This window comes from Mycobacterium sp. 050134 (assembly GCF_036409085.1).
GTDB lineage: Bacteria > Actinomycetota > Actinomycetes > Mycobacteriales > Mycobacteriaceae > Mycobacterium.
This window is the reverse complement of sequence record NZ_JAZGLV010000002.1, coordinates 111,053-225,057: the sequence shown is the minus strand read 5'-3', so window position 1 is coordinate 225,057 and position 114,005 is coordinate 111,053. Positions and strand designations below refer to the sequence as shown.

106 protein-coding genes, 4 tRNA genes and 1 pseudogene are annotated in these 114,005 nt (G+C 68.9%); 59 read left to right on the top strand and 52 right to left on the bottom strand.

The genetic code is table 11. The annotated features are described in order from the left end of the window. Positions 1-13: 13 nt before the first annotated feature. From SKC42_RS03135 to SKC42_RS03115, 5 genes are read right to left on the bottom strand one after another with little or no spacing between them, the layout of a single operon-like run. On the bottom strand, positions 14-421 hold the full coding sequence (locus SKC42_RS03135) for a VOC family protein (RefSeq protein ID WP_330962845.1): 408 nt from the start codon (positions 419-421) through the stop codon (positions 14-16). A 21-nt stretch (positions 422-442) separates the two neighbouring features. Further along, positions 443-1,339 (bottom strand): SDR family oxidoreductase, encoded by an 897-nt coding sequence (locus SKC42_RS03130; RefSeq protein ID WP_330962844.1) that lies wholly within the window; start codon positions 1,337-1,339, stop codon positions 443-445. Between the two features lie 42 nt (positions 1,340-1,381). Further along, positions 1,382-2,284, bottom strand: coding sequence for a 1,4-dihydroxy-2-naphthoyl-CoA synthase (locus SKC42_RS03125; RefSeq protein ID WP_330962843.1), 903 nt, complete (start codon positions 2,282-2,284; stop codon positions 1,382-1,384). Positions 2,285-2,286: 2 nt separating this feature from the next. After that, the gene (locus SKC42_RS03120; protein WP_330962842.1) at positions 2,287-2,751 is read right to left on the bottom strand and encodes a nitroreductase family deazaflavin-dependent oxidoreductase; all 465 of its coding nucleotides are present in this window, start codon (positions 2,749-2,751) and stop codon (positions 2,287-2,289) included. 11 nt (positions 2,752-2,762) lie between these two features. Then, on the bottom strand, positions 2,763-3,683 hold the full coding sequence (locus SKC42_RS03115; protein ID WP_330962841.1) for an aldo/keto reductase: 921 nt from the start codon (positions 3,681-3,683) through the stop codon (positions 2,763-2,765). A gap of 83 nt (positions 3,684-3,766) precedes the next feature. Between SKC42_RS03115 and SKC42_RS03110 the strand changes: the two genes are divergently transcribed. Then, on the top strand, positions 3,767-4,309 hold the full coding sequence (locus SKC42_RS03110; RefSeq protein WP_330962840.1) for a TetR/AcrR family transcriptional regulator: 543 nt from the start codon (positions 3,767-3,769) through the stop codon (positions 4,307-4,309). A 74-nt stretch (positions 4,310-4,383) separates the two neighbouring features. Here the strand turns inward: SKC42_RS03110 and fadD8 are convergent, their stop codons facing one another. Continuing rightward, a complete protein-coding gene (gene fadD8, locus SKC42_RS03105; protein ID WP_330962839.1) occupies positions 4,384-5,985 on the bottom strand; it encodes a fatty-acid--CoA ligase FadD8 in 1,602 nt (533 codons plus the stop codon). Between the two features lie 77 nt (positions 5,986-6,062). Here fadD8 and SKC42_RS03100 point away from each other — a divergent pair, with 77 nt between their 5' ends. From SKC42_RS03100 to SKC42_RS03075, 6 genes are all read left to right on the top strand, one after another. Continuing rightward, the gene (locus SKC42_RS03100; RefSeq protein ID WP_330962838.1) at positions 6,063-7,667 is read left to right on the top strand and encodes an amidohydrolase; all 1,605 of its coding nucleotides are present in this window, start codon (positions 6,063-6,065) and stop codon (positions 7,665-7,667) included. Positions 7,668-7,717: 50 nt separating this feature from the next. Beyond that, complete coding sequence (locus tag SKC42_RS03095; RefSeq protein WP_442931964.1) at positions 7,718-8,635, top strand: o-succinylbenzoate synthase; 918 nt, start codon at positions 7,718-7,720, stop codon at positions 8,633-8,635. After that, positions 8,632-9,420, top strand: coding sequence for an alpha/beta fold hydrolase (locus tag SKC42_RS03090; RefSeq protein ID WP_330962836.1), 789 nt, complete (start codon positions 8,632-8,634; stop codon positions 9,418-9,420). The genes SKC42_RS03095 and SKC42_RS03090 overlap by 4 nt, the downstream gene beginning before the upstream one ends. Positions 9,421-9,509: 89 nt before the next feature. Then, the gene (menD, locus tag SKC42_RS03085) at positions 9,510-11,144 is read left to right on the top strand and encodes a 2-succinyl-5-enolpyruvyl-6-hydroxy-3-cyclohexene-1-carboxylic-acid synthase (RefSeq protein ID WP_330962835.1); all 1,635 of its coding nucleotides are present in this window, start codon (positions 9,510-9,512) and stop codon (positions 11,142-11,144) included. 13 nt (positions 11,145-11,157) lie between these two features. Next, positions 11,158-11,682, top strand: coding sequence for a DUF3592 domain-containing protein (locus SKC42_RS03080; RefSeq protein ID WP_330962834.1), 525 nt, complete (start codon positions 11,158-11,160; stop codon positions 11,680-11,682). A 78-nt stretch (positions 11,683-11,760) separates the two neighbouring features. After that, positions 11,761-12,915 carry a glycosyltransferase family 4 protein gene (locus SKC42_RS03075; RefSeq protein ID WP_330962833.1) on the top strand — a complete coding sequence of 385 codons (1,155 nt, stop codon included), beginning with the start codon at positions 11,761-11,763 and terminating at the stop codon, positions 12,913-12,915. Positions 12,916-13,010: 95 nt separating this feature from the next. Here the strand turns inward: SKC42_RS03075 and SKC42_RS03070 are convergent, their stop codons facing one another. Further along, complete coding sequence (locus SKC42_RS03070; RefSeq protein WP_330962832.1) at positions 13,011-13,835, bottom strand: SDR family oxidoreductase; 825 nt, start codon at positions 13,833-13,835, stop codon at positions 13,011-13,013. A gap of 56 nt (positions 13,836-13,891) precedes the next feature. Here SKC42_RS03070 and SKC42_RS03065 point away from each other — a divergent pair, with 56 nt between their 5' ends. After that, positions 13,892-14,581, top strand: coding sequence for a demethylmenaquinone methyltransferase (locus SKC42_RS03065; protein ID WP_330962831.1), 690 nt, complete (start codon positions 13,892-13,894; stop codon positions 14,579-14,581). 14 nt (positions 14,582-14,595) lie between these two features. Here the strand turns inward: SKC42_RS03065 and SKC42_RS03060 are convergent, their stop codons facing one another. Both SKC42_RS03060 and menJ read right to left on the bottom strand, forming a co-directional pair. Beyond that, a complete protein-coding gene (locus SKC42_RS03060) occupies positions 14,596-14,946 on the bottom strand; it encodes a DUF732 domain-containing protein (protein ID WP_330962830.1) in 351 nt (116 codons plus the stop codon). A 50-nt stretch (positions 14,947-14,996) separates the two neighbouring features. Then, positions 14,997-16,238 (bottom strand): menaquinone reductase, encoded by a 1,242-nt coding sequence (gene menJ, locus SKC42_RS03055; protein ID WP_442931951.1) that lies wholly within the window; start codon positions 16,236-16,238, stop codon positions 14,997-14,999. Between the two features lie 21 nt (positions 16,239-16,259). Here menJ and grcC1 point away from each other — a divergent pair, with 21 nt between their 5' ends. The 3 genes and pseudogenes from grcC1 to SKC42_RS03040 form a co-directional block, all read left to right on the top strand. After that, positions 16,260-17,276, top strand: coding sequence for a nonaprenyl/(2E,6E)-farnesyl/geranylgeranyl diphosphat synthase (gene grcC1, locus SKC42_RS03050; protein ID WP_330962829.1), 1,017 nt, complete (start codon positions 16,260-16,262; stop codon positions 17,274-17,276). A gap of 91 nt (positions 17,277-17,367) precedes the next feature. Further along, positions 17,368-18,222: a zinc metalloprotease HtpX gene (htpX, locus tag SKC42_RS03045; protein ID WP_330962828.1), complete on the top strand. Its 855-nt coding sequence runs from the start codon at positions 17,368-17,370 to the stop codon at positions 18,220-18,222. Between the two features lie 231 nt (positions 18,223-18,453). Continuing rightward, positions 18,454-18,612 (top strand): annotated as a pseudogene (locus tag SKC42_RS03040) (toxin-antitoxin system HicB family antitoxin); the annotation flags it as partial. A gap of 9 nt (positions 18,613-18,621) precedes the next feature. Here SKC42_RS03040 and SKC42_RS03035 read toward each other — a convergent pair. Next, positions 18,622-20,145, bottom strand: coding sequence for a SulP family inorganic anion transporter (locus SKC42_RS03035; RefSeq protein WP_330962827.1), 1,524 nt, complete (start codon positions 20,143-20,145; stop codon positions 18,622-18,624). 242 nt (positions 20,146-20,387) lie between these two features. Then, positions 20,388-21,413 (bottom strand): NAD(P)H-dependent glycerol-3-phosphate dehydrogenase, encoded by a 1,026-nt coding sequence (locus SKC42_RS03030; RefSeq protein WP_330962826.1) that lies wholly within the window; start codon positions 21,411-21,413, stop codon positions 20,388-20,390. A 160-nt stretch (positions 21,414-21,573) separates the two neighbouring features. Between SKC42_RS03030 and SKC42_RS03025 the strand changes: the two genes are divergently transcribed. After that, a complete protein-coding gene (locus tag SKC42_RS03025; RefSeq protein ID WP_330962825.1) occupies positions 21,574-22,986 on the top strand; it encodes a trypsin-like peptidase domain-containing protein in 1,413 nt (470 codons plus the stop codon). Positions 22,987-22,989: 3 nt separating this feature from the next. Here the strand turns inward: SKC42_RS03025 and SKC42_RS03020 are convergent, their stop codons facing one another. Continuing rightward, positions 22,990-24,471 (bottom strand): flavin-containing monooxygenase, encoded by a 1,482-nt coding sequence (locus SKC42_RS03020; RefSeq protein ID WP_330962824.1) that lies wholly within the window; start codon positions 24,469-24,471, stop codon positions 22,990-22,992. A 28-nt stretch (positions 24,472-24,499) separates the two neighbouring features. Beyond that, positions 24,500-24,991 carry a YajQ family cyclic di-GMP-binding protein gene (locus SKC42_RS03015; RefSeq protein WP_330962823.1) on the bottom strand — a complete coding sequence of 164 codons (492 nt, stop codon included), beginning with the start codon at positions 24,989-24,991 and terminating at the stop codon, positions 24,500-24,502. A gap of 69 nt (positions 24,992-25,060) precedes the next feature. Between SKC42_RS03015 and SKC42_RS03010 the strand changes: the two genes are divergently transcribed. Further along, a tRNA-Tyr gene (locus SKC42_RS03010) sits at positions 25,061-25,144 on the top strand. A 135-nt stretch (positions 25,145-25,279) separates the two neighbouring features. Here SKC42_RS03010 and SKC42_RS03005 read toward each other — a convergent pair. The 3 genes from SKC42_RS03005 to SKC42_RS02995 form a co-directional block, all read right to left on the bottom strand. After that, positions 25,280-25,876 carry a TetR/AcrR family transcriptional regulator gene (locus SKC42_RS03005; RefSeq protein ID WP_330962822.1) on the bottom strand — a complete coding sequence of 199 codons (597 nt, stop codon included), beginning with the start codon at positions 25,874-25,876 and terminating at the stop codon, positions 25,280-25,282. A gap of 95 nt (positions 25,877-25,971) precedes the next feature. Then, the gene (locus SKC42_RS03000) at positions 25,972-26,484 is read right to left on the bottom strand and encodes a hypothetical protein (protein ID WP_330962821.1); all 513 of its coding nucleotides are present in this window, start codon (positions 26,482-26,484) and stop codon (positions 25,972-25,974) included. Positions 26,485-26,572: 88 nt separating this feature from the next. Then, on the bottom strand, positions 26,573-26,734 hold the full coding sequence (locus SKC42_RS02995; RefSeq protein ID WP_330962820.1) for a hypothetical protein: 162 nt from the start codon (positions 26,732-26,734) through the stop codon (positions 26,573-26,575). Positions 26,735-26,831: 97 nt separating this feature from the next. Between SKC42_RS02995 and SKC42_RS02990 the strand changes: the two genes are divergently transcribed. Continuing rightward, positions 26,832-28,034, top strand: coding sequence for a cytochrome P450 (locus SKC42_RS02990; RefSeq protein WP_330962819.1), 1,203 nt, complete (start codon positions 26,832-26,834; stop codon positions 28,032-28,034). A gap of 168 nt (positions 28,035-28,202) precedes the next feature. Further along, positions 28,203-28,565: a hypothetical protein gene (locus SKC42_RS02985; RefSeq protein ID WP_330962818.1), complete on the top strand. Its 363-nt coding sequence runs from the start codon at positions 28,203-28,205 to the stop codon at positions 28,563-28,565. A 13-nt stretch (positions 28,566-28,578) separates the two neighbouring features. Here the strand turns inward: SKC42_RS02985 and SKC42_RS02980 are convergent, their stop codons facing one another. Continuing rightward, positions 28,579-29,514 carry a M56 family metallopeptidase gene (locus tag SKC42_RS02980; protein ID WP_330962817.1) on the bottom strand — a complete coding sequence of 312 codons (936 nt, stop codon included), beginning with the start codon at positions 29,512-29,514 and terminating at the stop codon, positions 28,579-28,581. Then, positions 29,511-29,894: a BlaI/MecI/CopY family transcriptional regulator gene (locus SKC42_RS02975; protein ID WP_330962816.1), complete on the bottom strand. Its 384-nt coding sequence runs from the start codon at positions 29,892-29,894 to the stop codon at positions 29,511-29,513. The genes SKC42_RS02980 and SKC42_RS02975 overlap by 4 nt, the downstream gene beginning before the upstream one ends. Positions 29,895-30,114: 220 nt before the next feature. Here SKC42_RS02975 and SKC42_RS02970 point away from each other — a divergent pair, with 220 nt between their 5' ends. Further along, entirely contained in the window at positions 30,115-31,407 is a 1,293-nt protein-coding gene (locus SKC42_RS02970; RefSeq protein WP_330962815.1) for an NRAMP family divalent metal transporter, read from the top strand. Here SKC42_RS02970 and SKC42_RS02965 read toward each other — a convergent pair. The 3 genes from SKC42_RS02965 to SKC42_RS02955 form a co-directional block, all read right to left on the bottom strand. Beyond that, positions 31,404-32,405 (bottom strand): cation diffusion facilitator family transporter, encoded by a 1,002-nt coding sequence (locus tag SKC42_RS02965; protein ID WP_330962814.1) that lies wholly within the window; start codon positions 32,403-32,405, stop codon positions 31,404-31,406. The two genes, SKC42_RS02970 and SKC42_RS02965, sit on opposite strands and share 4 nt — an antisense overlap. A gap of 166 nt (positions 32,406-32,571) precedes the next feature. Next, positions 32,572-33,285 carry a YoaK family protein gene (locus SKC42_RS02960; protein WP_330962813.1) on the bottom strand — a complete coding sequence of 238 codons (714 nt, stop codon included), beginning with the start codon at positions 33,283-33,285 and terminating at the stop codon, positions 32,572-32,574. Continuing rightward, the gene (locus tag SKC42_RS02955; protein WP_330962812.1) at positions 33,282-33,422 is read right to left on the bottom strand and encodes a hypothetical protein; all 141 of its coding nucleotides are present in this window, start codon (positions 33,420-33,422) and stop codon (positions 33,282-33,284) included. The genes SKC42_RS02960 and SKC42_RS02955 overlap by 4 nt, the downstream gene beginning before the upstream one ends. A 268-nt stretch (positions 33,423-33,690) precedes the next feature. Here SKC42_RS02955 and SKC42_RS02950 point away from each other — a divergent pair, with 268 nt between their 5' ends. After that, complete coding sequence (locus SKC42_RS02950) at positions 33,691-33,957, top strand: SHOCT domain-containing protein (protein WP_330962811.1); 267 nt, start codon at positions 33,691-33,693, stop codon at positions 33,955-33,957. 166 nt (positions 33,958-34,123) lie between these two features. Then, complete coding sequence (locus tag SKC42_RS02945) at positions 34,124-35,155, top strand: fused (3R)-hydroxyacyl-ACP dehydratase subunits HadA/HadB (RefSeq protein WP_330962810.1); 1,032 nt, start codon at positions 34,124-34,126, stop codon at positions 35,153-35,155. A 4-nt stretch (positions 35,156-35,159) separates the two neighbouring features. Here the strand turns inward: SKC42_RS02945 and SKC42_RS02940 are convergent, their stop codons facing one another. Continuing rightward, positions 35,160-36,515, bottom strand: coding sequence for a hypothetical protein (locus tag SKC42_RS02940; protein WP_330962809.1), 1,356 nt, complete (start codon positions 36,513-36,515; stop codon positions 35,160-35,162). Positions 36,516-36,706: 191 nt separating this feature from the next. Beyond that, complete coding sequence (locus SKC42_RS02935; protein WP_330962808.1) at positions 36,707-37,600, bottom strand: NYN domain-containing protein; 894 nt, start codon at positions 37,598-37,600, stop codon at positions 36,707-36,709. A 91-nt stretch (positions 37,601-37,691) separates the two neighbouring features. Here SKC42_RS02935 and SKC42_RS02930 point away from each other — a divergent pair, with 91 nt between their 5' ends. The 3 genes from SKC42_RS02930 (at position 37,692) to SKC42_RS02920 (ending at position 40,921) form a co-directional block, all read left to right on the top strand. Beyond that, the gene (locus SKC42_RS02930; protein WP_330962807.1) at positions 37,692-38,564 is read left to right on the top strand and encodes an alpha/beta fold hydrolase; all 873 of its coding nucleotides are present in this window, start codon (positions 37,692-37,694) and stop codon (positions 38,562-38,564) included. A gap of 224 nt (positions 38,565-38,788) precedes the next feature. Next, complete coding sequence (locus SKC42_RS02925; protein ID WP_330962806.1) at positions 38,789-40,423, top strand: fatty acyl-AMP ligase; 1,635 nt, start codon at positions 38,789-38,791, stop codon at positions 40,421-40,423. Positions 40,424-40,696: 273 nt separating this feature from the next. Beyond that, positions 40,697-40,921 (top strand): hypothetical protein, encoded by a 225-nt coding sequence (locus SKC42_RS02920; protein ID WP_330962805.1) that lies wholly within the window; start codon positions 40,697-40,699, stop codon positions 40,919-40,921. 104 nt (positions 40,922-41,025) lie between these two features. Here the strand turns inward: SKC42_RS02920 and SKC42_RS02915 are convergent, their stop codons facing one another. Beyond that, positions 41,026-43,212, bottom strand: coding sequence for an FUSC family protein (locus SKC42_RS02915; protein WP_330962975.1), 2,187 nt, complete (start codon positions 43,210-43,212; stop codon positions 41,026-41,028). A gap of 99 nt (positions 43,213-43,311) precedes the next feature. Here SKC42_RS02915 and galT point away from each other — a divergent pair, with 99 nt between their 5' ends. Genes galT through SKC42_RS02895 form a run of 4 tightly spaced genes read left to right on the top strand, consistent with a single transcriptional unit; the run spans position 43,312 to position 46,553 of the window. After that, positions 43,312-44,415, top strand: a complete 1,104-nt coding sequence (gene galT / locus SKC42_RS02910; protein ID WP_330962804.1) for a galactose-1-phosphate uridylyltransferase — start codon at positions 43,312-43,314, stop codon at positions 44,413-44,415. Continuing rightward, positions 44,412-45,503, top strand: coding sequence for a galactokinase (locus SKC42_RS02905; protein WP_330962803.1), 1,092 nt, complete (start codon positions 44,412-44,414; stop codon positions 45,501-45,503). The genes galT and SKC42_RS02905 overlap by 4 nt, the downstream gene beginning before the upstream one ends. A gap of 43 nt (positions 45,504-45,546) precedes the next feature. After that, on the top strand, positions 45,547-45,885 hold the full coding sequence (locus tag SKC42_RS02900; protein ID WP_330962802.1) for a hypothetical protein: 339 nt from the start codon (positions 45,547-45,549) through the stop codon (positions 45,883-45,885). Beyond that, complete coding sequence (locus SKC42_RS02895; RefSeq protein ID WP_330962801.1) at positions 45,882-46,553, top strand: PAS and ANTAR domain-containing protein; 672 nt, start codon at positions 45,882-45,884, stop codon at positions 46,551-46,553. The genes SKC42_RS02900 and SKC42_RS02895 overlap by 4 nt, the downstream gene beginning before the upstream one ends. A gap of 9 nt (positions 46,554-46,562) precedes the next feature. Here the strand turns inward: SKC42_RS02895 and SKC42_RS02890 are convergent, their stop codons facing one another. Further along, positions 46,563-47,048 (bottom strand): hypothetical protein, encoded by a 486-nt coding sequence (locus SKC42_RS02890; RefSeq protein ID WP_330962800.1) that lies wholly within the window; start codon positions 47,046-47,048, stop codon positions 46,563-46,565. 47 nt (positions 47,049-47,095) lie between these two features. Then, positions 47,096-47,668 carry a TetR/AcrR family transcriptional regulator gene (locus SKC42_RS02885; protein ID WP_330962799.1) on the bottom strand — a complete coding sequence of 191 codons (573 nt, stop codon included), beginning with the start codon at positions 47,666-47,668 and terminating at the stop codon, positions 47,096-47,098. Between the two features lie 222 nt (positions 47,669-47,890). On the opposite strand from SKC42_RS02885, the gene SKC42_RS02880 reads away from it, so the two are divergent. Together SKC42_RS02880 and SKC42_RS02875 are read left to right on the top strand one after the other, a co-directional pair. After that, a complete protein-coding gene (locus tag SKC42_RS02880; RefSeq protein ID WP_330962798.1) occupies positions 47,891-48,832 on the top strand; it encodes an NADP-dependent oxidoreductase in 942 nt (313 codons plus the stop codon). Between the two features lie 69 nt (positions 48,833-48,901). Beyond that, complete coding sequence (locus SKC42_RS02875; RefSeq protein ID WP_330962797.1) at positions 48,902-51,550, top strand: GH92 family glycosyl hydrolase; 2,649 nt, start codon at positions 48,902-48,904, stop codon at positions 51,548-51,550. Positions 51,551-51,559: 9 nt separating this feature from the next. Here SKC42_RS02875 and SKC42_RS02870 read toward each other — a convergent pair whose 3' ends face one another. Further along, the gene (locus SKC42_RS02870) at positions 51,560-53,935 is read right to left on the bottom strand and encodes a lysylphosphatidylglycerol synthase transmembrane domain-containing protein (RefSeq protein WP_330962796.1); all 2,376 of its coding nucleotides are present in this window, start codon (positions 53,933-53,935) and stop codon (positions 51,560-51,562) included. Positions 53,936-54,083: 148 nt separating this feature from the next. On the opposite strand from SKC42_RS02870, the gene SKC42_RS02865 reads away from it, so the two are divergent. Continuing rightward, positions 54,084-55,028, top strand: coding sequence for an SAM-dependent methyltransferase (locus tag SKC42_RS02865; RefSeq protein WP_330962795.1), 945 nt, complete (start codon positions 54,084-54,086; stop codon positions 55,026-55,028). A gap of 242 nt (positions 55,029-55,270) precedes the next feature. Here the strand turns inward: SKC42_RS02865 and SKC42_RS02860 are convergent, their stop codons facing one another. Genes SKC42_RS02860 through recC form a run of 4 tightly spaced genes read right to left on the bottom strand, consistent with a single transcriptional unit; the run spans position 55,271 to position 64,336 of the window. Further along, entirely contained in the window at positions 55,271-55,990 is a 720-nt protein-coding gene (locus tag SKC42_RS02860; protein WP_330962794.1) for a TVP38/TMEM64 family protein, read from the bottom strand. Then, positions 55,987-57,738: an exodeoxyribonuclease V subunit alpha gene (recD, locus tag SKC42_RS02855; protein ID WP_330962793.1), complete on the bottom strand. Its 1,752-nt coding sequence runs from the start codon at positions 57,736-57,738 to the stop codon at positions 55,987-55,989. Before recD ends, SKC42_RS02860 begins: the two co-directional genes overlap by 4 nt. Further along, positions 57,735-61,025, bottom strand: coding sequence for an exodeoxyribonuclease V subunit beta (gene recB, locus SKC42_RS02850; RefSeq protein ID WP_330962792.1), 3,291 nt, complete (start codon positions 61,023-61,025; stop codon positions 57,735-57,737). The genes recD and recB overlap by 4 nt, the downstream gene beginning before the upstream one ends. After that, complete coding sequence (gene recC / locus SKC42_RS02845; protein ID WP_330962791.1) at positions 61,025-64,336, bottom strand: exodeoxyribonuclease V subunit gamma; 3,312 nt, start codon at positions 64,334-64,336, stop codon at positions 61,025-61,027. Before recC ends, recB begins: the two co-directional genes overlap by 1 nt. Positions 64,337-64,431: 95 nt before the next feature. Between recC and SKC42_RS02840 the strand changes: the two genes are divergently transcribed. From SKC42_RS02840 to SKC42_RS02830, 3 genes are all read left to right on the top strand, one after another. Continuing rightward, positions 64,432-64,947 (top strand): nitroreductase family protein, encoded by a 516-nt coding sequence (locus SKC42_RS02840; RefSeq protein ID WP_330962790.1) that lies wholly within the window; start codon positions 64,432-64,434, stop codon positions 64,945-64,947. A 68-nt stretch (positions 64,948-65,015) separates the two neighbouring features. Then, entirely contained in the window at positions 65,016-65,858 is an 843-nt protein-coding gene (locus tag SKC42_RS02835; protein ID WP_330962789.1) for a lysophospholipid acyltransferase family protein, read from the top strand. Then, entirely contained in the window at positions 65,858-66,313 is a 456-nt protein-coding gene (locus tag SKC42_RS02830) for an SRPBCC family protein (protein WP_330962788.1), read from the top strand. The genes SKC42_RS02835 and SKC42_RS02830 overlap by 1 nt, the downstream gene beginning before the upstream one ends. A 93-nt stretch (positions 66,314-66,406) precedes the next feature. Here the strand turns inward: SKC42_RS02830 and SKC42_RS02825 are convergent, their stop codons facing one another. The 3 genes from SKC42_RS02825 to SKC42_RS02815 all read right to left on the bottom strand — a co-directional run bounded on the left by SKC42_RS02825 (position 66,407) and on the right by SKC42_RS02815 (position 68,776). Then, positions 66,407-67,102, bottom strand: coding sequence for a crotonase/enoyl-CoA hydratase family protein (locus SKC42_RS02825; protein WP_330962787.1), 696 nt, complete (start codon positions 67,100-67,102; stop codon positions 66,407-66,409). Positions 67,103-67,118: 16 nt separating this feature from the next. Then, positions 67,119-67,964 (bottom strand): hypothetical protein, encoded by an 846-nt coding sequence (locus tag SKC42_RS02820; RefSeq protein WP_330962974.1) that lies wholly within the window; start codon positions 67,962-67,964, stop codon positions 67,119-67,121. 95 nt (positions 67,965-68,059) lie between these two features. Next, positions 68,060-68,776: an MBL fold metallo-hydrolase gene (locus SKC42_RS02815; protein ID WP_330962786.1), complete on the bottom strand. Its 717-nt coding sequence runs from the start codon at positions 68,774-68,776 to the stop codon at positions 68,060-68,062. A gap of 104 nt (positions 68,777-68,880) precedes the next feature. Between SKC42_RS02815 and SKC42_RS02810 the strand changes: the two genes are divergently transcribed. From SKC42_RS02810 to rplA, 12 genes are all read left to right on the top strand, one after another. Then, complete coding sequence (locus SKC42_RS02810; protein ID WP_330962785.1) at positions 68,881-69,096, top strand: type II toxin-antitoxin system VapB family antitoxin; 216 nt, start codon at positions 68,881-68,883, stop codon at positions 69,094-69,096. 98 nt (positions 69,097-69,194) lie between these two features. Beyond that, a tRNA-Thr gene (locus SKC42_RS02805) sits at positions 69,195-69,267 on the top strand. Between the two features lie 51 nt (positions 69,268-69,318). Then, a tRNA-Met gene (locus tag SKC42_RS02800) sits at positions 69,319-69,392 on the top strand. Between the two features lie 46 nt (positions 69,393-69,438). Then, positions 69,439-69,606: a 50S ribosomal protein L33 gene (gene rpmG, locus SKC42_RS02795; RefSeq protein ID WP_003898538.1), complete on the top strand. Its 168-nt coding sequence runs from the start codon at positions 69,439-69,441 to the stop codon at positions 69,604-69,606. 45 nt (positions 69,607-69,651) lie between these two features. Continuing rightward, positions 69,652-70,131: a (3R)-hydroxyacyl-ACP dehydratase subunit HadA gene (gene hadA / locus SKC42_RS02790; RefSeq protein WP_330962784.1), complete on the top strand. Its 480-nt coding sequence runs from the start codon at positions 69,652-69,654 to the stop codon at positions 70,129-70,131. Next, positions 70,118-70,546, top strand: a complete 429-nt coding sequence (gene hadB, locus SKC42_RS02785; RefSeq protein WP_330962783.1) for a (3R)-hydroxyacyl-ACP dehydratase subunit HadB — start codon at positions 70,118-70,120, stop codon at positions 70,544-70,546. The genes hadA and hadB overlap by 14 nt, the downstream gene beginning before the upstream one ends. Positions 70,547-70,549: 3 nt before the next feature. Next, positions 70,550-71,050, top strand: a complete 501-nt coding sequence (gene hadC, locus SKC42_RS02780) for a (3R)-hydroxyacyl-ACP dehydratase subunit HadC (protein ID WP_330962782.1) — start codon at positions 70,550-70,552, stop codon at positions 71,048-71,050. A 157-nt stretch (positions 71,051-71,207) separates the two neighbouring features. Continuing rightward, a tRNA-Trp gene (locus tag SKC42_RS02775) sits at positions 71,208-71,280 on the top strand. A 92-nt stretch (positions 71,281-71,372) separates the two neighbouring features. Then, positions 71,373-71,849, top strand: a complete 477-nt coding sequence (secE, locus tag SKC42_RS02770) for a preprotein translocase subunit SecE (RefSeq protein ID WP_330962781.1) — start codon at positions 71,373-71,375, stop codon at positions 71,847-71,849. A 31-nt stretch (positions 71,850-71,880) separates the two neighbouring features. After that, positions 71,881-72,633: a transcription termination/antitermination protein NusG gene (nusG, locus tag SKC42_RS02765; protein ID WP_330962780.1), complete on the top strand. Its 753-nt coding sequence runs from the start codon at positions 71,881-71,883 to the stop codon at positions 72,631-72,633. A 40-nt stretch (positions 72,634-72,673) separates the two neighbouring features. Further along, positions 72,674-73,102 (top strand): 50S ribosomal protein L11, encoded by a 429-nt coding sequence (gene rplK, locus SKC42_RS02760; protein WP_330962779.1) that lies wholly within the window; start codon positions 72,674-72,676, stop codon positions 73,100-73,102. Positions 73,103-73,171: 69 nt separating this feature from the next. Beyond that, positions 73,172-73,879 (top strand): 50S ribosomal protein L1, encoded by a 708-nt coding sequence (rplA, locus tag SKC42_RS02755; RefSeq protein ID WP_330962778.1) that lies wholly within the window; start codon positions 73,172-73,174, stop codon positions 73,877-73,879. 74 nt (positions 73,880-73,953) lie between these two features. On the opposite strand, the gene SKC42_RS02750 is transcribed toward rplA, so the two are convergent. From SKC42_RS02750 to SKC42_RS02710, 9 genes are all read right to left on the bottom strand, one after another. Further along, positions 73,954-75,171, bottom strand: coding sequence for an RNA polymerase sigma factor (locus SKC42_RS02750; RefSeq protein WP_330962777.1), 1,218 nt, complete (start codon positions 75,169-75,171; stop codon positions 73,954-73,956). An 8-nt stretch (positions 75,172-75,179) separates the two neighbouring features. After that, positions 75,180-75,878 carry a YciI family protein gene (locus SKC42_RS02745; RefSeq protein ID WP_330962776.1) on the bottom strand — a complete coding sequence of 233 codons (699 nt, stop codon included), beginning with the start codon at positions 75,876-75,878 and terminating at the stop codon, positions 75,180-75,182. Positions 75,879-75,983: 105 nt separating this feature from the next. Continuing rightward, a complete protein-coding gene (mmaA4, locus tag SKC42_RS02740) occupies positions 75,984-76,880 on the bottom strand; it encodes a hydroxymycolate synthase MmaA4 (protein ID WP_330962775.1) in 897 nt (298 codons plus the stop codon). Between the two features lie 85 nt (positions 76,881-76,965). Next, complete coding sequence (mmaA3, locus tag SKC42_RS02735) at positions 76,966-77,847, bottom strand: methoxy mycolic acid synthase MmaA3 (protein ID WP_330962774.1); 882 nt, start codon at positions 77,845-77,847, stop codon at positions 76,966-76,968. Between the two features lie 143 nt (positions 77,848-77,990). Further along, the gene (mmaA2, locus tag SKC42_RS02730; RefSeq protein WP_330962773.1) at positions 77,991-78,854 is read right to left on the bottom strand and encodes a cyclopropane mycolic acid synthase MmaA2; all 864 of its coding nucleotides are present in this window, start codon (positions 78,852-78,854) and stop codon (positions 77,991-77,993) included. An 11-nt stretch (positions 78,855-78,865) separates the two neighbouring features. Continuing rightward, on the bottom strand, positions 78,866-79,726 hold the full coding sequence (gene mmaA1, locus SKC42_RS02725; RefSeq protein WP_330962772.1) for a mycolic acid methyltransferase MmaA1: 861 nt from the start codon (positions 79,724-79,726) through the stop codon (positions 78,866-78,868). Between the two features lie 90 nt (positions 79,727-79,816). Beyond that, positions 79,817-80,734 carry an alpha/beta fold hydrolase gene (locus tag SKC42_RS02720; RefSeq protein ID WP_330962771.1) on the bottom strand — a complete coding sequence of 306 codons (918 nt, stop codon included), beginning with the start codon at positions 80,732-80,734 and terminating at the stop codon, positions 79,817-79,819. Continuing rightward, on the bottom strand, positions 80,734-82,077 hold the full coding sequence (locus tag SKC42_RS02715) for an ABC1 kinase family protein (RefSeq protein ID WP_330962770.1): 1,344 nt from the start codon (positions 82,075-82,077) through the stop codon (positions 80,734-80,736). Before SKC42_RS02715 ends, SKC42_RS02720 begins: the two co-directional genes overlap by 1 nt. 144 nt (positions 82,078-82,221) lie before the next feature. Then, positions 82,222-82,794: a DinB family protein gene (locus SKC42_RS02710; RefSeq protein WP_330962973.1), complete on the bottom strand. Its 573-nt coding sequence runs from the start codon at positions 82,792-82,794 to the stop codon at positions 82,222-82,224. A 70-nt stretch (positions 82,795-82,864) separates the two neighbouring features. Between SKC42_RS02710 and SKC42_RS02705 the strand changes: the two genes are divergently transcribed. From SKC42_RS02705 to rplL, 5 genes are all read left to right on the top strand, one after another. Then, entirely contained in the window at positions 82,865-87,061 is a 4,197-nt protein-coding gene (locus tag SKC42_RS02705; RefSeq protein WP_330962769.1) for an NEW3 domain-containing protein, read from the top strand. After that, on the top strand, positions 87,058-87,675 hold the full coding sequence (locus SKC42_RS02700) for a DUF7158 domain-containing protein (RefSeq protein WP_330962768.1): 618 nt from the start codon (positions 87,058-87,060) through the stop codon (positions 87,673-87,675). The genes SKC42_RS02705 and SKC42_RS02700 overlap by 4 nt, the downstream gene beginning before the upstream one ends. Positions 87,676-87,680: 5 nt before the next feature. Continuing rightward, positions 87,681-88,613 carry an ROK family protein gene (locus SKC42_RS02695; protein WP_330962767.1) on the top strand — a complete coding sequence of 311 codons (933 nt, stop codon included), beginning with the start codon at positions 87,681-87,683 and terminating at the stop codon, positions 88,611-88,613. Between the two features lie 223 nt (positions 88,614-88,836). Further along, positions 88,837-89,400: a 50S ribosomal protein L10 gene (rplJ, locus tag SKC42_RS02690; RefSeq protein ID WP_330962766.1), complete on the top strand. Its 564-nt coding sequence runs from the start codon at positions 88,837-88,839 to the stop codon at positions 89,398-89,400. A 30-nt stretch (positions 89,401-89,430) separates the two neighbouring features. Beyond that, positions 89,431-89,823 (top strand): 50S ribosomal protein L7/L12, encoded by a 393-nt coding sequence (gene rplL, locus SKC42_RS02685; protein ID WP_330962765.1) that lies wholly within the window; start codon positions 89,431-89,433, stop codon positions 89,821-89,823. Between the two features lie 50 nt (positions 89,824-89,873). Here the strand turns inward: rplL and SKC42_RS02680 are convergent, their stop codons facing one another. Beyond that, positions 89,874-90,509, bottom strand: a complete 636-nt coding sequence (locus SKC42_RS02680) for a TetR/AcrR family transcriptional regulator (protein WP_442931963.1) — start codon at positions 90,507-90,509, stop codon at positions 89,874-89,876. A 182-nt stretch (positions 90,510-90,691) separates the two neighbouring features. Between SKC42_RS02680 and SKC42_RS02675 the strand changes: the two genes are divergently transcribed. The 5 genes from SKC42_RS02675 (at position 90,692) to SKC42_RS02655 (ending at position 102,057) form a co-directional block, all read left to right on the top strand. Continuing rightward, a complete protein-coding gene (locus tag SKC42_RS02675) occupies positions 90,692-92,131 on the top strand; it encodes a carotenoid oxygenase family protein (protein WP_442931962.1) in 1,440 nt (479 codons plus the stop codon). A gap of 186 nt (positions 92,132-92,317) precedes the next feature. After that, complete coding sequence (locus SKC42_RS02670) at positions 92,318-93,328, top strand: ABC transporter ATP-binding protein (protein ID WP_330962762.1); 1,011 nt, start codon at positions 92,318-92,320, stop codon at positions 93,326-93,328. A gap of 480 nt (positions 93,329-93,808) precedes the next feature. Further along, the gene (rpoB, locus tag SKC42_RS02665; RefSeq protein WP_442931948.1) at positions 93,809-97,333 is read left to right on the top strand and encodes a DNA-directed RNA polymerase subunit beta; all 3,525 of its coding nucleotides are present in this window, start codon (positions 93,809-93,811) and stop codon (positions 97,331-97,333) included. A 60-nt stretch (positions 97,334-97,393) separates the two neighbouring features. Then, on the top strand, positions 97,394-101,344 hold the full coding sequence (locus SKC42_RS02660; RefSeq protein WP_330962760.1) for a DNA-directed RNA polymerase subunit beta': 3,951 nt from the start codon (positions 97,394-97,396) through the stop codon (positions 101,342-101,344). A gap of 173 nt (positions 101,345-101,517) precedes the next feature. Further along, complete coding sequence (locus SKC42_RS02655) at positions 101,518-102,057, top strand: hypothetical protein (protein WP_330962759.1); 540 nt, start codon at positions 101,518-101,520, stop codon at positions 102,055-102,057. Here the strand turns inward: SKC42_RS02655 and SKC42_RS02650 are convergent. The 6 genes from SKC42_RS02650 to SKC42_RS02625 form a co-directional block, all read right to left on the bottom strand. Continuing rightward, positions 102,054-102,641 (bottom strand): hypothetical protein, encoded by a 588-nt coding sequence (locus SKC42_RS02650; RefSeq protein ID WP_330962758.1) that lies wholly within the window; start codon positions 102,639-102,641, stop codon positions 102,054-102,056. The two genes, SKC42_RS02655 and SKC42_RS02650, sit on opposite strands and share 4 nt — an antisense overlap. A gap of 20 nt (positions 102,642-102,661) precedes the next feature. Then, complete coding sequence (locus SKC42_RS27655; protein ID WP_442931944.1) at positions 102,662-103,993, bottom strand: hypothetical protein; 1,332 nt, start codon at positions 103,991-103,993, stop codon at positions 102,662-102,664. A 479-nt stretch (positions 103,994-104,472) separates the two neighbouring features. Next, the gene (locus SKC42_RS02640) at positions 104,473-104,856 is read right to left on the bottom strand and encodes a hypothetical protein (RefSeq protein ID WP_330962757.1); all 384 of its coding nucleotides are present in this window, start codon (positions 104,854-104,856) and stop codon (positions 104,473-104,475) included. A 227-nt stretch (positions 104,857-105,083) separates the two neighbouring features. Continuing rightward, a complete protein-coding gene (locus tag SKC42_RS02635; RefSeq protein WP_330962756.1) occupies positions 105,084-105,572 on the bottom strand; it encodes a hypothetical protein in 489 nt (162 codons plus the stop codon). A gap of 37 nt (positions 105,573-105,609) precedes the next feature. Continuing rightward, positions 105,610-106,845 carry a hypothetical protein gene (locus SKC42_RS02630; protein ID WP_330962755.1) on the bottom strand — a complete coding sequence of 412 codons (1,236 nt, stop codon included), beginning with the start codon at positions 106,843-106,845 and terminating at the stop codon, positions 105,610-105,612. A gap of 2 nt (positions 106,846-106,847) precedes the next feature. Next, the gene (locus SKC42_RS02625) at positions 106,848-107,144 is read right to left on the bottom strand and encodes a hypothetical protein (RefSeq protein WP_330962754.1); all 297 of its coding nucleotides are present in this window, start codon (positions 107,142-107,144) and stop codon (positions 106,848-106,850) included. A gap of 62 nt (positions 107,145-107,206) precedes the next feature. Here SKC42_RS02625 and SKC42_RS02620 point away from each other — a divergent pair, with 62 nt between their 5' ends. Genes SKC42_RS02620 through SKC42_RS02595 form a run of 6 tightly spaced genes read left to right on the top strand, consistent with a single transcriptional unit; the run spans position 107,207 to position 112,921 of the window. Continuing rightward, positions 107,207-107,962, top strand: a complete 756-nt coding sequence (locus SKC42_RS02620; protein ID WP_330962753.1) for a deoxyribonuclease IV — start codon at positions 107,207-107,209, stop codon at positions 107,960-107,962. A gap of 6 nt (positions 107,963-107,968) precedes the next feature. Next, entirely contained in the window at positions 107,969-108,802 is an 834-nt protein-coding gene (locus SKC42_RS02615) for an alpha/beta hydrolase family esterase (protein WP_330962752.1), read from the top strand. Positions 108,803-108,849: 47 nt separating this feature from the next. Then, on the top strand, positions 108,850-110,478 hold the full coding sequence (locus SKC42_RS02610) for an acyl-CoA dehydrogenase family protein (protein WP_330962751.1): 1,629 nt from the start codon (positions 108,850-108,852) through the stop codon (positions 110,476-110,478). 6 nt (positions 110,479-110,484) lie between these two features. Continuing rightward, entirely contained in the window at positions 110,485-111,423 is a 939-nt protein-coding gene (locus tag SKC42_RS02605; RefSeq protein WP_330962750.1) for a crotonase/enoyl-CoA hydratase family protein, read from the top strand. A 2-nt stretch (positions 111,424-111,425) separates the two neighbouring features. Beyond that, on the top strand, positions 111,426-112,157 hold the full coding sequence (locus tag SKC42_RS02600) for a PaaX family transcriptional regulator C-terminal domain-containing protein (protein WP_330962749.1): 732 nt from the start codon (positions 111,426-111,428) through the stop codon (positions 112,155-112,157). Beyond that, complete coding sequence (locus tag SKC42_RS02595) at positions 112,154-112,921, top strand: crotonase/enoyl-CoA hydratase family protein (RefSeq protein ID WP_330962748.1); 768 nt, start codon at positions 112,154-112,156, stop codon at positions 112,919-112,921. The genes SKC42_RS02600 and SKC42_RS02595 overlap by 4 nt, the downstream gene beginning before the upstream one ends. A gap of 4 nt (positions 112,922-112,925) precedes the next feature. On the opposite strand, the gene SKC42_RS02590 is transcribed toward SKC42_RS02595, so the two are convergent. Next, positions 112,926-113,405: a DUF3060 domain-containing protein gene (locus tag SKC42_RS02590; protein ID WP_330962747.1), complete on the bottom strand. Its 480-nt coding sequence runs from the start codon at positions 113,403-113,405 to the stop codon at positions 112,926-112,928. A gap of 33 nt (positions 113,406-113,438) precedes the next feature. Beyond that, the gene (locus SKC42_RS02585; RefSeq protein WP_330962746.1) at positions 113,439-113,807 is read right to left on the bottom strand and encodes a DUF3060 domain-containing protein; all 369 of its coding nucleotides are present in this window, start codon (positions 113,805-113,807) and stop codon (positions 113,439-113,441) included. Positions 113,808-114,005: the final 198 nt, after the last annotated feature.

The following is a 114,005-nucleotide window of genomic DNA, read 5'->3' as shown; positions in this document are numbered from 1 at the left end:
TGTTACCTCCCCATTAACCGGGCGTTCCGCCGAGTTCACCGCGGGTGTCTCGGCGCAGCGGATGGTCGCCCGGGACCTCGACAAAGATGAGCGTAATGCCGTCGGGATCGGTCACATGCATCTCGTGCAAACCCCACGGCTCGCGACGGGCCTCGCGCGCGATCGGCACCCCGCGCCCCCGCAGCTCGGCCTGTGTCGCGCCGATGTCGCGGACCTGCAGCCACAGTGCGCCGGGAAACGGTCCGCGCGAGTGGTCCGGCGAGCCGAAGCCCGCCAGCTCGAGCAGGGACTGGCCGGCGAAAAACACTGTGCCGGCGCCATATTCCCGCGCGATCGCCAGGCCGATCTCGTCGCGGTAGAACCTCAGTGACCGCTCGTAGTCCGCCGGCCGCAGCAACATCCGGCTGGCCAGGATCTCCATAGCGTCGTGTCTAGCACAGGCTCAGCGGTCGGCCGCCCGGTTCGGCTGGATGCTTTGCCGCTGCATAAGCGTATTGACCAGCCGGGGCCCGAAGGTGTCCAGCGCCTTGGCCGCGATGGCCATCCGCGGTGCGATGCGCACCGGGCGCGTGCGGGCGGCGGTGACCATCCACTCGGCCGCCTCCTCGGACGTCAGCGCCGGCATGCCCTGGTAGGCCTTCGTCGGCGCGATCATCGGGGTGGCCACCAGCGGGTAGTACAGCGTCGTCGAGTGCACACCCCTGTCGCCCCACTCGGTTTCCACCACCCGGCTCACCATCGACAGCGCGGCCTTGGAGGCGTTGTACACCGCGAACAGCGGCGAGGCCTCCGACAGCACCCCCCACGTGGACACGTTGATGATGTGCCCGTCGCCGCGCTCGAGCATCGCGGGCGCGAACCCGCGGATCAGCCGCAGCGGGCCGTAGTAGTTGAGCACCATGGTCCGCTCGACGTCGTGCCAGCGGTCCAGCGACTCGGCCAGTGGCCGGCGGATGGACCGCCCGGCGTTGTTGATCAGGATGTCGACCCCGCCGAGGCGGTCGTCGACGTCGGCGACCAGGGCGTCGATCGCGTCCATGTCCGACAGGTCGCACGGAATCGCCAGCGCGGTGCCGCCGGCGGCCGTGATCCGATCGGCCAGCGCGTCCAGCAGGACCCGGCGGCGCGCGACGACGACCACCGTCGCGCCCAGTTGCGCCAGCCGCTCGGCGCCGGCCTCGCCGATGCCCGACGACGCCCCGGTCAGCAGGATGCGCTTGCCCGCGAGCTCGACGGGCTTCATGGCGGGCCGGTTCACCAGCACCTGCGGCGACGCCGGGGGCCGCATGGTGGCCAGCACGATCTGGTCGGTGATGCGGCGCAGCGGGCTCTTACTCACGGGTGGCGAGTCTAGAGGGGAGCGCCGCCAACGGTTCCGCCGCTAGAAGTAGCGGGGGAATGGGCTCCAGTCCGGCGGGCGCTTCTCCAGGAACGCGTCGCGGCCCTCGACCGCCTCGTCGGTCATGTAGGCCAACCGGGTGGCCTCGCCCGCGAACAGCTGCTGGCCCACCAGGCCGTCGTCGAGCAGGTTGAAGGCGAACTTCAGCATCCGCTGGGCCTGTGGCGACTTGGCGTTGATCTCTGCCGCCCACTGCACGGCCACCTTCTCCAAGTCGGCGTGGTCGACGACCTCGTTGACCGCGCCCATCCGGTGCATCTGCTCGGCGGTGTAGGGGCGGCCCAGGAAGAAGACCTCCCGGGCGAACTTCTGGCCGACCTGACGCGCCAGGTAGGCGCTGCCGTAGCCGCCGTCGAAGCTGCCGACGTCGGCGTCGGTCTGCTTGAACCGGGCATGCTCGCGGCTGGCCAGGGTGAGGTCGCACACCACGTGCAGGCTGTGCCCGCCGCCGGCCGCCCAGCCGTTGACCAGGCAGATGACGACCTTGGGCATGAACCGGATCAGCCGCTGCACCTCGAGGATGTGCAGCCTGCCAGCGCGGGCGGCGTCGACGGTGTCGGCGGTCTCCCCGGACGCGTACTGGTAGCCGCTGCGCCCGCGGATGCGCTGATCGCCGCCCGAACAGAACGCCCAGCCGCCGTCCTTGGGTGACGGCCCGTTGCCGGTCAGCAGCACCACCCCGACGTCCGGCGACATGCGGGCGTGGTCGAGCACCCGATACAGCTCGTCGACGGTGTGCGGCCGAAACGCGTTGCGCACCTCGGGCCGGTCGAACGCCACCCGCACCGTCGCGTCGGTGACGTGGCGGTGATAGGTGATGTCGGTCAGGTCGCCGAACCCGTCGACCTGTCGCCACGCCTCCGCATCAAAGGGGTTGTCGCTCAAGGTCAAAACTCCTCTACCGGGTCCAGGCGGAAGACGGCGCACCGGCCGGCCAGCGCTTCGAATTCCTCGGGGCGGCCCTCGGCGACCAGCCCCGCCCGCTTCATGAAGCCGACGCCGGCGGGCACCTCGGTGGGGAAAGCCCGCAGGATGGGCCGCGCGTCGTCCGTGGACAGCTCGGTCATCCGCACCTTTTGGAGGTGGCGGCCGCGCGCGATCGTCGCCGCACCGGCGGCCCGCACGTTGGCCACCCAGTCGGCGCCCGGGAAACCCGCGACGACGTACTGCCGCCCGCCCACCGTCAGCGGGGTCACCGGGGTGGAGCGCGGCGCGCCCGACCTGCGGCCCGGGGCGGTCAGGACGACGGGGCTCTCCCCGCCGAAGTTGATTCCCAGCCGCGACAGCCGGACGAACAGCTTGTTGGCCGGCTTCAGCCACCACGGCGGCCTAATCGGTGTGCCGCTTCCCATAGGCAGCGACGTTACCTCTGGAAGCGGTCTACCCCGTGCGGCTGGGGCTCGGTGGAGCCGACGGCATCCAGCTTTTCGAGGGCGTCGGCGCCGAGGGTGACGCCCGCGGCGCCGATGTTCTCCTCGAGGTGCGCGACCGACCGGGTCCCCGGGATCAGCAACGCGTTCGGTGTGTGGGCCAGCACCCATGCCAGCCCCACCTGCGCCGGTGTGGCCCCGAGCTCCCCGGCGGTCCCGGTGACCACCGCGTTGTCGGCGACCTTCGGGAAACCCGGGAACGACGAGCCCAGCGGGAAGTACGGCACCCACGCGATGCCCTCGGCCGCGCAGACGCGCAGCGTCTCCTCCTGCGAGCGGTCGAGCATGCTGTAGGCGTTCTGCACGCAGGCGATCCCCGCGGGCAGCGCCCGGAGCAGGACCTCCAACGGCACTGCGCTGATGCCGATTCCGCCGATCTTGCCCTCGTCGCGCAGGGCGATCATCTCGGCGAGCTGGTCGTCGAGGTCCACGATCTGGTCGCCCTCGGCCGCCAAGCCGGGCCCCAGGTCAAGGCGCCGCAGGTTCACCACCGGGACGCGCTCGAGGCCGAGCTGGCGCAGGTCGTCCTCCACCGCGGCGCGCAGCTCGGCGGGTTTCTGCGCGGCCGCCAGGGGGATCGGCTGTTCGCCGGTGTATCGCGCGCCGACTTTGCTGACGATGACGAGCTCGTCGGGGTAGGGGGCGAGCGCGGCGCGGATCCGGCGATTCACCTCGCCGGGCCCGTAGAACGAGGCGGTGTCGATGTGGTCGACGCCGAGCTCGACCGCCCGGCGCAGCACGGCGGCCGCGTTGTCGGGGGTGGTCTCGAACAGCTGCATGGCGCCATAGCCGACCCGGGCGACCGTGTGTGCGCCCAGGGTGGCGGTGCCGCCGGGCCGTGGTTTGTCCGTCATGATGCTCCCGTCTGAGACACTGGAGAAAGGCGGAGGCTCCTCCGCTTGATGCGAAGCGTAACAGAAACGGAGGTACCTCCGCTTTGGTTGAGCCGGGTCGATCCGACGCGCGCCGGAACCGCGACAAGCTGCTCGCGGCGGCGACGGCGGCGTTTTCGCAGGGCCGACCCGTGTCGCTCGAGTCGATCGCGCGCGAGGCCGGCGTCGGGATCGGCACGCTCTACCGCCATTTCCCCAGCCGGGAGGCCTTGGTGGAGGCGGTCTACCGCGCCGAACTCGCGGAGGTGGCCGCCGCCGCGGGGCAGCTGCTCGAGCGGCACCCGCCCCGGGTCGCGCTGCGGCGCTGGATGGACCGGTACGCCGGCTTCGTGGCGGCCAAGCGCGGGATGGCCGAGTCGCTGCAGGCGATGTTCGCCTCCGGCGCCATGCAGCCCAGCCAGACCCGCGACAGCATCGTCGGCGCCGTCGACCTGCTGTTGCGGGCCGGCGCCGACGACGGGAGCCTGCGCGCGGACGTGCAGGCCGACGACGTGGTGTCGAGCCTGATCGGCATCTTTCTGGTCAGCGGCTCGCCCGAGCAAGGCGGCCGCATGCTCGACCTGCTGGCGGCTGGGGTGGCTCGATAACCTCGCCGAGCAGACGCAAAAGCACCCAACTCTTCGGCGTGTCGGCAGCTTTTGCGTCTGCTCGGCGCAGAGACTCAGCCGACGGCGCGGCCGGCGCCTTCCCAGAACCGCGCCCGCACGGCCTTCTTGTCGGGCTTGCCGAGCGCGGTCACCGGCACCGACTCGACGACGATCACCTGCTTGGGCGACTGCACCGAACCCTTGCGCTCCTTGACGGCGGACTGGATCTCGACGGTCACCCGCGCCAACGACTCCTCGTCGGAGGGATGGTCGGGCCGCAGCACGATCACCGCGGTGACGGCCTCGCCCCACTTCTCGTCCGGCGTGCCGATCACGCACACCTGCGCGACGGCCGGGTGTTCCGCGACGACGTCCTCGACCTCGCGCGGGAACACGTTGAACCCGCCGGTGACGATCATGTCCTTGACCCGGTCGACGATGAACCAGAAGCCGTCGGAGTCCTCGCGGGCCATGTCGCCGGTGTGCAGCCAGCCATCCTTGAACGTCTTGGCCGTCTCCTCCGGCAGGTTCCAGTACCCGCCGCTCAGCAGTGGTCCGGACACGCAGATCTCGCCGACGTCGCCCTGCGGCACCGGGTTGCCGTCGGCGTCCAGCAGCGCCGTGCGCGCGAACAGGGTGGGCCGCCCGCACGAGGTCAGCCGCTTCTCGTCGTGGTCCTTCTTGGCCAGATACGAGATCACCATCGGCGCCTCGGACTGCCCGTAGTACTGGGCGAAGATCGGCCCGAAGCGGCGGATGGCCTCGGCCAGCCGCACCGGGTTCATCGCCGAGGCGCCGTAATAGACGGTCTCCAGCGAGGACAGGTCACGGGTGTGCGAATCCGGGTGGTCCATCAGCGCGTAGATCATCGACGGCACCAGCATGGTCGCGGTGATCTTCTGCTCCTCGATCACCCGCAGCACCTCGGCCGGGTCGAACTTGGTCAGCACCACCAGCTCGCCGCCCTTGATGATCGTCGGCACGAAGAACGCCGCCCCGGCGTGCGAGAGCGGGGTGCACATCAGGAAGCGCGGGTTCTCCGGCCATTCCCACTCGGCCAGCTGGATCGTGGTCATCGTGGTGATCGACTGCGCGGTGCCCAGCACACCCTTGGGCTTGCCGGTCGTGCCACCGGTGTAGGCCATCCCGCCGATGTGATCGGGCGGCAGCTCGGCCGCCACCAACGGCTTCGGCGAATACTTCGCGGCCTCGGCCACCAGGTCCACCGCAGAATCGCCGAGCGCCTCGGGAACCGGGCCGATGGTGAGGACCTGCTTGAGCCCGGGCACCTTCTCCAGCAGGCCCAGCGCCCGCTCGACGAACATCGGGTTGGGGTCGATGATCAGCGACGTCACGCCGGCGTCGTTCAGAACGTAGGCGTGGTCGTCCAGGGAGCCCAGCGGGTGCAGCGCCACGCGCCGGTAGCCCTGGGTCTGGCCGGCGCCGATGATCATCAGCACCTCGGGCCGGTTCAGCGACAGCAGGCCGACGGTGGCGCCGGTGCCCGCACCGAGCGCCTCGAACGCCTGGATGTACTGGCTGATGCGCTCGGCGAGCTGGCCGCCGGTCAGCGTGGTGTCGCCGAGATGCAGCACCGGCTTTTCCTTGTTGCGCTTGAGCGCACCGACGGTCAGGTGTCCGGAATGAATGGGATGGCGCAGCAGCTCGTCACTCATACGGCCAGACTAGAACGTGTTGCAATTCCAGTCAGCTGCCCCCTCGATGACCGCCCGTATCACTAGGATCCCTGCACATGGCCGCCGCAGACGTCGTCATCATCGGAACCATCCTGACCGTCGATGACGCGCGACCGACGGCCGAGGCGATCGCCGTCGCCGACGGCCGCATCGTTGCGGTGGGAAGCCGGTCGGAAATGAACGATCACATCGGCCCGAATACCCGGACCGTCGACGTCGGTGATGGCTGCGTCATGCCGGGATTCGTTGAGGCGCACGGCCATCCGCTGATGGAGGCGATGGCGTTGTCGGACCGGATCGTCGACATTCGGCCCGTCACCATCAACAATGCCGACGATGTCGTCGCCGCGGTGCACCGCGAGGTCGCCGCGCGGGGCGCGGCCGGCGCCTACCTCAACGGCTGGGATCCGCTGCTGCAGTCCGGTCTGCCCGAGCCGACGCTGGCCTGGCTCGACGCCGCCGCCCCGGACGGCCCGCTGGTCATCATCCACAACTCCGGGCACAAGGCCTTCTTCAACTCGCACGCCGCCCGCCGCTGTGGCCTGACCCGCGACACCCCGGACCCCAAGGGCGCCAGGTTCGGTCGCGACGCCGTCGGCGAGCTCGACGGCACCGCGGAGGAGACCGGCGCCGTGTTCCCGCTGCTGGCCGGCGCCATCGAGCCCGCCGACTACCCGGCGATGCTGCTCGCCGAATGCGCGCGGCTCAACCGCGCCGGCCTGACTACGTGCTCGGAGATGGCGTTCGACCCGGCGTTCGGCCCGGTGGTCGAGCGGCTGCACGACGAGCTGACGGTCCGGCTGCGCACGTACGAGATCTCCAACCCGCGAATGCACACCGACGCCACCCCCGGCCAGGGCGACGACATGGTGCGCCAGGTCGGCATCAAGATCTGGGTGGACGGGTCGCCGTGGGTCGGGAACATCGCCCTGTCCTTCCCTTACCTGGACACCGACGCCACCCGCGCCATCGGGGTGCCGCCCGGGTCCTGCGGCCACGCCAACTACACCAAGGACCAGCTGACCGAGATCGTCGGCGCGTATTTCCCGCTGGGCTGGCCGATGGCCTGCCACGTCCAGGGTGACGCGGGGGTGGACACCATCCTCGACGTCTACGAGGAGGCGTTGAGCCGCCATCCGCGCGCCGACCACCGCCTGCGGCTCGAACACGTCGGCGCCATCCGCCCCGAGCAGCTGCAACGCGCCGCCGCCCTCGGTGTCACGTGCAGCATCTTCGTCGACCAGATCCACTACTGGGGCGACATCATCGTCGACGGCCTCTTCGGCCCGGAGCGCGGATCCCGTTGGATGCCCGCGGGTTCCGCCGTCGCCACGGGCATGCGGATCTCGCTGCACAACGACCCGCCGGTGACGCCCGAGGAGCCGCTGCGCAACATCAGCGTGGCGGTGACCCGCACCGCGCCCAGCGGCCGGGTGCTGGGGCCACAGGAGCGGCTGACCGTCGACCAGGCGATCCGGGCGCAGACCATCGACGCCGCCTGGCAGCTGTTCTCCGACGACGCGATCGGTTCGCTGGAGGTCGGCAAGTACGCCGACCTGGTGGTGCTGTCGGCCGACCCACGGGCCGTGCCGCCCGAGCAGATCGCCGACCTCGACGTCCGGGCGACCTATCTCGCCGGCCGCCGGGTCTACGGCGCGTGAGGCCGCCCCTCGACCAGCTGCTCGACCGCCTGCACGTGGTGGCGTTGCCGATGCGGGTGCGGTTCCGCGGCATCACCACCCGCGAGGTCGCGCTGATCGAGGGGCCCGCGGGCTGGGGGGAGTTCGGGGCGTTCGTCGAGTACGAGCCGCCGGAGGCCGCGCAGTGGCTCGCCGCCGGCATCGAGGCCGCCTACCGCCCGCCGCCGCAGCCGAGGCGGGACCGCGTCCCGATCAACGCCACCGTGCCGGCCGTCGCCGCGGCACAGGTGGCCGACGTGCTGGCCCGGTTTCCGGGCGCCCGCACGGCCAAGGTCAAGGTCGCCGAGCCCGGCCAGACGCTGGCCGACGACGTCGACCGGGTAAACGCCGTGCGCCACCTCGTCCCGACCGTGCGGGTGGACGCCAACGGCGGCTGGACCGTCGACCAGGCGGCGCGGGCGGCGGCCGCCCTGTCCGCCGACGGCCCGCTGGAGTACCTGGAACAGCCCTGCGCCACGATCGCCGAGCTCGCCGAGCTGCGGGGGCGGATCGACGTGCCGATCGCCGCCGACGAGAGCATCCGCAAGGCCGACGACCCGCTGGCGGTGGTGCGTGCGCGGGCCGCCGACATCGCGGTGCTCAAGGTCGCCCCGCTCGGCGGCGTTTGGGCGCTGCTCGCGATCGCCGCGCAGATCGATATCCCCGTCGTGGTGTCCAGCGCGCTGGATTCGGCCGTCGGCATCGGCCACGGCCTCACCGCCGCGGCCGCCCTGCCCATGTTGGGGCACGCCTGCGGCCTGGGCACCGGCGGCCTCTTCGTGCACGACGTCGCCGACGTCCCCGCTCCCGTCGACGGCGCCCTGCCGGTCGGGCCGGTGACGCCCGATCCAGCGCGCCTGCGGGAGCTGGCGGCGCCGCCCGAGCGGCGGCAGTGGTGGATCGACCGGGTCACGGCCTGCCACCCGCTCCTTGTACCGTCGTCCGGGTGATCAACCTGGCTTACGACGACCGCGGGTCCGGCGAGCCCGTCGTTTTCATCGCCGGCCGCGGCGGTGCCGGACGCACCTGGCACCCGCATCAGGTGCCGGCGTTCCTGGCTGCCGGATATCGCTGCATCACCTTCGACAACCGCGGGATCGGCGCGACCGAGAACGCCGAGGGCTTCACCACGCAGACCATGGTCGCCGACACCGCCGAGCTGATCGAGTCGCTGGGCGCCGCCCCGGCCCGGATCGTCGGCGTCTCGATGGGCTCGTTCATCGCCCAGGAGCTCATGGTGGTGCGGCCCGAGCTGGTCAGCGCCGCGGTGCTGATGGCCACCCGCGGGCGCCTGGACCGCGCCCGCCAGTTCTTTCACGACGCCGAGGTCGAGCTGTACGCCTCCGGGGTGGAGCTGCCGCCCGGCCTCGACGCGAGAAACCGCCTGCTCGAGAGCTTTTCGCGCAAGACCATCAACGACGACGCGGCCGTCGCCGACTGGATCATGATGTTCGAGGCGTGGCCCATCAAACGCACGCCCGGGCTGCGCTGCCAGCTGGACGTGTCCCCGCAGACCAACCGGCTGCCCGCCTATCGCAGCATCGCCGCACCGGCGCTGGTCATCGGCTTCGCCGACGACATCGTGACGCCCCCCTACCTGGGGCGCGAGGTCGCCGACGCCATGCCCAACGGCCGCTACCTGCAGATTCCCGACGCGGGCCACCTCGGCTTCTTCGAGCGGCCGCAGGCCGTCAACAACGCGGCGCTGCAGTTCTTCGCCAACGTCAAGGCCTAGTTCGTCCGGCGAACCGGCCCGCGGCTCCACGCTCGACGCGCGGTCGGCGGGCTGTGCCACCCTGTACTGATGAAAGACACCCTGTACTGATGAATCCCTCGACGACACAGGCCCGCGTCGTCGTCGACGAACTGATCCGCGGCGGCGTCCGCGACGTGGTGCTGTGCCCGGGCTCGCGGAACGCGCCGCTAGCGTTCGCCCTGGCCGACGCCGACCGCTCCGGCCGCATCCGACTGCACGTGCGCATCGACGAGCGCACCGCCGGCTACCTGGCCATCGGCCTGTCGATCGGGGCCGGCGCGCCGGTGTGCGTCGCGATGACGTCCGGCACCGCGGTGGCCAACCTCGGACCGGCGGTGGTTGAGGCCAATTACGCTCGCGTGCCGCTGATCGTGCTGTCCGCCAACCGGCCCTACGAGCTGCTGGGCACCGGCGCCAACCAGACCATGGAACAGCTGGGCTACTTCGGCACCCAGGTCCGCGCCACCATCAGCCTCGGCCTGGCCGAGAACGCTCCCGAGCGGCTACCCGCGCTCAACGCCACCTGGCGGTCGGCCACCTGCCGCGTGCTGGTCGCCGCCACGGGCGCCCGCACGGCGAATGCCGGTCCCGTGCACTTCGACATCCCGCTGCGCGAGCCGCTGGTGCCGGACACCGAACCGCACGGGACGGTCCCGCAGGGCCGGCCCGGGGGCCGGCCCTGGACCCACACGCCGCCGGTCACCTTCGACCAGCCGCTGGACATCGACGTGTCGCCCGACACGGTGGTGATCGCCGGGCACGGCGCGGGCGTTCATCCGAATCTGGCGCAGCTGCCGACCGTCGCCGAGCCGACGGCTCCGGCGGCGGCCAACCCGCTGCATCCCCTCGCCCTGCCGCTGCTGCGCCCCAAGCAGGTGATCATGCTGGGCCGCCCCACGCTGCACCGCCCGGTGTCGACGCTGCTGGCCGACCCGCAGGTGCCGGTGTACGCGCTGACCACCGGACCGCGCTGGCCCGACGTCTCGGGCAACTCCCAGGCCACTGGTACCCGAGCCGTCACCACCGGAACACCCCATCCCGCCTGGCTGCGCCGCTGTGCGGAGGTCAACCGGCACGCGCTGGCCGCCGTCCGCAACCAGCTGGCGGCGCACCCGCTGACCACCGGCCTGCACGTCGCCGCGGCGGTGGCCGAAGCGCTGCGACCGGGTGACCAGCTGGTGCTCGGCGCGTCCAATCCGGTCCGCGACGCCGCCCTGGTCGGCCTCAACCCGACGGGCATCCAGGTGCGCTCTAACCGCGGCGTCGCCGGCATCGACGGCACCGTCTCCACGGCGATCGGCGCGGCGCTGGCCTTCGAGGGGACCCACGACGGGCGCACCGTCGCGCTGATCGGTGACCTGACTTTCGTCCACGACAGCTCCGGGCTGTTGATCGGCCCCACCGAGCCGACGCCGCGCGCGCTCACGATCGTGGTGTCGAACGACAACGGCGGCGGAATCTTCGAGCTGCTCGAGCAGGGCGACCCCCGGTTCTCCGACGTGTCGTCGCGGGTGTTCGGCACTCCGCACGACGTCGATGTCGGCGCGCTGTGTCGCGCCTACCACGTCGAGAGCAGGCAGATCGAGGTCGACGACCTGCACTCGGCGCTCGACGAACCGGAGCCCGGCCTGCGGGTGCTGGAGGTCAAGGCGGACCGGTCCTCGCTGCGGCGGCTGCACGCCGCGATCAAGGCCGCGCTATGAGGCGCGGCCCGCGGTGATCTCGCCGAAGACGCTGGCGCGGATCCTCATTCATGGCCGCAGCGACCAACCGCCGAAAACGCGGGCCAGGGTGGCGTTGCGGTGGGCGCGGATCGCGGTGCTCATCGTGGCCGGGCTGGTGACGCTGCAGTCGGTGCTTTTGGTCGCCGGCGCCTGGCGCAATGACCTGGCGATCCAGCACAACATGGCCGTGGCGCAGGCCGAGGTGCTCAGCGCCGGGCCGCGCCGCTCGACCATCGAGTTCGTCACCCCCGGCCGGGTCACCTACCGCCCCGAGCTCGGCGTGCTGTACCCGTCCGAACTCGCGACGGGCATGCGGATCTACGTCGAATACAACAAGAACGACCCGAACCTCGTCCGGGTGCAGCACCGCAACGCCGGGCTGGCCATCATTCCCGCGGGATCCATCGCCGTGGTGTGCTGGCTTGCCGCGACGGCCGCGCTGGTGGGCCTGGCGCTGGCCGACAAGTGGCTGGACCGCCGCGACGAGGCCCGCGCCGCCCCGACCCCGGCGGCCTAAGGCTCCCGACCAGCAAATTTCGCACGACGTATGCCCGCACGAAACCTCGGCGACAGCCGATGCTGACACCGTGACGGTGTGCGCGTTGCCATCGTCGCCGAATCCTTCCTCCCCAATGTCAACGGTGTCAGCAACTCGGTGCTGCGAGTGCTCGAGCACCTGCGCCGCACCGGCCACGAGGCGCTGGTGATCGCCCCTGACAACCCGCCCGCGGAGCCGCGCGCCGAGCGCATCCACGACGGGATCCGGGTGCATCGGGTGCCGTCCCGGATGTTCCCGAAGGTCACCTCGCTGCCGCTGGGCGTGCCCATGCCCCGCATGGTCAAGGTGCTGCGCGGCTTCGACCCGCACGTCGTGCATCTGGCCTCGCCGGCGCTCCTGGGCTACGGGGGCCTGCGCGCGGCGCGCTGGCTCGGGGTGCCGACGGTCGCGGTCTACCAGACCGACGTTCCCGGCTTCGCCGCGAGCTACGGCATCCCGATGACGCAACGCGCCGCGTGGGCGTGGTTCCGTCATCTGCACGGCCTCGCCGACCGAACCCTGGCGCCGTCCACCGTGACCGTCGACTCGCTTGTCTCGCACGGCTTCCCGCGGGTGCACCAGTGGGCCCGTGGGGTGGACGTGCTGCGCTACGCGCCGTCGGCCCGCGACGAGGGGCTCCGGCGGCGGTGGTCGCCCGAGGGCAAGCCGATCGTCGGATTCGTGGGCCGGCTGGCGCCGGAGAAACACGTCGAGCGGTTGATCGGCCTTTCGGCCGGCGGCGCGGTGCGGGTCGTCGTGATCGGCGACGGCGTCGACCGCAAGAAGCTGCAATCCGCAATGCCCGCAGCGGTTTTCACCGGTGCGCTGTACGGCGACGAGCTCGCCGCGGCGTACGCGAGCATGGACGTCTTCGTGCATACCGGCGAGCACGAGACGTTCTGCCAGGTCGTCCAAGAAGCGCTGGCGTCGGGGCTGCCGGTGATCGCCCCCGACGCCGGCGGCCCACGTGACCTCGTCACGCCGTGCCGCACCGGTCTGTTGCTGCCCGTCGACGAGTTCGAGGCGCGGCTACCCGCCGCCGTCGACCATCTCCTCGCGGAGCGCCACCGCTACGCGCTCGCCGCCCGGCGCAGCGTGCTCGGCCGCAGCTGGCCCGTCATTTGCGACGAGTTGCTCGGCCACTACGAGGCGGTCCTGTCGCCGTTCGCCCGGCGGCGGGCGCTCCCGAAGCGATACGTGCAGGGCGGCTGAGTTGGCGGTGCTCATCTGACACCGAAATTGCCGCGGTGGTCGCGATCAACGGCGAAGCACGACCCCTACGGCGCATTCGAGGGTTGTTTGGGCGGTCAGCCCTGCGCCAGCTCGGCGACAGGCTGCCATTCCTCCCAGGTCCGCAGCCGCCTCTCGTAGTCGGCCTTCGCGGTCTGCAGCGGGGACGACCCGAAGAACACCCGCAGCGGCGGCTGCTCGGCGTCGACCACCTTGAGCAGTGCCGCCGCCGATGCCGCCGGATTGCCCGGGCTGGCCCAGCGCGCGCGGCGCTGCTCCTCGACCGTGGCGTGGGCCTCCTCGTAGGCGGGCAGGCGCTCCGCGTGCCGCGCCGAGGCGCCGGACCAGTCGGTGTCGAACCCGCCCGGCTCGATCAGCGTGACGTGGATCCCGAACGGGGCGACCTCCTGGGCCAGCGCCTGGGAGAAGCCCTCCAGCGCCCACTTGGACGCGTGGTACATGCCGACGAGCGGGAACGCCGTGATGCCGCCGATCGAGGACACCTGGATGATGTGGCCGCTGCGTTGTTCGCGCAGGTACGGCAGGGCGGCCTGTGTGACCCACAGCGCGCCGAACACGTTGGTCTCGATCTGATCGCGGGCGTCGCGTTCGGACAGCTCCTCGATGAACCCGAACTGGCCGTAGCCGGCGTTGTTGACGACGATGTCCAGGCGGCTGAAGTGGTCGTGCGCCCGCTTGACCGCCGCGAAGTCCGCGTCGCGGTCGGTGACGTCCAGCTGGATCGGCAACAGCGCCTCGCCGTATTTCTCCGCGAGGTCGTTGAGCGTGTCGGTGTTCCGCGCCGTGGCGGCCACCTTGTCGCCCCGCTCCAACGCCGCGATTGCCCATTCCCGTCCGAAGCCCCGGGATGTACCGGTGATAAACCAAACCTTGTCAGTCACGCAACGGTGCAACGCCGAGGAGGCCGCGGAATTCCCCGGGCGGTAGCGTCGACGTCGTGAGTCGCGCCGCGCTGGACAAGAACCCCCGGGATGTGGCGTCGATGTTCGACGGCGTGGCCCGCCGCTACGACCTGACCAACACCGTGTTGTCGCTGGGCCAGGACCGGTCTTGGCGGAGGGCGACTCGTTCGGCCCTGGCGCTCGGCGCGGGCCAGCGGGTGCTGGACCTGGCCGCGGGAACGGCCGTCTCGACGGTCGAGCTGGCCAAGTCCGGCGCGTGGTGCGTGGCCGCGGACTTCTCGGTGGGCATGCTGGCGGCCGGCGCCGCCCGTAAGGTGCCCAAGGTTGCCGGCGACGCCACCAGGCTGCCCTTCGCCGACGACGTATTCGACGCGGTGACAATAAGTTTCGGGCTGCGCAACGTCGTCGATCACCAGGCGGCGCTGCGCGAGATGCTGCGCGTCACCCGGCCGGGAGGGCGGTTGGTGGTGTGCGAATTCTCCACCCCGGCCAACGCGGCCTTCGCCACCGTCTACAAGGAGTACCTGATGCGGGCGCTGCCCCGGGTGGCTCGGGCGGTGTCCAGCAACCCGGAGGCGTACGTCTACCTGGCGGAGTCGATCCGGGCCTGGCCCGACCAATCAGAGCTGGCGCGCCAGATCGCGCGGGCCGGGTGGTCGGCGGTGCGGTGGCGCAATCTGACGGGCGGCATCGTCGCGCTGCACGCGGGGTACAAGCCGAGCTAGCGCGGGCGATTAACTCAGTGGCCGGCCCGCTGGATGAAGCCGACCTGGTCGGGGCAGTAGTGATCGAGAGCCGCGCCCAGGAATTGGAAGGCCTGGCCCTGCGTGGTGCCCCGCTCGAGGTTGCGCTGGATGAAGGTGGCCGACTTGTACGGGTCGCTGTCGACGCCCCGACCGACCCGTTCGCAGGTGATCTTGCCCAGCCATGCGAGCTGATCCTGCGGACCGTAGATGCCGAAGCCGTTGACGGTGTCCTTGAAGGGGGCGTCCCAGTCGTTCGGCCCGATCGGGGCTGCGTGCGCCGGTCCGGCCAGGGCGATGGCGGCGGCCGCGGCGGCGATGCTGGTGGTCAGCGTCCTGCGCTTCATTAGCCGAACTATACACCCCTGGCCAGGTGCGTGGATTGTGAGTTCGTCCGTCAGTTGAATGGCGTGCGGCGATCGATGAGCCGCGACAACCGTCCACCGCCCCGCCACGCCCGCGCCACCCAGTCGGCGTCCTCGTCGGTCACCAGGTTGGCCATCACCCGCACGGCGATTGTCATCAGCCTGGGGGAGCGCATCGCGATCGGCCCGGTCGCGGGCAGGAACCGCTGGAAGGTCAGCAACAGGGCCAGCCGGCGCGCCACCGAGAACCCCCGGCCATAGTGCTGCTGCAGCAGCGACGGCCACACCTGGGTTAGGTCTTGCGACAGGTCGCGACAGTCCAGCAGCTCGGCGGCCAGCCGGCCGGTTTCCAGGCCGTAGTCGATCCCCTCGCCGTTGAGCGGATTGACGCACGCCGCGGCGTCGCCGATCAGCATCCAGTTCGGGCCGGCCACCCCGGAGACCGCGCCGCCCATCGGCAGCAGCGCCGACGCCACGGCCCGCGGCGCCCCGGAGAAGTCCCATTCGTCGCGGCGCAGGTCGGTATAGTAGTTGATCAGCGGACGCAGCGCCAGATCCGCCGGCCGCTTCGACGTCGACAACGCGCCGACGCCGATGTTCACCTCGCCATTGCCCAGCGGAAAGATCCAGCCGTAGCCCGGCAGGACGGCGCCGTCGGGCGAGCGCAGCTCGAGGTGTGACGTCAGCCATGGGTCGTCGGCGCGCGCGGTGGCCAGATACCCGCGCGCAGCGACGCCGTACACCGTCTCCTGATGCCAGCGCCGCCCCAGCTTCCGGCCCAGCGACGAGCGGGCGCCGTCGGCCACGATCAGCTGCCGGCAGCCGACTTCGGTGCCGTCGGCGAGCGTCAGCGACACCACCCTTCTCGACGAGTCATGATGCGCCGCAACGACTTTGGTGCCGAGCAGCATCCGCGCGCCGGAATCCTCGGCGCACTTGCGGATCCGGTCGTCCAGCTCCAAGCGCGCCACCGCGCTCCCGGTCGAGGGGAACGACGGTCCCGGCCAGTCGACCTGGACCTCACCGCCGAACCCGCTCATCCGCAGGCCGCGATGGCGGATGCGGGTGCTCAGCCAATCGCCCAGCCCCAACCGCTCCAGCTCGACCACCGCCCGCGGCGTGAGCCCGTCGCCGCACGCCTTGTCGCGTGGAAAGCCCGCGGAATCGATGACGAGCACGTCTCGGCCGGCCCGTGCCGCCCAGGCGGCGGCGGACGAACCCGCCGGCCCGGCGCCCACGACGACCACGTGGGCCTTGAGGGCTTTCGCTTCCACGCTCACCAGTATGTTGGTCGGGTGAGTACTCCGGCGACGGTGGTGGCGGGCGTTGACTTCGGTGATTCCGCGTTCGCCGCGACGGTGCGCGACGGTGTCGGGCGCATCGAGCAGCTCATGGACACCGAGCTGCGCAGCGCGGACGACGTGATGACCGAGTCGCTGACGCACCTGTTCAAGGCCGGTGGCAAGCGGTTTCGCCCCTTGTTCACCGTGCTGTCGGCGCAGGTCGGGCCGGACCCGGACGCCGGCGAGGTGGTCGTTGCCGGCGCGGTCATCGAGCTCGTGCACCTGGCGACGCTCTACCACGACGACGTGATGGACGAGGCCGAGGTGCGGCGCGGCACGCCCACCGCGAACGTGCGGTGGGGCAACAACGTGGCGATCCTCGCCGGCGACTACCTGTTCGCGACGGCGTCGAGGCTGGTGTCGCGCCTGGGGCCGGAGGCGGTGCGGCTGATCGCCGAGACGTTCGCGCAGTTGGTGACGGGACAGATGCGGGAGACCCGCGGCCTGTCGGGCGCGGCCGAGGGGGCGGACCCCGTCGACCACTACCTCAGGGTGGTGTACGAGAAGACCGCCTGCCTGATCGCCGCCGCCGGCCGGTTCGGCGCGATGTTCTCGGGCGCCGACGGCGACCAGGTCGAGCGGCTGAGCCGCCTGGGCGGCATCGTCGGCACCGCCTTTCAGATCGCCGACGACATCATTGACATCGACAGCGACTCCCACGAATCGGGCAAGCTGCCCGGCACGGACGTGCGGGAAGGGGTGCGCACGCTGCCTATGGTCTACGCGCTGCGCGAGCCGGGCCCCGAGGCGGCGCGGCTTCGTGAGCTGCTGTCCGGGCCGATCGACGACGACGCCGCCGTGGCCGAGGCGCTGACGCTGTTGCGGGCGTCACCGGGCATGGCTCAGGCCAAGCGCTTCCTGGCTGACTACGCCGACCAAGCCCGCCGGGAGCTGGCGTTGTTGCCCGACGTTCCCGGCCGGGCCGCGCTGCGGACGCTGGTCGACTACACCGTCAACCGGCACGGCTAGCGCCGGTGCCGCGCGCCGCGGAACCCGGACGGTCCTGCCGCGCGTTCAATGTGCAGGTAGCAATGGATGAGTGTTCGCAAGGAGGACACCGATGACCTGGCATCCCCATGCCAACAGGCTGAAGACCTTCGCCCTGTTGGTCGGCATGTCCGCGTTGATCGTATTTGTCGGCTCGCTGTTCGGCAGGACCGCGATGTTCCTCGCGGTGCTGTTCGCCATCGGCATGAACGTCTACACGTACTACAACAGCGACAAGCTCGCTCTGCGCGCGATGCACGCGCAGCCGGTGTCCGAGCTGCAGGCGCCGGTGATGTACCGCATCGTGCGTGAGCTGGCCACCGCCGCGCACCAGCCGATGCCGGGGCTGTACATCAGCGACACCAACGCGCCCAACGCGTTCGCCACGGGCCGCAACCCGCGCAACGCCGCGGTGTGTTGCACCACCGGCATCTTGCAGATCCTCGACGAGCGAGAGCTGCGGGCCGTGCTCGGGCACGAGCTTTCGCACGTCTACAACCGCGACATCCTGATCTCCTGCGTCGCCGGTGCGATGGCGTCAGTGATCACCGCGCTGTCCTACATGGCGATGTTCTTCGGCGGCAACCGCGACGAAGAAGGCAATCCCTTTGCGCTGCTGCTTGTTTCGCTGCTGGGCCCGGTCGCCGCGACGGTGGTGCGGCTGGCGGTGTCACGGTCTCGTGAGTACCAGGCGGACGAATCGGGCGCGGTGCTGACAGGCGACCCGCTGGCCTTGGCGTCGGCGCTGCGCAAGATCTCCGGCGGCGTGCAGATGGCCCCGCTGCCACCCGAGCCGCAGCTGGCCAGCCAGGCGCACCTGATGATCGCCAACCCGTTCCGCGCGGGTGAGCGGATCGGGTCGCTGTTCTCGACGCACCCGCCGATCGAGGACCGCATCCGCCGCCTGGAGGAGATGGCGCGGGGTTAGGTAGCCCGGCCGTCGGTTGGCGTACCCACGGGGCTGTCTCCTCCGGGCAATCTCCGGGGGTGATGGGTGACTTTCAAACGCGATGGCGCCCGCGATATCGGATTCGGGGGACGCCTCAGGGCCTGGAGAGCCGCGCGCCCTGGGGATGAGTGACTCCCCAGAGCGATAGCGCACGTGGTACCACGTGCGCCGTGAACCGCTACACCTATCGACGGCACGCAATTACAGCCCAATTACAGCGGCACGTTCGTGGTCAGAACTTCCTCCGAACTGCACGGACGGCTGGCCCGCGAGGCCGCCGAAGAGGGTGTCTCGATGAACCAGTGGGTGGTGCAAAGGCTGTCCGGACGCCGGGTGAGCGACTACGCCGGCCTATCCGGCTTCGACTGAACCCGTCGATCAGGCCGCCGCTTCCGGTCTTTCGGCCTCGTCCTCCTCGGCGCTGCGCGCGAAATGACCGGTCTCCACCACACCGCGGACCACGACCGCGCCGCCGGTCGCGCAGTGCTGTCGCTGCCAGTCGGTGATCGCCTGGTGCGCCGCGTGATCGAGGTAGTTCACCGAGAGCACCACCGTGACGTCCGCGCCCGGGGGAATGGATGTCAGCACGCGAGTCAGGCGCGGCAACGCCAGGAACGTGCACGCGGCGCCCTCGATGGTCACGTGCCACCGTTCGTCCTCCTGCGTCGCGTCCACCCGCGCTCGGATGACCCGCCACCCGGTCAGGGCGATCGCCAGCGCGAGCCCGATCAGCACCCCGTGCAGCAGGTTGAGGAAGACGACGCAGACGGCGGTCACCACGTACACGGCCAAATCGCCGTGTTTCATTGCGGTTTCGATGTGGGCCGGCTTGAGCAGCTGGACGCCGATCACGATGAGCAGGCCGGCCAGCGCGGCGGTGGGTATCTCGTCGACCAGCCCGGCGAACGGGATGGTGAACAACAGGATCCACAACCCGTGCATGATCGCCGAGGCCCGCGATCTGGCGCCGGCGTTGACGTTGGTCGAACTGCGCACGATCACCCCGGTGACCGGCAGCCCGCCGACGGTGCCCGACAGCATGTTGGCCGCGCCCTGCCCGATCAGCTCACGGTTGAAGTCGGTGCGCGGTCCGTTGTGCATGCGGTCGACCGAAACCGCCGACAGCAGGCTCTCGACACTGGCGATCAGGGCCACCGTGATCACGCCGATCGCCACCGCGCCCCAATCGCCGTCGGGCAGGTCTGGGAGCCGCAATGCGTCCAGCGGTGACCCATCGAGGTCGATCCGCCGGACGTTGAACGGGAACACCACGGAAATGACCGTGACCGCGACGATGGCGACCAGCGGGCCGGGGATCGGGCGCAATTTCGCCGGCATCCACCGCCACGCCACGAGGATCGCGATGACGAGGACGCCGAGGATGACCCCCGGCCTGTGCGCGCCGATCACCTGGCCGGGCAGCTCGATCACGTTGTGCCAGGCCGTGCTCTTGGACTTGCCGCCCAGCAGCACGTGCGCCTGCTGCAGTGCGATCGTGATGCCGATGCCGGCCAGCATGGCGTGCACGACGACCGGTGAGATCGCGAGCGCCGCCCGCGCCACCCGACTCAGGCCCAGCAGCACCTGCACGGCGCCCCCGGCGACGGTGATCAAACACGTTACGCCCCAACCGAAACTGGAGACCAGGTCCGCGACGACGACGGTCAGGCCCGCCGCCGGGCCGCTCACCTGCAGCGGTGATCCGCCCAGGGCCCCGACGACGATTCCCCCGACGATCGCGGCGATCAGACCAGCGAGCACCGGGGCGTTGGAGGCGATCGCAATTCCCAGGGACAGTGGAAGCGCGACCAGGAAGACGACGAGCGAAGAAGGCAGGTCGTGTCGGATGACCGATCGGAACCGGTTGTCCCGTGCTGCTGTGTGACCCTCGGTGTTGTGCATCGATCGCTTTCCCTCGTTAGGTCCTAGCGGGGGATGTGCCGATATCCACCCCGCACCCACACTGGTTACGTCATTGACTGGTTACGTCGTCGTAAACGGTTGGTGCAGAAGGAATTACAACCGCGCTGGCCAGCCGGTCCAAGCCCAGTTACTCGTTCGACGGTATTTTCCCGGTCGGGGGCGGGTCAAGCGCATGGGCTCAGCCCATATCGAATCCAAATTTTTCGCCCGCGGTGCCGCGGTCAGAACCCCGAGCCGTGTACCTCGTGCCCCGGCACCTCGACCATCAGGCCCCGGTAGGCCTCCTCGACGGTCGAGCCGTGGTTGATCACCGCGTCGACTTCGCGGGCGATCGGCATGTTCAGCCCGAACTCGTTGGCGAACTCCATGATCACGCTGGCTGCCTTGACGCCCTCGGCGACCTGGTTCATCGAGCCGATGATCTCGTCGATCGGCTTGCCGGCACCCAGCTGCTCCCCGACATGGCGGTTGCGGCTGCGCTGGCTGGTGCACGTCACGATGAGGTCGCCCAGGCCGGCCAGGCCGGGGAAGGTGTCTGGGTCTCCGCCCATGGCCACGCCCAATTTCGTCATCTCGCGCAGCGCGCGGGCGATCACCAGCGCGCGGGTGTTTTCCCCGATGCCCAGCGAGTAGCCCATCCCGACGGAGATGGCGTAGACGTTCTTCAGCGCCCCGGCCATCTCCACCCCGATGACGTCGTCGGTGGTGTACACCCGGAAACGCCGGGTGCGGAACAGCCCGGACAGCCGGGTCGCCAGATGCTGGTCGGGCATGGCCAGCACCGCCGCCGCGGCGTAGCCCTCGCCGACCTCGCGCGCGATGTTCGGCCCCGCGAGGATGCCCGCCGGATGGCCCGGCAAGATTTCCTCGATGATCTGAGACATCCGCATGTTGGTGCCCTGCTCAAGGCCCTTGACCAGCGATACCACCGGCACCCAGGGCCGAAGCTCGCGGGCCAGCTCGGTCAGCACGCCCCGGAACCCGTGGGAGGGCACGCCCATGACGACGACGTCGGCACAGCTGGCCGCCTCCTCGAAGTCGGTGGTGGCGCGCAGGGTGTCGCTCAGGACGGCCTCATCGCCGAGGTAGCGGCTGTTGCGGTGATTCTCGTTGATGTCCTTCGCGGTCTCCTCCGAGCGCACCCACTGCAGCGTCGGCCCCCGGCGGGCGCAGATGGAGGCCACCGTGGTTCCCCAGGAACCGCCACCGAGCACAACGACCGTGGGTTCGCGCTTCTCTGCTGCCATGGCGATCAGCGTATTGCCGCCATCTCGGATTTAGAAGGAGTTCACCAACTCACGCCTACCCGAGTCGAAAACCAATGACCCCGCTCCAGGGGACTTCGGTCCCTACCCGCCCCGCGCGGCATGCCGGATCGTGAAGATGCATTCAATATGAGGAGGGATCATGCCCACACGCGCTGGTTGCGGCCGGGCGTTGGCGCTGGTGGCGGCTGCCGCGATGGGGTTGCTGGTCGGCTGCCCGGGCATCGCGTCGGCCGACGACGGCCAGCCGCAGGCCAACCCCGAGGAGCGGGCGGCGGCGATGGTGCGGCCGGCCGTCATGTACCTCGGCGGCCAGGGTTATGGCGGGGTGCGCTTGCCCAACGGCCAGATCCTGTCCCAGTTCGGCCAGGGCACGAACATGCCCTTCATCGCGACGTGGGGCTGCACCGCGTTCGTCGTCAACCCCGACGGCTGGGTGGCCACCGCCGGCCACTGCGTCGACCCCGACAGCGCCAAGCAGCTGATCCTCAAACGGGCCGCCGCCGAGTACATCAGTCAGTACCCGGACGCCCCGGAATCGAAGAGCCCGGCCACGGCACTGGATTGGCTGCGGAAGAACGCGCGCGTCGTCGGCGATAACCCCGACCGCGGTCCGGAGGTCGGCCTCACGCTGCTGTACGGCAGCGGCACGACGGTCACCGGCAAGGTGCCCGCCAGCCTCGTGGACTTCCGGCCGCTCGGCAAGGGGGACGTCGCCCTGCTCAAGGTCGAGAAGCACAACCTGCCGTCGAGCGAGCTGGCCACCGACGCCGACGTCAGCATCGGCACGTCGGTTCTGGCGGTGGGCTTCCCGGAAAGCACCCAGAACATCACCGGCCCGTCGCTGGACCCGACGAACAAGAGCGGCAAGGTCAGCAAGAAGTCGACCATGGGCTCCATCCCCGAGTACGAGATCGACGCGGCGGTCACCGAGGGCATGAGCGGCGGGCCCACCGTCGAGCTCAACGGCAAGGTGATCGGCGTGAACAGCTTCGCCCCCGTCGGCGAGTCGCAGGCGTTCAACTTCATCGCGCCCGCGGACAGCCTGGCGGCGATCCTGACGAGCAAGGGGGTCAAGCCGACGCTCGGGCCGGCCGACGTGTTCTACCGGAAAGGCCTCGCGCACTACTACGCCGGCCGCTACACCGAGGCGATCGACGACTTCGACCAGACCCTGGCGATGTCGCCCGACTACCCGGGGTTGCTCGACCTGAAGACCAGCGCGGTCAACCTGCGCCAGCGGTACGGCGACCAGTCGGCGTTCAGCGGCGCGAAGCTGTGGTTATACATCGGCGGCGGGGTCGCGCTGGTGCTCGCCGCCGGCGCCGGGCTGACGGTCCTGGCGCTGAGGAGCCGCACGCCCCTGCTGTCCGTTACCCCCGTGGAAGTGACCGACTCCGGCGAGCATGCCGGCGCGCACGAATCGCCGCCTGTCGAGCCGCACTTCTGTTCCAACTGCGGGTCGGAACACCACCCCGCCGAGAAGTACTGCCCCACCTGCGGAAACCACATCGACGCGACGGAATCGCCGATGGGCGCCCACGCGGCCCCCTGACGCCTACCCGGCAAGCGCCGCCCGATCGGTGGCCCGGCCGAAGACCATCGCCTCCTCGATGCGGTCGAAGCGGTAGTCGATGGCATCGGCCAGGTAGTTCTGCCGGACGTGCCACGGCCGCTTGGTGCCCGACTTCGGCAGCGCGTGGACCGACCGCAGCACGTAGCCGGCATTGATGTCCCACGACGGCTTCTCGGTCATCGGCTCGTTGCCGCGATGCGGATAGGCGTGCGTGTAGCCGTGCGATGCCATGTGCGCCAACAACTTCGCGGTGGCGCGGGCCGTCATATCGGCGCGTAGGGTCCACGACGCGTTGGTGTAGCCGACGCACCAGAACAGATTCGGGACGTCTTCGAGCATGTGCGCCTTGTAGACGAAGCGGTCGCTGGTCTTGATCTCGTTGCCGTCCAGGCTGACCGTGGCGCCGCCCAGGGCCTGTAGCTGCAGCCCGGTGGCGGTGACCACGATGTCGGCGTCGAGGTGCCCGCCGGATTCGAGCGCGATGCCGGTGGCGTCGAAGTGATCGATGCGGTCGGTGACCACGTCGGCGCGGCCGGCGCGGATGGCGTTGTACAGGTCGGCATCCGGGATCAGGCACATGCGCTGATCCCATGGGTTGTAGCGGGGTTTGAAGTGGACGTCGACGGCGTAGCCGGGTGGCAGGCTGCTGATCGCCTTGCGGCGCAGCAGCCGGCGCACCAGCCCCGGTGCCTTGCGGGACAGCGCGAAGAAAACCGCCTCGGTCAGGGCGCTGTACATCCGGACCACCAGGTGAGCGGGCTTGCGGGGCAGCACTTTCCGGGCGACGGCCGCGACCTTGCCGTACTTGGACGCCGAGATCAGGTAGGTCGGCGAGCGCTGCAGCATGGTCACCTTTGCGGCCCGCTCTGACAGCGAGGGGAGCAGCGTGACCGCGGTGGCGCCGCTGCCGATGACGACGATCCGTTTGCCGGCGTAGTCGAGGTCTTCGGGCCAGTGCTGGGGGTGCACCACGGTGCCACCGAAGGCTTCGATGCCCGGGAACTCGGGGGTGTAGCCCTCGTCGTAGTTGTAGTAGCCGCTGCCGAAGAACAGGAACCGGCCGCGGTAACGCTTCGGCGCCCCGTCCTGCTCGACGGTGACCGTCCAGGTGTCCGTCGCCGAATCCCAGTCCGCCGAGCGGACGTGGCTGTTGAACCGGATGTGCCGGTCGATGCCGTACTTGTGGGCGGTGGCGGTCAGGTACTGGCGGATGTGGGCGCCGTCGGCGACCCCCTCCCTGCGGGTCCACGGCTCGAACGGGAAGCTCAGGGTGAAGATGCTGCTGTCCGAGCGCACGCCCGGGTAGCGGAACAGGTCCCACGTCCCGCCGATCCGCTCACGCCGCTCGAGGATGGTGTACGTCAGGCCGGGGTTGCGCTCGGCGATCCGGTAGGCCGCGTCGATGCCGGAGATGCCGGCGCCGACGATGATGACGTCGGAGTAAGGATCGGGTGTCAGCGTCATCGTTGACCTCGCTTACGTTTCTCGCGAGCTACCGGTAGTTGACGAACTGCAGCGCGACGTCCAGGTCGGCCTGTCTGAGCAGCGCTTGTACGGCCTGCAGGTCGTCGCGCTTCTTGCTGCTGACGCGGATCTCGTCGCCCTGGATTTGCGTCTTGACGCCCTTGGGCCCGTCGTCGCGGATCAGCTTGGTGATCTTCTTGGCGTGCTCGCTGTCGATGCCCTGCTTGAGGGTGCCGCTCACCTTGTAGGTCTTTCCCGACGCCTGCGGTTCGCCGGCGTCGAAGGCCTTCATCGAAATGTCGCGGCGGATCAGCTTCTCCTTGAACACGTCGACCGCGGCCTTGACGCGTTCCTCGGTGGACGACGTCAGCTCGATAGCCTCGTCGCCCTTCCACGCGATCGTGGTGTCGGTGCCGCGGAAGTCGAAGCGGGTGGCCAGCTCCTTGGCGGCCTGGTTGAGCGCGTTGTCGACCTCTTGACGCTCGACTTTGCTGACGATGTCGAACGATGAGTCCGCCATGCGATAGGTCCCTTCATCCGGTGATGGCCGTTTGTGCTTTGTCTACCCCCTCGTTGTAACCTGTCTGGCGGCAGGTTGCCCGAGCGGCCAATGGGAGCGGACTGTAAATCCGTCGCGAAAGCTTCACAGGTTCGAATCCTGTACCTGCCACCACAGGCCTGTGCACTTCGAAGCATGTCTTTGGGTGCCTTCGAGGGTGCCCGCATCCTCGTCGTCGTTTGCGCGTAGGAGCTTCTGGGGTTGGAAGTAGGTGTTGGTGCGAGGTTGGCACCGATTCCAGGAGCGAAGTTACTCACCCTCGGGAGGGTCACCCTCAAGTTCGCGGATGTAGCGTTCGGCGAATTGAATGGTCTTGGCGTGGCCCACTGTCACACCGAGTGTCTCTTCGATAGCCAGTGCTCCGGTCACGCTGCGCATCAACGTCGTTACCACTTCGGGTGGCACTTCCTGTGGCGGGATGCCGTAGCCTTCCAGAATGCCCGACAGGGCTTTGATCTGCTCGCTCAGCAACAACTCGACATATCGCGCAAGCTCGTCTTTCAAGGCTTTGCGGCGGTTGGCGAGGGCGATGAACTCAATGCCAAAACCGATTACCCGGGTGTCGCTACCAATCCGCCACAGAGCCCATAGCGGTCTGTCCGTTTTGAGCGCCTCACGTTGGAGTTCGAGCCCTTGCTCGGCGCGCTGCCGTAGGACCGCGAGGAACAGACCGTCCATCGTGCCGAAGTGGTAGGGGACCAATTGCGACCTCAGGCCGGCTTTCTTCGCGACTTTACGACCCGTGACAGCGGAGTAGCCTTCCTCCAGCAGCAATCGCTCGGCGGCGTCGAGAAGCAGCTGACGGGTCTTCGCGTCCGGCGATCCGGTTCTTCGCGGCGCTGCCATCCACTTGCTCGATTCGTGGGAACGGCCTGATCTTCAGCTGTCATCCTAAGCCCTCTTGAACGAGGAGACCGCTTTGGTTAGTGTTAAGCGGATGCTTAACTGCCCAGTGCAATGGGCCTATGTGCCGGACTGTGGAGCCGGGTATGGGCCTGAGCGCGTCGCCAGACGCACGGTCGGCACCACGTCGGCAGCGATGGAGGAGTAACGCCGTTGAGCTCGTCGTCGAGGGCTGAAACTGTGCCAGCACCGATTTTTCTGCTCGATTTCCGGTCGAGATCATTACCGCTATGCTCGGCGTTCCGCCGGAGGATAGGCGGCAGGTTCGAGAGTGGATCGACCTTCACCTGGAGCGGGAACCGGGCAACGTGGGGCTCGCGCGGCAGAGCATGGACGCCATCCTGCAGACGGGCGCGTACTACTCCTAACCGTTCGAGGAGCGCCGCGCGCATTCCCGGGATAACAGGATCAGTCGACTGATCGAAGCTCAAATTAATGTCGATGGTAGAATCCGAAGTTTTGACGACGTCGAAATAGCCGGATTTGCAATTGTTCTCGGGGCGGGCCGGTCCAGAGGCGGTGACAAAATTGGTCGGCAACGCGGTCGTCATCTTCGCCGACCATACCGATCAGTGGCAACTCCTGCGACGCGCCCCTGCGCGACATGACCATTCCGCCTGAAAGCGCGGTTGCTCTTGATCAATGAATCAGCCCCGTGATGATCGAGCCTTTCCGGACCCTGATCGGTTCGACACCAACCGTCGACGAAAGTTCTTCTGCAACAGCCGAACCGCGCTGGACCTGTCGCTCGACTTTATTCTTCACTATGAAGGCGATCGAGCCGGTCTGCGTCGGGTACACATGACCACGGTGTCGTGTTGTTCCGACGTGCCGGTATGCGCGCAATGACATTCGGCCCCTAGCGGTTTCGTCATACTACGAAGGAGCTTCACCACACATGGCAGTGAACATCGCGGGGGAAGTCCATTTCGACCCGTACGACCCCTCGCTGACCTTCGATCCCTATCCGGTCTACAAACGGTTGCGCGATGAAGCGCCGCTTTATCGAAACGATGAATATGATTTCTTCGCGCTCAGCCGCTTCGCCGATGTGGAGGCTGGGCTTCGTGACCACGAGACGTTCAGCTCATCCCGAGGGACTGTGCTCGAAGTGATCAAGGCGGGGATCGACATTCCGTCAGGTCTTATCATCATGGACGATCCGCCTCGTCAGACCATCCACCGAAAATTGTTGTCGGGCATGTTCACACCGCATAAGATCGCGCAGCTGGAGCCCATGATTCGTGAATACTGCGTGCGCAGCCTGGACCCCCTCGTCGGTGCGGGTGAATTCGATTTCGTCGCTGACCTGGGCGCGCAGATGCCGATGCGCGTGATCGGAATGCTGCTGGGCATCCCCGAGGAGCGGCAGGAGGTCGGGAGGGACCGCGTGTACGCGGCGATAAACCGTGACGATGGTCGTGGAATGTTGCTCCCAACGACGGGTTTCATTGACCACGAGTTCATCGCGGAATACGTTGACTGGCGCGCCGAAAACCCGTCCGACGACATCGTCACGGAACTACTGAATGTTGAGTTCGAGGACGAAACCGGAACTTGGCGGCAGCTAGACCGAACGGAAATACTCGCTTATGTCGGGCTCCTCCATGTGGCAGGTAGCGAAACAGTCACCAAGTTCATTGGATGGGCTGGCAAGATTCTCGCCGAAAACCCCAGTCAGCGCGCACAACTGGTCGCCGACCCCTCGCTGATCCCTATCGCGGTCGAGGAAATCCTCCGCTTGGAAACCCCCGCACCCCGTCTCGCTCGGTATGTCACCCGTGAGGTCGAGTTTTATGAGCGGATCGTGCCTCGGGGCAGCATCATGATGTTCCTGGTCGGTGCCGCGAATCACGATCACCGGCAATTCCCACCCGACGGCGAGAGTTTCGATATCCACCGTTGCGGCAGGGCGCACATCAGCTTCGCCGCAGGCGCACATTTCTGTTTGGGTGCCGCCCTGGCGCGTTTGGAAGGCCGGATCGCCCTGGAGGAGTTGCTGCTTCGTTTCCCGGAATGGGACGTCGACCTGTCGAGGGCCGTATTGTCGCCCTCGTCAACCGTGCGCGGCTGGGAGACAATGCCGGCCATCATCCCCTGACGAATATCCACGGGCAACTTCCCGCACCTCCTTCAACCATTTCGCGCCGCACCACGTAGCGGCAAGCGAGCGGATCGGATAACCTACTATCTACGTACGTTGACCGTAGATAGTGGCCACCACTCCTCGCCGAGGGGCGGGACACGCAATTCCGATGGAGGTTCAACCATGTCCGAAGTAGCCGAAACGCAGTCCGGCGCAACAGCCGTCGCCCCGCCGCCGGAGGGTCGTCCCCGCCGGCTCAATCAGGCCGTGGCCTGGGTCGGCATCGTGGTCGGTGTCCTCTTTGCCGTTGCGGTGGTCTTCTTCTCCGGCTTCTTCATGGCATGGGCCTCGGGCGCTGATCGCCCCGGTATCCACGGCCCCGGCGGCCACATGGGTGGCGGTGGTGCGTCGGACTGCTGCCCGATGATGAGCCAGGGGGACAAGATGCCCGGTGGGCAAATGGGCCCCGGCATGATGCCCAATGGCCCGATGAAGCCGGGCAATTCGCCGACCACCTCTCCAGCTCCCGCCGCCCCCCGGCCATAGCGGGGCGTACCGATCACATCTCGCACATGAGGCGGCACGCGGCGAGCACCGCCGCGAACAGGGGTCCGGCGACGATGACGGCCACCATGCCGGTCAACGCGGTGCGGGCACCGGTGCGACCGGCCGGGGGCAGCATCAGCCGCTCGGCGCGGGCCAGGACCGCGACGTTGGCCGCGCCCAGAGCCGGGGCGGGCGTCGCCCCGGCCAGGGTGATCAACCCGGACAGCAGCGCCCACCGCCCGTGCTGGCGCGCGGCCACGTCGTCGGCCCACATCTCGAGCAGCCGCGAAACCTCGGCCGCGCCCTGAGTCATCAAGGGCACGAAGGGAAAGACCGCGGCGAGGCCGCGCAACGCCGCGCTGAGCTGGGTGTGACCGTTGGCAAGGTGGGCCCGCTCGTGGGCCAGGACCGCGGCCAATTGGCTCTGGTCGAGGGCCGACAGCGCCCCGCTGGTGACGACGATCGCCGGCGGTCGGCCCGACACGCAATACGCGGCCGGCTCGCCCGCATCCACGACGAATACGCCGCGATCTCCGTTGTGGCGGCCCACGATTCGCACCGACTCCGCATGTTCGTGCGCGCGCGACCGCATCCGGAGCAAGGTCAGCGCGAGGCGAGTGGCGAACACTGCCGCGGCGATGCTCGAGGTAGCCGCGATCAACACCAGCAGGGCTTGTGCCGCGGTACCGCCTCGTCCCATCGCGGCGCCGTGCAGCCGGGAGATGCAGGACACGGCGGCCGCCGCGGGATCGCCCCCATTGCTCACGGCATCGGCGATGACGAAAGCGGTCACCGCCAGCCAGGCGATCAGCACACTGCAAATCGCGGCGACCCACGCCGCCACGCCGAGGCGTGGCGTCCGGCCGTCGCGGGTCAGCCGCCGCAACAGCGGCGGCCCGCCGATGCACGCGACGGCGCTGTAGAGCAGCAGGCAGGCGGCGACGCTCATCGCTTGCCCTCGGTGCCACCGAGGTCGGCCAGCGCGGCCCGCAGGCGCGCCGACTCCTCCGGGCCGATCTGTTCGACGAAGTGGCTGAGCACCAGGTCGGACCGCCCGCCGCCCTCGAGCGCCTCGCGCATCAGTCGCGCGCTGTGCTGTTCGCGCGTCAAGGTGGCCCAGTACCGGTAGGCCTTTCCGTCGCGTTCGCGAGCCAGCCAGCCCTTGGTGTGCAGGTTGTCCATCGTCGACATCACCGTGGTGTAGGCGATGTCGCGCTCGGCGGCCAGCTCGTCGAAGACGTCGCGGACCGTGGTGGGAGCCGCGGGACCGCGGTTCCAGATGCGGTCCATGACGACCGCCTCCAACTCTCCGAACCCTCGGCTGCGCACCCGTTGGCCTCCCGGCTCTCGGCAGCGGCGACAGCGCCGCGTGCCTACTGTCTACGTACGTAAATGGTAGAGCCTGGCGGTTCGCCGTGCGATCCGCGCCCCGCGCGGCGGCCTGGGGTGGGGGGCCGTCGCGCCCGGGTTAGGGTTGGCTTAGTTTATGGACGCAGCTTCCATGGGTCGCGGCGCCGACGCTGCCGTCGCACGAAGGAGTCAGTCAACGGTGACAGAAACAACCGCACGGGCGGCGGACGCCGCCGACGGCCCGCCGCCATCGGCGCCCCGGCGCGGCCGCTTGTTGCGCTGGGGCGTGCTGACGGTATGGGGTCCGGGCCTGGTGGTGATGCTGGCCGACACCGACGCCGGCTCCCTCATCACCGCCTCGCAGTCCGGCGCCCAGTGGGGCTACCGCATGGTCCTCCCGCAGCTCATCCTGATGCCGATCCTCTACGTCGTGCAGGAGATCACGGTGCGCCTGGGCATCGTCACCAAACGGGGCCATGGCGCGCTGATCAGGGAGCGGTTCGGCCGCTTCTGGGCGTGGGTCTCGGCGTTCACCCTGTTCGCCTCGTCGATCGGGGCGTTGCTCACCGAGTTCGCCGGCGTCGCCGGGGTGGGCGAGCTGTTCGGGATCTCGCGCTGGGTCAGCATCCCGGTCGCGACGGCGGCGCTGCTGGCGCTGGCGCTGACCGGCAGCTATCGGCGCGTCGAACGCATCGGCCTCGTCATCGGCGCGGCCGAGCTGGCCTTCCTGGTGGCGATGGTGATGGCGCGGCCCGACCCTGCGGCGCTGTTCGAGGGCCTGAAGTCCATGCCGCTGGGCGACTCGTCGTACCTGCTGCTGATCGCTGCGAACGTCGGCGCGGTGATCATGCCGTGGATGGTCTTCTACCAGCAGGGCGCGGTGGTCGACAAGCACTTGTCGGTGGCCACCATTCGCCAGGCCCGGCATGACACCGCCACCGGAGCCGTGCTGACCCAGCTGATCATGATCGCGGTGGTGGTCACCGTGGCCTCCACCATCGGGGCCCACCACGGCGATGCCCCCCTGAACACCGTCGGCGACATCGCCAACGCGCTTACGCCGTACCTGGGCCGCGTCGGCGGCACTGTCCTGTTCGGGCTGGGCATGCTCGGCGCGGCGTTGGTCGCCGCGATCGTGGCGTCGTTGGCCGGCGCGTGGGGGCTCTCGGAGGTTTTCGGCTGGAAGCACACCCTCAACGAGCGCCCCAACCGGGCCACCGCCAAGTTCTACATCACCTACGGGCTCGCCCACGTCGTCGGCGCCGCGCTCGTGTTGGCCAGCGTCGACCTGGTCAACCTGGCCGTGGACGTCGAGGTGATGAACGCGTTGCTGCTGCCCATCGTGCTGGGGCTGCTGCTGGCCCTGGAATCCCGGGCGCTGCCCGATGAGTGGCGCATGCGCGGATCGCGCAAATACATCGCGTGGGCGCTGTGCCTGGTCGTGATGGGCTTCGGGCTGTACATGGTCCCGCAGGCCCTCGGTTTGACTTAGCCGGGCGACCCATCGGTGTGCGCGGGGTAGGCGTGCACGAGTGCGCTGTCGAGCCGGGGCACCGCGTGAGCGAGTTGGCGTTCGGCGTCGTGCGCGATGCGGTGGGCATTCTCGAGGCTGGTGTTGGGGTCGATGTCCAGCTCCGCGTCGGCGTGCAGGCGGTGCCCGATCCAGCGCATCCGGACCCTGCGCACGCCGCGGACGCCCGGCCGGGCGGCCAGGGCTGCCTCGGCGGTGTCGACGAGCGCGGGGTCCACGCCGTCCATCAGCCGGCGGAAGATGTCGCGCACGGCGCCGCGCAGCACGGCCAGGATCGCCACCGTGATGATCAGGCCGACGATCGGGTCGGCCAGCGGATAGCCCAGGGCGACGCCGCCGGCCCCGAAAAGCACCGCCAGCGAGGTGAATCCGTCGGTGCGGGCGTGCAGGCCGTCGGCGACCAGGGCGGCCGACCCGATCCGCCGACCGATCCGGATCCGGTACATGGCGACGATTTCGTTGCCGAGGAAGCCGATCACGCCGGCGCCGGCGACCCAGCCGACGTGCTCGATGGCGACGGGGTGGATCAGCCGCACGACGGCCTCGTAGCCGGCGACGATCGCCGATAGCGCGATCATGCCGATGACGAACAGGCCGGCGATGTCCTCGGCCCGGCCGTAGCCATAGGTGTAGCGCCGCGTCGCCGGGCGGGTGCCCAATGCGAACGCCACCCACAGGGGGACCGCGGTCAGGGCGTCCGAGAAGTTGTGGATGGTGTCGGCGGCCAGGGCGATCGACCCGGAGGCCACGGCGATGACGACCTGCACGAGCGCGGTCGCGCCCAGCCCGACCAGGCTGATCTTGACCGCCCTGATGCCGATCGCGCTCGATTCCAGGACGGTGTCGACGCTGTCGGCGGCGTCGTGGCTGTGCCGGACGAAGAGCTGCGCCGCGATGCCGCGGATTCCGTGGTCGTGCCCGTGGTCGTGGTTGTGCCGGTGCCCATGATCCGCGGTCATCCTGACCCAGCCCTATTACTTGCATGCATACGCAGATAATAGGGTTGGCGCACGGATGACGCGACCGGGGTTTCGCCCCGACGTCGGCACCCCGGGTGATCGCCCAGGCGTTGGGAGCCACTCATTCTTGTCATGTGCGCGTGGCGGGCTCACCCGCAGCAATGCGTCAACGCGCCTGCTTGCCTTTCGCCTCCCTCAGGAGTGCACGGCGGTCGCCATGAAAGTAGGTGTATCCGGCGGTGACCGAACACACGACCGTCGCGACCGCCAACATCTGCGCTCCGTTGGCGACCAGGCTGACCAACCCGCCGATAATGGCGCCGCCAGCGAAGCTGATGTACAGCAGCAGGTATCCCAGCCATGCGGTCGCTGAGCCGCCACTGATGTGGCGCTCGATGCCCTGGCCCATCTTCACGAGTGTCCCGGTCACGTAGCTCAGCGGGGTCGAAACCTCGCCGTCCTTGACGAATGAGGTGTTAAGCGCGCCAATCCCGAACGCAACGAAGACGATTGGGGCAAAAGACAGTTCGCCCATCTCTGACCATCCGTGTGTCGCGACGCAAACGGCGGTGGCGATCGACAGTGACAAGGCGGTGAGGGCCGTCGGGCCGTGAGGATGCGCAACCCACAGGTGGCGCCGGCACAATGACGCAACGACCACGCCACCGAGGAAGGCCGCCAACAGTAGCGACGCGGTCAGAACCAGCCAGGGTTGGTTGCGAAAATACCCCAACGCGGCACGTTCGGTGTTGCCGGTCATGAACGTTACGAAGTATCCCGCGGAGTGTGTGAACGCCGCCGCGCCGATCAGGCCGGCCAGCGCGGCCAGGACCCATGACAATCGTGCTTCGCTGTCGAATCTCCCACTCGTGAGGGTCATTTCGGCGACAGCCTGTCACCGGCAGCGCGCATGAATTGCCTTGGTTTTCCGGCCGGCTTGGTGCCGTTGCCGCATTCGACGGCCAATACGGGTGTGGCTGAGTCGGCGAACGCGGCCGTCCAGGCTCGTGAACTCATCGAATGTTCCGTTCAGTGCTCGTGTTTCTCGGGCAGCCATCCAGCGCCAGTATACCCCTTAGGGGTATGCTGGCGTTGTCAGATCTACGGTGGGCGTCTGGATCGTGGGATTGGCTGGGGTAGGGGCTTGCGCCACTACTTCTGCGGCAGGATCGAGGGTCCAAAGTCCCTGACGCTCGTGCCCGCCGGCACCTGACGGCGCGTCGATCGCAAGTCAAACTGTTGGCGAGCCCACGGGTTTTGGGCTGTCCGATTGGAGGCAAACACGATGATGTTCTGGTACGACCACAACATGGGGTGGTGGGGATGGGCCGGAATGGGCATCGGAATGTTGCTGTTCTGGGCGCTGCTCATCGCCGGCATTGTCGCCCTCGTCGCCTACATCGGCGGGGACCGTCAAGTCCGCCCGGGCGCGATGACGACCTCCTCGCCGGAACAGGTGCTTGCCGCCCGTTTTGCGCGCGGTGAGATCGACGAAACCGAATATCGCGATCGGTTGGCCGTGCTGCGCGATCACGCGCGCCCGTCCTCTTGAAATAGTGCGCCCTGGGCGCACTGCTGACTGTGCTCGGCGATGAACGTTGCCGCGCGGTGACCGGGATTGCGGGCCCGGCGTTGCGGCGTGGATATCGACTGTCACGGCAAGCTAGGGTGTTGCGTCGGCAACATCGAACATGCCGGTAGAAAAGTTGAGCGAATCCATGACCGCAGCAGCGGAAGCGCCGGCGCTCGAATCGCGAGTCGGCCATTACTACCAGATGGACGGCACCTACCTGGTCGGCCGGGAGAAGGTCCGCGAATACGCCCGTGCGGTGCAGGACTACAACCCGGTGCACTGGGATCTCGCCGCGGCGGCCCGGCTGGGCTATTCGGAGCTGGTGGCGCCGCTGACGTTCACGTCGGTGCCCGGCATGGCCTGCAATCGCCGGATGTTCGAATCGGTCGTCGTCGGGTACGACACCTACCTGCAGACCGAAGAGGTCTTCGAGCAGCACCGACCGATCGTGGCCGGGGACGAGCTGCTCGTGGACGTGGAGCTCACCTCGGTGCGCCGGACCGCCCGCAGAGACTTCATCACCGTCACCAACACCTTCACCGACGCTGACGGCGAGCGGGTTCACACCCTGCACACCACCGTCGTCGGCATCACCGCCGAGGACGTCGATCCGGCGATCAAGCTGGCCGTGCCGAACATCATGATGCACGACGTCGACCTCGCCGCGATCGGCGAATTTGGCGGCGGCTACGAGAAGACGGTGCGCCCCGAAGGGGAGATTCGGACCGCCCAGGGCGGCGCGACCCGCGTCCCCGGCACGCCGTCCTTCGAGGACGTGCGGGTCGGCGACGAACTGCCGACCCATCGCGCCCGCCTGTCCCGCGGCGACCTGGTGAACTACGCCGGCGTGGCCGGCGACGCGAACCCGATCCACTGGGACGAGGGCATCGCCAAGCTGGCCGGCCTGCCCGACGTGATCGCCCACGGCATGCTCACCATGGGCCTGGGTGCCGGATTCGCCTCGGCGTGGTCGGGTGATCCCGGCGCGGTCACCCGCTACGCGGTGCGGCTGTCCCAGCCTGCGATCGTGTCGGCCGCCGAGGGCGCCGACATCGAGTTCACCGGGCGGGTCAAGTCGCTGGACGCGGCGACCCGCAGCGGAGTGGTGCTGGTCGCGGCGAGGTCTGATGGCCAGAAGATCTTCGGCATGGCGACGCTGAACGTCCGCTTCCGCTGACCGCCTAAAACCAGGGGCCGGGGAAACGGCCGTCCTGGTCCTGCACCATGACGATGTCCTTGCAGTCACCGTTGAGCGCAATGGCGTTCTCGCCGCGGCAGACCAGCGTCCAGCCCGACAGCCGCGCGAAGGGCCGGACCGACCACGTCGTCGACAACGGATCGGTGGCATGCAGCCCGAGGACGGAGAACGTGTTGCCGGTGTTGGTGATGTAGAGGTGGTCTTCGAAGTACGCCACCTTGGCGACCGACATTCTCTTCGCCTCGTCGCGGGTCTTCAGGAACTCCCACTGCTGGGTGCGCAGGTTCCAGACGCCGAAGCCGAATTGCGAGGTGTCGGAATTGTGGCCGTCGACGAACAGTTTCCCGTCCGACAGGGTCGCCGACAGGCCGCCGCCCGAAACCCGGTCCGAATCACCGACTTTGATGAGCGCCTTGGCGTTCAGGTCGTAGAACATCGTCGAGACCGCCGGCGGGCTGTAGGAATCCCAGTGCGTGATCTTCACCAGTTTGTCTGGGCCGTCGGCCAATTCGGTGTCGACGGTCCAGATGTCGTTGTCCTGGTAGATCGCCTCACCGGTGGGCCGGCGTAACTCCGCGCCGGTGGCCTTGGCCGGGTCGGTGTTGCGCTGGAACGACAGGACGTCCTGCCAGACCTGGCCGGGCTGGGGGTCGTTCCACGCCATCGACAGGTCGGCCGCCGACAGGACCACCGTGCGCGGCGGCGCCGCGGGCGCGTGCCCGTCGGTGAAGGCGTTGACCCACGCGACCCCGGAGGCGGTCGAGAACAACCCCCACTGGTTTCCGGGGGTCAGCTTGAGGTCGGGGGTGGGCGGTTGCAGCTCCTTGGTGGCCACCGGCTGGCTGGCCTTGGAATCGAACACGTAGCCGGTGGTCTTGGTCGTCTGAGGCTCCGCCCCCTGCGCGGGCTTGGTGCTCGTGACGACGTAGACGACCCGCATGTCGTCGGCGGTGCCGGTCAGCGCGCACATCGCACCGGTGACGTTCTCGCCGGCGGCGACCGTCGGTACGGCCGGCGCCCCGTACTGCCCGGTCTTGGGGTCGAAGATCTTGGGGCGAATGTCGTCGAGCGCGGATTTGCCTTGCGAGAATTTTTCCGGGCAGCCGAAGTAGGCGGTCCCGCCGTAGCTCTTCCAGTCCTTTTCCAGGGGACCCGTGATCGGCGCGGGCGGGGGAGCCGCGGTGCCCTTGGCGGTGGTCTTGGTGGGGGAAGTCGAGGTGGTCGGCGTCGCCGGGGGCGGTGACGCCGTCTCAGAACAGGACGCGACGACGAGGCAGGCGGCCGACGCGATCAGGGCGAACCTGTGTCTGGACAAGCTTCGCCCCGTGCCCGCGTTCATCAATAAGACCCCCGTTACGTTCGTGTAACCAACGAGCGTAAGGGCGGCGCACCGTGGCCGCGACTTGTGTGCGGGCGGATCACGTCGCACGCGCGGGGCCGCCCACGAAGCCTGGCGATCGTCATCCGCCACGCCAGTTACTCCAGCCCCGCCAGGCATCGGTCACATCGGCAGGGCCTCAACGGCGTCGCTCACTTCTCGGCGCGCAATCGCACCATCCGCGTCGTCGAGGTCTCGTCCAGCTCCACGACGTCCGAGCGCGAACGCAGAAAGTCGCTGAAAGAGCGGAAACCCAAAGCCTTTTCGCTGAACGAAGGATCCATCCGCTTCATCTGCGCCTTGACCGCCGAGTTGTGCAGCCATTCGACGTCGTCGCGCTCCAGGCCGATCTGCAGCGCCCGCGTCAGCAGCGCGGTGGCACCGGCCTGCGGGTCGGGTGCGTCGGGCTCTTCCGGCTCTTCCGGCTCGGCCGCCCTGGCGCCCCGGCCGCGGCGCTTCGGGGCCGCTTCCGCGGTGTCGGGCCCCGGTTCGGGCGCCGGGACCCCCGGCAGCGCGTCGTAGATGACGAACTCGTCGCACGCCGCCGCCAGCGCGCGGCTCGACGCGCCGGCCACCCCGATGCCGACCACGTACCGGCCCAGCCTCTTGCAGCGCTGCGCCAGCGGGATGTAGTCGGAGTCGCCGGCAACGATCACCACATGCGTCAGGTCGGGGAGCCGGAACATGTCCTCGACCGTGTCGACGGCCAGCCGGATGTCGGCGCCGTTCTTGCCGTAGGCCGCGGCGGGGAACAGCTGCACCAGGTCGACCGCGCGGGCCACCAGCTGCCCGCGGTAGCCGGCGTTGATCTCCGCCGACCAGTCCGCGTAGGCGCGCGTGAGCACGAGCGTGCCGAACGACGACGCGAAGTCGAGGATCGCGCCGACGTCCACCGTGGCCCGGGCCAGCCGCTCCGCATGCTGGTCGAGCCCCTTGGCCTTGTCGCGCTGGAACGAGCTGCGACCGTTCAGCTGGTCGTACCGCGAGATCACGATGTTGTCGAAGTCGAGGTAGACGGCCACGCGGGCCGCCATTGGCTCAGTCATGTACCTCATCTTTGCGGCCATGAAGCGTTCTGCGTCACCTTTTGCGGCCCGCGGCACGCCCTCCGGCGGCAAAGCGGGTATCCCTTGAGGCATGAGCGAGCCGAAGTTCCTGGAGTTGCACGGCGACCGCGTTGCCTACCGTGACGAAGGCCGCGGCGAGGTCCTGCTGTTGATCCATGGCATGGCGGGGAGTTCGGAAACCTGGCGGTCGGTGATTCCGCCGCTGTCGAAGAAGTTCCGGGTGATCGCCCCGGACCTGCTTGGCCACGGCGAGTCGGCGAAACCCCGCACCGACTATTCGTTGGGTGCCTTCGCGGTCTGGCTTCGTGACCTCCTCGACGAACTGGGCATCAGCCAGGCCACGCTGGTCGGCCAATCACTCGGCGGTGGCGTCGCGATGCAGTTCGTGTACCAGCACCCCGACTACGCCAAGCGGCTGATCCTGATCAGCAGCGGGGGACTCGGTCCCGACGTCGGATGGGTGCTCCGGCTGCTCTCGGCGCCCGGCGCCGAGCTGGTGCTGCCGATCGTGGCGCCGAAGCCGGTGCTGATCGTCGGCAACAAGCTGAGGTCCTGGTTGAGAAGCGCCGGCATCCAGTCGCCGCGCGGCGCCGAGATATGGAGCGCCTATTCGTCGCTGTCGGATGCCGAAACCCGGCAGTCGTTCCTGCGGACGCTGCGGTCGGTGGTCGACTACCGCGGCCAGGCGGTCAGCGCGCTCAGCAGGCTGCGGCTGCGCGAGAACCTGCCCATTATGGCGATCTGGGGGGAGCGGGACGGCATCATCCCCGTCGACCACGCGTACGCCGCGCACGAGGCCCGCACGGACGCCAGGCTGGAAATCCTGCCCGACGTCGGCCACTTCGCGCAGGTGGAGGCGCCGAGCCAGGTCGTCGAGCTGATCGAGGACTTCATCGCAAGCGGCGACCGCCGCGGCACGGACAGCCCGCAGCCCAGCTTCTGATCCGCGCCTCGAGCGCCGCACGTCACGGCGAAGTCACGGTTGTGTGTCAGCACCCGCCGCGCCGCGGCGCGCCGTGCAACGGTAGTCGGCCCGCGCTCATACAGTCGCAGCGTCCGACCAGCTCGACGCCGAGCGACCGGCTTTCTGGGGCCTGACGGCTCGCTTTCTCATCGGACACCCGCCCGCAACGGGAGCCTTTGCGCCTTCGAGTCAGGGGAGAGCCCGTGAGCCGATTCACCGAGACGATGTACGCCAACGCCCGCGCCAGCAGCAAGGGCCTGGTCACGGGGGAACCGGACAACCCCGTGCGGCACACGTGGGCCGAGGTGCACGGGCGGGCCCGCCGCATCGCGGGCGGCCTGGCGAAGGCGGGGGTAGGGCGCGGCGACGCCGTGGCGGTGCTGGCGGGCGCACCGGTGGAGATCGCCCCGACGGCGCAGGGCATCTGGATGCGCGGCGCCAGCCTGACGATGCTGCACCAGCCGACGCCGCGCACCGACCTGGTGCGCTGGGCCGCCGACACCACGGCCGTCATCGACATGATCGACGCCGGGACGGTGATCGTGTCCGACCCGTTCATGCCGGCGGCGCCGCTGCTCTCCGAGCGGGGCCTGCGCGTCCTGACCATCGCCGAGCTGCTCGACGGCAGTCCCGCCGAGCCGGTCGCCACGGACGACGACGACCTCGCGCTGCTGCAGCTCACGTCCGGATCGGCCGGGTCCCCCAAGGCCGTGCGGATCACCCACCGAAACGTGGTGTCCAACGCCGAGGCGATGTTCGTCGGCGCGCAGGTGGACCCCGACACCGACGTCATCGTCAGCTGGCTGCCGCTCTTCCACGACATGGGCATGACCGGCTTCCTGACCGTCCCGATGTACTTCGGCGCCGAGCTGGTCAAGGTCACGCCGATGGACTTCCTGCGCGACGTGCTGCTGTGGCCCAAGCTGATCGACAAGTACCGCGGCACCATGACCGCCGGGCCGAACTTCGCCTACAACCTGCTGGCCAAGCGCCTCCGCCGGCAGGCCACCCCCGGCCAGTTCGACCTGTCGTCGCTGCGCTGGGCGCTTTCCGGCGCCGAACAGGTGGAGCCGGCCGACGTCGAGGACCTGATCGAGGCCGGGAAGCCCTTCGGCCTGCGGCCCGAGGCGATCCTGCCGGCCTACGGCATGGCCGAGACGACGGTCGCGACCTCGTTCACCGAATGCGGCACGGGACTCGTCGTCGACGAGGTGGACGCCGACCTGCTCGCGTTGCTGCGCCGGGCCGTCCCGTCGACCGGGGGAAAGGCGCGCCGGCTGGCGGTGCTCGGGCGGATGCTCGCGGGCATGGAGGTCCGCATCGTCGACGAGTACGACGCGCTGCTCCCGCACCGCGGGGTCGGCGTCATCCAGGTTCGCGGCGAATCGGTCAGCCAGGGCTATGCGACGCGGGCCGGGTTCGTCTCGGCCCAGGACGAGCAGGGTTGGTACGACACCGGCGACCTCGGCTACCTCACCGAGACCGGCGGCGTCGTGGTGTGCGGCCGGGTGAAGGACGTCATCGTGATGGCCGGCCGGAACATCTACCCGACCGACATCGAACGGGCGGCCGCACGGGTGCCCCGGGTTCGGCCCGGCTGCGTGGTGGCGGTGCGACTGGACGCGGGGCGGTCTCGCGAGACCTTCGCCGTGGCGGTCGAATCCGCGGCGTGGCAGGACCCGGAGGCGGCGCGCCGCATCGAGCGGCAGGTCGTGCACGAGGTCGTGGTGGAGGTCGGCGCCCGGCCCCGGAACGTCGTCGTGCTCGAGCCCGGGATGATCCCGAAGACGCCGTCGGGCAAGCTGCGGCGGTCCTACGCCCTGGCGCTGGTCAGCTGACCCCGGACCGGGGAGCCGCCCCGGACGAATCCCGCAAGAATCCCGCAAGCATTCGGCGAAAATCCGGCAAGCGGGGCGCGCCAGCCTGTTCCCGTGAACGGCACGCATCCCCCTACATGGGCCACGCGGATCACAGCCATGGTGGGCGCCCTGGCGGCTGGCGCGGCCCTGAGCGCTGCCCCGGCCCGGGCCGAAACGCCCGCGGGCCCATCCCCGGCCCAGCTCCATCCGCTCGGGCCGCCGCCCGCGTTGGCGGACGACGCGAGGTCGGAGGTGCAGGACTTGCTGGCGCAGATCTCGGATCTCGACGACAACTGGGAGGGACTCACGCCGGCCCAGCGGCAGCAGCGGTTCAAGGGGCTGCAAGACCAGGTCACCGTCGTCCAGCGGGATGCGCAGGCCCTGCCGCCCGGCCAGCAGCTGGAGGTCGAAGGGATGCTGATGTCGGCGATCATGAGGCTGCTCGACATCGGCAGGAAGATGCGGGCCTCGAGCTAGGGGTGTGGTTTTTCGAGCGCCGAAATTGCCGCTGTGGTCACGGTCCGGGTCGAAGCGCAGCCCTGACGGCACCATCGGCGGTTGGCGCCCGGAGAGCTGGGGGTTCAGCCCGCCGCCCGGCTGGACACCTGGGGACGGTCGCGTGCCCCCAGATTCGTCGCGGTGGTGACGACGGCCCGGTCGATCTGACGCAGCGCGTGCACGGCGTTGACGAATCGCCGGGTTTCGGGGCCCGGCGCGGGCTGCCCGTCCTGCCGGTGGGCCAGGCTCTCGGCGCGGTCGAGCTCGTCGGTCACCGAGACGATGGGGGGCTCGTGGGCGCCGTCGATCGCCTCGACGAGGGTGTCGATGTTGCGCCGGGTCTGCGCGGCGGCCGAGATGAAGGCGTCAGCGAACGCCTGCGAGCCGGGCGGAATGCGGTAACGCTCGGCGCTGCGCGCCAGCGACCGCCCGAAGTGATCGCACGCGGTGAACAACCGCAGGCCCCGGCGAACGTTGCGCCGTCCCGCGATCCCCGCCACCCCGGACAGCAGCGGCTTGGCGCTGACCCGGAACTGCTGCAGCTTGCGGTCGAGTTCGCGCGCCCGGTCGGTGGGGCTCGCCGCGTCGTTCGCGCCGAACATCGTCGCGGTGGAGACCTCGATCAACGCTGACAACGCCGTCAAAAACGCGCGGGCGTCGGCGCGGATGGCGGTTCGGGTGTGCGTCGGCAGCACCAGGATGGCGACGCTGGCCCCGATGACGGCGCCGACGGCGGTCTCCTCGATCCGCAGCATCAGCACGCCGAACGAGAATTCGCCGAGCAGCCCGTACAGCAACGCCAGCATCGTGGTGATCCAGAACGTCATCAGGCTGTAGGTGACGGTGAGGAAATAGAAGGCGCAGAACAGGCACACGAAAACGGCCACCAGCGAGGCCGTCTTGTCGCCCGAGAGCAGCGTGGCCACCAGCACGCCGCACGGCACGCCGAGCAACGTCCCGAGCAGGCGCTGCCAGCCCTTGGTCAGGGTCTCGCCCCACGAGTTGGTGCCGGCGAAGATCACGAACGCCGCGATCACCGCCCAGTACCAGCGCGCGGGTGACACCAACTCGCCGGCGACGATCGCCAGCGACGCGACGACGGCGACCTGAACGGCTTGGCGCGTCGTGGGCAGCAGCCCCCGACGTTCCACCGCGGCCCCTTCCGGGGCGGGGTCCGCCGGCGCGGGCGCGACATCGACGGTCGCGAGGTGGTCCCCGGTGGCGGCGCGCTCCACGAAGGCGCGCACCTCCGACGTGGCCTTCGCGGCGTTGATGATGGCCAGCGCCAGGCGCCGGACGGCGGCGGTACCGGGGTCGTCGGCCGCGGTGTCCACGTCCCCGTACCCCTCGTCCAGCAGTCGCTGCGCCTGGGCCGCAGCCTCCCGGAGTCCGTCGGGTTCGGGAATGCGGATCGCCCGCGACAGCTGGGAGAGCGCCCCGACCAGGGCGGCGCGTGCGGCGGGCGGCACGGGGTGTTCGGAGGCGACCGCCGCGGCCTGCCGGCCGGCCGTGGCCACCCACTCGATGGCCAACTCGGCGTCGAACAACCACGGGGCCACCTGTTCACTGGTCACCCCGGGCCATAGCGTGGCCGGCTCGGCCGTGTCCTCGACCTGGCCCTGCAGCAGCAGGGCGGTCTCGTTCAGCCGGAGCGTGCGGGCCCGCATCCGGCGCCGCCGGCGCTCGTCGACGCGGCCGGTGCGCACGGCCTCCGCGGTGGTGTCGACCACGATCGCCATCCGCGCCCGCAACGCCCGGATGGTGGCGCGCAGCACGCTCTCGAGCCGGTCCGGCAATACGAGCGCGGTCATCACGTACGTGCACACGGTTCCGACCGCGACCGCGCCGATCATCCAGGGCAGCTCCGAGACGCTGGCCCGCAGATACAGGGTGAAGAAGTAGGACATGAACGCGACCATGCCCAGCGCCCGACCGCGCGGTCCGTACCGGCGGACGTACACGGCGGCGAAGACGATCGCCACGAAGGCGGCGTCGGCGGCCAGGGGATGCGACGCGAGCAGCGCCGCGGTGGTGATCGACAGGGCGGCCGGCACGGGCAGCAGCGCCATCGTGATCCGCTGCTGGCGCGGGTCCGGCTCGTTGACCGATCGAGACGCCACCATCGTGATGACGACGCCCAGCAAGGCGACGGTGAGCGGCTGCCCCGTCGCCCGGGTCATCAGGGAAAGGACCAGCAGCGAGCAGCCCAGCGCGGCCGTCGTGCGCGTCGCCATCCGCAGTCGAAGCAGCCCGGGATCGGAGCCGATCACCCAGTTGCGGGCTCGCTCGTAGAGAACAGTTATCGCCTGACCGCCTTCCTCGCGCTTGCTTGACATGGTTACCCAAACCGGTCGGCGACGGCCAAGCTAGTGTTCGACATCGTGACGGGGCCGACGCGGACGAAGCTGGCCGACGGTCGTGAACTGCTCTTTTTCTCGCTGCCCGGGCGCCTTCCCGCCCCGGTCGAGGATCGCCGGCCCCTGCCCGAACGCCGGCCCGACCAATCCCAACTGCGCTTCGACCGGTCAACCGGGCAGTGGGTGATCGTCGCCGCCCTGCGCCAGGACCGCACGTACAAGCCGCCGCCCGACCAGTGTCCGCTGTGCCCGGGGCCCACCGGGTCGACCAGCGAGGTCCCCGCCCCCGACTACGACGTCGTCGTCTTCGAGAACCGGTTCCCCAGCCTGTCCGGTGCCGGCGTCGTCGCGCCCCCCGGCCCGGAGGGCTTCGTGTCCGCGCCGGGGCACGGCCACTGCGAGGTGATCTGCTTCTCCAGCGACCACACGGGTTCGTTCGCGCGGCTGGCGCCGCCGCACGCCCGGCTCGTCGTGGACGCATGGCGGCACCGCACCGCCGAGCTGGTGGCCTTCCCGGGCATCGAGCAGGTGTTCTGCTTCGAGAACCGCGGCGAGGAGATCGGCGTGACGTTGACCCACCCCCACGGCCAGATCTACGGCTACCCGTACCTGACGCCGCGCACGTCGGCCATGCTCGAGCAGGCCCGCCGACACCGAAAATCCCACGGCAACAACCTGTTCGCCGACCTGCTGGCCCGCGAGGTCGCCGAGGGCAGCCGCGTCGTCGCGCGCACCGACACCTTCACGGCGTTCGTTCCGTTCGCGGCCCGCTGGCCGGTGGAGGTGCACGTCTACCCGAACCGGTTCGTGCGCAACCTCGTCGAGCTCACCGACGACGAGTTGGACGGCTTCACGCAGATCTATCTCGACGTGCTGGCGCGGTTCGATCGGATGTATGCGGGCCCGCTGCCCTACATTTCGGCGCTGCACCAGTACGCCGACGCGCAAGAGCAGGCCGATGGCTACTTCCACGTCGAACTGATGTCGATCCGCCGCGGCGCCGCCAAGCTCAAGTACCTGGCCGCCTCCGAATCCGCGATGGGTGCGTTCATCAGCGACGTCACGCCCGAAAGCGTGGCCCAGCGGCTCCGGGAACTTGGCGGGAAGCCGCGATGACGGTCCGTTACGGCGCGCCCGGCCGGATCAACCTGATCGGCGAGCACACCGACTACAACCTCGGTTTCGCGCTGCCGATCGCGCTGCCGCAACGCACCGTGGTGACGTTCACGCCCGACGGCACCGACGGGATCACCGTGCACAGCACGCGCGCGCAAGGCGCGGTCAGGTTTCCGCTCCAAACAGTTCCCGGCCAGGTCACCGAGTGGGCCGCCTACGTGGCCGGGGTGGTGTGGGCGCTACGGCAGGCCGGGCTCCCGGTGCCCGGCGGCACCATGTCGATCACCAGCGACGTGCCGATGGGATCGGGGTTGTCGTCGTCCGCGGCGCTGGAGTGCGCGGTGCTGGGCGCGATAACGCAGGCCACCAACGTCCGGATCGACGCAAAGGAGCAGGCGCGGCTCGCCCGGCGCGCCGAGAACGACTACGTCGGCGCCCCAACCGGATTGCTCGACCAGTTGGCCGCGCTGTTCGGTGAACCGGCGACGGCGCTGCTGATCGACTTCCGTGACCTCACCGTCTCGCCGGTGGTGTTCGACCCCGAGGCGGACGGAGTGACGCTGCTGCTGATCGACTCGCGGGCGCCCCACGCGCACGCGGACGGCGAGTACGCGGCGCGCCGCAAGTCGTGCGAGCGGGCGGCCGCCGACCTGCGGGCGTCGTCGTTGCGTGAGGTCTGGGATCGCGGGCGCGCGGAGTTGGACACGGTTCGCGGCTCGATCGATGCTCGCCGGGCGCGCCATGTCCTCACCGAGAACGGCAGGGTGTTGGACTTCGCGACGGCGGTCGGCGCTTCCGACTTCGTCGAAGCGGGGCGGCTGATGAGCGCCTCCCAGGTGTCCATGCGCGACGACTTCGGCATCACCACCGAACACATCGACCTCATCGCCGACACCGCGGTGCGGGCGGGCGCCCTCGGCGCTCGGATGACCGGCGGCGGGTTCGGCGGCTGCGTGATCGCGCTGGTGCCGGCCCGGCGGGCGGACGCCGTCGCCGAGACGGTGCGGCAAACGGTGATCAGCGCCGGACACCCGCGCCCGGTGATCACTCCCGCTCGGGCGGCCGCGGGTGCCGGGCCGGGCGGGTAGGCCGCGCCCGTTAGCCGCGAGCTCGAGTTATAACGTAACGGGTGTGAGTGTGACCGCGTGCGCACTGTGTGGCCGGAGCTTTTCGGCCCGGTCGGACGCGGTGTACTGCTCGTCGGCGTGCCGGCAAAAGGCGCACCGCGCGCGCGCCGCGCGCCGGACGGCCGTGTTGCGGGAGCGCCTCGAGCGACACGTCGGATTCGAGCGCTCGCTGCAGCGATCGGTCTCACGCTCCCTGGAAGATTCGCGGCGGCAGGTCGATCGCTCCCGCGAGTTGCGCCGGGTCGCCGAGATCCGCATCCAGCGGACCGAAGCCCTTCGGCAGGAAATCGCCATGGGCCGCGCGGAGCCGTATCCGACCCCCCCGACGAGGCGCACGCCATGACGTGGGCACTGGACGGCCAGACCGGGGCCGTCGAGCGGGCGCTCGCGGGCGGTGTTCCCCAGCGCGCGGGCTGGTTCCGCTTCTATTTCGAGGATCAGCGCTGGGAGTGGTCCGAAGAGGTTCAGCGGATGCACGGCTACGAACCCGGGTCGGTGACGCCAACCACCGAACTGGTGCTCGCGCACAAGCACCCCGACGATCGGGACCGGGTGGCCGCCGGCATCAACGACATGGTCGAACGCCGGGGCGCGTTCAGCACGCGGCACCGCATCATCGACACCGGCGGCGCCACCCACGATGTGGTCGTGGTGGGGGACCAGTTCTGCGACGACAACGACGAGGTCATCGGCACCCACGGCTTCTACATCGATGTCACGTCCCCACCCGCTGCGGGCTCGGAGGACGTCATCAGTGCAAAGGTCGCGGCGATCGCAGAGCGGCGCAGCGTGATCGACCAGACCAAGGGCATGTTGATGCTGGTCTACGGCATCGACGACGCCGCCGCCTTCGATCTGCTCAAGTCGCTGTCCCAGGTGCGCAACATGAAGCTGGGGCCGCTCGCCGAGCAGATCGGCAAGGACTTCACGGAGTTGAGCCGCGAGGCGATCGGTTGCCGGGCGCAGTTCGACCAGCGGCTGTTGACCGCCCACCTGCGCGTGTCCGGCTGAGCGGCAACGCTATTCGGTGGGCGTGAACCGCACCGCCGCCAAATGGAGCCGGCCGACCGCCTCGGCGAACTCCTCGCGTGTCGGGATTCGCTGGTCGCGGAATTTCAGCCCGATCATGCGCTGCGCGTGCCGCACGCCGTACGCCTCGGTGCAACGCAGGAAGAGATCGGTGACGGTGCCGCGGTCACGGATGAGATCCCCCCGCATCGCGATGGCCCTGCCGTCGTACACCACCCGGGCGGGGGCGCCGTCGCGGAAATTCTGCTTCCAGGCGGCCCCCGTCAGCGCATAGAGGTCGCCGTCGATCAGGTGGGCGCTGACCGGAATCGAGAACTGCCGGCCCGTCTTTCGTCCGGTGAAGTCCAACACCATCAGCTGCTTGCGCGCGGGTCCGGCCAGCGGCGTGCGCAGCAGCACACGTAGGGCCGGATTGACCAGACGCATCAACGCCGACGGCGGGTGCCCGGCGTCCACCGCATACGGCTGGTCTGCCATGGAGTACACGCTAAGGGCAAGGAGCTGCGCGCGATAGGGGCGCCGCGTCAGCGCAGCGCGTCCATGGCCGCGCCCAGCCGTCGCAGGGCCTGCTCGGCGAGCTTGGCCATGGAAGTCCGATTCCCGGGCCGCAGCCAGCGCTGGAAGGCGTCGCCGAGGGCGAGCGCGCCGACTTGGGCGGCGAGGTTCGCGGTGGGCGGGTCCACGCCGCGCTTGACCAGCGCGTCGGCCATCGCCGCGGTGAGTGCGGCGGCCTTGAGCAGGTCGCGCTCCTTCAATTCCGGATTGGCGTCGATGACCGCCTGGCGGGTGGCCAGGAACTCGCGACGGTCGTCTGCGAAGCCGGCGGCGAAGACGGCGAGCGCGGCGCCGATCGCTGTCATGGGGGTGGCCCCTGCAGGGGCGGCCACGATGGCGTCGGCGAACATCTCTCGGTACGTGTCCTGGCCGTGGAAGAGGATCTCGCGCTTGTCGGCGAAGTGCCGAAAGAAGGTCCGTTTGGTCAGTCCGGCGCGCTGCGCGATCTCGGCCACTGTGACGTTCTCGTAGCCCCGCTCGGCGAACAGCGCCACGGCGGCGACCCCTAATCGCGCGGCCGTGTTGGGTTCCCACCGGCTCATGGGCCGCATTCTAGGACGCCACTCCAACCATGGCACCAAGTGTCATCGCGGTGTAGCCTGATGTCACTTGGTGACATTGAAGTGGGCGTTTCGGCACCGCAGGTAACCGCCGGGCAGACGGGAGTATTCAACGCACCGCCGCTGCACCGGCGAACGCTGGCCTTTCTCGAATCCGTTCTTGAGCTGCCCCCACTCCCCCGAGAACACTGATCGGAGAACGCAATGCCGACCTTCAAGCGCATCCAGTACCGCCAATACGGCGGACCGGAGGTCATGCGGCTCGAAGGCTTCGAGCCCGAAGAACCGGGCGCCGACGACGTCCGCGTCCGCGTGCGAGCGGCCGCCGCCAACCCGATGGACTTCGGGATCCGAAGCGGCGCAATGAAGATGGTCACCGGCCGTAGCTTCCCGCGCGGGATGGGATATGACTTCGCCGGCGTCGTCGAGGCCGTCGGAGAAAGCGTCACCCGGGTGCGCGTCGGCGACGAAGTGCTGGGCGGAGCCTCGATCAAGCGGTCCGGTGCGTTCGCCGACGTGGTCGTCGCCGACCAGAAGGGCGTCGTCAACAAACCCGCCGGGTTGTCCTTCGAGGCGGCGGCGGCCGTTCCGACCGTCGGCCTGACCGCCTATCAGGCCGTCTTCAAGACCGGACAACTGCGCCCCGGCGATTCGTTGTTCGTGCACGGCTGCCTCGGGGGAGTCGGCCGCTCGGCCGTCCAGCTCGCGTCCGGACATGGGGCTTCGGTGGCGGGCAGCTGCCGCGCCGGCTCGTCGGAGGAGGCTCGTGCCCTCGGGATCGATCCCGTCGTCGACTTCGACTTCGACCCGGCCGCCCTCGGGCGCCGATTCGACGTCGTGTTTGACACCGCCGGCACGCTGCCGGTCGCGACGGCGCGCCGGCTGCTGGCACCGCGCGGCCGAATCGTCAGCGTCAAGCCCAGCGCGTCGAACATGGTCAGAAGCGCCCTGCCGGGACCGTTCCACGTCGTGATCGCTCAAGCCGTGACCGCCGACATCGAGGCGATCGCGCGGGCCGCCGGCGAGGGTCAGCTCCGGCTCCCGATCGCCCGGGTTGTGCCGCTGTCGGAAGCCATCCCGGCGCTGACGGAACTGGAACGCATCGGCACCCCGACACGCGGCAAGCTCATCGTTGTGCCCGGATGAGTCACGATTAAGGTGCATTCATCTCGCAAACCGCCGCGCGAGTACGGGCCGATCCAGTAAGAGACAGGTATGAAGCCGCGAAAGGCGCTCTCGGCGCTCGTCGCGGCGACGGCCGTCCTGGTCGCGTTTATCGCGGCGGCCCCACCCATCGCCTACGACGGCGAGCCCAGCTTCGTCGCCAACCCCGTCGAGCATGTCGACACCCTCATCGGCACCGGGACCGGCGGCGAGATCGTGGGCGAGATCAACAATTTTCCCGGGGCTTCCGTTCCGTTCGGCATGGTGCAGTATTCGCCAGACACGGTGAACGACTACGCCGGCTACAGCTACGGAAATCCCCATTCCACCGGCTTCAGCATGACCCACGCCTCGGTGGGATGCGCTGCGTTCGGCGACATCTCGATGTTGCCGACCACCGCCGACATCGGCTCGCAGCCCTGGAACGCATGGGAGACGATCGCGCACGACGACAGCGAGCAGGGCGTGCCCGGCTTCTACACGGTGCGGTTTCCCGACACCGGCGTGACCGCCGAGCTCACCGCCACCACCCGCACCGGAGTCGGCCGATTCAGCTACCCGCACAACGGGCGCCCCGCCCTGTTCCACGTGCGCGCCGGCGCGTCGCTGGCGGGCAATTCCCGCGCGGCCATGCAGATCGGTGACGACAACACGACGATCACCGGCTGGGCCACCAGCGGAGGGTTCTGCGGCAAGAGAAACACCTACACGGTCTACTTCGCGATGACATTCAGCCAGCCGTTCGTCTCCTACGGCGCGTGGGACGGCTACGGGGTATTCGCCGGAGCGCGCACCGCCGTTTCGCCCTACAGCGGGGGATACGTGTCCTTTCCGCCCGGCTCGGCGGTCGAGGTGCGGACCGCGCTGTCTTACGTAAGCATCGAGGGCGCGCGGGCGAATCTGGCGGCCGAGAGCGGGCCGACCTTCGACGGCGTGCGCGACGCGGCCGTCTCCCAGTGGAATACCGCGCTGTCGCGCATCCGGGTGGCCGGCCGGAACGCCGACAACCTGGCGACCTTCTATACCTCGCTCTACCGATCCCTGTTGCACCCCAACACCTTCAACGACGCCGACGGCCGGTACATCGGGTTCGACGGCGTCACCCACACCGTGGCCGCCGGCCACACGCAGTACGCCAACTTCTCCGACTGGGACACCTATCGGTGCCTGGCGGCCCTGCAGGCGCTGCTCTATCCCGAACGCGCCGCCGACATGGCCCAATCGCTGGTCAACGACGCCGAACAGAGCGGGGCGTTGCCGCGGTGGGCGTTCGCCAACGCCGCGACCGGCGAGATGACCGGGGACAACGTCGTGCCGCTCATCGCGAATTTCTATGCCTTCGGGGCGAGGGACTTCGACACCGGGACGGCACTGCGCTACATGGTCGACGCCGCCGAGCACGGCGGTGTCGGCCTGAACGGCTACGTCGAGCGACCCGGCATCGACACCTACCTGGCGCTGGGTTATGCGCCGCAGAGCGCGGCGTTTCGGACCGACGCCCGCATCGCCGGCGCGTCGATCACGCTGGAGTGGTCGGTCGACGACTTCGCGATCTCCCGCTTCGCCGGTTCGCTGGGCGACGCCGCGACCGCCGCGGCGTTCCAGGACCGGTCGCAATACTGGCAGAACCTGTTCAATCCCAGCACTCATTACGTCTCACCCCGCAACGCGACCACCGGACTGTTTCGGCCCGGCCCGGGATTTGTGCAGTCCCGCCTGGGCTTTGGGCAGGACGGCTTCGACGAGGGCAACGCCGAGCAGTACGTCTGGTGGGTGCCGCACAACGTCGCCGGGCTCGTCACCGCGCTCGGCGGCCGCGCGGCCGTGGCCGGCCGGCTGGACCGCTTCACCAAGAAGCTCAACGTCGGCCCCGGCGAGCCGTACCTGTGGGCCGGCAACGAGCCCGGCTTCGCGGTGCCGTGGCTGTACAACTACGTCGGGCAGCCGTGGAAGACCCAGTACACCGTGGACCGGGTGCGCGGGCTTTTCGCTCCCACCCCCGACGGCGAGCCCGGCAACGACGACCTCGGCGCCCTCTCCAGCTGGTACGTGTGGGCCGCGCTCGGGCTCTATCCCAGCACACCCGGCACGCCGATCCTTTCGGTGAGCGCACCGCTTTTCGACCGCGCGGTCATCGCCCTTCCGGGCGGCAGGTCGATCCGGATGTCCGCGCCCGGGGCATCCGGGCCGCATCACCTCCGCTACGTCAGCGGCCTGAGCGTCGACGGCCGGCCCACCGAGCACACCTGGCTCCCGGAGTCGGTCATCGGCACGGGCGCGGACCTCACATTCTCGCTGGCCGCCTACCCCGACAAGGTGTGGGGCACCGCCGAATCCTCCGCGCCGCCGTCCTTCGGGGCGGGCGGTTCGGCGGTGACGGTGAACGTCTCGCGTCCCGTCGTCACCATCGCGCCCGGGAGCACGGGCACCGTCAAGGTCGACCTGCAACGGATGGTCGACGGTGCCGACGGGTACGCGATCACCGGCGCGCCCGCCGACACCGGGGCCACCGGGATCACGGTGGCGCCCGTGTCCGGCCGGTTCGGCGCGGACGGATCGGCCGACCCCGCCGTCACGATCTCGGTCGCGCGGTCGGTGCCCGAGGAGTACCACCTACTGAGCCTCGACACCGCGGTCGGTCAGACCGTGCGCCGGGCGGTGGTCCTGGTGGTGGTCATGGCCGATTCCGACCCGGACTGATCCGGCCGGTCAGATCATCTCGTGCTTGGTCAGCCAGCGCATCACCGGCCAGCCGACGAACACGGGCAACCAGCAAGTCAGGATCCGGTACAGCAGCACCGACGGCACGCCGACCGCCGCCGGCACACCAAAGGCGGCCAGCCCACCGATCAGTGCGGCTTCCACGGCCCCCACGCCGCCCGGTGTCGGGGCGGCTGACGCCAGCGTCCCGCCGACCATGGTCACCACGGTGACAGTGACGAACGTGGTCTCCCCGCCGAACGCTTCGACGCTGGCCCACAGCGCCAGGGCCGCACCCAGAGTCGTTCCCGCGCAACCGATCAGGATCAGCGCCAGTCGCTTGGGCTCGCGGGCGAGCTTCAGCAGGTCGCCCGTGACCTCGGCCAGCTTGGGGCGCACCTCCGTCGCCAGCCACATGCGGAGCCTGGGCACGGACAAGAACGCGCCGATGATCCCCAGTGCGACGCCGGCGATCAGATAGAGCATGGTGGCGCTCGGGACGAAATGCGACAGGTCGGTCGACGCGCCCGCCAGCGCGCTGAACAACACCAGCAGCGTCAGGTGGACGATCACCTGAACCGACTGCTGCAGCGCCACCGCCGCGGTGGCCCGCATGGCGCTCAGGCCGTTCTTCTGCAAAAACCGCGTGCTCAGCGCCAAGCCGCCGACGCCGGCCGGGGTGGTGGTCGCGGCGAAGGTGTTGGCGACCTGCGCGATCGAGAGCGTGAAGAAGCTCACCGTCCCGTCGGCGCAGGCCCACAGCGCCGCCGCCGCACCCACGTAGGTGAGCGCCGACACCGCCAGGCCCAGCACCGCCCACCACCAGTTGGCGTGCCGCAGCTCGGAGAAGAACGTCGGCACCGTGCTGATGAAGGGGTAGGCGACGTAGACCAGCGCGCCGAACAGCACCAGCTGGATGACCTGGCCGCGGGTGAACCGGGTGATTGTCTCGGTCTTGATCTGGTCGGCGCCGGTCTGCCGTTTGACCTCCGCGCGGGCGGCCGAGATGACGGCGCCGGGGTCGGGAATCGATTTCCGGATGCTTTTCGGCACAGCGGTTTTCGTCAACCGTCGGGACGCGTCGAGGATGACGTCCTTGCCGAACGCGTCGATCGCCGCGGCCACCGCCTGCTTCGGGTCGTACAACGCGGACGCCGTCACCAGCAGCTGGGCGATGTCGGACTGGAGTTGCGCTTCGGTGGCGCCGTACTCGGCGCTGAAGAAGTCGCCGAAGAGGACGGCGCCGTCGTCGACCGTGATCTCCTGGCTGCGCAGATCGCCGTGAGAGATCTGGTGCTCGTTGAGGACGCGCAGCGATTCCCAGAGTCGCGCGACGGGGGTCGTCTCCACGCAGTCGTCGATCGGCGCGCCGCGGCGTGGCTTGTGCGAGTAGAGCATCCAGCCGCGGCTCAAGGGAGCCACGGCGATCGTCGTCGTGTTGGCCAATCCCAGGTCACCGATGGCGATCGCCATCAACGCGCGATGCTCGACGGCGCGGCGCATGGACGCGACCAGGGGCGCGGTCTCGGCCTCGCGCAGCCGCAGCTTGCCCCAGACCTGGCGCAGTGCGCCGCCGCTGCGCTGGTGCGGCCCGTAGAGCTCGATCACCGCCGAGCCATCGGGGTGGTCGCATTCCCCCGACAACACCAGCGGTCCGCGCCCGGCCGGTCGCACCACGGCGAGGCGGGAGACGACGAAGCCGCGCTTGGCCATCGCCCGCACGGCGGCCTCCAGCGGCACCTCCAGCGCGGGTGTGCCGACCACCAGCACCACCAGCGAGCCGACCACCCACCCCACCGCCAGGCCCAGCAGCGCGCGGGCCGGCACGATTGCGCTGACCACCAGGTGGATCGGCACGAACGCCAGCAGCAGTCCCCACCACCACCGTCGCCATCGCGCCGGTTGCCACGGGCCCGAAACAGTCAGGACGGCCGCGAGCATCGCGATCCAGCGCGGGTCGTCGAGGAACTGGGCCAGCACGGTCTGGAGGCGGTCCGACGCGTCGAAGTGCCAACGGGGTGCGGAAAACCCGTTGCCGCCCAACGACAGTGGGAGCGCCGCCAGCAGGGCCGCCGCCGCGTACGCGCCAAGCAGCTTCCACTGCCGCGCGACGATCAGCCCGATCAGGATCATGAACGGCAAAGCCAGGATCGCGACGCCGTACGCGAGGTAGACCAGGTCGGATTGCCGGGGCGAGAGCACCCCGACGATCTGGGAGATAGACTTTTCCAGCGCCTCCCACTGCGGTCGGGTGATCAGCGAGCTCGTGATCACCGCGGCCAGCAGCACGATGCTCGCGGCGAGGCGCAGGATGTCGTTGGTGCGCCGGGTCAACGGTTGCAGCAAGCTGCCGGAAACGCTGACCTCGCGCCCGTCGACTCGCATCGTCCCAATATCCCTTGCGGCTCGGGCCCCGCTCGGTCGGCGCCCCGACCGACAAGTTAACCGGATACCCCGTTCCGCGAAAGTTTGCTCGCGCCCGGCGCGCGTAGGGTCGGACACGTAGGCGTGCCGGAGAAGGGGAGGGGCGACCGTGGCGAGGACCGACAACGACAGCTGGGAGATTACCGAGAGCGTCGGGGCGACGGCGCTCGGGGTGGCCGCCGCGCGGGCGGCGGAAACCCGCAGCGAGAACCCGTTGATCAAGGATCCGTTCGCGCAGGTCTTTCTCGACGCCGCCGGCGACGGGGTGTGGAACTGGTACTCCGCGGCCCAGCTGTCCCCCGAGGTCCTCGAGGCGGAGCCGCAGCTGCCGTTGCAGAGGCGGGCGATGGTCGGCTACATGGCCTCGCGGACCGCGTTTTTCGACCAGTTCTTCCTCGACGCCACGCATGCGGGCATCCACCAGGTGGTGATCCTGGCGGCGGGCCTGGACTCGCGCGCGTGGCGGTTGGCGTGGCCGGACGGGATCACGGTGTACGAGCTGGACCAGCCGAGGGTGCTCGACTTCAAGCAGTCCACGTTGGCCGGCCATGGCGCGCGGCCCGCCTGCAACCGGGTCCCCGTCGCGGTCGACCTGCGTCACGACTGGCCGGAGGCGTTACAGCGGGCCGGTTTCGACGCCTCGGCGGCGAGCGCCTGGTCCGCGGAGGGCCTGATGCCGTATCTGCCCGCAGTCGCTCAGGACCTGCTGTTCGACCGCGTCCATGGCCTGTCCGCGGTGGGCAGCCGGGTGGCCGTGGAGGCGTTGGGCCCGAAGTTTCTCGACCCGGAGTTCCGGACGAGGCGACGCGAGCGGATGGACCGCATCCGCGCGTTGATGGCCGAGGTGGATCCCCAGCGCCAGGTGCCCCGCACCGAAGAACTGTGGTACTTCGAGGAGCGCGAGGACGTCGGTGAGTGGTTCCGCCGCCACGGCTGGAAGGTGACTGTGACCCCGGCCGACGAGCTGATGGCCGGGTACGGCCGCCAGGCGGCCCGAGAGGTCGAGGACGCCGTGCCCGGGAATCTCTTCGTGGCCGCCCAGCGGGCGTCATAACGTCAAAGTCAACGGCCTCATCGGCCACCACGCGCTGAAAGCTAGAGCCGCCTTCCGGGAATGGTCGAGTCTCCACGTCAGGCGACTTGCGTGGGATGCGCGGTATCGCATGGGCTATCGCTCCCTGGGCTCGCCTGTTGGAGCTGACGGCCTGACGCGGGCTGTGACAACGGCCGACTCCAAAATCGAGGCCGGTGAGAAATCGATCCTGTTGTGCAGGAACGAGGGAACGTCCATTACAACTACCGCCCGCTGCCTGAGATGTTCCTCCCGCCTCGCCATCGCCGGTACCCACGCCGGGCGGCGATGGCGCCGACGACGGCACTGATACACCACACCGCTATCGCCGAATACGCCAGCCACGACGAACGATTCGCGATCGATGCGCCGAGCGCGGTGTAGGCGAACGCCCGCGGCGCGGAGCCGATGAACGAACCGAGGGCCATCTGCCACAACGGCACTCCGAACGCCCCGAAGGCGTAGGAGGCCAGCGCATCCGAAATGCCCGGAACGAAGCGCTGGCCCACGACCGCCCACAGTCCGCGGCGCTCGATCACCGCGTCGATCCGGTCGGCGCGCATCGGGCCCAGCAGCACCCGGGCGCTGTTCGACCCGGCCCGACGCCCGACGCGGCTCGCGACGACCGCGGTGCCCACCGTCGCCCCCAGCGTCACGAAGATCCCGAGCAGGGGGCCGAAGAGCAACCCGCTGCCCGCTGCCAAAATCGAACCCGGCACGAACAACGCGCCCAGGGCCGCCGACAGCACGACATAGGTCAGGGGCGCCGCGGAACCAGTCGCCTCGACCGTCCGCCGCACGTCCTCGACGTTGATCACCCGCGCCACCGCGACGAGGTAGAACATCACCAGCAGGAACGCGCCGAACACCGCGAGCCGCAGGATGTGCGGCCGGCGGGACGCCGGGGCGGCGGCGCCGTCCGTCGTGTCGGTTGTGTCGGTCATGTCGGTCGCGATTCTTCCGTACCTTGCAAGCGCAGCCGCAGCCCACTGGCCCGCACGGCCCGACGCCCGATCGCGGCCCGTATCGAGACCTCGGAGCCGACCACCCGGACCTTGGCCTTCGCCCGCGTCACCGCCGTGTAGAACAGCTCGCGCGTCAGCAGCCGCGAATCCTCCGGTGGCAAAAGGACGGTTATCTCGTCGGCCTGGCCGCCCTGGCTCTTGTGGATCGTCATGGCGTGCATCGTGTCGACGTCACCGAGACGGCTGGTCGCGAAGCTCAGTGGTCCGCCGGCCGCGGCGATGACGGCGCGCAGGTCGTCGGGACCGGCGACCGTTACGCCGGTGTCGCCGTTGTAGATGCGCAGCCCGTAGTCGTTTGCGGTCACCAACAGCGGACGCCCGGCATACCAATGCGCCCACGCCGGCTGGCCGGTCTCCTCGGCGAGCCAGCTCTGCACTTGCGCGTTCCAGTGCTCCACGCCGTACGGTCCCCGCCGGTGGGCGCACAACAGTCGGTGCTCGTCGAGCGCCGCCAGCGCGACGGCGGTGGCGCCCAGCACGGCCGCCTCCCGCAACCGCAAGGCATGCGACATCAGGACCGGGCGCAATCGCGGCGACGGGTCCTCGCCCTCCCCGAACTCGATGTACTCGATGTGCTCGTCACCGGACCGCAGCAGCGTCAGCGCCCCATCGGAATCGCCGACGCGGATTGCGTCGGCCAGGGCGCCGATCGACTCGCCGAATCGGTGCGAGGTGCGCAGCGCCGCGACCCGCACGTCGGACCGCGCCGACAGCCCGTCCACCAGGTCGGCCAGCACCGCGCCCGCTTCCACCGACGCCAGCTGATCGGCGTCACCGACCAGCACCAGCCGCGCGTCGGGGCGCACCGCCTCCAACAACCGGGCCATCATCGTCAGCGACACCATGGAGGTCTCGTCGACCACGATTACGTCGTGCGGCAACCGGTTCGCGCGGTCGTGCCGGAAACGCGTCGAGGATCCCGGCCTGAAGCCGAGTAGCCGGTGCACTGTCACCGCCTGCAACCGCCCCAGCCGCTCGCGGTCGGCGGGGGCAAGGGTCGCAACCTCCTGCGCCACCGCCTCCTGCAGGCGGGCGGCCGCCTTGCCTGTCGGCGCCGCCAGCGCAATCCGTGGCCGGGCCGCCGCCGACGTCTCCGCCTGCTCGGCAACCAACGCCAACAACCGTGCGACCGTCGTCGTCTTCCCGGTGCCCGGGCCCCCGGTGAGCACCGTGATCCGCTGCGACAAGGCGATGTCCGCCGCCTCGCGCTGTTCTTCGAACCCGGCCGGGAAAAGTCGCTCGGAGGCGGGCAACTCGACGGACTTCCCGGGCGTGAGCAACGTCAGAACGTCCTCGCACACCTGGGTCTCCTCCAGCCAGTACCGGTCGAGGTAGAGCAGGCGGTCGTCGTAGAGGCGCAGCACCGGCGGATCATCGAGCAACGGGCTGCGCCGCACCGCGGTCAGCCACGCCGCGTCGTCGGGCCAGGGCAGTTCGGCGGCGCCGACGGTCGCCGCGACCGTCGACAGGTCGACGCACACCGACCCGCCCCGCAGCGCGCGCACCACCAGCGCCGCCGCCAGCGCCACCCGCTCGTCGGGTTCTTTGCCGAGCGCGCACACGCGCTGGGCCACCAGGACGTCCGAGAGGTCCAGCACGCCAGCCACGTTGAAAACCTTCAACAGGCCGGTCGCGGTGACGGCCACGTCGACGTCGGCGGCGGTCACGCCACCCGCCCGGCGTCGAGGAGGTCGGAGAGCGCGGCCACCAGGGCCGGGGGCGGATTCCAGCTGAACACGCCGGCCGGATGCCCGTCGTACACGGGTGTTTCGGCGCCGCACATGCCCCGCAGGAACAGGTACAGCACCCCGCCCAAGTGGCGCGCCGGATCGTACCCCGACATCCGCCACCGCAGAAACCGGTGCAGGACAACGGTGTACAACAGCGCCTGCAGGGGATAGTCGGAGTGCAGCATCGCCTCGGACAACCGGGCCAGGCTGTACTCGGCGGCGCTGTCACCCAGCTGGTTGGTCTTGTAGTCCGCGACGAGATAGCGCCCGCCCGGGAGCCGCAGCACCACGTCGATCGAGCCGGACAGGTACCCGCGCAGCGGCTGGTCACCGAGGCCGGCGGAGCGGAGCCGATCGGCGTAGGACGCCAGCGGATCCTCGGTGGGCAGGTGCACCGCCAACAGTTCTCCGATGTCCGACACGGACACCTCCGGCGCGGCGCCGCGCAGATCGCCTCCCGCCAGGGGGATTTCGAAGTCCATCTCGCGCATTCGGTCGCGCACCCCGATCCGCCGCAGCGTCGCGCTGGCCGTCAGCGGGCCGAGTGGGGTGTCGTGCATCGGCACCAATGCGGTCGCGAGTTCGGCGGGGTCCGCCTCGACCGGCCACCACGCGAAGTGGCGGCGCACCTCCCGCTCCAGCTCGGCCGGCAGGTCCGCCGCGCCGGGATCGGCGGTCTCGAGCACCGCGTGCACCAGGGAACCGAACGTCGCGCCGGCCGGCATCGCCGCGAGCGGGGAGGCGAGATCCGGACCGGAAGCCGGCGCGGTGACGACGACCGCCTCCGCCTCGTCGTCGCGGACGCCGGCCTCGGGTTCGCTGGCGACGCGCGCCCCGGGATGGTCCCTGCCCTCCTCCGCCGCCCGCACCAGCGCCGAATACGAGGTCCGCCGCCAGCCGGTGTCGATCGCGCGGTGGAAGTGGCGCACCTCTAGAGTGCCCGTGGGTGGTGGCTTTTCGGCCGGGGTGGGGGAGCCGATCACCGATTCCTCCACCGACGGGCCGCCGGCTGCCTCCCACCCCCGGAATAACGCCCAGGCGTCCTCGTCGGAGATCCGCGGCGCGCACCGGTCGGGCACCACGGCCTCGCCCGGGGCCCGCCCGCGCAGCAGCCGCGAAAGCCCGCCACTGACTTCGTCTTTCGTCGGCGCCCACCACGTCACCACCTGGCAGCGCGCCCGGGTCAGCGCGACATAGGTCAGCCGGATGTTGTCGCGGGCGGCCTCCAGGCGGTTCAGCTCCTCGACCCCGTGGCGCTCCAGTTGGTCCTCCTTGCCGCCGATGTACAGGCAACGGGTGTCGGTCCCGTCGTGGTAGAGCAGGATGTCGTCGCTGCGGACGTGACGGTTGAACGCGAACGGCAGGTAGACGACCGGGAACTGCAGGCCCTTGGCGACGAAGACGGTCATGATCTGCACCGCGGCGGCGTCGCTGTCGAGGCGGCGGTTGCGCTCCGCCACACCGCCGCGGGTGTCGCACTGCTGGCGCAGCCAATCGCGCAGCGCCGGCACGCCGAGGCGCTCGCGGTGCGCGGTCTCGTGGAGCAACTGCGCGATGTGGGCGAGGTCGGTCATGTGTCGCTCGCCGCCGCGCTGGCCAAGCACCCGCCGGCCCATGCCGGCGACCTGGGCGGCCTCGAACACCGCCGCCACGCCGCGCAACCGCGCGTGGTTGACCCACTCCCGCAGCGTGCCGGCCACCCGGTCGGTCAGCGCGTCGCCCCCGGCCGCAAGGGTTTCCGCGGTCTCGCCAAAGAACATCGTGCAGGCGGCGGCCCGCACCAGCCCGCTGCGCTGGGGCGCGTCGAAGGCCTCCAGCAGGCACAGCCAATCCTTGGCGGCCGCCGAATCGAAGACGTCGGTGTCGCCCGTGTAGACCGCCGGGATGCCGGCGGCGGCCAGCGCGTCGCGGCACGCCCGCGCGTCCCGGTGCTGCTCGACGATCACGGCGATGTCACCCGCCGCGACGCGGCGCCCCGCATAGGTCGCTCCGCTGGCGAGCAATTCCGCGATGTCCGCGGCGAGGTCAACCGGGATGTGTTTGCGCACGGCGTCGATCGGGACGTTGTCGGTGCCCGCGTAGCCGACGGCGTGCCGCTTGACGACGCGCAACCGAAACGGGGCGTTGCGGGGCGCGCCGTCTAGGCGGTGCCCGGCGTGGTGCGCCTCGACCTCGCGGACGACGATCGACGGGTGTCCGAGGGTCGCGCCGGCCAGCACCGTCTGCAGGCGGTCGACGAGAACCTTGTCGCTGCGCCAGTTGACCGTCAGCGTGAAGCGGGCGTCGGCGGTTTGGGCGGCCTTGAGATAGGTGTGGATGTCGCCGCCGCGAAACCCATAGATGGCCTGCTTCGGGTCGCCGATCAGGATCAAAATCGACCGGCCGCTGAACGCGCGTTCGAGCACCTGCCACTGGATGGGGTCGGTGTCCTGGAATTCGTCGACCAACACCAGGCGCCAGCGTCCCCGCATGCGTTCGCGCGCAAGCGAATCCACGGGTTCGAGGGCCTTGGCCAGCCGGGTCAGCAGGTCGTCGTAGCTGAGGATTCCCAACCGCCGCTTGCGATGGTCGAGCTCCGCGAGCACCCGGTTGGCGAACCGCAGCCGGATGCCGGGCTCGCCGTCCGGGTCCGGCTGGGCGGGGCGAAGCTGCGCGCACGGATCGCCGACGACGGCCCGGGCAAGGGCGAGGGCCTGCGGGTAGCTCAGCACCGGATCCGCCTCCTGGCCGCCGAAGTCCGCCAGGTACAGGTCGTCGACGATCTCGGCAACCAGGCCGTCCAGGTCTTCCTCCAGCTTGCCGTCGGTGGCGGTGTCACCGGCCACACCGAGGGATTTCAACACCGAGCCGCAGAATTCGTGGGTGGTGGCGATGGTGGCCGCGTCGAAGTTCGCCAGCGCGTCGCGCAGCCGCCGGGCGGCGAGTGTGCGGTCCTCGTCGTCGCCGCGCGCCAGGTGCCGCAGCAGGTCACTGTCGGCGGGCGCGCGGCTTTCCAGCACCGACACCGCCGCGGAGATCTGGTCGCGCACGCGTTCGCGGAGCTCGCGGCTGGCCGCGCGGTTGAACGTGATCAGCAGCATGTCCTCGAGGACCGCCCCGGTCTCGGCCAGGTACCGCGTGACCAGCCCGGCGAGCGTGAACGTCTTGCCGGTGCCGGCGCTGGCCTCCAGCACCGTGGTGGAGCCCTCCTTCGGCAGCGGCCCGGTCAGGTCGAAGGGATCCATCACACGCTCCCCTCGGCGGCCAGCAGCGGCAGCCACAGGCGGGCGGCGAGTGCACCCAGCCGGGTGTGTTCCCCGGGCATCTCTTCGCCCGGTCGCGGGCCGTCGACCAGCAGCTGGTCCATCCCGCTGGTGGCGCCCCAGACCCGGGCGTGCGCGCGCTCGTCGTTCTCACCGGGGTGAAACCGGGTGGACTCCCACTGCGCCCGCGCCGCCGCATACGGGTGGTCGCCGTCGCGGCGCGCCTCCGCCCAGGCGCATGATGTCTTCAGCGGCAATGGCAGCGGCTCACGCCGGCCCGCGTCGTAGAGCGCCACCAGGTCCCGTGCGACCGCCACGGGTTCCGGAGGGGGCGCGAAAAGCCGTGTCGCGATGCGGTTTCGGCTCCTCCCGCGGCCGATGCACATTGCCGTCCAGTCGCGGCCCGGATGCTGCGCCGCGAGCGCGACCAGGCCGACCCAGGCCGCCAGCACGTGCTTGGGCGCGAGCCTGGAGTAGGTCACCGAAACGGTCCGCTCACCGAACACCGGTGCGACCGTCCCGGTGAGCAAGCGCCCGCCACCCAGGTCGACGCCGACGTCATGCGCGTCGGGATCGCCCGTCCGGTGTTGCAACGCGATCGCCGCGAGGTCGCGGGCCCGGTCGCGGATCTCCTTGGCCTTGCGCACCCCGAGCCGCCCGGGCGGCAGCGTTCCGCGCCGCCACTCGGCGTGCGCGGCGACATCGGGGTGCATGCCGCGCAGCATGTCACGCAGCATGCGGTCACCGACCGTCCATTCCCGCAGCGCGTCGATCTCGACGGGCATCGCGTCCTCGACCACGTCGACGTCCCAGGGCAACGTGCAGTCGAGCGCGCGGAAGAAACCCTTCACCGGGTCCTTGAAGAAGTCGAGCAGGTCCGCGACCGCGACGTCGTCGGCCGGCGGTGCGGGCAGCGGGCCCGAGATGAACGGCGTTGGCGCGCGGCGCTTTCCCGCGGCGGCCGTGGCGGCGGCGAGCGCGGTGGGATCGAACGTGAACGGCCCGCCGGGTATCAGCCGCCCGGGTTCGACGTTCTTGACGTCGAACGGCTGCAGCGGATGCCTGACGACGATGCGGTCCCGCACCGGCGTCTCGATGGTCTCGTCGAGGGCGTCGAGCAGCTCCGCGAGCGGCACCGCCGGCGGATACGGGTGGCCGGTGTGCTCGTCGTTCCCGGTATAGGTGATCACCAGGGTCTCGGTGGCCGCGCATACCGCGTCCAGCAGCAATTGCCGGTCCTCCGAGCGGATGTCGCGCTCGCCGGTCATCGGTTCACGCGCTAGCGCGTCGTCGCCGTCGGGAACGTTGAGCCGGGGGAACACCTTGTCGTCGAGCCCCACGAGGCAGACCACCCGGTGCGGCACCGAGCGCATCGGCACCATCGTGCACACCGTCAGCGTACCGGTGCGAAAGTTTGCCCGCGTCGGGCGCCCCGCGAGATGCGTGGACAGCAGGGCCTGGATGTCGGGCAGTCGCAGGGCCGTGGGGGGGCGGGGGCCCCCCCCCCCCCCCCCCGCGACTCCGGCGAACTCCGAGCGCAGCTGCGCCTCCTGCCAGGCGTCGGAGGATCTGGTGAGCAGGGCCACACCCTCGGTGAGTGTGTCCAGCCATTCGGTCAATGTCTTTGTGCCGCTTAGACTTTCGCAGATATGGCGCAGCCTGTCGACGTACTCGGCCAGCCGGCCGGCCAGTTCCACCTTGTCGCTGGCGACGTTGTCGAGCGGCAGGGCGGTGTCCAGCCACGCCCGCGAATCGTCCGACATCGCGACGCCGGTGAGGATACGGTCCAACCCGAACCGCCAGGTGTTGTGCAGGACGTGGCCCAGCCCGTACGGCGCACGGTGCGACTTGTCGAACCCCCACCGGATGTTCGCCGCCCGGACCCACTCGGTGATCTGGTCGAGATCGTCGTCGCCGAACCCGAAGCGGGCGCGCACTGGGGCCGCCTGCGCGAGGTTGAGCACCTGGGTGGCGGTAGCGCGGCTGCTCGCGATGTCCAGCAGTCCGGCCGCGACCCCGAGCAGGGGATTGGTCTGGGTCAGGGAGCGGTCGGCCAGCCGGACCCGCAGCTGGTGCGCGGGGTGTCGGGCGCCGGCGGTCTCCCCAAGACCGAAGCCGGCGAGCATCAGGGGCGCGTAGGACTCGATGTCCGGGCACATCACCACGATGTCGCGGGGCTCCAGCGTCGGATCGTCCTCCAGCAGGCCCAACAAAACTTCGCGCAACACGTCGATCTGCCGTGCGGCGCCGTGGCAGCTGTGCACCTGCACCGACCGGTCGCCGGCGGCGAGTGCGCGGCCCGCGCGCCTGACCGCGTTCGCGGCGAGGTCCGACTGTAGCCAGCCCAGCAGGGTAGTGGGAGGCGTTGTGGCGCTTGGCGAGCCGAGGAATTCATCGGTAGCGGTCGCGGCGGGAAGCGCCCGTTGCAGCTCGCGCAGGTCGCGGCCGAGGGTGTGCAGCAGAGGATGGCGCGCCGCGTGCCGGCTCGGATCGTCGGCGCGTGGCATCACCCCGTGCGTGCCGGCGAGCGCCCGCCACAGGTCGTCGCTGGGGTGGGGCAGCCACAGGTGCACGTCGTGGTGGGCCGATAGCGCTCCGAGCAGCTCCACGTCCGTGCGCGCCAGCCGAGTGTGCCCGAACAGCGATAGCCGCGCTGGCAGGTCGGCCGGGCCGTCGTGGAGCCGGGCCAACGTCTCCCGATGGCGAAGGTGCGGCGGATCGGCGGGAACGATCGCCGCGACGGCTCGCCAGAGCTCGGCCTGCCAGGACAGGTCCGGGTCCACTCCGCCCGCATTCCCGTCCGACCAGTCCGCCAGCAGTTGCGGACGCTGCCGGGCGTAGGACGCGAACAGCCCGGCGAGCCGGCGCGCCACCGAATACCGCCGGCCGCGGCGCAGTTCCGCCTCGAACCCCGTCTCGAAGTGACCCAAATGCGTTGCGAGGGTGCGGCACCACGGTTGGTCGAGCGAGCAGTCGATGACCTCCAGCAGCGGCCACGCCAGCGCGTCGGGTGACCAGGGATCGTCACCCTCCGCGGTGCGCCCGGATATCTCGGCGATCAACGCGCCCGGACTGCGAAACGCCACCCCGGCGCACACGCCGTCGGCCGCGCCGCTGCCCGTTCCGCGCCCGAGCAGGTGCGAGAGTCGCTGGCTGAGCCAGCGTTCCACGCCGCGCGCCGGCACCAGCACCAATTCCCCCGCGAACGGGTCGGGTGGCGGCTCGGACAACAACGCGCCGAGGCCATCGGCCAGCAGGTCGGTCCGTTCGGCACGGTGCAGATGAAACGCCATTGCGCTGCCACGATAGACCGGGGCGCCGACATACGGCAGCACCCTCGTCCGCGGACGCGCATAAGCTCGACCGCGAACGGTGAAGGGAGGCTGAGATGGAAGCCTGGGAGGCGATCTGTGCCCGGCGCAACGTGCGCGAATACAAGCCGGACCCGATCCCCGATGCCGACCTGGACCGCATTGCCGAGGCGGGGTGGCGGGCGCCGTCGGCGAAGAACCGCCAGCCGTGGGACTTCGTGATCGTCACGGATCCGGCTCAGCTGCGGGAGCTGTCCACGGTGTGGCAGGGCGCCGGTCACATCGCCGGTGCCGCCGCGGCGATCGCGATCGCGGTGCCGGTCCCACCCGACGAACGCAGGGTGGTCACCGACAACTACGACGTCGGTCAGGCCACGATGGCGATGATGATCGCGGCCACCGATCTCGGGATCGGGACGGGCCACTCGTCGGTGGGCGACCAGGACAAGGCCCGCGCCATCCTCGGTGTGCCTGGCGACCACCTGGTGGCCTTCCTGCTCGGCCTGGGATATCCGGCCGACCGTCCGCTCGCGCCCATCCGCAGGCCGAACCGGCGGCCCTTCGCCGAGGTCGTGCACCACGGGCGATGGTGATGGGAAGCATTCCGGGGTAGCGACCTAAGGCCCTGCTGTCGTCAGCGCGGCTGTGCCAGGGTGGGGGCATGGCCGGCGCCGCGGATGCCATCGGATGGGCGGGTAGGCGCATCGCGGACCGGGTGCCCAAGGCGGACCTGGATCAGCGCGACCCGGACTTCATCCGCGACCAGCTCCCCGGCACCTGGCTGCTGGCCTCGCTGTACTTCCGGGCCGACGTCCGCGGGCTCGACCGCATCCCGCCGCACGGGCCGGTGTTGCTGGTCGGCAACCACAGCGGCGGCAACGTGCCGCCCGACACGTTCGTCTTCACCCTGGCGTTCTGTTCGTACTTCGGTGTCGAGCGGCCCTTCTACCAGCTCGCGCACAACCTGGTCACGCTCTACCCGCCGCTGCGCTGGCTGCGCAAGTTCGGGACCGTGGCGGCCAGCCCCGAAAACGCCCGCCTCGCATTGGAATACGGCGCCGCCGTGCTGGTGTACCCCGGCGGCGACTACGAGGTGTTCCGCCCGTCCTGGCAGCGCCACGTCGTCGACTTCGGCGGGCGGATGGGCTTCGTGCGGCTGGCCCGCGAGACCGGTGTGCCGATCGTGCCGGTAGCCAGCGTGGGTGGGCAGGAAACGGCGCTGTTCCTCGGGCGCGCGCAGTGGCTGGCCAAGCTGCTGCTGCTCGACAGGTTGTTTCGACTCAAGAGCGTGCCCGTCTCCCTGGCATTGCCGTGGGGCCTGAACGTCGGTGACCTGCTGGGGCACATCCCGCTGCCCGCCAAGATCGTCATCGAGGTGCAGGAACCGATCCGCGTGGACGACCCGGCGGTTCCCGACCGGGCGGTGTACGACGCGGTGATCGCCAGCCTGCAGGCCGGGATCGACCGGCTCGCCGCCGGACGTCGCTTCCCGGTGATCGGCTGATGCGCGTCGAGCGCCGGATCGTCGTCAACGCCGATCGCGACGCCGTGTGGAAGGTGCTCAGCGACCCGGATCGGTACCCGTCGTTCCTGGCCCACCTGGTGCACTGGGAGACGCTGACCGAGGGCCCGGCCCGGGTGGGCGCCCGGTACTCCGTGTTGTGGAAGATCGGCTCGATCCCGGTGGGCGGTGTCGCCGAGGTGGTGGAGTTCGACGCGGCGCGCGACCTCGCCTGGATCAACATCACCGGCGTCACCCAGCGCGGGCGGTTCCGGCTGCGCGACGCGGGGTCGGGCCGGACGGCCGTGACGTTTCGGCTCGCCTACAGCTCGGAGGGCGGGTTATTGGGCCTCGTTGCCGACCGGGTTGCGGCCCGCTGGGTCGGTCGGTCCCTCGACGGGAGCCTGCACAACCTTCGGCGCCTGGTCGAGCCGGGGCCGCGGGGCCGCGTCGAGTGACGGCCCGCCGTGCACATGTCACACTTGTCTCGAGGAGGCGATGGGAACGCGGTGGCCCGAGTTTGCTTAACCGGCCACCGCGTTCATTTTCGGTCAGAGCCCGAACTCGGCCTCGATCCCGTCGATACCGGCGCGGATTCCCCTGAGCGCGTCCGCGCGGGCGCGCAATTTGGTTGCGGCGTGGGCGCGTTGGTTCAAGCCGGCGAATTCGCGCGCGGCCTCCTCGGCCCGGCTGACCACAATCTCTGGCGGCACGATCTCGTCGACGAAGCCGGCGGCCAGGGCGGTCTCGCCGAAGAACGTCTTGGCCAGCCCGGCGGCCTGCTGGTACGCCGACGGCGTCAGCCGCAGTTTCATGATCTCCAACGCGGCGTGGGGGATGACCATGCCGATCGCGACCTCGTTGGCCTGGATGTTGTAGGCGTGGGCGGCCACCCGGTGGTCGGCGGAGGCCAGGAGGAAGGAGCCCATCGCGATCGCGTGGCCGGTGCACGCCACCACCACCGGCTTCGGGTAGGTCAACAGCCGATACGCCAGCTCGAAGCCGCCCCGGAGCATGTCGATCGCCAGCTGTACCTCGCCGGACGTCAGGATCTTCAGGTCGAACCCGCCGCTGAACACCCGCTCGTTGCCCGTGATCACCAGCGCGCCGGCGTTGTCGGCGTCCGCCCGGTCGATCCCTTCGTTGAGGGCCTTTTGCATGGTCGGGCCCAGCGCATTGACTTTGCCGTCGTCCATTCGCAGGACCGCGATCGAGTCCTTGTGGGAGTAGGAGACCGGGCCGCTCATGAGTCGCTCCTTGCGATCAGACGTGCTGGGTGTGGTGCTTTCCTAGATCATTTCTCAGATCATTGTCGGCGCTCCCCCAGCGCAGCCTGACATCGGTGGGCGCGTCGACCTGCCGGGCACGCCATCGGTCCTGGGTTTCCCGGACCGCGCCGTTGATCCGCTCGATCTCGCTGCGGAACACCTCGGGGCGGGTTTCCTTGCTCGCGTAGTGAAAGTACGTCAGCAGGCCGCGCAGCAGCTCCAGCTTCTGCTTCTCCCGCTTCGCGAGGTCGTGGGTCGTCATCAGGTCGATCCGCTGCACGGGGGGCAGCTCATCCCAGTCCAGGACCACTCTCGTCTCCAGCGGCGTCCGCTCGCCCCGCCAGAACCGCCACCCGCGTGCCCGGTGGGGCCGGTCGTAATAGACCAGCGTCCCGGTGAAGCGCGACTCGATGCCGCTGCCGATCTCGGCGCGGTCGAGGGCCGAGTCCCACACCATGCGCCATTCCTGGCCGGGCGCCAGTGCCGGCAACTCGCGGGGCAGTTGCAGCTCGACGACATCGGCGTAACCGTCGGTCGCATTTTCGTATTCGGCGACCGTCGGCGGATTGGAAAAGGCGAATCGAATGTCGTAGGCCGCGGTCCGGCCGAAATTGCGGACCACGAGTTCGATGACGTGCCAGTCCGCGGGATGCGGCTCCATGAGCATCGCCACGTGGGGGCGCGCCTGCTCCGCGGCGAGTCCCCGGTGCCGCTTGAGCTGGCGATTCGTGAAGATCAGCGCGATGACTCCGAGCGCGATCGCCCCCCAGGCCGCCCACGCCAACCAGGTGCTGGATCCGACATTGGTGACTCCGTGCCAGCTGTCCTGGATCCACCCCATGGAATCCACCCTCCGCTTATATCACAGTTGCAATCGGCCGGAAATTCTCGCAAATCGTGCGCGTATCCGCTGCCGCCGATGCCATGCTGGCGAGGTCAGCCGCCCATCAACATTCGCCACTGCTCCAGGTTTGCGGCGGCCTGGTACACGTAATTGGAGCGCTTGACCTCCGACAGGGCTGCGCTGCGCTCGTTGGAATACCAGTGCCCCGGGAACACCGTCGGGTCGCCGGGGAGCGTGGCGAGCCGCTGGAGGCTGCGGTACATGTCGTCGCAGTTACCCCCGGGAAAGTCGGTGCGCCCGCAGCCGTCCAGGAACAGTGTGTCGCCGGCCACCAGGCGGCCGTCCAGCAGGAAACACTGGCTGCCCGGAGTGTGTCCCGGGGTGTGCAGCAGCTCGATCTCGATCTCGCCCACATGGACCTTGTCGTGGCCCTCGTGGGTCGTCAGGTCTCCGAGCCCGATCCCGGTGACGCGCGAAACCCACAGCGCTTCATGGGTGTTGACGTGCACCGGGACGGGGGCCCGCTCGAGCAGCTCCGCCAGGCCCTTCAGCTCGAAGCCCATCATCGACCCACCCACGTGATCGGGATGATGATGGGTAACCAAGACGCCCGACAGGTGCATGCCGTCTGCCTCGAGCTGGTCGAGGAGGTCGCCGGCGGCGTAGGCGGGATCCACCACCAGGCAGTCACCGGTCTGCCGGTCACCGATCAGGTAGGCGAAGTTGCGCATCTGCACCGCGATGATGTCGCCGGCGGCGAAATCACGGCCCGAGAGCAATTGGCGGAAGTAGAGCCGGTCCTCTGGCACGTTATCAGCCTAGGACCTGTCGCGACCGTGCCGGCACCAAATTTTCGCCGGAAAGCGCCCGGGAGCTCGCGATTGACCGTTTTCAGAGTGGGTACTGTTGGCGCATGAAGAAGAGGGTCGAGCTGGAGGTCGACACCGACTTGGTCGAAGAGGCGATCCGTCGGTTCCATCTTGCCGACATGCGCGAGGCCGTTCACCTCGCGTTGCGCACCCTGCTCGGCGAGGCGGGCACCGAAGCCGAACCGGACGACGAGTACGACGAGTTCAGCGATCTCAGCGCCTGGGAACCTCGCCGCGGCGGCGACGGCCGGGTGACATAACCCCGGTTCCCGCATCCTGGGGGCTGGTGGTTTGGTGCCGCTGCGAGCCAGGTTGTACCCTCTTTTAGGCCCACGGCAAGCGCCGATTCGGGTGAACGGCCCCCTTAGCTCAGTCGGTAGAGCGTTTCCATGGTAAGGAAAAGGTCAACGGTTCGATTCCGTTAGGGGGCTCGGCGGACGCCGAGCAGGCGTGGCGGCCTGACCCCAAATGGGGTGGCCAGAGGCGATGTAGCTCAGTCGGTTAGAGCGAACGACTCATAATCGTTAGGTCGCCGGTTCGAGTCCGGCCATCGCTACAACACAACAACGCGTTTTGTATAGAGAGATTCGAGAGAGACCGATATGGCGTCCAGTACCGATGTGCGGCCCAAGATCACCTTGGCGTGTGAGGTGTGCAAGCACCGCAACTACATCACCAAGAAGAACCGCCGCAACGACCCGGACCGGCTGGAGCTGAAGAAGTTCTGCCCGAACTGCGGCAAGCACCAGGCCCATCGGGAGACGCGGTAATCACCTGCGCGCAATTACTGAGATCGACTAGGTAGGTTTGAAGCCGTGGGGTTGTCTTCAAGCATCGTCGGGATGCACTACCGCTACCCCGACCACTACGAGGTGGAGCGCGAGAAGATCCGCGAGCATGCCGAGGCCGTGCAACACATGGATGCCTGCTCTTTCGACGAGAAGGCGGCCGCCGAGCTCGGCTACTCCGGGCTCGTCGCCCCGCTCACGTTCATCTCCGTGTTCGGTTATAAGGCCCAGTCAGCGTTCTTCGACCACGCGGGCATCGCGGTCACCGACCAGCAGATCGTGCAGGTCGACCAGGTGCTCAAATTCATGAAGCCGATCGTGGCGGGTGACAAGCTGTACTGCGACGTCTGGGTGGACTCGATGCGCGAGTCGCACGGCACCCAGATCATCGTGACCAAGAACATCATCACTAACGAAGCCGGTGAAACTGTCCAAGAGACCTACACGACCCTGGCGGGGCGTGCGGGCGACGATGGGGAAAAGGGATTTTCACATGCCACTGCGTGAGTTCGATTCGGTGAAGGTGGGCGACCAGCTGCCGGAGAAGACCTACCCGCTGACCCGCCAGGACCTGGTGAACTACGCCGGGGTCTCGGGTGACCTGAACCCGATCCACTGGGACGACGAGATCGCCAAGGTCGTCGGGCTGGACACCGCCATCGCCCACGGCATGCTGACGATGGGCATCGGCGGCGGTTACGTCACCTCCTGGGTGGGTGACCCGGGCGCGGTCACCGAGTACAACGTGCGGTTCACCGCCGTCGTCCCTGTGCCCAACGACGGCAAGGGGGCAGAGCTGGTGTTCAGCGGCCGGGTGAAGTCCGCGGATCCGGACAGCAAGACCGTGACCATCGCGCTCACGGCCACCACCGGGGGCAAAAAGATCTTCGGCCGGGCAGTCGCGTCGGCGAAGCTGGCGTAGCTGATGGCGCTGAAGACCGACATTCGGGGGATGGTCTGGCGCTACCCCGACTATTTCGTTGTGGGCCGCGAGCAACTCCGCCAATTCGCGCAGTCCATCAAGTGTGACCACCAGGCTTATTTCGAGGAAGATGCCGCCGCGGAACTCGGCCACGACAACATCATTGCGCCGCTGACATTCGCGTCGATCCTGGCGAAGCTCGTCCAGCTGGATTTCTTCCGGAATGTCGACGTGGGCATGGAGACCATGCAGATCGTCCAGGTCGACCAGAAGTTCATCTTCAAAAAGCCGATTCTCGCCGGCGACAAGCTGTGGGCCCGGATGGAAATCTACTCGGTGGTCGAGCGTTTCGGCGCCGACATTGTGGTCACCAAGAACGTCTGTCACAACGACCGCGGCGAGCTCGTGCTGGAGGCCTACACCACCCTGATGGGCCAGCAGGGGGACGGCTCCGCCCGGCTCAAATGGGACAAAGAGTCCGGCCAGGTCGTCCGAACCTCGTAATCGGCATCGGTCTGGGCCTCGGAAAATATCTAGTACACTCGGACCTCGGGGTTTTCCCAGCATCAGCGCGCTGTCCGTCGGTTCGCGATCACCGACCGGGGGCGCGCGTGTCATGTAAGCCCCGATAGGTAAGCGCAGGTTGGCCTGCCAACCGCGAAGGGGCGTAGCTCAACTGGCAGAGCAGCGGTCTCCAAAACCGCAGGTTGCAGGTTCAAGTCCTGTCGCCCCTGCTTAACGGCCGGGCCGTGCCATGGTGGACACTGGAAAGGGTGACCACCGCGGTGGGACGGCTCGCAGGCACTAGCAAACAAAGGAGCACGCGGTGAGCGACGAGGGCAACGCTGCCAACGACGCCGCACGCGACGGCGGCGACAGCGACGAGAGCCGCGCCGGCGGCGGTCGGACGGCCGTGGTGACGGAGCCGGCGGCGCGTCCACAGCGCCCGACCGGCAAGCGGTCCCGGCAGCGCGTCACCGATGCCGACCGGGACGCCGACACGGCGCACTCCGGCGAGGCCGAGGCCGCCAAGGAGGACAAGGGGAAGAAGGGCGCGAAGGCCAAGACGGGTAAGAAGCCGGCGAAAGCCAGGAAGCCCGGGGACCGCCCCGCCAACCCCTTCGTGTTCGTCTTCAACTACCTCAAGCAGGTCGTTGCGGAGATGCGGAAGGTCATCTGGCCGAACCGCAAGCAGATGTTCACGTACACCTCCGTGGTGCTGGCGTTTCTGGCCTTCATGGTGGCGGTGGTCGGCCTGGCGGACTTCGGCCTGACCAAGCTCGTGCTGCTGGTGTTCGGCTGAGCGTCGAAAGTGATAGAGAGGACTTACAACCGTGACTACCTTCGACGGTGACACGTCAGCGGGTGAAGCGGTCGATCTGAAAGAGACCGACGAGGCTCCCGACATTTCGGCCCCGGCCGAGCCGGCCGAAACCTCGGCCCCGGCCGAGCCGGCCGAGGATGTTGACCCGGCCGCCGCGCTGAAGGCGGAGCTGCGCAGCAAGCCCGGCAACTGGTACGTCATCCACTCGTATGCGGGCTACGAGAACAAGGTGAAAGCCAATCTCGAGACCCGTGTGCAGAACCTCGACGTCGGCGACTACATCTTCCAGGTGGAGGTCCCGACCGAAGAGGTCACCGAGATCAAGAACGGCCAGCGCAAGCAGGTCAACCGCAAGGTCCTGCCCGGCTACATCCTGGTCCGCATGGACCTCACCGACGACTCATGGGCCGCGGTGCGCAACACGCCCGGCGTCACCGGGTTCGTCGGCGCGACGTCGCGGCCGTCGGCGCTCACGCTCGACGACGTGGTGAAGTTCCTGCTGCCGCGCGGCGCGGCGAAGAAGGCCGCGAAGGGTGCGGCCAGCACCGCCGCCGCCGCCGAGGCGGGCGGCCTCGAGCGCCCGGCCGTCGAGGTCGACTACGAAGTCGGCGAATCGGTGACCGTGATGGACGGGCCGTTCGCCACGCTGCCGGCGACGATCAACGAGGTCAACGCCGAACAGCAAAAGCTCAAGGTGCTGGTGTCGATCTTCGGCCGTGAGACGCCCGTCGAGCTGACGTTCGGCCAGGTCTCGAAGATTTAGTTCGGCATTCAGACAAAGACGAGGAAGGAACACCCAACCCATGGCCCCGAGGAAGAAAGTCACCGGGCTGATCAAGCTGCAGATCGTGGCGGGACAGGCCAACCCGGCGCCGCCGGTCGGCCCCGCGCTCGGCCAGCACGGCGTCAACATCATGGAGTTCTGCAAGGCCTACAACGCCGCCACGGAGAACCAGCGCGGGCAGGTCATCCCGGTGGAGATCACGGTCTACGAGGACCGCAGCTTCACTTTCGCCCTGAAGACCCCGCCCGCCGCCAAGCTGCTACTCAAGGCCGCCGGCGTGGGCAAGGGCTCGGCGGAGCCGCACAAGACCAAGGTCGCCAAGGTGACCTGGGACCAGGTGCGCGAGATCGCCGAGACCAAGAAGACCGACCTCAACGCCAACGACATCGACGCCGCCGCCAAGATCATCGCCGGGACCGCCCGGTCGATGGGCATCACCGTCGAGTAAACGCCCCGCCCGTGGGAGGGCCAGCTTCGGCCCGTTCGCAACCACAACCAACCACGAGATTGGATATCGATGAGCAAGAACAGCAAGGCATACCGCGCCGCCGCCGAGAAGGTGGACCGCGACCACCTGTACACCCCGCTCGAAGCGGCCAAGCTGGCCAAGGAGACGTCGTCGGCCAAGCAGGACGCGACCGTCGAGGTGGCCATCCGGCTGGGAGTCGACCCACGCAAGGCGGATCAGATGGTCCGCGGCACCGTCAACCTGCCGCACGGCACCGGTAAGACCGCCCGGGTCGCGGTGTTCGCCGTGGGTGACAAGGCCGAGCAGGCGCAGGCGGCCGGTGCCGACATCGTGGGCAGCGACGACCTGATCGAGAAGATCCAGGGCGGGTTCCTGGACTTCGACGCGGCCATCGCGACGCCCGACCAGATGGCCAAGGTGGGTCGGATCGCCCGGATCCTCGGCCCGCGCGGCCTGATGCCCAACCCCAAGACCGGCACCGTGACGCCCGACGTCGCCAAGGCCGTCGCGGACATCAAGGGCGGCAAGATCAACTTCCGCGTGGACAAGCAGGCCAACCTGCACTTCGTCATCGGCAAGGCGTCCTTCGACGAGAAGACCCTCGCGGAGAACTACGGCGCCGCGCTCGACGAGGTGCTGCGGCTCAAGCCGTCGGCGTCGAAGGGCCGGTACCTGAAGAAGATCACCGTGTCGACGACGACGGGTCCGGGCATCCCGGTCGACCCGGCCGTCACCCGGAATTTCGCCGAGGCCTGATTTCTCACGCCGAGCGTCGACTTGTGACGCGATTCGGCGGGTAATCGGCGCAACAAGTCGACGTTCGGCGGTAGCTACCCGCCGCATTCCGCGATGCGGCGGCGCAGGAACGCCCGGCTCGGCTCGGATCCGTTGCCGTCCAGCGCTTTTCGATACCATGTGAGGGCTTCGGCGGTCCGTCCGCCGCGCCGCAGCAGGTCGGCACGCACCGTCGCGACCAGCGAGGAGCGGGCCAGCCGGGGATCGCCCGCCACCTCGTCCAGGGCCGCTAACCCGGCGTCGGGGTCGTCGCGGAGACCGACCGCCAGGGCGCGGTTGGCGCGCACGACGGGGGAGTCGGTCATCTGCGCGAGCCGGTCGTAGGCCGCGCAGATGGTGCTCCAATCGGTGTGCTCCCAGGACGGCGCCGTCACGTGCAGCGCGGCGATCACCGCCTGCGGCAGATACGGGCCCGTCGACCCCTCGGCCAGTCGCAACCGGTGCAGCCCGCGGGAGATGCGGGCGCGGTCCCACCTGCGGCGGTCCTGCTCCTCGAGTGGAACCAGCATCCCCGCGTCGTCCACCCGGGTGGCGCGCCGCGAGTCGTGCAGCAGCACGAGGGCGGCCAGGGCGTGTGCCTCGCGCTCGTTCGGCATCAACGCGCACAGCTCGCCGGCCAGCCGGACCCCTTCGTCACACAGCTCGTCGCGGATGGCCGACGGGCCGGCGGTCGACCAGTAGCCCTCGGTGAAGACGGAGTAGACGCAGCCCAGCACGTGCGGGGTGCGCTCGGGCAACAGCTCGGCGGGCGGCACGCGCAGCGGGATGTTGGCATGCCGGACCTTGTTCTTGGCCCGGGTGATGCGCTGCCCGACGGCGGCCTCACTCTGCAACAGCGCACGGGCGATCTCGGGAACCGTCAGTCCCGAGACCAGCCGCAGCGTGAGCGCGAGCTGCGACTGCCGATCCAGCGCCGGGTGCGCGCAGGTGAACATCATCCGCAGCTCGTCGTCGCGCACCGGATGCGGTTCGCTGCCGTCGGTGCGCGCCCGGATCTCGTCGACCACGGCCGCCAATTCCTTTCCCGGACGCGCTGATTCGCGGCGCAGCCGATCCCGGGCGCGGTTGCGGGCGACGGTCACCAGCCACCCGCCGGGATTCTCCGGTGGCCCGTCGCGCGGCCAGCTGCGAAGCGCCTCCGCGCAGGCCTCCTGGACGGCGTCCTCCGCAACGGTCAGGTCGCCGGACCACCGCGCGAGCGCGGCGACGGCGGGCCCCCATTCCCGGCGGAAGACGCCGTCCAGGCTGCTCATTCGCCCAGTTACAGACCGGACATCCCGGCCAGCTGGCGCAGTTCCACGGCCGAGGCGGGGATCATCGCCGCGAGCTTCACGGCCTCGTCACGATCGGCGGCGGACAGCAGGTAGAAGCCGTTGGCCACCTCGGCGCCCTCCGCGTAGGGACCGTCCGTCACCAGGACCTCACCGTTGCGCACCCGCACGGTGGTCGCCGTCGACCGGTCGTGCAGCGCGGCGCCCCCCACCATGTGATCACCCGCGGCGGCGGCAAACTCCGCGTGCCGGGCCGCGACGGCATTCCACTCGGGTGTCCCCGGCGTGTGCGCGGACTCGGGCGGCTCGAGGAGCAGCGCGAGCCAGTCGTCGCCGGTGGGGCGGCGGGCCGGTTGGAAAGGATGGACCGTCGGCCGCACGTCAACCGCCCCGTAGTGCGCGACGGGGACGCCACGGGCCAGGGTCAGCGCCTCATCGAGGTTCTCCGCCTCGAAAACGTAGTAGCCGCAGGCGACCTCGGCGCCCTCGGCGAACGGCCCGTCGGTGATGACCGGCGCGTCGGGACCGCCGGCGACGCGGACGCCCGTCGCGGCCGGCAGCAGCGCATCGCCGGCCAGGATGGCCGAACCGGCCTTGGCGTGGAAGTTCTCGAAGGCGGCCATCATCTCGGCCCGCTCGTCGGGTGTGAGGTTGGGTTCCCTGCTGATCAACAAGGCAAAGTACTGCATGTGTCGTCACCTCCGGTAGTGAGCGAAACCTGAGTGTTTCACTCTCTACCCGATCGACGAACGGCGCGGCGCCGATCCGACACCGACGCAGGAATTACGCCCCGACTAGTTCGAGGCGCCTGGCTTGAGGTAGGTCACCAGGCGGACGTCGAGCATCTCGTCGGTGAAGTAGTGTTCGCAACCGCGCAGGTACTTCATGTAGCGGTCGTACACCTCTTCGGACGTGATCTCGATGGCCTTGTCCCGGTTCGCCTCCAGCGCGTCACCCCAGATGCGCAGGGTCTTGATGTAGTGCGGCCGCAGCGAAAGGCTCTCGGGAACAACGAAACCAGCCTTCTCGCCGTGCTCCACCATCATCTCCGCCGACGGCAGGCGGCCGCCGGGGAAGATCTCGGTGATGATGAACTTGATGAAACGCGCGGTCTCGAAGCTGAGCTTCTTGCCGCGGGCGGCCATGTCGAACGGGTGGTAGCCGACGCTGCTCTGGATGGTCATCCGGCCGTCGTCGGGCATGATGTCGAAGCACCGCTTGAAGAAGTCGTCGTAGTTCTCGTGGCCGAAGTGCTCGAAGGCCTCGATCGACACGATCCGGTCGACGGGCTCGTTGAAGTCCTCCCAGCCGTGCAGCCGGATGTCGCGCGACCGGGTGGTATCGAGCGCCCCGAGCACCTGCTCGCAGCGGGCGTGCTGGTTCTTGGACAGCGTCAGGCCGATCACGTTGACGTCGAAGCGTTCGATGGCCCGCCGCATGGTGCTACCCCAGCCGCAGCCGATGTCGAGCAGGGTCATGCCCGGCCTGAGGTCGAGCTTGTCCAGGTTGAGGTCGATCTTGGCGTACTGCGCCTCCTCGAGCGTCATGTCGTCGCGCTCGAAATACGCGCAGCTGTAGATGCGAGAGGGGTCCTGGAACAGGGCGAAGAAGTCGTCGGAGACGTCGTAGTGCGCTTGGATGTCCTGGAATTGGCGCGTCCGCGTCTTCGCCGCGCCCGGTTGATCAGCCATGTTCGTCTTGTTCTCCTGGATGAAACTCACCGCCAAAAAACACAGGGTTCGGGGCGTGTTATCTGACGCGCAACGATACCGAAGTTCACTTCTCCAACGTGAATTGGTTGCAGTCGATGTAACCCATCCGGAAGGCCTTCGCGCAGCCGGTCAGATACTTCATGTAGCGGTCGTAGACCTCTTCGGACTGGATGGCGACGGCCTCGTCCTTGCGCGCCTCGAGCGCCTCGGCCCAGAAATCCAGGGTCTTGGCGAAGTCCAGCTGCAGCGACTGGCGGCGCGCCACCTTGAAGCCGACCTTCGTCGCGTGCTCCTCGACGGTCTCGATCATCGGCAGCCGGCCGCCCGGGAAGATGTCGGTGACGATGAACCTGATGAACTTCGCCATCTCCATCGTCAGCGGTATCCCGCGCTCCATCACCTGCTTGACGTGCAACCCGGTGATCGAGTGCAGCAGCATCACGCCGTCCGCGGGCAGGGCGTTGTAGGTGAACTCGAAGAAGTCGTCGTAACGGTGAAAACCGAAGTGCTCCAACGCCTCGATCACGACGATGCGGTCGACCGGGTCGGTGAACTCGGCCCAGTCGCTCAGCAGCACCCGCCGCGAGCGGTCGCTGTCGATCCCGTCGAGCACCTGCTGGCAGTACGCGTGCTGATTCTTCGACAGCGTCAACCCGATGACGTTCACGTCGTAGCGCTCGACGGCGCGCTTCATCACCGAGCCCCAGCCGCAGCCGACGTCGAGCAGCGTCATCCCCGGCTGCAGGCCCAGCTTGTCGAGGGTCAGGTCGAGCTTCGCGAGCTGCGCCTCGTGCAGGTTCATGCCCTCGCGCGGGAAATACGCACAGCTGTAGGTGCGAGTCGGGTCCACAAAGAGCGCGAAGAACTCGTTCGACAGGTCGTAGTGCGCCCGGACATTGTCGAGGTTCGACCGCTTGAGCGTGGCCCCCACCCGATTCTCGAACATGATGTCCTCCCGACTGGACCGGCACCTTGGCTCGATGCCATCCCCCGGCACCCTACACGCGCCGACGGGCATCCCCTACTCACTGAGTTCGCGTGCCCCGGGTTTTTACGTCAGCACCGACCCCAGTGTGACGCGCCCCACCGCTATTTCTCCAGAGTGAACTGGTTCACGTCGATGTAGCCGGTCCGGAACGCCTTTGCGCAGCCGGTCAGATACCTCATGTACCGCTCGTAGACCTCTTCGGACTGGATGGCGATGGCCTCGTCGCGGCGCGCCGCCAGGGCCTGGGCCCACAGGTCCAGCGTTCGCGCGTAGTGCGGCTGCAGCGACTGCCGGCGCGTCAGCGTGAACCCCGCCTTGGCCGAGCGTTCCGCCACCATCTCGATCGACGGCAGCCGCCCGCCCGGGAAGATCTCCGTGACGATGAACTTGATGAAGCGCGCCATCTCGAACGTCAGAGGGATGCCCCGCTCGACGCACTGCGGCCCCGTCAGGCCCGTGATCGTGTGCAGCAGCATCACGCCATCGGCCGGCAGGGCCTTGTGCGCCATCTGGAAGAAGTCGTCATAGCGTTCGTGGCCGAAGTGCTCGAACGCGCCGATCGACACGATGCGGTCGGCGGGCTCGTCGAACTGTTCCCAGCCGGCCAGCAGGACGCGCTTGCCGCGCTCACCGCCCATCGCGTCGAACGACCTCTGCACGTGGGCGGCCTGATTTTTCGACAGTGTCAGCCCGACGACGTTGACGTCGTAGCGCTCGATCGCGCGCCGCATGGTGGCACCCCAGCCGCAGCCCACGTCGAGCAGTGTCATGCCGGGCCGCAACCCCAGCTTCCCCAGCGCCAAGTCGATCTTGGCGAGCTGCGCCTCTTCCAACGACATGTCGTCGCGCTCGAAATATGCGCAACTGTAGGTCTGCGTGGGATCCAGGAAGAGGCGAAAGAACTCGTCCGACAGGTCGTAGTGCGCCTGCACATCGTCGAAGTGGGGCTGCAGGTCCTTGGACATGCCGGCTCAGCTCACTTGACGAGCGTGAACTGGGCGACGTTGATCAGCCGGCGCCGGAACCGCTCGGCACACCCCGTCAGGTAGTGCATGAACTTGTCGTAGACGTCCTCGGACTGCACGGCGATGGCCTGGTCCCGGTGGGCCTCCAGGTTGGCCGCCCACATGTCCAGCGTCTTGGCGTAGTGCTGCTGCATCAGCTGCACCTGTCCCACCGAGAAACCGGCGGCCTGCGCGTTGTCGACGATGTCGGGCTCGGAGGGGAGCTCGCCGCCCGGGAAGATCGACTCGCGCAGGAACTTGAGGAACCGGATGTCGCTCATCGTCAGCGGGATGCCCTGCTCGTGCAGCCACCGGCGGTCGTAGGTGAACAGGCTGTGCAACAGCATCCGGCCGTCGCTGGGCATCATGTTGTAGCAGCGCTCGAAGAACGCGCCGTACCGCTCCTTGTGGAACGCGTCGAACGCCTCGAAAGAGACGATCCTGTCGACCTTTTCGTCGAACTCTTCCCAGCCCTGCAGCCGCGCCTCGGCCCGCCGGTTGGTGGGTATGGCGGCCAGCCGGGCCTTGCTGCGCTCGTAGTGGTGGCGCGACAGCGTCAGCCCGATGACGTTGACGTCGTACTTCTCGACCGCGCGAACCAGCGCCCCACCCCAGCCGCAGCCGACATCAAGCAACGTCATCCCCGGCTCGAGCTTCGCCTTGTCCAGCGCCAGGTCCAACTTGGCCAGCTGGGCTTCCTCGAGCGTCATGTCGTCGCGTTCGAAGTAGGCGCACGTGTAGACCCACGTGGGGTCCAGGAACAGACCGAAGAAGTCGTCCGAAATGTCGTACGCCGCTTGCGAATCTTCGTAATACGGTGTCAGTTCCGCCATGCTGTAGACATCCTCCCAGCACAAACCGTACAACTCTGTGAAGCCAATGTGAAATTCACAGGGTCACCCTAGAACAACTCCGAGACGGCTTCAGCTGGCGTCGGCGAAGTTGCTTGCCAGCACGCTGATCAACCGATCCCAAAGTTGCTGAGGCAGATCGTGGCCCATGCCGTCGAACAAGACGAGTCGAGCGCCGTCGATGGCGCGCGCGACCGCTCGGCCGCCCGACGGCCGCATCAGCCTGTCGGCCCGGCCGTGGATCACGACGGTGGGTGCGGCCGTTCGCCGGTTGTATCGCACGAGGCTGCCGCTGCTCAGCACCGCGCTGAAATGCCGGGCCACCCCCCACGGGTAATAGCTGCGGTCGTATCCTTGCGCGGCGTCGGCGCGCACCTGTTCCTCGGTCAGCTGATAGCGCGGACTGCCGATGATCCGGGTAACCCGCACCGCGTTGTCGATGATCACCTCGCGCGGCGAACTCGGGGGTGGCCCTTTGAGGATGGCCAGCAGCGCGCGCGGGGCGGGGGGCGGCAGGAACCGCCGATTGTTGCTAGAGAAGACGACGGCCAGCGACTTGGTCCGCTCGGCGAAGCGGGCGGCGAAAACCTGGGCGATCATGCCGCCCATCGACGCCCCCACGATGTGGGCGCGGTCGATGCCGAGGTGGTCCAGCAGGGCCGCCGCGTCGTCGGCCATCTCTTCGAGCCCGTAGGTTGCCTCGCTGGGCAGGCCGACCCAGAAGCGCAGCAGCCGCGGGACCAGCGGCGGGCTGGATCCCGGGCGTTCGGTCTTGCTGGACAGGCCGACGTCGCGATTGTCATACCGGATGACGCGCATTCCCCGATCGACGAGCTTCGCGCAGAAACCGGTGCGCCACAACAACAGTTGGGCGCCCAGCCCCATGATCAGCAGCACAGCCGGGTCGCCGGGGTCGCCCATGTCCTCGTAGTAGAGCTCGACGGCGCCGTGGGGATGGTCGACGGTCGCGGTGCCGGTCCGGATCTGCATCACACTTCTTCGGACTGGTGCTCCCGGCTCACCTCGACCATGAAGTTGGCGAAGTATCCGGTCAGCTGCGGATCGGACATCATCTGCCACTTCGGCGCGAGCAGCTTCATGTACCGCTCGACATAGAGGAACTGCTTGCCGATGAGCACGAGTTCGCGGGGGAGCTTGACGTCGTAGGCGTCGGCCAGGGCCGACAGCTGCCGGCCGATGTCCGCGTAGGACATGTCGCCGAGCGTCTGCATGGTCAGCGGGGTGGCGAACCGCTCCAGGTCTTTCGCGGCCTCGGCCTCGGGTTTCATGGTGCCGACGGCCCCCATCAGCACGACGATCTTGCCCGCCGCGGCGTGGTCCTTCTTCACCAGCAGCGCGTACACCAGCTCGCGTAGCAGCCACCGGGTGCGCGGGTCGATGCGGCCCATGATCCCGAAGTCGAAGAACACGATGCGGCCCTGGTCGTCGACGTAGAGGTTGCCCGCGTGCAGGTCGCCGTGGAACAGGCCATGCCGAAGTCCGCCCTCGAACAGGCTGAACAACAGCGCCTTGACCAGCTCCACCCCATCGAACCCGGCCTTGCGGATGGCGGCGGCGTCGTCGATCCGGATGCCCTGCACCCGCTCCATCGTCAACACCCGTCCGCTGGTGAAGTCCCAGTGCACCTGGGGCACCCGGATGTTGCGGCCGAGCGGGGAGACGTGCAGGTGCGAGACCCACGCCTCCATGGACTGCGCCTCGAGCCGAAAGTCCAGCTCCTCGGCGAGGTTGTCGGCGAAGTCGGCGACCACGTCCTGGGCCGACAGGCGGCGACCCAGCTTGGCCAGTTCGACGGCCTGCGCGAAGCGCTTGAGGATCTGCAGGTCCGCGGCGACCCGGCGGCGGATCCCCGGCCGCTGGATCTTGACGACGACCTCCTCTCCGGTGTGCAGGGTGGCGTAGTGCACCTGCGCGATGGAGGCCGAGGCGAACGGCGTCTCGTCCCACTTGGCGAACAGCTCGGCGGGGTCGCGGCCGAGGTCCTCGATGAAGAGTTTGTGCACTTCCCTGGAGTCGGCGGGCGGAACCCGGTCGAGGAGCCCGCGGAACTCGCGGGACAGCGATTCCCCGAACGCGCCGGGGCTGGAAGCGATGATCTGGCCGAACTTGACGTAGGTGGGACCGAGGTCGGCGAACGCCTGGGGTAGCTGTTTGATGACCTTCTGTTGCCATGGCCCCCTGGTCGGCAGTTTGCCGACGACGCGGGCGGCGGTCCGGGTGACCTGCCAGCCTGTGACGGCTACCCGGGCCGCTTCGACGGGCAGGGGCACCCGGTCAAGCTTGGCCACCTCGCGGTGTTTGGTAGGAGTCATCCCAGCAGTCTGCCAAATCGGCGGTGTCAAGTCCCAATCCCGGTGACGGCGCTCACCGTGAATTGCGGAGCGCCGAGCGTGCATTCACCGCGAAAAATCGGCCCGAAATTCGCTGTGAGTACACGCTCGGTGAGGCCTTGGCGGTCAGGATTTGCTCCACGGCCTGACCCATCCCTCGATCTCCCAACGCTCCTCCGCGGCGATCAACTCGTACATGGTGGCTCCGTCGATGGCCTCGCGAACGATGTCGGCGTGCCCGGCGTGCCGGGCCAGCTCGTTGATCACGTGCAGGACCACCCAGCGCACCGACCACTCCCGCTGATTCTTGGGGAACCAGGGGATGTCCTGCGGCACCGGCACCGCGGCGTCGAGATCGGCGGTCTCGACCAGCCGCAACGACTCCGCGTTCTGGGCCTCGAACGCCCGCAGCAGCCCATCGAGCGTTTCGTCGGACCGCATGACGTGCTGGTCGGCGAAGTCGCGGGCGATCTCCTCGAACGGCCGGGGATCCTTCGGCGGCGCGCCGGGCGCGGCGGCGACCCGCGCCATCCAGCTGCGCTGCATCCCGGTGGCGTGTTTGACCAGCCCGCCGACCGACAGCGCGCTGACCGTCGGCGTGGAGCGCGCCTGTTCGTCGGTGAGGCCGTATGACACGGCGAAATACGCGCTCTGGTGGTACGCCAGGAACTCGCGCAGGGCGCTGCGTTCATCGTCCACGGGCGGGGCGAGGGCGGGCACCGTCGGATGTTAGCTCGATCCTGACTTGCGCGCGCCGTAAAGTGCGGGCATGCAGGTGCTTTCGGCACGGTCGACGGAGCTGTTCGTGGGGCCGCCGGACGCGCCCCTGCAGCTGGTGCGGGTCGCCGTCTCGGGATGCTCCGAACCGACACCGGTCCGCGTCGACGGGGACGGGATCGAGGGCGAGGCGATCGCCGGGATCGGCAGCGAGCTAGTCGAGCTGCCCGTCCGGGTGCGGCGCGGGACCACCGGCGAGCGACGGGCGGCGACGGCGCGCTGCGGGGCCTCCGAGGTCGCCTTCGAGTTCACCGTCGCCGAGCCCGGGTGGACGATGTTCATGATCAGCCACTTCCACTACGACCCGGTCTGGTGGAACACCCAGGGCGCCTACACCAGCCGGTGGACCGAGGACCCGCCGGGCCGGGCCCGGCAGACCAACGGTTTCGAGCTGGTGCACGCCCACCTGGAGATGGCCCGCCGCGATCCCGACTACAAGTTCGTGCTCGCCGAGGTGGACTACCTCAAGCCGTACTGGGACAGCCGGCCCGAGGACCGCGCCGACCTGCGCCGCTTCCTCGCCGAGGGCCGCGTCGAAATCATGGGCGGCACCTACAACGAGCCCAACACCAACCTCACCAGTCCGGAGACGACCATCCGAAACCTGGTGGCCGGCATCGGGTTTCAGCATCACGTGCTGGGCGCCGAGCCGGCCACGGCGTGGCTGCTCGACGTTTTCGGCCACGACCCGCAGTTCCCCGGGATGGCGGCCGACGCCGGCCTGACATCGAGTTCGTGGGCGCGCGGCCCGCACCACCAGTGGGGCCCGACGCGCAGCGGTGGGGTTGAGCGCATGCAGTTCTCCAGCGAGTTCGAGTGGATCGCGCCCTCGGGTCGGGGCCTGCTCACCCATTACATGCCCGCCCATTATTCGGCCGGCTGGTGGATGGATTCCTCGACCTCGCTCGCCGAGGCCGAGGACGCGACCTACGCGCTGTTCGATCAGCTCCGGCAGGTCGCGCTGACCCGCAACGTGCTGCTGCCGGTGGGCACCGACTACACGCCGCCGAACAAATGGGTGACCGAAATCCACCGCGACTGGGCCGCGCGCTACACCTGGCCGCGCTTCGTGTGCGCGCTGCCGAAGGAGTTCTTCGCGGCGGTGCGCGCGGAGCTGGTCGACGGCAACCGGACGGCCTCGCCCCAGACCCGCGACATGAACCCCATCTATACCGGCAAGGACGTGTCGTACATCGACACCAAGCAGGCCAACCGTGCGGCCGAGAACGCCGTCCTGCAGGGCGAACGCTTCGCCGTGTTCGCCGCTCTGATGAGCGGTGCCGCGTACCCGCAGGCCGCCCTGGCCAAGGCCTGGGTGCAGCTGGCCTATGGTGCCCACCACGACGCCATCACCGGGTCGGAATCCGACCAGGTCTACCTCGATCTGTTGACCGGCTGGCGCGACGCCTGGGAGCTGGGTCGGGCGGCGCGCGACAACTCGCTGGCGGTGTTGTCCGGCGCGGTGGACGCCGAGGCCGGCGCCGTGGTCGTCTGGAACCCGCTGGCGCACGGGCGCACCGATGTCGTCACCGCCCGGTTCGACCCGCCGCTCGGCGCCGGGCTGCGGGTGCTCGACGACGCGGGCGCCGAGGTGCCCGCGCTGGTCGAGCACGACGGGCGATCGGTCACCTGGCTGGCCGGCGAGGTGCCGTCGCTGGGCTGGCGCGCCTACCGGGTGGTCCCGGGGGGAGCGCCGACCGGCTGGAAACCGGTGCCCGGGACCGCGATCGCGAACGAGCACTACCGGGTCCGCGCCGATCCGGGGCGCGGCGGCGGGGTCGCGTCGCTGAAGCATCGGGGCCGCGAGCTGATCGCCGAGGGCCGGGTCGGCAACGAGCTCGCCGTCTACGAGGAGTACCCGTCGCACCCGACGCAGGGGGAGGGCCCGTGGCACCTGCTGCCCCACGGGCCGGCCGCCTGCTCGGCGGAATCCACCGCCCAGGTGCGGGCCTACAACGGTCCGGTCGGCCAGCGGCTGGTCGTGGAAGGGCGGATCGGCGCGCTGCTGCGCTACACCCAGACGCTGACCCTGTGGCGCGGCGTCGAGCGCCTGGACTGCCGCACCACCATCGACGAGTTCACCGGGGCCGACCGCCTGGTCCGGCTGCGCTGGCCGTGCCCGGTCCCGGGCGCCATGCCGGTCAGCGAGGTCGGGGACGCCGTCATCGGGCGGGGTTTCGCGCTGCTGCACTCCGCTCCGGACCGCTCCGTGGACACCGCCCAGCACCTGTGGACGCTGGACAACCCCGCCTACGGCTGGTTCGGGTTGTCGTCGGCCGCGCGGGTCCGGGTCGGCCCGCCCCACGCACAGGCCGTGCGCGCGGTGTCGGTGGCCGAGGTGGTGGCGCCGGACGAGGCGATGTCCGGGCCGCTGGCGCGTGAATTGATGGTCGCGCTGGTCCGCGCCGGTGTCACGGCCACCTGCAGTGGTGCCGACCGGCCGCGCTACGGCCACCTGGATGTCGACTCCAACCTGCCGGACGCGCGGATCGCGCTGGGCGGCCCCGCCCGCAACAGCTTCACCGAAGCCGTTCTGGCGCAATCGGATCCGGCATACACCGCCGAGCTCGAGCGGCAGCTCGCCGAGACGGGCCGTGCCCGGGTCTGGGTGCCCGCCGCGGTGCCACTTCAGGCCGGCTGGGTGCCCGGCGCCGATCTGCGCCCGCCCCGGGCGCTCCCGGTGCTGGTGGTCGACGGCGCCGGTGACGACGGGCTGCATGCGGCGATCGCGTCGGTGGCCGATGACCTCGGGGACGCCGAGATCGTTGTCGAGCAGGCAGCGGCGGCCGGGACCGATCCGTTCGAGGCGCGCACCGTCGCAGTGCTCAACCGGGGTGTCCCGGGCTTCGCCGTGGACATCGAGGGCACCCTGCATTCCTCGCTGATGCGGTCGTGCACCGGTTGGCCGTCGGGCGTCTGGACCGACGACCCGCGCCGCACCGCGCCGGACGGGTCGAGCTTCCAATTGCAGCACTGGACACACGACTTCGACTACGCGTTGGCGAGCGGCGAGGGTGACTGGCGCCAGGCCGGGATCCCGGCCCGCAGCGCGGACTTCGCCCACCCGCTCTTGGCCGTCCGTTCCCGGGGGCGGGGGAGCGCGCTGGCCTCGTCCGGATCGCTCCTGCACGTCAACCCCGCCGGCGCCGTCCACCTCGGCGCCCTCAAGGCCGCCGGCAACCCGCTGGCCGCGGGCGCCGCCGCGCCGGTCGACCCCGCGACGGTGGCGGTACGGCTGGTGGAGACGGCCGGGGTGCGGGCGCGGGTGACCCTCGGCTCCGGGGTCGGCGAGGTGGCCGACCAGCGTCCCGCCGACCTGTTGGAGCGGCCCCGGGGCCGCGGGAGCGCAATCGACCTGCACGGCTTTCAGCTGGCCACCGTGCTGGTCCGGCTCGAAATGCCCCGCGCCGGTGCGGGTTTCGTCGAACTCGCGCCGGAGGCCGAAGCCGCCCAGCCGCTGTACGCGCGCTACTGGCTGCACAACCGCGGCCCCGCGCCGCTGGGCGGGCTGCCCGCCACCGCGCACCTGGACCCCGCGCTGGCGCCGGGCGAGCCGGGCGGCCGGGTGGCGATGCGCCTTACCGCGGCCAGCGACAGCACCGACGCCACCCTGGGAGGGACCGTGACGATCGTGTGCCCCGACGGCTGGACGGCCACCCCGGCCGAGCTGCCGTTCGTCCTGCACCGCGGGGAGTATCGAGAGGCCGAGCTGGCCGTGTCCGTCCCCGCGGGCGCCCGGCCGGGCCGCTATCCGGTGCGCGCCCAGCTCGCGCTCACCGGGGACGGCATCCCGACCGCCTGGCGGCAGGTGGTCGAGGACGTCGGCGTTGTGGTGGTCGGCGAGACAGCCGGAGGAGCCGAGGGGCCGGGCGGGCTCGTCTACCTCGTCGACGACCCCACCGATATCGCCGTGGCCGCCGGGGGTGCGGCCGCGCTGACCGTCACCATCGGCTCCCGCGCCGGGGCCGCACTGGCGCTGGAGGCCCACCTCATCAGCCCCTGGGGCACCTGGGAGTGGATCGGGCCGGGCGCACAGGGTGCGGTGCTGCCCGCCGGCGGCTCGGTCGGGCTCACCTTCGGCGTGCGGCCGCCGGCCTGGCTGGCGCCCGGGGAGTGGTGGGCGCTGGTCCGCGTCGGCTGCGCCGGTCACCTCGTCTATTCGCCGGCGGTGCGGGTGACCGTGACATGAGGGCCGACCTCGTGGCCCTGGTGGCCGGGATACCGGTCCGCGTCGACGAACTCGACGCGGCCGAGGCGCGGCTGCGCGGCGGAACCGGTTCGGCGTCGCTTCCGGCGCCCGGCACCAGCGAGGGCCGGCAGCTGCGCCGCTGGCTCACCCAGCTGATCGTGACCCAACGGGTGATCGCCGCCGAGGTCGCCGCGCGGGGGCTCGACAGCCGCGCCGCCCCGAGCGAGCACGAGCTGTTGCCCGACCCGACGGCCCGGCTGGAGATCGGCAGTGTGGCCGCGGCGACGCTCGCCGATCCCCGCGCCAGGGCGCTGTTCGCCGATGTCACGTCGGCCGTCCGGGTGGCCGACGACCGGGTGGCCGATTACCATGCCCGCAACCCGCTGCGGTTTGCGTCCCCGCGGCCCGACCGGCACGGCTGGTGCGCCCCCCCGTCCGCCGCGCCGGCGCTGGGCGAGGTGCGATCGGCGATCGCCGAGCACCTCCGCGGGGCCGCCCGGCGACACGCCTTCCGGGTATGGCTGGACGCGCGCCGGGAGGCGCTGGTCCGCCTGGCGCCGGGCTACGAGCATCCCGGCGACCCGCGCCAGCCCGACAACACCCACCGGCACTGATCGCCATGCTGACCCTCTGCCTGGACATCGGCGGCACCAAGATCGCCGCGGCCCTCGCCGACCCGGCCGGCGCGCTGGTGTACACCGGCATCCGCCCGACCCCGGCGGGAGCCGGTGCCGAGGAGGTGTGGGACGCGGTCGCCGCGACGATCGACGACGCGGTGCGGGCGGCCGGCGAGAGGGCCGGCGGTCCCATCGCGGCCGTCGGCATCGCGTCGGCCGGCCCCATCCACCTGGACACCGGGACGGTCAATCCGATCAACATCGGATCCTGGAGCGGTTTTCCCCTGCGTGAACGCGTCGCCGCCGCGGTGCCGGGCGTGCCGGTCCGGCTGGGCGGTGACGGGTTGTGCATGGCGCTGGGGGAGCATTGGCGCGGCGCGGGCCGGGGCGCGCGGTTCATGCTCGGCATGGTGGTTTCGACCGGGGTGGGCGGTGGGCTGGTGCTCGGCGGCCTGCCCTACGCCGGCCGCACCGGCAACGCCGGCCACGTGGGGCACGTGGTGGTCGAGCAGGACGGCCGGCTCTGCGCGTGCGGCGGTCACGGCTGCGTCGAGACGGTGGCGTCGGGGCCGTCGATGGTGCGGTGGGCGCGGGAGAACGGCTGGTCGGCGCCGCCCGGCGCCGGTGCCAGGGACTTGGCCGCCGCGGCGGGAGCCGGGGAGCCCGTGGCGCTGCGCGCCCTCCGGCGCGGCGGGACCGCAGTCGCGGCGATGATCGCCTCGGTGGCCGCGGTCTGCGACCTCGACCTCGTCGTCGTGGGCGGCGGGGTCGCCAAGGCCGGGCCCTTGCTCTTCGACCCGTTGCGCGCCGCGCTGACCGACTATGCCGGGCTCGACTTCCTGGCCGGGTTGCGGGTGGTGCCGGCGGAACTCGGCGGCGAGGCCGGCCTCGTGGGCGCGGCACGCCTCGCGGCCGTTTTGGCCGACAGCGCCTGATCGGGCTATTGTGGTTGCCGATCCACCGAAGACCGTCGGTCACCGAGAAATCGGTCGAAGGTCCGGGAGCATCCCGGCGGCCCACGCAGGAGGACGAGGCACAAAGCGCCGGCGGTTGCCGGCGTGATTTCGCGCCCCGGCCCGCATCCTGCGCCGGGGCGTTCGTCGTTCTCGGGGGATCACCAGACGACACGTCGCACGACTTTCACCTCAGGAGGTGTGCATGGCCAGGGCTGACAAGGCCACCGCCGTTGCAGACATCACGGAGCAGTTCAAGAGTTCGACCGCCACCCTGATCACCGAGTACCGCGGTTTGACGGTGGCCAACCTGGCCGAGCTGCGCCGCTCGCTGGGCGAATCGACCACCTACTCGGTGGCCAAGAACACGCTCATCAAGCGCGCGGCCTCGGAAGCCGGGATCGAGGGGATCGACGATCTCTTCGCCGGCCCGACGGCCATCGCGTTCGTCTCCGGCGAGCCGGTCGAGGCCGCCAAGGCGATCAAGACCTTCGCCAAGGAGCACAAGGCGCTGGTCATCAAGGGCGGCTACATGGACGGCCGACCCCTGACGATCGCCGAGGTCGAGCGCATCGCCGACCTGGAATCCCGCGAGGTGCTGCTGGCCAAGCTGGCCGGCGCCATGAAGGGCAACCTCGCCAAGGCGGCCGGCCTCTTCGCCGCTCCCGCCTCGCAGATGGCCCGGCTCGCCGCCGCGCTCCAGGAAAAGAAGGCTTCGGAACCGGGCGCCGCGGCACCGGCCGCCGAGTCACCGGCTGAAGCCGAATAACCCAAACCCCAAATCAGGAAGGACCACACCATGGCAAAGCTGTCCAGCGACGAACTGCTCGACGCGTTCAAGGAAATGACGCTGCTGGAGCTCTCCGACTTCGTCAAGAAGTTCGAGGAGACCTTCGAGGTCACCGCGGCCGCCCCGGTCGCCGTCGCCGCGGCCGGCCCGGCCGCCGGTGGGGCGCCCGCCGAGGCCGCCGAGGAGCAGTCCGAGTTCGACGTCATCCTCGAGGCCGCCGGTGACAAGAAGATCGGCGTCATCAAGGTCGTCCGAGAGATCGTCTCCGGCCTGGGCCTGAAGGAGGCCAAGGACCTCGTCGACAGCGCGCCCAAGCCGCTGCTCGAGAAGGTCGCCAAGGAGGCCGCCGAGGACGCCAAGGGCAAGCTCGAGGCCGCCGGCGCCACGGTCACCGTCAAGTAGGTCAGTCCGCGAAAACCCCCGGAACCGCGCGTTCCGGGGGTTTCGTGCGCTCAGCGGTTCAGCGCCTCTTGCTGCGACCGGCTCACCCGGTCGGGTGAATCGCCAAGGGCCACCAGGAGATTCGACGTCATCGATGCGAGCACCGGCACCGCGGCACCGTCGTCGCCGTAATAGCCGGCCAGTTCGAGCATCACGAAGCCGTGGATCAGTGCCCAGAACTGCGCCGCGATGGTGACCACCGCCGCGTCGTCATGCGCCGAACCCGCGGTAATCCGCCCGGCCAGCATGCAGCGGTGCACCCCGCGCACCACGTGCGCGAAGCTGGGATGCCCGCGCTCAATCTGGTCGACCGTCAGCGTCAGCACATTCGGTGCCGGCGCGTTGATCCCGTGCGCGCTGGTGCTGCCGAACATCAGCCGGTACATGTGCGGACGCTCGATCGCGTAGCGGCGGTAGGCCGCGCCGCCGGCGAACAGGTCGGCGACCGGGTCGGCGGTCTGCGGCAGCGATAACGCGGCGTCGAATTGCCGCAGGCCTTCCTCGGCGACCGCGGCGATCAGCGCCCGCATCCCGCCGAAATGGGTGTAGACCGCCATTGTCGACGTCCCCGCGGCGCCGGCGACCTTGCGGGTCTGCAGCGCGTCGGGACCGCTCTCGTGCAGCAGGGCGACGGCGGCGAGCAGCATGTCCTCGCGGACACTGCCCTGCGTCCGCGCGGCGGTATCGGGGGCGGTTTCTGAAACCATCGTTGCCATTTTCTCATCCGGGGCGTACGTTGCCTATAACGCCGTAATAACGATGTTATAGGAGTTCGGAAGTGACTTCCACGGAAACGATCGAGACTCCCAACCCCTACCTCGAAGGCTTCATGGCCCCGGTCGCCGCGGAGCTGACGGCGACCGACCTACCCGTCACCGGCCACATTCCCGACCACCTCAGCGGGCGGTACCTGCGCAACGGTCCAAATCCGGCCGCCGAGGTCGACCCCGCCACCTACCACTGGTTCAGCGGCGACGGCATGGTGCACGGGGTGGCGCTCGGCGGCGGCAAGGCCCGCTGGTACCGCAATCGCTGGGTGCGCAGCCTCTCGGTTTGCGCCGCGCTCGGCGAGCCGGCGCCCGGCCGGCTCGACCCTCGGGCGGGCATCTTGGCGATGGGTGCCAACACCAACGTGCTGAGCCACGCCGGACGGACGCTGGCCCTGGTCGAGGGCGGCGTCGCCAACTACGAGCTCACCGAGGAACTCGACACCGTCGGGACCTGCCATTTCGACGGGACGCTCTACGGCGGCTACACCGCCCACCCGCACCGCGACCCGCGCAGCGGCGAGTTGCACGCCGTGTCCTACTCTTTCGCGCGCGGCAACACCGTGCAGTACTCGGTGATCGACACCCGCGGGCGGGCCCGGCGCACGGTCGACATCGAGGTGTCGGGATCGCCGATGATGCACGACTTTTCGCTCACCGAGAAGTACGTCGTGATCTACGACCTTCCGGTGACCTTCGACCCGGCGCAGGTGCTGCCGGCGAAGGCGCCGCGCTGGCTGGGGCTGCCGGCCCGCCTGGTGATGCAGTCGCTGATCGGGCGGGTCCGGGTGCCCGGGCCGATCACCGCGATGATGAATCGCAATCCCAGGCACTCCGACCGGATGCCCTACGCGTGGAACCCGCGCTATCCGGCGCGCATCGGGGTCATGCCCCGGGAGGGCGGCAACTCCGACGTGCGGTGGTTCGACATCGAGCCCTGCTACGTCTATCACCCCCTCAACGCCTACACCGAGCTGCGCGACGGTTCGGAGGTCCTCGTCCTCGACGTCGTGAGCTACCCGCGGATGTTCGACCGCGACCGGCGCGGTCCCGGCGACTGCCCGCCCACCCTGGACCGCTGGACCGTCAACCTCGGCACCGGCGCGGTGACGACCGAACGCCGCGACGACCGCCCGCAGGAGTTTCCCCGGATCGACGAGAGCCTGGTGGGGGCCAAGCACCGCTTCGGCTACACCGTCGGCTTCGGTTACCTCGGCGACCAGCCCTCCGAATCGTCGACGTCGCTGTACAAACACGACTACTCGACCGGCTCGCGTGAGGTCGCCGCCCTCGACCCGGACCTTTTGATCGGCGAGATGTCCTTCGTGGCGAACCCGTCGGCCCGCGCCGAAGACGACGGGGTCCTGATGGGCTTCGGCTATCACCGCAGCCGCGACGAGGGCCAGCTCTTGTTGGTCGACGCGCATACCCTCGAGCCGATGGCCACCGTCCACCTGCCCCAGCGGGTGCCGATGGGCTTTCACGGCAACTGGGCCGGCTAGCGACCCCGCCGGCTAACGCGGGTTCAATAGCGCCGGTCGGGTCCTTTCGCGCCACGATCTCGGGACAGCCAATTTTTGCCAGCGGTCCCGCCCAACCCTGCTGCCCCGCCCCGCGCGTGCGCTACAGTGACTCATGCCACACGAAAGGGCAGGTGGCGGGCTGTTGCGTCGACGGAAGGATTCCCCATGGGCGTCGCTATCGAGGTGAAGGGACTGACGAAGTCCTTCGGGTCCTCGAGGATTTGGGAAGACGTGACGATGGATGTCCCCGCCGGGGAAGTCAGCGTCCTGCTCGGCCCGTCGGGTACTGGCAAATCAGTTTTCCTCAAGTCCCTCATCGGTCTGTTGCGACCGGAGCGTGGCTCGATCGTCATCGACGGCACCGACATTATCGAATGCTCGGCCAAGGAGCTGTACGAGATCCGCACCCTGTTCGGCGTCCTGTTCCAGGACGGCGCGCTGTTCGGCTCGATGAACCTGTTCGACAACACCGCCTTCCCCTTGCGTGAGCACACCAAGAAGAAGGAAAAAGAGATCCGCGACATCGTGATGGAGAAGCTGACGCTGGTCGGCCTGGGCGGGGACGAGAAGAAGTTCCCCGGCGAGATCTCCGGCGGTATGCGCAAGCGCGCCGGCCTGGCCCGCGCCCTGGTCCTCGACCCGCAGATCATCCTCTGCGACGAGCCCGACTCGGGTCTGGACCCCGTCCGTACCGCCTATCTGAGCCAGCTGATCCTGGACATCAACGCCCAGATCGATGCGACCATCCTTATCGTCACGCACAACATCAACATCGCCCGCACGGTGCCCGACAACATGGGCATGTTGTTCCGCCGCAAGCTCGTCATGTTCGGGCCGCGTGAGGTCTTGCTGACCAGCGACGAGCCGGTGGTGCGGCAGTTCCTCAACGGCCGCCGCCTCGGTCCCATCGGCATGTCCGAGGAGAAGGACGAGACCACCATGGCCGAGGAGCAGGCCGCGGTGGACGCCGGCCAGCACGCGGGTGGTGTCGAGGAGATCGAGGGAGTGCCGCCCCAGATCGTGGCCTCGCCGGGGATGCCTGAGCGCAAGGCCGTCGCCCGCCGCCAGGCCCGGGTGCGCGAGATGCTGCACACGCTGCCCAAGAAGGCCCAGGCGGCGATCCTCGACGACCTCGAGGGCACCCACCAATACCGGGCGCACGAGATCGGCGACTAGCCCCGCACAAGTCCGTTTCGCACCCCGACGAGCGCCGCTGGCCGGGGGTGCGATGCGTCGTGTCCGCCCGGTGGCCCGGCCCGCTAATTTCCCGATAACTTGGTGCCGCGGCGGCCCTGTCCTCTTGACGACGCGGCGTAAACGGGTCAATGTGTTGGTCAGCATGTGTCCAGGGAAAGCCGAGATGCCAGCCAGCGCCGATGTCCCCCGGGCCGATATTGCTGGGTAGTTGAGGAATGCGCGGTCCTACGCTATTGTTGGACGTTGCGCTGGCTACTTCCTGCCCACCTCACCCGCCACTTGACACCGTGGTCTTAGTCTGAGCCCCGTTTCCGGCTCAGCTATGCAGTCGTGCGCGTGAGACCTGGGTTAGATCGTTCGCCGGCCTGACTATAGATAATTGTCGCGGCGAACAGGCCCGGTGGGCACCGGCCCTCCTTGGGTTCTCGTGAGTCGCACGAGGTGCTGGAAGGATGCATCTTGGCAGATTTCGGCCAGAGCAAGACGGATCGCCCACAAAGTTCCTCTAACGGACGAAGTTCCTCTAACGGAAGTTCTTCAAACGGCTCCGTGCCGGGAGCCCCAAACCGCGTTTCCTTCGCCAAGCTCCGTGAACCGCTCGAGGTTCCGGGGCTGCTCGACGTGCAGACCGATTCGTTCGAGTGGCTGATCGGCTCGCCGCGCTGGCGCGAGGTGGCCGCGGCCCGCGGGGACGCAACTCCGGTGGGCGGCCTCGAAGAGGTGCTCTACGAGCTGTCGCCGATCGAGGACTTCTCGGGCTCGATGTCGCTGTCGTTCTCCGACCCGCGCTTCGACGAGGTCAAGGCGCCGGTCGACGAGTGCAAAGACAAGGACATGACGTACGCGGCCCCGCTGTTCGTCACGGCCGAGTTCATTAACAACAACACCGGCGAGATCAAGAGCCAGACGGTGTTCATGGGTGACTTCCCGATGATGACCGAGAAGGGCACCTTCATCATCAACGGGACCGAGCGCGTGGTCGTCAGCCAGCTGGTCCGCTCGCCCGGTGTCTACTTTGACGAGACCATCGACAAGTCCACCGAGAAGCTGCTGCACAGCGTCAAGGTGATCCCCAGCCGGGGCGCATGGCTCGAGTTCGACGTCGACAAGCGCGACACCGTCGGTGTGCGCATCGACCGCAAGCGTCGCCAGCCGGTCACCGTGCTGCTGAAGGCGCTGGGCTGGACCGCCGAGCAGATCAGCGAGCGGTTCGGCTTCTCCGAGATCATGATGTCGACGCTGGAGAAGGACAACACCGCCGGCACCGACGAGGCGCTGCTGGACATCTACCGCAAGCTGCGCCCGGGCGAGCCGCCGACCAAGGAGTCCGCGCAGACCCTGCTGGAGAACTTGTTCTTCAAGGAGAAGCGCTACGACCTGGCCCGGGTGGGTCGCTACAAGGTCAACAAGAAGCTCGGCCTGAACACCGAGACCGCGATCACGACGACCACGCTGACCGAGGAAGACGTCGTCGCCACGATCGAGTACCTGGTGCGCCTGCACGACGGACAGTCCACGATGACCGTTCCGGGCGGCGTCGAGGTGCCGGTGGAGACCGACGACATCGACCACTTCGGCAACCGCCGCTTGCGCACCGTGGGGGAGCTGATCCAGAACCAGATCCGGGTCGGCATGTCGCGGATGGAGCGCGTGGTCCGGGAGCGGATGACGACCCAGGACGTCGAGGCCATCACGCCGCAGACGCTGATCAACATCCGCCCGGTGGTCGCCGCGATCAAGGAGTTCTTCGGCACCAGCCAGCTGTCGCAGTTCATGGACCAGAACAACCCGCTGTCGGGTCTCACCCACAAGCGCCGCCTCTCGGCGCTGGGCCCCGGCGGTCTGTCCCGTGAGCGCGCCGGCCTCGAGGTCCGTGACGTGCACCCCTCGCACTACGGCCGGATGTGCCCGATCGAGACCCCGGAAGGTCCCAACATCGGCCTGATCGGCTCGCTGTCGGTGTACGCGCGGGTCAACCCGTTCGGCTTCATCGAGACGCCCTACCGCAAGGTTGTGGACGGGGTCGTCACCGACGAGATCCACTACCTGACGGCCGACGAGGAGGACCGCCACGTCGTGGCGCAGGCCAACTCGCCGATCGACGGCGACGGCCGCTTCGTCGAGGGCCGCGTCCTGGTCCGCCGGAAGGCGGGCGAGGTGGAGTACGTGCCCTCATCCGAGGTGGACTACATGGACGTCTCGCCGCGCCAGATGGTGTCGGTGGCCACCGCGATGATCCCGTTCCTCGAGCACGACGACGCCAACCGTGCCCTGATGGGCGCCAACATGCAGCGCCAGGCGGTTCCGCTGGTGCGCAGCGAGGCGCCGCTGGTGGGCACCGGCATGGAGTTGCGCGCGGCGATCGACGCCGGCGACGTGGTTGTGGCCGACAAGGCCGGGGTGATCGAGGAGGTGTCCGCCGACTACATCACCGTGATGGCCGACGACGGCACCCGGCACACCTACCGGATGCGCAAGTTCGCGCGCTCCAACCACGGCACGTGCGCCAACCAGTCGCCGATCGTCGACGCGGGTGAGCGGGTCGAGGCCGGCCAGGTGATCGCCGACGGCCCTTGCACCGAGAACGGTGAGATGGCCCTGGGCAAGAACCTGCTCGTGGCGATCATGCCGTGGGAGGGTCACAACTACGAGGACGCGATCATCCTCTCCAACCGCCTGGTCGAAGAGGACGTGCTCACGTCGATCCACATCGAGGAGCACGAGATCGACGCCCGCGACACCAAGCTGGGCGCCGAGGAGATCACCCGGGACATCCCGAATGTCTCGGACGAGGTGCTGGCGGACCTGGACGAGCGCGGCATCGTGCGCATCGGCGCCGAGGTCCGTGACGGCGACATCCTGGTCGGCAAGGTCACCCCGAAGGGTGAGACCGAGCTGACCCCGGAGGAGCGGCTGCTGCGGGCGATCTTCGGCGAGAAGGCGCGCGAGGTCCGCGACACCTCGCTGAAGGTGCCGCACGGCGAGTCCGGCAAGGTCATCGGCATCCGGGTGTTCTCCCGCGAGGACGACGACGAGCTGCCGGCCGGTGTCAACGAGCTGGTCCGGGTGTACGTCGCCCAGAAGCGGAAGATCTCCGACGGCGACAAGCTGGCCGGTCGGCACGGGAACAAGGGCGTCATCGGCAAGATCCTGCCGGCCGAGGACATGCCGTTCATGCCGGACGGGACCCCGGTGGACATCATCCTGAACACGCACGGTGTGCCGCGACGGATGAACATCGGCCAGATCCTGGAGACCCACCTCGGGTGGGTGGCCAAGTCCGGCTGGAACATCGAGGGTGCGCCCGAGTGGGCGGCCAACCTCCCCCAGGACCTGCTGCACGCGCAACCGAACCAGATCGTGTCGACGCCGGTGTTCGATGGCGCCAAGGAGGAGGAGCTGCAGGGCATGCTGTCGTGCACGCTGCCCAACCGCGACGGCGAGGTCATGGTCAACGGCGACGGTAAGGCGGTGCTGTTCGACGGCCGCAGCGGTGAGCCGTTCCCGTACCCGGTGACCGTTGGCTACATGTACATCATGAAGCTGCACCACCTGGTCGACGACAAGATCCACGCTCGCTCCACCGGTCCGTACTCGATGATCACCCAGCAGCCGCTCGGTGGTAAGGCGCAGTTCGGTGGTCAGCGGTTCGGTGAGATGGAGTGCTGGGCCATGCAGGCCTACGGCGCCGCGTACACGCTGCAGGAGCTGTTGACCATCAAGTCCGACGACACCGTCGGTCGGGTCAAGGTCTACGAGGCGATCGTCAAGGGCGAAAACATTCCCGAGCCGGGCATCCCCGAGTCGTTCAAGGTGCTGCTCAAGGAGCTCCAGTCGCTGTGCCTCAACGTCGAGGTGTTGTCCTCCGACGGCGCGGCGATCGAGCTGCGCGAGGGCGAGGACGAGGACCTCGAGCGGGCCGCGGCCAACCTGGGAATCAACCTGTCCCGCAACGAATCCGCCTCCGTCGAGGATCTTGCTTGATCCGTTGGCAACCTGTCTTCCCTCACAAGTCACTAAACCCGCAAGGGGAAAGGGAGTTACGTGCTAGACGTCAACTTCTTCGATGAACTCCGTATCGGCCTGGCCACCGCGGAGGACATCAGGCAGTGGTCCTACGGCGAGGTCAAGAAGCCGGAGACCATCAACTACCGCACGCTGAAGCCGGAGAAGGACGGCCTGTTCTGCGAGAAGATCTTCGGACCGACTCGCGACTGGGAGTGCTACTGCGGCAAGTACAAGCGCGTCCGCTTCAAGGGCATCATCTGTGAACGCTGCGGCGTCGAGGTGACCCGCGCCAAGGTGCGCCGCGAGCGGATGGGCCACATCGAGCTGGCCGCACCGGTGACGCACATCTGGTACTTCAAGGGTGTGCCCTCGCGCCTGGGGTACCTGCTGGACCTGGCGCCCAAGGACCTCGAGAAGATCATCTACTTCGCCGCCTACGTGATTACCTCGGTCGACGATGAGATGCGGCACAACGAGCTCTCGACGCTCGAGGCCGAGATGATGGTGGAGCGCAAGGGTGTCGAGGACCAGCGTGACGCCGAGCTGGAGGCCCGCGCCCAGAAGCTGGAGGCCGACCTGGCCGAGCTGGAGGCCGAGGGCGCCAAGGCCGACGCGCGCCGCAAGGTGCGCGACGGTGGCGAGCGGGAGATGCGCCAGCTCCGCGACCGTGCCCAGCGTGAGCTGGACCGGCTGGAGGACATCTGGAACACCTTCACCAAGCTGGCTCCCAAGCAGCTGATCGTCGACGAGACCCTGTACCGCGAGCTGCAGGACCGTTACGGCGAGTACTTCACCGGTGCCATGGGTGCGGAGTCGATCCAGAAGCTGATCGAGAACTTCGACATCGACGCCGAGGCGGACATCCTGCGTGACGTCATCCGGAATGGCAAGGGGCAGAAGAAGCTTCGTGCCCTGAAGCGCCTGAAGGTCGTCGCGGCGTTCCAGCAGTCGGGCAACTCGCCGATGGGCATGGTGCTCGACGCCGTCCCGGTCATCCCGCCGGAGCTGCGTCCCATGGTGCAGCTCGACGGTGGCCGGTTCGCCACGTCGGACCTGAACGACCTGTACCGCCGCGTGATCAACCGCAACAACCGCCTCAAGAGGCTGATCGACCTGGGCGCCCCCGAGATCATCGTCAACAACGAGAAGCGGATGCTGCAGGAGTCCGTCGACGCGCTGTTCGACAACGGCCGCCGCGGCCGCCCGGTCACCGGGCCGGGCAACCGCCCGCTGAAGTCGCTGAGCGATCTGCTCAAGGGTAAGCAGGGCCGGTTCCGGCAGAACCTGCTCGGTAAGCGCGTCGACTACTCGGGCCGTTCGGTCATCGTGGTCGGTCCGCAGCTCAAGCTGCACCAGTGCGGCCTGCCCAAGCTGATGGCGCTGGAGCTGTTCAAGCCGTTCGTGATGAAGCGGCTCGTCGACCTCAACCACGCGCAGAACATCAAGAGCGCCAAGCGCATGGTGGAGCGGCAGCGCCCGCAGGTGTGGGACGTCCTCGAAGAGGTCATCGCCGAGCACCCGGTGCTGCTGAACCGCGCACCCACCCTGCACCGACTGGGCATTCAGGCCTTCGAGCCGATGCTGGTGGAGGGCAAGGCGATTCAGCTGCACCCGCTGGTGTGTGAGGCGTTCAACGCCGACTTCGACGGCGACCAGATGGCCGTGCACCTGCCGCTCTCGGCGGAGGCGCAGGCCGAGGCCCGCATCCTGATGCTGTCCTCGAACAACATCCTGTCACCCGCGTCCGGCCGCCCCCTGGCCATGCCGCGGCTCGACATGGTGACCGGGTTGTACTACCTGACCACCGAGGTCGAGGGCGACAAGGGCGCCTACCAGCCGGCCGCCGAGGATCAGCCGGAGGTGGGCGTGTACTCCTCGCCGGCCGAGGCGATCATGGCGTCGGACCGGGGCGTGCTGTCGGTGCGGGCCAAGATTAAGGTGCGGCTGACGCAGCTGCGTCCGCCGGCCGAGGTCGAGGCCGAGCTGTTCGGCGCCAATGGCTGGCAGCCGGGTGTCGCCTGGATGGCCGACACCACGCTGGGCCGGGTGCTGTTCAACGAGCTGCTGCCCCTGGGCTACCCGTTCGTGAACAAGCAGATGCACAAGAAGGTGCAGGCGTCGATCATCAACGACCTGGCCGAGCGCTACCCGATGATCGTGGTCGCGCAGACCGTCGACAAGCTCAAGGACGCCGGTTTCTACTGGGCGACCCGCAGCGGCGTGACCGTGTCGATGGCCGACGTGCTCGTTCCGCCGCGGAAGAAAGAGATCCTCGACCACTACGAGGAGCGGGCCGAAAAGGTCGAAAAGCAGTTCCAGCGCGGCGCTTTGAACCACGACGAGCGCAACGAGGCGTTGGTGGAGATCTGGAAGGAAGCCACCGACGAGGTCGGTCAGGCGCTGCGGGAGCACTACCCCAGCAACAACCCGATCATCACGATCGTCGATTCGGGTGCCACGGGTAACTTCACCCAGACCCGGACGCTGGCTGGCATGAAGGGCCTGGTGACCAACCCCAAGGGTGAGTTCATCCCGCGCCCGGTCAAGTCGTCCTTCCGTGAGGGCCTGACCGTGCTCGAGTACTTCATCAACACCCACGGTGCTCGAAAGGGCTTGGCGGACACCGCGTTGCGTACCGCCGACTCCGGTTACCTGACCCGTCGTCTGGTGGACGTGTCGCAGGACGTCATCGTCCGCGAGCACGACTGCCAGACAGAGCGCGGCATCATCGTCGAGCTGGCCGAGCGTCAGTCCGACGGCACCCTCATTCGCGACCCGTACATCGAAACGTCGGCGTACGCGCGGACTTTGGGTGCCGACGCGGTGGACGAGGCTGGCAATGTCGTCGTCGCCCGCGGCGAGGACCTGGGCGACCCGTCGATCGACGCCCTGCTGGCGGCGGGCATCACGCAGATCAAGGTGCGCTCGGTGCTGACGTGCACCACCGGCACCGGCGTCTGCGCGACCTGCTACGGCCGGTCGATGGCGACCGGAAAGCTGGTCGACATCGGCGAGGCGGTCGGCATCGTCGCGGCGCAGTCCATCGGTGAGCCGGGCACGCAGCTGACGATGCGTACCTTCCACCAGGGTGGTGTCGGTGAGGACATCACGGGCGGTCTGCCCCGTGTGCAGGAGCTGTTCGAGGCCCGTGTCCCGCGCGGCAAGGCCCCGATCGCCGACGTCACCGGGCGGGTTCGCCTGGAGGACGACGACCGCTTCTACAAGATCACCATCGTCCCCGACGACGGTGGCGAGGAAGTCGTCTATGACAAGCTCTCCAAGCGGCAGCGGCTGCGCGTGTTCAAGCACGAGGACGGTTCCGAGCGGGTGCTGTCGGACGGCGACCACGTCGAGGTGGGCCAGCAGCTGATGGAGGGTTCGGCCGACCCGCACGAGGTGCTGCGTGTGCAGGGCCCCCGCGAGGTGCAGATCCACCTGGTCCGCGAGGTCCAGGAGGTTTACCGCGCACAGGGCGTGTCCATTCACGACAAGCACATCGAGGTGATCGTTCGCCAGATGCTGCGCCGCGTCACCATCATCGACTCGGGCGCGACGGAGTTCCTGCCCGGCTCGCTGATCGACCGTGCCGACTTCGAGGCGGAGAACCGTCGTGTGGTGGCGGAGGGCGGCGAGCCCGCCGCCGGACGTCCGGTCCTGATGGGCATCACGAAGGCGTCGCTGGCCACCGACTCGTGGCTGAGTGCGGCGTCGTTCCAGGAGACCACGCGAGTGCTGACCGACGCGGCGATCAACTGCCGCAGCGACAAGCTGCAGGGTCTGAAGGAGAACGTCATCATCGGAAAGCTGATCCCGGCCGGTACCGGCATCAACCGCTACCGCAACATCCAGGTGCAGCCGACCGAGGAGGCGCGGGCCGCCGCGTACACGATCCCGTCCTACGAGGATCAGTACTACAGCCCGGACTTCGGCCAGGCCACCGGTGCCGCGGTTCCGCTGGACGATTACGGATACAGCGACTACCGATAGTCGGCAGTACGAAAAAGCCCCGGGCCTCTACGGCTCGGGGCTTTTTCGTGCGCTCGGAGCCCGGTGTTTTTGCCGAGCGTGCGGCTAGCTTCACGTTCGCCAGACCGCACCCGGCGGGCTGGCTTGCGTTCCGGCGACATCCCGCGTGTGCTGTACGGAAGGAGGTGAAGTTGATGGCAGGACCGGACGCCGCAGAGACCAGCGTTCCTCTGGTGGAGGATTTGTTGGTGTACCAGGGTGAGGAATTCATCAACTTCCGCACGAGTCGGCAATGGGTGGTCATCAAGTTATTCAAGCTTCCCACCGATGCGAACGACCGTGACGTCCTGGCGTTGTTAACACAACACTTGCGTTATCGCGACAGCTATGCGACTCGGAAATTCCAGGACGCCAGAACGATCCACGGCCCGTACTGGTTGAACGCCATAGGGCCCGAGGCATTCTCCGCTGTCTCGGCGGTCGACGCCGAAGCGTTGCTACGCACATGGGCCGAATATCAAGCACCTTTACCCGCGGCCCGTCGCAAAGAAATGGAAAGCGAGCTCTACCCGCGTATTCGTGGAGCGACCACCCGCTACCAGCTCGCCGATCTGCGAGACACCGCTGAACATGATTGGGGTTCGTCCGTGGGTTCGGATAGCGGGTTTCACGAGTTCGTGTTGATCGATCGCCGTGCCGGCAGTGTGGCTTTGGTTGTCGCGAGCGACGACTAGCCAGCGGGCTGCTCTTTGACGAGCGCAGCAATGAATCCTCGGTATACAGCGTCGGTGAGTACCCCGATGTCGTCAGATAGCCGGCCGCGGCATGCCGCATCGACGAACAAGGAGTGCACGAGCAGTCGGCCCGCGTGCGGCTGTTCAGAACCTGCGACATAGTTGCTTTGCTGGATCCAAATGTTTTGATGGCCGAGGTGGGCGGTGCCGCTGCTGCGCACCGCGGCCGTCCACTGAATCGGCGGGACCGGCAGCACCTTGACGGCGATGTCGGTAGCGTTGAGCCCCCGCAGCATCCGATCGGCGTTATGGATCACGTCGGAGAATAGGGGCCGGCCGGTGTAGCTGAAAATGCTTATGGTTTCTGCACCGTCCCACTCGCCGCCGTCATGCAGCCCGGTCACCGCGACCCGCGCCCACGGCATATTCTCGCTGTCCGTCGGCGGCCGCACCGCCCATCCTCGAGGTACGCCCAACGTCTTAAGCCATCCCGGTACCTGAACTCTGGTCAGGGCGGTCACGTCGGCGATGTAATCGTCGTCGAGCAACACATCGACGAGTGACGGCGGCAGGGGCTCTCGCATCAGCCGAGCGGACGATGCACTCACAGCGTGGCCGCCTCTCCGCTTTGTCCACCGCCGGAAATGATCGTCCACACGAGGACGCCGCCAATCATTACCCAGCCGAACACCGCTTTGCCTCCTTTACTCAGATCGTGGCCGACCTGCGGTAGCCACGACGTGCCGCCGTGAGGCAGTGGGGCCGGTTCGGGGACACGTGACCCCGGCGCATCTGGTCGGTCCCAGCCGAACGCGGGCGGTTGTTGCTTTGGGCTCACAGTGAATCCCGGTGGGGATGGGTCTTGCAACCACGGCGGAAGGTCGGCCGGATGGGGCAGCTGCGTTGGTGGCAGCGTCGGCGGTGGCAGATGTCCCGACGGTGGCGGCTCGGCAACCGGATGCTGACCAACATCCGGAAGGACCGGCGGATCGTCGACAAAGGGCAACAATGGCAAGTGAATTTTAGGTCCTTTGGTCCTGCCGGGACGGACTGCTTCGATGGTCGGCCCCCCTGAGGCGCTGTCCGGACGCAGCTTGATCTCTGTGCCGTCCGGGAGTTTCATACGCGGGAATCCACCCGAATTCGGCAAGTCGCCGATCGCGCCCTTACTCAACCACTCGAAGAATTTTCGAATCTCTTCCGGGGTGTCCAATTCACGGTTTGGTTCATTCTCACCTCGTCGAAGTTGGCGCATAATCCTCTGTACATCATCCCAATTCTTCGGCGGCGGGAGATCCTTCCACGGCGGGTCAGCGCCTGGATCGGGTGGCGGCGCCGGGTCTTGCTTGAAGGTGTGGTTGTCGACGGCGTGAATCTTGGGCTTTGGCGGGGGTTTCGGTGGCGCAGGGCTCTGTGGGAAGGTGTCGCGGATGCCCGCCATGGCCGCGGTGACCTTGCCGGCGACTTGTTGATCCAGGGACACCAGCTGCATTGCGCGCTGGCGGATGTCGGCGGACAGGGTTTGCGCCTGTGCTTGACGGGCGGCGCGCCAGGCCCCCGATCCGCCCGAGGAGCGGTCGAACACCGACCCGTCTTCATCGACGTCGAAGCCGGCGGCGTTGGCGTCCCGGACCGTGTGGCGCACGCGCGAGCGCGCCGCGGCCAGGTCCGAGGCCCCGCCGCGCGCGACTTTGGCGGCCGCCTGCAGCTGGTCGGCGACGGCGCTGGTCGCCACCATGTCCGAGCGCGTTGCCATGCGCAGTGCCTCGGCCCCGCAGCCCTGCCAGTCGACCGTCAGCGCGTCGCGCCAAACCTGATGGGCAACCCGGTAACTGCGCGCGCCGACGGTCTCCCAGTGGTCGGCCGCCTGCGTCAGATGCGCGGTGGGCCAGGCCAGCAGCTGGGAGAGGTCCGGCACGGCCGCGACGACGGCCACGGCTACCCGCCGATCACCCGCGGCGCCACCGCCGCCATCGCGCGGGCCGCCGCGGCCGACCGTGCGGACAGCGCCCGCACACCGGCGGTATCCACACGCAACGGCTGCATGGGCCGAAGTTTGGCCGAGAAAGCGATGCAGCGAAAGTCACCCCGCTCACTACACTGGCCACGTGCTCGTCGCCCGACGTACCGGTGTACTCGGCCGTCGCGTGGTCGCCCCCGCGGTGTGTGAAGTCGGCGTTCGGGCGAGTTAGGCGCATGCAGAGGGCGGTTCGGGCTGCCCCGTGAGGCCTCCACCAATTTTCGCAACCAGACCTGTCAGCCGGGATAGGCATCGAACGTCGATCCGCCGCATGAGTACCGCACCCGCGAGACCCCCTCACGCACGAAAGCGATATCGCCCGTTATATCGCTTTCGGAAGGGGGCTTAGCGGTCGCCGGCTGGGTTGCCTCCGCGGTCGAATTTCCCCCGCTCCGTCACGGCGGGTCTCCGTATTGACGAGCCTCGTTGATAACTGGCCGATCCCGATCGCGGCTGTACTGCACCGGTGAATTTCCGAGTGGAGGCGTATGCCGATACACCTCGGGAATCTCCGACGTGCGCTCGGGCAGTCTGTCTCGCGGAAAGCCGAACCACCAGATGGTCTCGGGCTCGCCCGGCCTGCGAAAAGATGCGGACGGTTGGTTCTCCTCGAAATCGAGCAGATAGTAGTAGAGCTCGGCCTCGTCCAGGTCCGGCCACGGGCCGGGATCGATGATCGATTCCCGGGTGTCGCGGGCCAGCCCCCAGGTTCTGTTCGACGGCGGCGCCGTGTACACGATGTACATCATCGCCCCCTCGGTCCAAGCATGCGAGACCATATACGGCGAGCGCCCTTTGCTGTTCTCGCTTTCTATGCGCTGCAACAACTTTCGCAGCACCTCCGCGGCGAACCTGCGTTGGGCGTCAGTGGCGTCAGTTGATGGGCACATTTTTGTTCACCCATGGCGGGCACAGCGTCCAGCCCGGTTCCACTTCGACCCACCGGGCATACCGGCGCGCCCTTCGTTTGATGTTCGCCACAATTCTCGTCGTCAGCGCCACCGCGTCATTGCTCGTCGCCCACCACGATTACCCGGCGATCGGGAAGCTCGGCGACGTAGCGCTGCACCGCGGCGCGCTGTTCCGGGGTGTAGTCGGATACATCGATGCGGACGTAATTCACCTTCGCCAATTCGCGCTCCACTATTCTTCGAAGGATCTGCAAGTCGAAATATTGAGGGGGGCTTGGACCGATCGTATAATATGTGGCCTGAGTCGGATTCCGGTTGTAATCTTGCTGTTCTCGCGCAAACTCATATAAGTCTTCGAAAATTTCTGCGAGACTATCCCGTAAGCGGTGATCCTCGAGGCTCGTGACGTGGGCCGGAAGTTCGTTCACGATGATGTCTACAAGTTCGGAGTCTTCCGGGTTGCTCAGGTCTAACATCTTTACGTTCGCATCAGCGATTTCTTCGAGCCATGCGCTTTTCCGCGGGTCGCTGACGCGCTCCGCCAGGAACCGCATGACGTAATCCACCGCACCACCGGTGCTCATCCAATGACGTTGGAGAAATGATATCGAACCGCCCACGTCAATATTCTCCCACTATAAATACGTTTAGGTTGTTAAGACCGGTGACGAATCGCCTGATCACCGTGCGTTGCTCGGCGCTAAATTGGGAAACGTCAACAGGAACATATTTTGCTTTTTTGAGATGATCTTCCACGTCGCGAAAAAAGCCGTCCATATTAAGATATCTCCCATCAAAATTGCCAACCGCATCATAAGTCTCTCCGGTTGCCGCATCGATCCAGTCTGCCCCCGGATGTGAGCTGCGCTGGAGTGTCATCCCCCTTTGAGCCTCGACTCGCAACCCTGTCTCGGCTTCATCTAGCCGAAAGCGCCCTCCTGTCGCCGGATCTGTTCCAAGCTCTTGAGCATGGGGAGTGGAGAGGTCGAGTCCCCGGCCCGGCCCTGAGTGCCCGTGCGGTTGCTCCGGCGCAGGGTGGGCCCAATCCGGCACGAAACGCGACTTCTGGGCGGCTACTGTCTCGACTCTGCCGAGCTTCGACTCTAACGCAGCTTTTCGGGCATTCAGTTCATCGGCTTCTCTGTTGTAAGCAGCGACTGCGTCGGCGTTGTTGAGCGGCGGAGGCGAAGAATTGTGGTCGCGAATTTCTTCCTTCAATCGCTCGTAAGCGGCATCCGCCGGATTCGGCCGAGGCGCCGGGTCTTGCTTGAAGGTGTGGTTGTCGACGGCGTGAATCTTGGGCTTTGGCGGGGGTTTCGGTGGCGCAGGGCTCTGTGGGAAGGTGTCGCGGATGCCCGCCATGGCCGCGGTGACCTTGCCGGCGACTTGTTGATCCAGGGACACCAGCTGCATTGCGCGCTGGCGGATGTCGGCGGAGAGGGCCTCGGCCTGTGCTTGACGGGCGGCGCGCCAGGCCCCCGATCCGCCCGAGGATCGATCGAACACCGACCCGTCTTCATCGACGTCGAACCCGGCGGCGTTCGCGTCCCGGACCGTGTGGCGCACCCGCGAGCGCGCCGCGGCCAGGTCCGAGGCCCCGCCGCGGGCGACTTTGGCGGCCGCCTGCAGCTGGTCGGCGACTTGGCCGGTCGCCACCATGTCCGAGCGCGTTGCCATGCGCAGCGCCTCGGCCCCGCAGCCCTGCCAGTCGACCGTCAGCGCGTCGCGCCAAACCTGATGGGCAACCCGGTAACTGCGCGCGCCGACGGTCTCCCAGTGGTCGGCCGCCTGCGTCAGATGCGCGGTGGGCCAGGCCAGCAGCTGGGAGAGGTCCGGCACGGCCGCGACGACGGCCACGGCTACCCGCCGATCACCCGGGGCGCCACCGCCGCCATCGCGCGGGCCGCCTCGGCTTCGTTGGCGACATACCCGGCGTCGGCTGCACCAACGCCAGCCGACCGTGTCCCCACCCGTGCCGCGAGCGACGCGGTGAAGGCGGCGACGTCGACGTGGGCGGCGTCGACCGCGGCGGCGCTCGCTTGGCCCGAAACACCGAGCCCCGCCGGGGCGGCGACCGCGTCGAGGTCGCGCCCGGATGCGGCCCACCGTGCGGCCATCGCCCGCAAACCGGCGGTATCCACACGCAACGGCTGCATGGGCCGAAGTGTGGCCGAGAAAGCGATGCCGCGAAAGTCACCCCACTCACTACACTGGCCACGTGCTCATCGGTTCGCACGTCCGCAACGACGATCCCCTGGCCGCCGCCCAGGCCGACGGCGCCGACGTGGTGCAGTTCTTCCTCGGCAACCCGCAGAGCTGGAAGAAGCCCAAGCCGCGCGAGGACGCCGAGACGCTCAGGGCATCCACCATTCCGCTGTATGTCCACGCGCCCTACCTCATCAACGTCGCGTCGGCGAACAACCGCATCCGCATTCCGTCGCGCAAGATCCTGCAGGACACGTGCGACGCCGCCGCACAGATCAGCGCCACGGCGGTCATCGTGCACGGGGGCCACGCCGACGACAACGACATGGAGGCCGGCTTCGAGCGCTGGGTGAAGGCGCTCGACTACCTCGAGACCGAGGTGCCGGTGTACCTGGAGAACACCGCGGGCGGCGACCACGCCATGGCCCGGCACTTCGACACCATCGGCAGGCTCTGGGATCGCATCGGCGACAAGGGGATCGGGTTCTGCCTGGACACCTGTCACGCCTGGGCCGCGGGCGAGGGGCTGGTCGACGCGGTCGAGCGGATCAAAGCGCTGACCGGCCGCATCGACCTGGTGCACTGCAACGACTCGCGCGACGCGGCCGGCTCGGGGGCCGACCGGCACGCCAACTTCGGCACCGGGCAGATCGATCCGCAGTTGCTGGCCGCGGTGGTCAAGGCCGCCGACGCGCCGGTGATCTGCGAGACGTCCGACGAGGGTCGCAAGGACGACATCGCGTTCCTGCGGGAAAACATCAGCGGCTGAGCCGACATGGTCGGCCGGCTCATCCCGCTACTGGGCGTCGTCCTGCTGATCGCCGGCTGTATCCCGAAAACCCCGCCATCAACCTTCGGCGCCGGCGTGAGCGTCCACACCATCCACGCCGGCGGCCAGGAACGCAGCTACCGCCTCTACAAGCCCGTCGGCCTGTCCGCGAGGGCCCCGCTCGTCGTCATGCTGCACGGCGGGTTCGGCACCGCCGAGCAGGCCGAAAGGGCTTACGGCTGGGACGGATTGGCCGACGGGGCAAAGTTTCTCGTCGCCTATCCCGACGGCCTGCACCGGGCCTGGAATACGAACGGCGGCGGTTGCTGTGGGCGGCCGGCCCGCGACGGCGTCGACGACGTCGCCTTCATCACCGCGGCGGTGGCCGACATCGCCAACAACGTCGGCGTCGACGGGTCGAGGGTCTACGCCACGGGCATCAGCAACGGCGGCATCATGTCCTACACGTTGGCCTGCAACACCGGTGTCTTCGCCGCGATCGGCCCGGACTCGGCGACCCAACTCGATCCCTGCCGGTCCCCGCACCCCACGTCGGTCATCGGTGTCCACGGCACGGCCGACCGGCTCATCCCCTACGCGGGCGGCCAGGGCATCAGCGTCATCAACGGGCCCGCGGTGCAGGACGTAAACGCGTTCTGGCGCAACGTTGATCGCTGCGGCATCCGGGCCACCGCGACCAATGGCCTGGTGACCACCTCGACGGCGGCGTGCGCCGATCACCGTGCCGTCGCGCTCGTCACGGTCGACGGGGGCGGCCACGAGTGGCCCCCGTTCGCCACGGAAACGCTGTGGCGATTCTTCGACGCGCACCCTCGCTGATCATTACAGGTCTTGTGCAGCTGTCGAGAAAATGTAATATCGGTGCCATGCCAGACACCCATGTCGTCACCAACCAGGTTCCGCCGCTGGAAAACTTCAACCCCGCGACGTCCGCGGTACTCGTCGAGGCCCTGATCCGCGAGGGCGCGGAATGGGGCCTGGACGAAGTGAGCGAGGTGGGCGCCCTCGCCGGTGGCCACGAAGCCCAGCGGTGGGGGGAGCTGGCCGACCGCAACCGGCCCGTCCTGCATACCCACGACAAATACGGCCACCGGATCGACGAGATCGAGTTCGACCCGGCTTACCACGAGCTGATGAGCACGGCGATCGCCCACGGCATCCACGCGGCCCCGTGGGCCGACGGTCGGCCGGGCGCGCACGTGGTGCGGGCCGCGAAGATGTCGGTCTGGAACGTCGAGCCCGGCCACACCTGCCCGATCTCGATGACCTACGCCGTCGTCCCCGCGCTGCGCTACAACCCGGAGTTGGCCGCGGTGTACGAGCCCCTGCTCACCAGCCGCGAGTACGACCCCGAACTCAGGCTGGCCACCACCAAGCGCGGCATCACCGCCGGCATGTCCATGACGGAGAAGCAGGGCGGCTCCGACGTGCGCGCCGGCACCACCCAGGCGACCCCCAACGGAGACGGCACCTACAGCCTGACCGGTCACAAGTGGTTCACCTCGGCGCCGATGTGCGACATCTTCCTGGTGCTCGCGCAGGCGCCCGGCGGGTTGTCGTGCTTCATGCTGCCGCGCATCCTCCCCGACGGCACCCGCAACCGGATGTTCCTGCAGCGGCTCAAGGACAAGCTCGGCAACCACGCCAACGCGTCCAGCGAGGTCGAATACGACGGCGCCACCGCCTGGCTGGTGGGGGAGGAGGGCCGCGGGGTGCCGACCATCATCGAGATGGTCAACCTGACCCGGCTGGACTGCACCCTGGGCAGCGCCACCAGCATGCGCACCGGCCTTACCCGGGCCATCCACCACGCCCAGCACCGAAAGGCGTTCGGCGCCTACCTCATCGACCAGCCGCTGATGCGCAACGTGCTGGCGGACCTCGCCGTCGAGGCCGAGGCCGCCACCATCGTCGCGATGCGGATGGCCGGCGCCACCGACAGGGCGCTGCGCGGCGACGACCGGGAGGCGCTGCTGCGCCGCATCGGCCTGGCGGCCAGCAAGTACTGGGTGTGCAAGCGCGCCACCCCGCACGCCGCCGAGGCGCTGGAATGCCTGGGCGGCAACGGTTATGTCGAGGACTCGGGCATGCCGCGGCTGTTCCGCGAGGCACCGCTGATGGGCATCTGGGAGGGCTCGGGCAACGTCAGCGCGCTGGACACGTTGCGCGCCATGGCAACTCGGCCTGAGTGCGTCGAGGTGCTGTTCGGCGAACTCCAGGACAGCGCCGCCCAGGACCCCCGGCTCGGTGGTCACGTCGAGCGCCTGCGAGGAGACCTTGCCGACTTGGAGACCATCAGCTACCGCGCCCGCAAGGTCGCCGAGGACATCTGCCTGGCCCTGCAGGGGTCGCTGCTCGTTCGGCACGGCCACCCGGCCGTCGCCGAGGCCTTCCTCGCCACCCGGCTTGACCGCCGGTGGGGTGGCGCGTTCGGCACCATGCCGGCCGGGCTGGACCTGGCCCCCATCCTGGAGCGCGCTCTGGTAAAGGGCTGAGCGCCAATGACACACGCAATCAGGCCGGTCGACTTCGACAACCTCAAGACGATGACCTACGAGGTCACCGACCGGGTTGCGCGGATCACCTTCAATCGGCCGGAAAAAGGCAACGCGATCATCGCCGACACCCCGCTGGAGCTCTCCGCGCTGGTGGAGCGGGCCGACCTCGACCCGAACGTGCACGTCATCCTCGTGTCCGGTCGAGGTGAAGGTTTCTGCGCGGGATTCGACCTTAGCGCCTACGCGGACGGGACCGGGTCGGCCGGCGGCGCGGGTAAATATCAGGGCACCGTGCTCGACGGCAAGACCCAGGCGGTCAACCACCTGCCGAACCAACCGTGGGACCCGATGATCGACTACCAGATGATGAGCCGCTTCGTGCGCGGCTTCGCCAGCCTGATGCATGCCGACAAGCCCACGGTCGTCAAGATTCACGGCTACTGCGTGGCCGGCGGCACCGACATCGCCCTGCACGCCGACCAGGTGATCGCCGCGGCCGACGCCAAGATCGGCTACCCGCCGACGCGGGTGTGGGGAGTGCCCGCGGCCGGCCTGTGGGCGCACCGGCTCGGCGACCAGCGCGCCAAGCGCCTGTTGTTCACCGGCGACTGCATCACCGGCGCGCAGGCCGCCGAGTGGGGCCTGGCGGTCGAGGCGCCCGACCCGCAGGACCTCGACGAGCGCACCGAGCGGCTCGTGCAGCGCATCGCCGCGGTGCCCGTCAACCAGCTGATCATGGTCAAGCTCGCGCTGAATTCGGCTCTGCTGCAACAGGGCGTCGCCACGAGCAGGATGGTCAGCACGGTGTTCGACGGTGTCGCCCGCCACACGCCCGAGGGGCACGCCTTCGTCGCCGACGCGGTCGAGCACGGGTTCCGGGATGCGGTCAGGCATCGCGACGAGCCGTTCGGCGACCACGGTCGCCGGGCGTCGCAGGTGTGACCGTGGCCAACATGACGGCGCGCTCGGTCGTGCTCAGCGTGCTGCTCGGTGCGCACCCGGCATGGGCGAGCGCGAGCCAATTGGTCGGGCTGACGGCCGATTTCGGCATCAAGGAGTCGACGGTGCGGGTCGCCTTGACCCGCATGGTCGGCGCCGGTGACCTAATCCGCTCCGCCGACGGCTATCGGCTCTCCGACCGGCTGCTGGCCCGCCAGCGCCGTCAGGACGACGCCATGCGCCCGCGCACCCGGCCGTGGCGCGGCGAGTGGCTCGTGGCGGTGGTCACCAGCGTGGGTACCGACGCCCGGACCCGGGCGACGCTCCGGAACACGATGCACGAGAAGCGCTTCGGCGAGCTGCGTGAGGGCGTGTGGATGCGGCCGGACAACCTCGACCTGGAGTGGGACGGTGACGTATCGGCGCGGGTGCGCATTCTCAGGGCGCGCGACGACGCGCCCGTGCAGCTGGCCCACGAGCTGTGGGACCTCGCCGCCTGGGCGAAGGCCGGCCACCGCCTGCTCGACGACATGGCCCGCAACGCCCGCGCGGCCGACGTCCCCGGCCAGTTTGTGATCGCCGCAGCGATGGTGCGCCACTTGCTCACCGACCCCGTGCTGCCGGCCGAACTGGTCCCCGACGACTGGCCCGGCCAACGGTTGCGCGAGGCTTACCACGACTTCGCCATCCAGCTGGCGCAGCGACGCGAAATGACCCAACTCGTGGAGGCGACATGAGTGATCCGGTGCGGGTGGAACGCAACGGCGCGGTGACCACGGTGATCCTCGACCGCCCCGGGGCGCGCAACGCCGTCAACGGCCCCACGGCCGCGGCGCTGTACGCGGCGTTCGAGGAATTCGACCGCGACGACGACGTATCGGTCGCCGTCCTGTGGGGGGACGGCGGAACGTTCTGCGCCGGCGCCGATCTCAAGGCGTTCGGCACCCCGGACGCGAACGCCGTGCACCGGACGGGACCCGGCCCGATGGGGCCGACGCGGATGGTGTTGTCCAAGCCGGTGATCGCCGCGGTCAGCGGTTACGCCGTCGCCGGCGGGCTGGAACTGGCCATCTGGTGCGACATGCGGGTGGCCGAGGAGGACGCGGTGTTCGGGGTGTTCTGCCGGCGGTGGGGGGTGCCGCTCATCGATGGCGGCACCGTCCGATTGCCCCGGCTGATCGGACACAGCCGGGCCATGGACATGATCCTCACCGGGCGTGGCGTCAAGGCCGACGAGGCGCTGGCGATGGGGCTGGCGAATCGGGTGGTGCCGAAGGGTCAGGCCCGCCAGGCCGCCGAGGAGCTGGCGGCCCAGCTCGCCGCGTTACCGCAACAATGCCTGCGTTCGGATCGCCTCTCGGCGTTGAACCAATGGGGGGCAACGGAATCCGATGCCCTGGACTTCGAGTTCGCCAGCATCGCCCGCGTGGCCGCCGAGGCGAACGAGGGGGCCGGCCGGTTCGCGGCGGGCGCCGGCCGTCACGGCGCGTCCGCCACCTGACCGATCAGCTGCCCTTGCTGATGGTGTTGCTCGAGCCGATCTTGTCGACCTTGGGGTCGCCGTCCTTGTAGGTGATGGTGTTGTTCATGCCCAGCACCGTGATGCGGGTGTTGACCTTGTCCAGCGTGATCTTGTTTTCGGCGCCCCCGACCGTCAGCGTCTCGCAGGTCCCGGTGACGGTCAGCGTGTTGTTGGAGCCCGCCACGTTCAGCGATTTGCCGCTGGCGCAGTCAAGGGTGGCGGTGGTCCCCATGGACCCGTAATTCAGGGTGTTCCCGATCTCGACCGAAGCAGTGGTGCTCGCCCCGCTGCTCCCCGTCGTGGGTGCGGCCCCGGCGCTCGTGGTCGATGTTGGGCTGCTCGTCGTCGTGGACGACGAGCCACCCGGCGGGTTGGCCGTCGAGCTGCAGCCGGCCAGCGCCAGTCCCGCGCAGGCCGACGCCGCGGCCAGCCTCAGGGAGTAGTCACCGAATCGCACGCGCATTGATCCTCTTTCCCCTCGATTGATCCCGGCGTGTCAGCCGGGCACTTGCTGCAGCCGATTGGTCATGCCGAGTTCGCGTCCGCGGTCCCAGATGATCGGCGAGCCATTGTGATAGAACACCGTCTCGTCCCAGCCGTAGACGGTGATGTCGTGTGTTACCGAATCGGCGACCACGGTGTTCCCGGATCCCATTACCGTCACCGCCCAGCAATTCCCCAGCGCCGTGACCTTGTTCTGCGTGCCGTTGACCAGCAGCGTGGCATCGTTGCAGTCGATCGTCTGCTCGATGCCCTGGCCGACGACGTGGGTGTCGCCGTTCTTCGCGTGCGCCGGCGTCCCCGGCGTGGCGGCGAGGGCGATTACGCAGGTGGCGAGCGACCCGGCGGCGGTTGTCCTTTTCACTGGGGCCCCCTTTTGGACGGGTGGTCTCGCGCGAATGAGCCTGGCATGACACTACGTGCATCCACCCGCCCGATGGCAGGGTTCTTCCGCTTTTCCCGCACCGGCGCCGCGGGTCGGGCCGCCGGCCGGCGTCAACTAGAGTCATTAGTTACCGTTGCGCCGCCGACCGGCGGCGACGGCCACCGCAGTGAGGGGCAA

Excerpts from the sequence above, each read along its gene's own strand:
- SKC42_RS03135 (WP_330962845.1), bottom strand. The coding sequence starts at position 421 with ATGGAGATCCTGGCCAGCCGGATGTTGCTGCGGCCGGCGGACTACGAG.
- SKC42_RS03120 (WP_330962842.1), bottom strand. The coding sequence starts at position 2,751 with ATGGGAAGCGGCACACCGATTAGGCCGCCGTGGTGGCTGAAGCCGGCC.
- SKC42_RS03115 (WP_330962841.1), bottom strand. The coding sequence starts at position 3,683 with ATGACGGACAAACCACGGCCCGGCGGCACCGCCACCCTGGGCGCACAC.
- fadD8 (WP_330962839.1), bottom strand. The coding sequence starts at position 5,985 with ATGAGTGACGAGCTGCTGCGCCATCCCATTCATTCCGGACACCTGACC.
- SKC42_RS03100 (WP_330962838.1), top strand. The coding sequence starts at position 6,063 with ATGGCCGCCGCAGACGTCGTCATCATCGGAACCATCCTGACCGTCGAT.
- SKC42_RS03095 (WP_442931964.1), top strand. The coding sequence starts at position 7,718 with ATGCGGGTGCGGTTCCGCGGCATCACCACCCGCGAGGTCGCGCTGATC.
- menD (WP_330962835.1), top strand. The coding sequence starts at position 9,510 with ATGAATCCCTCGACGACACAGGCCCGCGTCGTCGTCGACGAACTGATC.
- SKC42_RS03060 (WP_330962830.1), bottom strand. The coding sequence starts at position 14,946 with ATGAAGCGCAGGACGCTGACCACCAGCATCGCCGCCGCGGCCGCCGCC.
- htpX (WP_330962828.1), top strand. The coding sequence starts at position 17,368 with ATGACCTGGCATCCCCATGCCAACAGGCTGAAGACCTTCGCCCTGTTG.
- SKC42_RS03035 (WP_330962827.1), bottom strand. The coding sequence starts at position 20,145 with ATGCACAACACCGAGGGTCACACAGCAGCACGGGACAACCGGTTCCGA.
- SKC42_RS03030 (WP_330962826.1), bottom strand. The coding sequence starts at position 21,413 with ATGGCAGCAGAGAAGCGCGAACCCACGGTCGTTGTGCTCGGTGGCGGT.
- SKC42_RS03025 (WP_330962825.1), top strand. The coding sequence starts at position 21,574 with ATGCCCACACGCGCTGGTTGCGGCCGGGCGTTGGCGCTGGTGGCGGCT.
- SKC42_RS03020 (WP_330962824.1), bottom strand. The coding sequence starts at position 24,471 with ATGACGCTGACACCCGATCCTTACTCCGACGTCATCATCGTCGGCGCC.
- SKC42_RS03015 (WP_330962823.1), bottom strand. The coding sequence starts at position 24,991 with ATGGCGGACTCATCGTTCGACATCGTCAGCAAAGTCGAGCGTCAAGAG.
- SKC42_RS03005 (WP_330962822.1), bottom strand. The coding sequence starts at position 25,876 with ATGGCAGCGCCGCGAAGAACCGGATCGCCGGACGCGAAGACCCGTCAG.
- SKC42_RS03000 (WP_330962821.1), bottom strand. The coding sequence starts at position 26,484 with ATGACGACCGCGTTGCCGACCAATTTTGTCACCGCCTCTGGACCGGCC.
- SKC42_RS02990 (WP_330962819.1), top strand. The coding sequence starts at position 26,832 with ATGGCAGTGAACATCGCGGGGGAAGTCCATTTCGACCCGTACGACCCC.
- SKC42_RS02985 (WP_330962818.1), top strand. The coding sequence starts at position 28,203 with ATGTCCGAAGTAGCCGAAACGCAGTCCGGCGCAACAGCCGTCGCCCCG.
- SKC42_RS02980 (WP_330962817.1), bottom strand. The coding sequence starts at position 29,514 with ATGAGCGTCGCCGCCTGCCTGCTGCTCTACAGCGCCGTCGCGTGCATC.
- SKC42_RS02965 (WP_330962814.1), bottom strand. The coding sequence starts at position 32,405 with ATGACCGCGGATCATGGGCACCGGCACAACCACGACCACGGGCACGAC.
- SKC42_RS02960 (WP_330962813.1), bottom strand. The coding sequence starts at position 33,285 with ATGACCCTCACGAGTGGGAGATTCGACAGCGAAGCACGATTGTCATGG.
- SKC42_RS02955 (WP_330962812.1), bottom strand. The coding sequence starts at position 33,422 with ATGAGTTCACGAGCCTGGACGGCCGCGTTCGCCGACTCAGCCACACCC.
- SKC42_RS02950 (WP_330962811.1), top strand. The coding sequence starts at position 33,691 with ATGATGTTCTGGTACGACCACAACATGGGGTGGTGGGGATGGGCCGGA.
- SKC42_RS02945 (WP_330962810.1), top strand. The coding sequence starts at position 34,124 with ATGACCGCAGCAGCGGAAGCGCCGGCGCTCGAATCGCGAGTCGGCCAT.
- SKC42_RS02940 (WP_330962809.1), bottom strand. The coding sequence starts at position 36,515 with ATGAACGCGGGCACGGGGCGAAGCTTGTCCAGACACAGGTTCGCCCTG.
- SKC42_RS02935 (WP_330962808.1), bottom strand. The coding sequence starts at position 37,600 with ATGACTGAGCCAATGGCGGCCCGCGTGGCCGTCTACCTCGACTTCGAC.
- SKC42_RS02930 (WP_330962807.1), top strand. The coding sequence starts at position 37,692 with ATGAGCGAGCCGAAGTTCCTGGAGTTGCACGGCGACCGCGTTGCCTAC.
- SKC42_RS02905 (WP_330962803.1), top strand. The coding sequence starts at position 44,412 with ATGACGGTCCGTTACGGCGCGCCCGGCCGGATCAACCTGATCGGCGAG.
- SKC42_RS02895 (WP_330962801.1), top strand. The coding sequence starts at position 45,882 with ATGACGTGGGCACTGGACGGCCAGACCGGGGCCGTCGAGCGGGCGCTC.
- SKC42_RS02890 (WP_330962800.1), bottom strand. The coding sequence starts at position 47,048 with ATGGCAGACCAGCCGTATGCGGTGGACGCCGGGCACCCGCCGTCGGCG.
- SKC42_RS02885 (WP_330962799.1), bottom strand. The coding sequence starts at position 47,668 with ATGAGCCGGTGGGAACCCAACACGGCCGCGCGATTAGGGGTCGCCGCC.
- SKC42_RS02880 (WP_330962798.1), top strand. The coding sequence starts at position 47,891 with ATGCCGACCTTCAAGCGCATCCAGTACCGCCAATACGGCGGACCGGAG.
- SKC42_RS02875 (WP_330962797.1), top strand. The coding sequence starts at position 48,902 with ATGAAGCCGCGAAAGGCGCTCTCGGCGCTCGTCGCGGCGACGGCCGTC.
- SKC42_RS02870 (WP_330962796.1), bottom strand. The coding sequence starts at position 53,935 with ATGCGAGTCGACGGGCGCGAGGTCAGCGTTTCCGGCAGCTTGCTGCAA.
- SKC42_RS02860 (WP_330962794.1), bottom strand. The coding sequence starts at position 55,990 with ATGACCGACACAACCGACACGACGGACGGCGCCGCCGCCCCGGCGTCC.
- recB (WP_330962792.1), bottom strand. The coding sequence starts at position 61,025 with ATGGATCCCTTCGACCTGACCGGGCCGCTGCCGAAGGAGGGCTCCACC.
- recC (WP_330962791.1), bottom strand. The coding sequence starts at position 64,336 with ATGGCGTTTCATCTGCACCGTGCCGAACGGACCGACCTGCTGGCCGAT.
- SKC42_RS02840 (WP_330962790.1), top strand. The coding sequence starts at position 64,432 with ATGGAAGCCTGGGAGGCGATCTGTGCCCGGCGCAACGTGCGCGAATAC.
- SKC42_RS02835 (WP_330962789.1), top strand. The coding sequence starts at position 65,016 with ATGGCCGGCGCCGCGGATGCCATCGGATGGGCGGGTAGGCGCATCGCG.
- SKC42_RS02830 (WP_330962788.1), top strand. The coding sequence starts at position 65,858 with ATGCGCGTCGAGCGCCGGATCGTCGTCAACGCCGATCGCGACGCCGTG.
- SKC42_RS02825 (WP_330962787.1), bottom strand. The coding sequence starts at position 67,102 with ATGAGCGGCCCGGTCTCCTACTCCCACAAGGACTCGATCGCGGTCCTG.
- SKC42_RS02820 (WP_330962974.1), bottom strand. The coding sequence starts at position 67,964 with ATGGGGTGGATCCAGGACAGCTGGCACGGAGTCACCAATGTCGGATCC.
- SKC42_RS02810 (WP_330962785.1), top strand. The coding sequence starts at position 68,881 with ATGAAGAAGAGGGTCGAGCTGGAGGTCGACACCGACTTGGTCGAAGAG.
- rpmG (WP_003898538.1), top strand. The coding sequence starts at position 69,439 with ATGGCGTCCAGTACCGATGTGCGGCCCAAGATCACCTTGGCGTGTGAG.
- hadB (WP_330962783.1), top strand. The coding sequence starts at position 70,118 with ATGCCACTGCGTGAGTTCGATTCGGTGAAGGTGGGCGACCAGCTGCCG.
- hadC (WP_330962782.1), top strand. The coding sequence starts at position 70,550 with ATGGCGCTGAAGACCGACATTCGGGGGATGGTCTGGCGCTACCCCGAC.
- rplK (WP_330962779.1), top strand. The coding sequence starts at position 72,674 with ATGGCCCCGAGGAAGAAAGTCACCGGGCTGATCAAGCTGCAGATCGTG.
- rplA (WP_330962778.1), top strand. The coding sequence starts at position 73,172 with ATGAGCAAGAACAGCAAGGCATACCGCGCCGCCGCCGAGAAGGTGGAC.
- SKC42_RS02750 (WP_330962777.1), bottom strand. The coding sequence starts at position 75,171 with ATGAGCAGCCTGGACGGCGTCTTCCGCCGGGAATGGGGGCCCGCCGTC.
- SKC42_RS02745 (WP_330962776.1), bottom strand. The coding sequence starts at position 75,878 with ATGCAGTACTTTGCCTTGTTGATCAGCAGGGAACCCAACCTCACACCC.
- mmaA4 (WP_330962775.1), bottom strand. The coding sequence starts at position 76,880 with ATGGCTGATCAACCGGGCGCGGCGAAGACGCGGACGCGCCAATTCCAG.
- mmaA3 (WP_330962774.1), bottom strand. The coding sequence starts at position 77,847 with ATGTTCGAGAATCGGGTGGGGGCCACGCTCAAGCGGTCGAACCTCGAC.
- mmaA2 (WP_330962773.1), bottom strand. The coding sequence starts at position 78,854 with ATGTCCAAGGACCTGCAGCCCCACTTCGACGATGTGCAGGCGCACTAC.
- mmaA1 (WP_330962772.1), bottom strand. The coding sequence starts at position 79,726 with ATGGCGGAACTGACACCGTATTACGAAGATTCGCAAGCGGCGTACGAC.
- SKC42_RS02720 (WP_330962771.1), bottom strand. The coding sequence starts at position 80,734 with ATGCAGATCCGGACCGGCACCGCGACCGTCGACCATCCCCACGGCGCC.
- SKC42_RS02715 (WP_330962770.1), bottom strand. The coding sequence starts at position 82,077 with ATGACTCCTACCAAACACCGCGAGGTGGCCAAGCTTGACCGGGTGCCC.
- SKC42_RS02705 (WP_330962769.1), top strand. The coding sequence starts at position 82,865 with ATGCAGGTGCTTTCGGCACGGTCGACGGAGCTGTTCGTGGGGCCGCCG.
- SKC42_RS02700 (WP_330962768.1), top strand. The coding sequence starts at position 87,058 with ATGAGGGCCGACCTCGTGGCCCTGGTGGCCGGGATACCGGTCCGCGTC.
- SKC42_RS02695 (WP_330962767.1), top strand. The coding sequence starts at position 87,681 with ATGCTGACCCTCTGCCTGGACATCGGCGGCACCAAGATCGCCGCGGCC.
- rplJ (WP_330962766.1), top strand. The coding sequence starts at position 88,837 with ATGGCCAGGGCTGACAAGGCCACCGCCGTTGCAGACATCACGGAGCAG.
- rplL (WP_330962765.1), top strand. The coding sequence starts at position 89,431 with ATGGCAAAGCTGTCCAGCGACGAACTGCTCGACGCGTTCAAGGAAATG.
- SKC42_RS02680 (WP_442931963.1), bottom strand. The coding sequence starts at position 90,509 with ATGCTGCTCGCCGCCGTCGCCCTGCTGCACGAGAGCGGTCCCGACGCG.
- SKC42_RS02675 (WP_442931962.1), top strand. The coding sequence starts at position 90,692 with ATGGCCCCGGTCGCCGCGGAGCTGACGGCGACCGACCTACCCGTCACC.
- SKC42_RS02670 (WP_330962762.1), top strand. The coding sequence starts at position 92,318 with ATGGGCGTCGCTATCGAGGTGAAGGGACTGACGAAGTCCTTCGGGTCC.
- SKC42_RS02655 (WP_330962759.1), top strand. The coding sequence starts at position 101,518 with ATGGCAGGACCGGACGCCGCAGAGACCAGCGTTCCTCTGGTGGAGGAT.
- SKC42_RS02650 (WP_330962758.1), bottom strand. The coding sequence starts at position 102,641 with ATGCGAGAGCCCCTGCCGCCGTCACTCGTCGATGTGTTGCTCGACGAC.
- SKC42_RS02640 (WP_330962757.1), bottom strand. The coding sequence starts at position 104,856 with ATGGTCTCGCATGCTTGGACCGAGGGGGCGATGATGTACATCGTGTAC.
- SKC42_RS02635 (WP_330962756.1), bottom strand. The coding sequence starts at position 105,572 with ATGAGCACCGGTGGTGCGGTGGATTACGTCATGCGGTTCCTGGCGGAG.
- SKC42_RS02625 (WP_330962754.1), bottom strand. The coding sequence starts at position 107,144 with ATGCAGCCGTTGCGTGTGGATACCGCCGGTTTGCGGGCGATGGCCGCA.
- SKC42_RS02615 (WP_330962752.1), top strand. The coding sequence starts at position 107,969 with ATGGTCGGCCGGCTCATCCCGCTACTGGGCGTCGTCCTGCTGATCGCC.
- SKC42_RS02610 (WP_330962751.1), top strand. The coding sequence starts at position 108,850 with ATGCCAGACACCCATGTCGTCACCAACCAGGTTCCGCCGCTGGAAAAC.
- SKC42_RS02605 (WP_330962750.1), top strand. The coding sequence starts at position 110,485 with ATGACACACGCAATCAGGCCGGTCGACTTCGACAACCTCAAGACGATG.
- SKC42_RS02595 (WP_330962748.1), top strand. The coding sequence starts at position 112,154 with ATGAGTGATCCGGTGCGGGTGGAACGCAACGGCGCGGTGACCACGGTG.
- SKC42_RS02590 (WP_330962747.1), bottom strand. The coding sequence starts at position 113,405 with ATGCGCGTGCGATTCGGTGACTACTCCCTGAGGCTGGCCGCGGCGTCG.